Annotated in this window: 109 protein-coding genes and 1 pseudogene (2 of these 110 running past the window's edge); 46 read left to right on the forward strand and 64 right to left on the reverse strand. The window is 40.9% G+C overall.

Annotated elements, in window-relative coordinates; translation table 11 throughout:
* The 3 genes in view from CWD77_RS03015 to mvaD are tightly spaced (at most 60 nt apart) and all read right to left on the reverse strand, a layout consistent with a single transcriptional unit that may run on beyond the window.
* On the reverse strand, positions 1-1,194 hold the 5' portion of the coding sequence (locus CWD77_RS03015) for a hydroxymethylglutaryl-CoA reductase, degradative (protein WP_206017930.1). 1,101 nt of this gene lie to the left of the window's left edge; 1,194 of the gene's 2,295 nt are visible here — the first part of the coding sequence; it begins with the start codon at positions 1,192-1,194; its stop codon lies beyond the left edge, outside the window.
* A gap of 60 nt (positions 1,195-1,254) precedes the next feature.
* Entirely contained in the window at positions 1,255-2,331 is a 1,077-nt protein-coding gene (locus CWD77_RS03020) for a mevalonate kinase family protein (RefSeq protein ID WP_101071745.1), read from the reverse strand.
* A 4-nt stretch (positions 2,332-2,335) separates the two neighbouring features.
* The gene (gene mvaD / locus CWD77_RS03025) at positions 2,336-3,376 is read right to left on the reverse strand and encodes a diphosphomevalonate decarboxylase (RefSeq protein ID WP_206017931.1); all 1,041 of its coding nucleotides are present in this window, start codon (positions 3,374-3,376) and stop codon (positions 2,336-2,338) included.
* A 353-nt stretch (positions 3,377-3,729) separates the two neighbouring features.
* On the opposite strand from mvaD, the gene CWD77_RS03030 reads away from it, so the two are divergent.
* A complete protein-coding gene (locus tag CWD77_RS03030) occupies positions 3,730-4,674 on the forward strand; it encodes a formate/nitrite transporter family protein (protein WP_101071746.1) in 945 nt (314 codons plus the stop codon).
* Positions 4,675-4,806: 132 nt separating this feature from the next.
* Here CWD77_RS03030 and CWD77_RS03035 read toward each other — a convergent pair whose 3' ends face one another.
* From CWD77_RS03035 to CWD77_RS03050, 4 genes are all read right to left on the reverse strand, one after another.
* Positions 4,807-5,550: a DUF2249 domain-containing protein gene (locus CWD77_RS03035; protein WP_101071747.1), complete on the reverse strand. Its 744-nt coding sequence runs from the start codon at positions 5,548-5,550 to the stop codon at positions 4,807-4,809.
* 39 nt (positions 5,551-5,589) lie between these two features.
* Positions 5,590-5,868 (reverse strand): hexameric tyrosine-coordinated heme protein, encoded by a 279-nt coding sequence (locus tag CWD77_RS03040; protein ID WP_420821211.1) that lies wholly within the window; start codon positions 5,866-5,868, stop codon positions 5,590-5,592.
* Positions 5,869-5,943: 75 nt separating this feature from the next.
* Positions 5,944-6,564 (reverse strand): helix-turn-helix transcriptional regulator, encoded by a 621-nt coding sequence (locus tag CWD77_RS03045; protein ID WP_101071749.1) that lies wholly within the window; start codon positions 6,562-6,564, stop codon positions 5,944-5,946.
* 10 nt (positions 6,565-6,574) lie between these two features.
* On the reverse strand, positions 6,575-7,312 hold the full coding sequence (locus CWD77_RS03050; RefSeq protein WP_101071750.1) for a hypothetical protein: 738 nt from the start codon (positions 7,310-7,312) through the stop codon (positions 6,575-6,577).
* A 376-nt stretch (positions 7,313-7,688) separates the two neighbouring features.
* On the opposite strand from CWD77_RS03050, the gene CWD77_RS03055 reads away from it, so the two are divergent.
* Together CWD77_RS03055 and CWD77_RS03060 are read left to right on the forward strand one after the other, a co-directional pair.
* The gene (locus CWD77_RS03055; RefSeq protein ID WP_101071751.1) at positions 7,689-8,075 is read left to right on the forward strand and encodes a group III truncated hemoglobin; all 387 of its coding nucleotides are present in this window, start codon (positions 7,689-7,691) and stop codon (positions 8,073-8,075) included.
* A gap of 15 nt (positions 8,076-8,090) precedes the next feature.
* Entirely contained in the window at positions 8,091-8,555 is a 465-nt protein-coding gene (locus CWD77_RS03060; RefSeq protein ID WP_133120167.1) for a hypothetical protein, read from the forward strand.
* A gap of 28 nt (positions 8,556-8,583) precedes the next feature.
* On the opposite strand, the gene CWD77_RS03065 is transcribed toward CWD77_RS03060, so the two are convergent.
* The 3 genes from CWD77_RS03065 to CWD77_RS03075 are packed head-to-tail and all read right to left on the reverse strand — an operon-like array spanning position 8,584 to position 11,617.
* A complete protein-coding gene (locus CWD77_RS03065; RefSeq protein WP_101071753.1) occupies positions 8,584-9,264 on the reverse strand; it encodes an ABC transporter ATP-binding protein in 681 nt (226 codons plus the stop codon).
* 2 nt (positions 9,265-9,266) lie between these two features.
* Positions 9,267-10,526: an ABC transporter permease gene (locus CWD77_RS03070; protein ID WP_101071754.1), complete on the reverse strand. Its 1,260-nt coding sequence runs from the start codon at positions 10,524-10,526 to the stop codon at positions 9,267-9,269.
* Entirely contained in the window at positions 10,523-11,617 is a 1,095-nt protein-coding gene (locus CWD77_RS03075) for an efflux RND transporter periplasmic adaptor subunit (protein ID WP_101071755.1), read from the reverse strand. Before CWD77_RS03075 ends, CWD77_RS03070 begins: the two co-directional genes overlap by 4 nt.
* A 148-nt stretch (positions 11,618-11,765) precedes the next feature.
* On the opposite strand from CWD77_RS03075, the gene CWD77_RS03080 reads away from it, so the two are divergent.
* Entirely contained in the window at positions 11,766-11,954 is a 189-nt protein-coding gene (locus tag CWD77_RS03080; RefSeq protein WP_240596619.1) for an acetyltransferase, read from the forward strand.
* Positions 11,944-12,300 (forward strand): DUF488 domain-containing protein, encoded by a 357-nt coding sequence (locus CWD77_RS03085; protein ID WP_101071756.1) that lies wholly within the window; start codon positions 11,944-11,946, stop codon positions 12,298-12,300. Before CWD77_RS03080 ends, CWD77_RS03085 begins: the two co-directional genes overlap by 11 nt.
* A 447-nt stretch (positions 12,301-12,747) precedes the next feature.
* Here the strand turns inward: CWD77_RS03085 and CWD77_RS03090 are convergent, their stop codons facing one another.
* The 7 genes from CWD77_RS03090 to CWD77_RS03120 all read right to left on the reverse strand — a co-directional run bounded on the left by CWD77_RS03090 (position 12,748) and on the right by CWD77_RS03120 (position 24,530).
* Positions 12,748-15,822: a glycosyl hydrolase gene (locus CWD77_RS03090; RefSeq protein ID WP_101071757.1), complete on the reverse strand. Its 3,075-nt coding sequence runs from the start codon at positions 15,820-15,822 to the stop codon at positions 12,748-12,750.
* Between the two features lie 319 nt (positions 15,823-16,141).
* Positions 16,142-17,131, reverse strand: a complete 990-nt coding sequence (locus tag CWD77_RS03095; protein WP_101071758.1) for a Gfo/Idh/MocA family protein — start codon at positions 17,129-17,131, stop codon at positions 16,142-16,144.
* Positions 17,132-17,274: 143 nt separating this feature from the next.
* Positions 17,275-19,695, reverse strand: coding sequence for a TonB-dependent receptor domain-containing protein (locus CWD77_RS03100; protein WP_240596621.1), 2,421 nt, complete (start codon positions 19,693-19,695; stop codon positions 17,275-17,277).
* A 37-nt stretch (positions 19,696-19,732) separates the two neighbouring features.
* Positions 19,733-21,103, reverse strand: coding sequence for an HTTM domain-containing protein (locus tag CWD77_RS03105; RefSeq protein WP_101071760.1), 1,371 nt, complete (start codon positions 21,101-21,103; stop codon positions 19,733-19,735).
* A 35-nt stretch (positions 21,104-21,138) separates the two neighbouring features.
* Positions 21,139-22,248 carry an imelysin family protein gene (locus CWD77_RS03110; protein ID WP_101071761.1) on the reverse strand — a complete coding sequence of 370 codons (1,110 nt, stop codon included), beginning with the start codon at positions 22,246-22,248 and terminating at the stop codon, positions 21,139-21,141.
* A 72-nt stretch (positions 22,249-22,320) separates the two neighbouring features.
* The gene (locus CWD77_RS03115) at positions 22,321-23,544 is read right to left on the reverse strand and encodes a DUF4856 domain-containing protein (protein WP_101071762.1); all 1,224 of its coding nucleotides are present in this window, start codon (positions 23,542-23,544) and stop codon (positions 22,321-22,323) included.
* Between the two features lie 362 nt (positions 23,545-23,906).
* Positions 23,907-24,530 carry a TetR/AcrR family transcriptional regulator gene (locus CWD77_RS03120; RefSeq protein ID WP_101071763.1) on the reverse strand — a complete coding sequence of 208 codons (624 nt, stop codon included), beginning with the start codon at positions 24,528-24,530 and terminating at the stop codon, positions 23,907-23,909.
* Between the two features lie 254 nt (positions 24,531-24,784).
* On the opposite strand from CWD77_RS03120, the gene CWD77_RS03125 reads away from it, so the two are divergent.
* The 3 genes from CWD77_RS03125 to CWD77_RS03135 are packed head-to-tail and all read left to right on the forward strand — an operon-like array spanning position 24,785 to position 30,401.
* Positions 24,785-25,873 (forward strand): efflux RND transporter periplasmic adaptor subunit, encoded by a 1,089-nt coding sequence (locus tag CWD77_RS03125; protein WP_101071764.1) that lies wholly within the window; start codon positions 24,785-24,787, stop codon positions 25,871-25,873.
* A gap of 8 nt (positions 25,874-25,881) precedes the next feature.
* Positions 25,882-29,049, forward strand: coding sequence for an efflux RND transporter permease subunit (locus CWD77_RS03130; RefSeq protein WP_101071765.1), 3,168 nt, complete (start codon positions 25,882-25,884; stop codon positions 29,047-29,049).
* Positions 29,046-30,401, forward strand: coding sequence for a TolC family protein (locus tag CWD77_RS03135; protein ID WP_101071766.1), 1,356 nt, complete (start codon positions 29,046-29,048; stop codon positions 30,399-30,401). Before CWD77_RS03130 ends, CWD77_RS03135 begins: the two co-directional genes overlap by 4 nt.
* 290 nt (positions 30,402-30,691) lie before the next feature.
* Here CWD77_RS03135 and CWD77_RS03140 read toward each other — a convergent pair whose 3' ends face one another.
* Together CWD77_RS03140 and tnpA are read right to left on the reverse strand one after the other, a co-directional pair.
* Positions 30,692-31,096: a VOC family protein gene (locus tag CWD77_RS03140; RefSeq protein ID WP_101071767.1), complete on the reverse strand. Its 405-nt coding sequence runs from the start codon at positions 31,094-31,096 to the stop codon at positions 30,692-30,694.
* Positions 31,097-31,387: 291 nt separating this feature from the next.
* Positions 31,388-31,850, reverse strand: a pseudogene (gene tnpA, locus CWD77_RS15745) (IS200/IS605 family transposase).
* A 744-nt stretch (positions 31,851-32,594) separates the two neighbouring features.
* Here tnpA and CWD77_RS03150 point away from each other — a divergent pair.
* On the forward strand, positions 32,595-33,260 hold the full coding sequence (locus CWD77_RS03150; RefSeq protein WP_240596623.1) for a class I SAM-dependent methyltransferase: 666 nt from the start codon (positions 32,595-32,597) through the stop codon (positions 33,258-33,260).
* Positions 33,261-33,269: 9 nt separating this feature from the next.
* Here the strand turns inward: CWD77_RS03150 and CWD77_RS03155 are convergent, their stop codons facing one another.
* From CWD77_RS03155 to CWD77_RS03180, 6 genes are all read right to left on the reverse strand, one after another.
* Positions 33,270-33,572 (reverse strand): type II toxin-antitoxin system RelE/ParE family toxin, encoded by a 303-nt coding sequence (locus CWD77_RS03155; RefSeq protein ID WP_101071769.1) that lies wholly within the window; start codon positions 33,570-33,572, stop codon positions 33,270-33,272.
* A complete protein-coding gene (locus CWD77_RS03160) occupies positions 33,560-33,817 on the reverse strand; it encodes a type II toxin-antitoxin system Phd/YefM family antitoxin (protein WP_101071770.1) in 258 nt (85 codons plus the stop codon). Before CWD77_RS03160 ends, CWD77_RS03155 begins: the two co-directional genes overlap by 13 nt.
* Before the next feature lie 222 nt (positions 33,818-34,039).
* Positions 34,040-34,384 (reverse strand): DUF6122 family protein, encoded by a 345-nt coding sequence (locus CWD77_RS03165; RefSeq protein WP_101071771.1) that lies wholly within the window; start codon positions 34,382-34,384, stop codon positions 34,040-34,042.
* A gap of 130 nt (positions 34,385-34,514) precedes the next feature.
* A complete protein-coding gene (locus CWD77_RS03170; RefSeq protein WP_101071772.1) occupies positions 34,515-34,934 on the reverse strand; it encodes a hypothetical protein in 420 nt (139 codons plus the stop codon).
* A 135-nt stretch (positions 34,935-35,069) separates the two neighbouring features.
* Positions 35,070-36,110 carry a hypothetical protein gene (locus CWD77_RS03175; protein WP_101071773.1) on the reverse strand — a complete coding sequence of 347 codons (1,041 nt, stop codon included), beginning with the start codon at positions 36,108-36,110 and terminating at the stop codon, positions 35,070-35,072.
* Positions 36,111-36,228: 118 nt separating this feature from the next.
* Positions 36,229-36,474: a hypothetical protein gene (locus CWD77_RS03180; RefSeq protein WP_133120168.1), complete on the reverse strand. Its 246-nt coding sequence runs from the start codon at positions 36,472-36,474 to the stop codon at positions 36,229-36,231.
* A 386-nt stretch (positions 36,475-36,860) separates the two neighbouring features.
* Between CWD77_RS03180 and CWD77_RS03185 the strand changes: the two genes are divergently transcribed.
* Positions 36,861-38,429 (forward strand): sugar porter family MFS transporter, encoded by a 1,569-nt coding sequence (locus CWD77_RS03185; protein WP_101071775.1) that lies wholly within the window; start codon positions 36,861-36,863, stop codon positions 38,427-38,429.
* Positions 38,426-39,337, forward strand: coding sequence for a transglycosylase SLT domain-containing protein (locus tag CWD77_RS15610; protein ID WP_206017933.1), 912 nt, complete (start codon positions 38,426-38,428; stop codon positions 39,335-39,337). The genes CWD77_RS03185 and CWD77_RS15610 overlap by 4 nt, the downstream gene beginning before the upstream one ends.
* Before the next feature lie 328 nt (positions 39,338-39,665).
* On the opposite strand, the gene CWD77_RS03195 is transcribed toward CWD77_RS15610, so the two are convergent.
* Positions 39,666-40,613 carry a DUF4412 domain-containing protein gene (locus CWD77_RS03195; protein WP_101071776.1) on the reverse strand — a complete coding sequence of 316 codons (948 nt, stop codon included), beginning with the start codon at positions 40,611-40,613 and terminating at the stop codon, positions 39,666-39,668.
* Between the two features lie 288 nt (positions 40,614-40,901).
* Between CWD77_RS03195 and CWD77_RS03200 the strand changes: the two genes are divergently transcribed.
* Entirely contained in the window at positions 40,902-41,378 is a 477-nt protein-coding gene (locus CWD77_RS03200) for a Dps family protein (protein ID WP_101071777.1), read from the forward strand.
* Between the two features lie 116 nt (positions 41,379-41,494).
* On the opposite strand, the gene CWD77_RS03205 is transcribed toward CWD77_RS03200, so the two are convergent.
* The 14 genes from CWD77_RS03205 to CWD77_RS03270 all read right to left on the reverse strand — a co-directional run bounded on the left by CWD77_RS03205 (position 41,495) and on the right by CWD77_RS03270 (position 57,117).
* Positions 41,495-42,112 (reverse strand): tetratricopeptide repeat protein, encoded by a 618-nt coding sequence (locus CWD77_RS03205; RefSeq protein WP_101071778.1) that lies wholly within the window; start codon positions 42,110-42,112, stop codon positions 41,495-41,497.
* On the reverse strand, positions 42,100-43,425 hold the full coding sequence (locus CWD77_RS03210) for a tetratricopeptide repeat protein (protein WP_101071779.1): 1,326 nt from the start codon (positions 43,423-43,425) through the stop codon (positions 42,100-42,102). The genes CWD77_RS03205 and CWD77_RS03210 overlap by 13 nt, the downstream gene beginning before the upstream one ends.
* The gene (locus CWD77_RS03215) at positions 43,413-45,596 is read right to left on the reverse strand and encodes an urea transporter (protein ID WP_101071780.1); all 2,184 of its coding nucleotides are present in this window, start codon (positions 45,594-45,596) and stop codon (positions 43,413-43,415) included. The genes CWD77_RS03210 and CWD77_RS03215 overlap by 13 nt, the downstream gene beginning before the upstream one ends.
* A 172-nt stretch (positions 45,597-45,768) precedes the next feature.
* Positions 45,769-47,187 (reverse strand): alanine racemase, encoded by a 1,419-nt coding sequence (locus CWD77_RS03220; RefSeq protein WP_101071781.1) that lies wholly within the window; start codon positions 47,185-47,187, stop codon positions 45,769-45,771.
* Complete coding sequence (locus tag CWD77_RS03225; protein WP_101071782.1) at positions 47,187-48,239, reverse strand: ATP-grasp domain-containing protein; 1,053 nt, start codon at positions 48,237-48,239, stop codon at positions 47,187-47,189. The genes CWD77_RS03220 and CWD77_RS03225 overlap by 1 nt, the downstream gene beginning before the upstream one ends.
* Positions 48,229-48,480, reverse strand: a complete 252-nt coding sequence (locus CWD77_RS03230; RefSeq protein ID WP_101071783.1) for an HPr-rel-A system PqqD family peptide chaperone — start codon at positions 48,478-48,480, stop codon at positions 48,229-48,231. The genes CWD77_RS03225 and CWD77_RS03230 overlap by 11 nt, the downstream gene beginning before the upstream one ends.
* 283 nt (positions 48,481-48,763) lie before the next feature.
* A complete protein-coding gene (locus CWD77_RS03235; RefSeq protein ID WP_101071784.1) occupies positions 48,764-49,231 on the reverse strand; it encodes a hypothetical protein in 468 nt (155 codons plus the stop codon).
* Positions 49,232-49,255: 24 nt separating this feature from the next.
* A complete protein-coding gene (locus CWD77_RS03240; protein WP_101071785.1) occupies positions 49,256-49,495 on the reverse strand; it encodes a hypothetical protein in 240 nt (79 codons plus the stop codon).
* Positions 49,496-49,707: 212 nt separating this feature from the next.
* A complete protein-coding gene (locus CWD77_RS03245) occupies positions 49,708-50,133 on the reverse strand; it encodes a DsrE family protein (RefSeq protein ID WP_101071786.1) in 426 nt (141 codons plus the stop codon).
* A gap of 124 nt (positions 50,134-50,257) precedes the next feature.
* A complete protein-coding gene (locus tag CWD77_RS03250) occupies positions 50,258-50,569 on the reverse strand; it encodes a hypothetical protein (RefSeq protein ID WP_101071787.1) in 312 nt (103 codons plus the stop codon).
* Positions 50,570-50,626: 57 nt separating this feature from the next.
* On the reverse strand, positions 50,627-53,848 hold the full coding sequence (locus CWD77_RS03255; protein ID WP_101071788.1) for an efflux RND transporter permease subunit: 3,222 nt from the start codon (positions 53,846-53,848) through the stop codon (positions 50,627-50,629).
* A gap of 47 nt (positions 53,849-53,895) precedes the next feature.
* Positions 53,896-54,981 carry an efflux RND transporter periplasmic adaptor subunit gene (locus tag CWD77_RS03260; RefSeq protein ID WP_101071789.1) on the reverse strand — a complete coding sequence of 362 codons (1,086 nt, stop codon included), beginning with the start codon at positions 54,979-54,981 and terminating at the stop codon, positions 53,896-53,898.
* Between the two features lie 15 nt (positions 54,982-54,996).
* Positions 54,997-56,358, reverse strand: a complete 1,362-nt coding sequence (locus tag CWD77_RS03265; protein WP_101071790.1) for a TolC family protein — start codon at positions 56,356-56,358, stop codon at positions 54,997-54,999.
* A 51-nt stretch (positions 56,359-56,409) separates the two neighbouring features.
* Positions 56,410-57,117, reverse strand: a complete 708-nt coding sequence (locus CWD77_RS03270) for an ArsR/SmtB family transcription factor (RefSeq protein WP_101072925.1) — start codon at positions 57,115-57,117, stop codon at positions 56,410-56,412.
* A 270-nt stretch (positions 57,118-57,387) separates the two neighbouring features.
* Between CWD77_RS03270 and CWD77_RS03275 the strand changes: the two genes are divergently transcribed.
* Positions 57,388-59,187, forward strand: coding sequence for a hypothetical protein (locus CWD77_RS03275; protein WP_101071791.1), 1,800 nt, complete (start codon positions 57,388-57,390; stop codon positions 59,185-59,187).
* 53 nt (positions 59,188-59,240) lie between these two features.
* Here the strand turns inward: CWD77_RS03275 and CWD77_RS03280 are convergent, their stop codons facing one another.
* The 3 genes from CWD77_RS03280 to CWD77_RS03290 all read right to left on the reverse strand — a co-directional run bounded on the left by CWD77_RS03280 (position 59,241) and on the right by CWD77_RS03290 (position 62,600).
* The gene (locus CWD77_RS03280) at positions 59,241-60,161 is read right to left on the reverse strand and encodes a Brp/Blh family beta-carotene 15,15'-dioxygenase (protein WP_101071792.1); all 921 of its coding nucleotides are present in this window, start codon (positions 60,159-60,161) and stop codon (positions 59,241-59,243) included.
* 1 nt (position 60,162) lies between these two features.
* Positions 60,163-61,353 carry a lycopene cyclase family protein gene (locus CWD77_RS03285; RefSeq protein WP_101071793.1) on the reverse strand — a complete coding sequence of 397 codons (1,191 nt, stop codon included), beginning with the start codon at positions 61,351-61,353 and terminating at the stop codon, positions 60,163-60,165.
* 167 nt (positions 61,354-61,520) lie between these two features.
* A complete protein-coding gene (locus CWD77_RS03290; protein WP_101071794.1) occupies positions 61,521-62,600 on the reverse strand; it encodes a PorV/PorQ family protein in 1,080 nt (359 codons plus the stop codon).
* Between the two features lie 36 nt (positions 62,601-62,636).
* On the opposite strand from CWD77_RS03290, the gene CWD77_RS03295 reads away from it, so the two are divergent.
* Positions 62,637-63,698: an agmatine deiminase family protein gene (locus tag CWD77_RS03295; RefSeq protein WP_101071795.1), complete on the forward strand. Its 1,062-nt coding sequence runs from the start codon at positions 62,637-62,639 to the stop codon at positions 63,696-63,698.
* 16 nt (positions 63,699-63,714) lie between these two features.
* On the opposite strand, the gene CWD77_RS03300 is transcribed toward CWD77_RS03295, so the two are convergent.
* Entirely contained in the window at positions 63,715-64,509 is a 795-nt protein-coding gene (locus CWD77_RS03300; protein WP_101071796.1) for a hypothetical protein, read from the reverse strand.
* Positions 64,510-64,754: 245 nt separating this feature from the next.
* Between CWD77_RS03300 and gatB the strand changes: the two genes are divergently transcribed.
* The 9 genes from gatB (at position 64,755) to CWD77_RS03345 (ending at position 74,041) form a co-directional block, all read left to right on the forward strand.
* Positions 64,755-66,203, forward strand: coding sequence for an Asp-tRNA(Asn)/Glu-tRNA(Gln) amidotransferase subunit GatB (gene gatB, locus CWD77_RS03305; RefSeq protein WP_101071797.1), 1,449 nt, complete (start codon positions 64,755-64,757; stop codon positions 66,201-66,203).
* Positions 66,204-66,252: 49 nt separating this feature from the next.
* Positions 66,253-67,611, forward strand: a complete 1,359-nt coding sequence (locus CWD77_RS03310; protein ID WP_101071798.1) for a TlpA family protein disulfide reductase — start codon at positions 66,253-66,255, stop codon at positions 67,609-67,611.
* Positions 67,612-67,619: 8 nt separating this feature from the next.
* Positions 67,620-68,390 (forward strand): triose-phosphate isomerase, encoded by a 771-nt coding sequence (gene tpiA / locus CWD77_RS03315; protein ID WP_101071799.1) that lies wholly within the window; start codon positions 67,620-67,622, stop codon positions 68,388-68,390.
* Positions 68,390-69,682 (forward strand): phosphoribosylamine--glycine ligase, encoded by a 1,293-nt coding sequence (purD, locus tag CWD77_RS03320; protein WP_101071800.1) that lies wholly within the window; start codon positions 68,390-68,392, stop codon positions 69,680-69,682. The genes tpiA and purD overlap by 1 nt, the downstream gene beginning before the upstream one ends.
* A gap of 120 nt (positions 69,683-69,802) precedes the next feature.
* Complete coding sequence (locus tag CWD77_RS03325) at positions 69,803-70,804, forward strand: LuxE/PaaK family acyltransferase (RefSeq protein ID WP_101071801.1); 1,002 nt, start codon at positions 69,803-69,805, stop codon at positions 70,802-70,804.
* Positions 70,801-71,883, forward strand: coding sequence for an aldehyde dehydrogenase family protein (locus CWD77_RS03330; protein ID WP_101071802.1), 1,083 nt, complete (start codon positions 70,801-70,803; stop codon positions 71,881-71,883). The genes CWD77_RS03325 and CWD77_RS03330 overlap by 4 nt, the downstream gene beginning before the upstream one ends.
* 88 nt (positions 71,884-71,971) lie before the next feature.
* Positions 71,972-73,024, forward strand: coding sequence for a DNA polymerase III subunit delta (gene holA, locus CWD77_RS03335; RefSeq protein WP_101071803.1), 1,053 nt, complete (start codon positions 71,972-71,974; stop codon positions 73,022-73,024).
* A 58-nt stretch (positions 73,025-73,082) separates the two neighbouring features.
* The gene (locus CWD77_RS03340; protein WP_206017934.1) at positions 73,083-73,691 is read left to right on the forward strand and encodes a sigma-70 family RNA polymerase sigma factor; all 609 of its coding nucleotides are present in this window, start codon (positions 73,083-73,085) and stop codon (positions 73,689-73,691) included.
* A gap of 50 nt (positions 73,692-73,741) precedes the next feature.
* Positions 73,742-74,041: a hypothetical protein gene (locus CWD77_RS03345; protein WP_101071805.1), complete on the forward strand. Its 300-nt coding sequence runs from the start codon at positions 73,742-73,744 to the stop codon at positions 74,039-74,041.
* Here the strand turns inward: CWD77_RS03345 and CWD77_RS03350 are convergent.
* The 5 genes from CWD77_RS03350 to CWD77_RS03370 form a co-directional block, all read right to left on the reverse strand.
* Positions 74,038-74,661: a tetratricopeptide repeat protein gene (locus CWD77_RS03350; RefSeq protein ID WP_101071806.1), complete on the reverse strand. Its 624-nt coding sequence runs from the start codon at positions 74,659-74,661 to the stop codon at positions 74,038-74,040. The genes CWD77_RS03345 and CWD77_RS03350 overlap by 4 nt on opposite strands.
* Complete coding sequence (locus tag CWD77_RS03355) at positions 74,658-76,859, reverse strand: patatin-like phospholipase family protein (RefSeq protein WP_101071807.1); 2,202 nt, start codon at positions 76,857-76,859, stop codon at positions 74,658-74,660. Before CWD77_RS03355 ends, CWD77_RS03350 begins: the two co-directional genes overlap by 4 nt.
* A gap of 59 nt (positions 76,860-76,918) precedes the next feature.
* Positions 76,919-77,296 (reverse strand): response regulator, encoded by a 378-nt coding sequence (locus CWD77_RS03360; protein WP_101071808.1) that lies wholly within the window; start codon positions 77,294-77,296, stop codon positions 76,919-76,921.
* Between the two features lie 97 nt (positions 77,297-77,393).
* Positions 77,394-77,615 (reverse strand): translation initiation factor, encoded by a 222-nt coding sequence (locus CWD77_RS03365; protein WP_101071809.1) that lies wholly within the window; start codon positions 77,613-77,615, stop codon positions 77,394-77,396.
* Positions 77,612-78,058 carry a hypothetical protein gene (locus tag CWD77_RS03370; protein ID WP_101071810.1) on the reverse strand — a complete coding sequence of 149 codons (447 nt, stop codon included), beginning with the start codon at positions 78,056-78,058 and terminating at the stop codon, positions 77,612-77,614. Before CWD77_RS03370 ends, CWD77_RS03365 begins: the two co-directional genes overlap by 4 nt.
* 121 nt (positions 78,059-78,179) lie before the next feature.
* On the opposite strand from CWD77_RS03370, the gene CWD77_RS03375 reads away from it, so the two are divergent.
* The 5 genes from CWD77_RS03375 (at position 78,180) to tmk (ending at position 82,346) form a co-directional block, all read left to right on the forward strand.
* Positions 78,180-78,758, forward strand: a complete 579-nt coding sequence (locus CWD77_RS03375; RefSeq protein ID WP_206017935.1) for a bifunctional nuclease family protein — start codon at positions 78,180-78,182, stop codon at positions 78,756-78,758.
* A 1-nt stretch (position 78,759) separates the two neighbouring features.
* Entirely contained in the window at positions 78,760-80,376 is a 1,617-nt protein-coding gene (gene bshC, locus CWD77_RS03380; RefSeq protein ID WP_101071812.1) for a bacillithiol biosynthesis cysteine-adding enzyme BshC, read from the forward strand.
* Entirely contained in the window at positions 80,373-80,951 is a 579-nt protein-coding gene (locus CWD77_RS03385; protein ID WP_101071813.1) for a 5-formyltetrahydrofolate cyclo-ligase, read from the forward strand. The genes bshC and CWD77_RS03385 overlap by 4 nt, the downstream gene beginning before the upstream one ends.
* A 112-nt stretch (positions 80,952-81,063) precedes the next feature.
* Positions 81,064-81,726, forward strand: coding sequence for a PspC domain-containing protein (locus tag CWD77_RS15650; RefSeq protein WP_240596625.1), 663 nt, complete (start codon positions 81,064-81,066; stop codon positions 81,724-81,726).
* Positions 81,727-81,743: 17 nt separating this feature from the next.
* Entirely contained in the window at positions 81,744-82,346 is a 603-nt protein-coding gene (gene tmk, locus CWD77_RS03395; protein ID WP_101071814.1) for a dTMP kinase, read from the forward strand.
* On the opposite strand, the gene CWD77_RS03400 is transcribed toward tmk, so the two are convergent.
* Both CWD77_RS03400 and CWD77_RS03405 read right to left on the reverse strand, forming a co-directional pair.
* Positions 82,343-84,631: an efflux RND transporter permease subunit gene (locus CWD77_RS03400; protein WP_101071815.1), complete on the reverse strand. Its 2,289-nt coding sequence runs from the start codon at positions 84,629-84,631 to the stop codon at positions 82,343-82,345. The genes tmk and CWD77_RS03400 overlap by 4 nt on opposite strands.
* Positions 84,632-84,713: 82 nt before the next feature.
* The gene (locus CWD77_RS03405; RefSeq protein WP_101071816.1) at positions 84,714-86,117 is read right to left on the reverse strand and encodes a DUF1302 domain-containing protein; all 1,404 of its coding nucleotides are present in this window, start codon (positions 86,115-86,117) and stop codon (positions 84,714-84,716) included.
* Positions 86,118-86,218: 101 nt separating this feature from the next.
* Between CWD77_RS03405 and CWD77_RS03410 the strand changes: the two genes are divergently transcribed.
* The 8 genes from CWD77_RS03410 (at position 86,219) to pssA (ending at position 93,338) form a co-directional block, all read left to right on the forward strand.
* Positions 86,219-86,683, forward strand: coding sequence for an SRPBCC family protein (locus CWD77_RS03410; protein WP_101071817.1), 465 nt, complete (start codon positions 86,219-86,221; stop codon positions 86,681-86,683).
* A 90-nt stretch (positions 86,684-86,773) separates the two neighbouring features.
* Complete coding sequence (gene aroE, locus CWD77_RS03415; protein ID WP_101071818.1) at positions 86,774-87,640, forward strand: shikimate dehydrogenase; 867 nt, start codon at positions 86,774-86,776, stop codon at positions 87,638-87,640.
* 1 nt (position 87,641) lies between these two features.
* Positions 87,642-88,382: a peptidoglycan editing factor PgeF gene (gene pgeF, locus CWD77_RS03420; protein WP_101071819.1), complete on the forward strand. Its 741-nt coding sequence runs from the start codon at positions 87,642-87,644 to the stop codon at positions 88,380-88,382.
* A 76-nt stretch (positions 88,383-88,458) separates the two neighbouring features.
* Positions 88,459-89,310: a histone deacetylase family protein gene (locus CWD77_RS03425; protein ID WP_206017936.1), complete on the forward strand. Its 852-nt coding sequence runs from the start codon at positions 88,459-88,461 to the stop codon at positions 89,308-89,310.
* Positions 89,311-89,355: 45 nt separating this feature from the next.
* A complete protein-coding gene (gene dxr / locus CWD77_RS03430; protein WP_101071821.1) occupies positions 89,356-90,510 on the forward strand; it encodes a 1-deoxy-D-xylulose-5-phosphate reductoisomerase in 1,155 nt (384 codons plus the stop codon).
* Between the two features lie 6 nt (positions 90,511-90,516).
* Positions 90,517-91,860, forward strand: coding sequence for an RIP metalloprotease RseP (gene rseP, locus CWD77_RS03435; RefSeq protein WP_101071822.1), 1,344 nt, complete (start codon positions 90,517-90,519; stop codon positions 91,858-91,860).
* 6 nt (positions 91,861-91,866) lie between these two features.
* Positions 91,867-92,520, forward strand: coding sequence for a phosphatidylserine decarboxylase family protein (locus CWD77_RS03440; RefSeq protein WP_101071823.1), 654 nt, complete (start codon positions 91,867-91,869; stop codon positions 92,518-92,520).
* On the forward strand, positions 92,517-93,338 hold the full coding sequence (pssA, locus tag CWD77_RS03445) for a CDP-diacylglycerol--serine O-phosphatidyltransferase (protein ID WP_101071824.1): 822 nt from the start codon (positions 92,517-92,519) through the stop codon (positions 93,336-93,338). The genes CWD77_RS03440 and pssA overlap by 4 nt, the downstream gene beginning before the upstream one ends.
* Here pssA and CWD77_RS03450 read toward each other — a convergent pair.
* Both CWD77_RS03450 and CWD77_RS03455 read right to left on the reverse strand, forming a co-directional pair.
* Entirely contained in the window at positions 93,328-93,852 is a 525-nt protein-coding gene (locus tag CWD77_RS03450) for a hypothetical protein (RefSeq protein WP_101071825.1), read from the reverse strand. The genes pssA and CWD77_RS03450 overlap by 11 nt on opposite strands.
* Positions 93,849-94,916, reverse strand: a complete 1,068-nt coding sequence (locus CWD77_RS03455) for an alanine racemase (RefSeq protein WP_101071826.1) — start codon at positions 94,914-94,916, stop codon at positions 93,849-93,851. The genes CWD77_RS03450 and CWD77_RS03455 overlap by 4 nt, the downstream gene beginning before the upstream one ends.
* Before the next feature lie 215 nt (positions 94,917-95,131).
* Here CWD77_RS03455 and CWD77_RS03460 point away from each other — a divergent pair, with 215 nt between their 5' ends.
* From CWD77_RS03460 to CWD77_RS03475, 4 genes are read left to right on the forward strand one after another with little or no spacing between them, the layout of a single operon-like run.
* A complete protein-coding gene (locus CWD77_RS03460) occupies positions 95,132-95,569 on the forward strand; it encodes an ATP-dependent zinc protease family protein (RefSeq protein WP_206017937.1) in 438 nt (145 codons plus the stop codon).
* A gap of 12 nt (positions 95,570-95,581) precedes the next feature.
* Positions 95,582-96,514: a 30S ribosomal protein S6--L-glutamate ligase gene (gene rimK / locus CWD77_RS03465; RefSeq protein ID WP_101071827.1), complete on the forward strand. Its 933-nt coding sequence runs from the start codon at positions 95,582-95,584 to the stop codon at positions 96,512-96,514.
* Entirely contained in the window at positions 96,507-97,451 is a 945-nt protein-coding gene (locus CWD77_RS03470; protein WP_101071828.1) for a succinylglutamate desuccinylase/aspartoacylase family protein, read from the forward strand. The genes rimK and CWD77_RS03470 overlap by 8 nt, the downstream gene beginning before the upstream one ends.
* Before the next feature lie 2 nt (positions 97,452-97,453).
* Entirely contained in the window at positions 97,454-97,786 is a 333-nt protein-coding gene (locus CWD77_RS03475; protein WP_101071829.1) for a DUF952 domain-containing protein, read from the forward strand.
* 23 nt (positions 97,787-97,809) lie between these two features.
* Here CWD77_RS03475 and CWD77_RS03480 read toward each other — a convergent pair whose 3' ends face one another.
* From CWD77_RS03480 to der, 6 genes are all read right to left on the reverse strand, one after another.
* Positions 97,810-98,172, reverse strand: a complete 363-nt coding sequence (locus CWD77_RS03480; protein ID WP_101071830.1) for a response regulator — start codon at positions 98,170-98,172, stop codon at positions 97,810-97,812.
* A gap of 233 nt (positions 98,173-98,405) precedes the next feature.
* Positions 98,406-98,867: a redoxin domain-containing protein gene (locus CWD77_RS03485; RefSeq protein WP_101071831.1), complete on the reverse strand. Its 462-nt coding sequence runs from the start codon at positions 98,865-98,867 to the stop codon at positions 98,406-98,408.
* Complete coding sequence (locus tag CWD77_RS03490; RefSeq protein ID WP_101071832.1) at positions 98,854-99,468, reverse strand: hypothetical protein; 615 nt, start codon at positions 99,466-99,468, stop codon at positions 98,854-98,856. The genes CWD77_RS03485 and CWD77_RS03490 overlap by 14 nt, the downstream gene beginning before the upstream one ends.
* A gap of 8 nt (positions 99,469-99,476) precedes the next feature.
* On the reverse strand, positions 99,477-100,031 hold the full coding sequence (locus tag CWD77_RS03495; RefSeq protein ID WP_240596627.1) for a hypothetical protein: 555 nt from the start codon (positions 100,029-100,031) through the stop codon (positions 99,477-99,479).
* Between the two features lie 9 nt (positions 100,032-100,040).
* The gene (locus CWD77_RS03500) at positions 100,041-100,733 is read right to left on the reverse strand and encodes a NuoI/complex I 23 kDa subunit family protein (protein ID WP_101071834.1); all 693 of its coding nucleotides are present in this window, start codon (positions 100,731-100,733) and stop codon (positions 100,041-100,043) included.
* 95 nt (positions 100,734-100,828) lie between these two features.
* A complete protein-coding gene (gene der, locus CWD77_RS03505; protein ID WP_101071835.1) occupies positions 100,829-102,139 on the reverse strand; it encodes a ribosome biogenesis GTPase Der in 1,311 nt (436 codons plus the stop codon).
* Positions 102,140-102,198: 59 nt separating this feature from the next.
* On the opposite strand from der, the gene CWD77_RS03510 reads away from it, so the two are divergent.
* Entirely contained in the window at positions 102,199-102,432 is a 234-nt protein-coding gene (locus tag CWD77_RS03510) for a hypothetical protein (RefSeq protein WP_101071836.1), read from the forward strand.
* Here the strand turns inward: CWD77_RS03510 and CWD77_RS03515 are convergent.
* The 4 genes from CWD77_RS03515 to CWD77_RS03530 form a co-directional block, all read right to left on the reverse strand.
* Positions 102,429-104,450, reverse strand: a complete 2,022-nt coding sequence (locus CWD77_RS03515) for an ATP-dependent helicase (RefSeq protein WP_101071837.1) — start codon at positions 104,448-104,450, stop codon at positions 102,429-102,431. The genes CWD77_RS03510 and CWD77_RS03515 overlap by 4 nt on opposite strands.
* A 50-nt stretch (positions 104,451-104,500) precedes the next feature.
* The gene (locus tag CWD77_RS03520; RefSeq protein WP_101071838.1) at positions 104,501-104,839 is read right to left on the reverse strand and encodes a tRNA-binding protein; all 339 of its coding nucleotides are present in this window, start codon (positions 104,837-104,839) and stop codon (positions 104,501-104,503) included.
* 6 nt (positions 104,840-104,845) lie between these two features.
* Positions 104,846-107,431, reverse strand: coding sequence for a leucine--tRNA ligase (gene leuS / locus CWD77_RS03525; RefSeq protein ID WP_101071839.1), 2,586 nt, complete (start codon positions 107,429-107,431; stop codon positions 104,846-104,848).
* A 116-nt stretch (positions 107,432-107,547) separates the two neighbouring features.
* Complete coding sequence (locus tag CWD77_RS03530) at positions 107,548-108,405, reverse strand: carbon-nitrogen hydrolase (protein WP_101071840.1); 858 nt, start codon at positions 108,403-108,405, stop codon at positions 107,548-107,550.
* Between the two features lie 279 nt (positions 108,406-108,684).
* On the opposite strand from CWD77_RS03530, the gene pckA reads away from it, so the two are divergent.
* The 5 genes from pckA to CWD77_RS03555 all read left to right on the forward strand — a co-directional run bounded on the left by pckA (position 108,685) and on the right by CWD77_RS03555 (position 114,471).
* Complete coding sequence (gene pckA, locus CWD77_RS03535; RefSeq protein ID WP_101071841.1) at positions 108,685-110,289, forward strand: phosphoenolpyruvate carboxykinase (ATP); 1,605 nt, start codon at positions 108,685-108,687, stop codon at positions 110,287-110,289.
* A gap of 169 nt (positions 110,290-110,458) precedes the next feature.
* The gene (gene deoC / locus CWD77_RS03540) at positions 110,459-111,367 is read left to right on the forward strand and encodes a deoxyribose-phosphate aldolase (protein ID WP_101071842.1); all 909 of its coding nucleotides are present in this window, start codon (positions 110,459-110,461) and stop codon (positions 111,365-111,367) included.
* 62 nt (positions 111,368-111,429) lie between these two features.
* Positions 111,430-112,950, forward strand: a complete 1,521-nt coding sequence (locus CWD77_RS03545) for an aldehyde dehydrogenase family protein (protein ID WP_101071843.1) — start codon at positions 111,430-111,432, stop codon at positions 112,948-112,950.
* Positions 112,951-112,983: 33 nt separating this feature from the next.
* Positions 112,984-113,847 (forward strand): aldehyde dehydrogenase family protein, encoded by an 864-nt coding sequence (locus CWD77_RS03550; RefSeq protein WP_101071844.1) that lies wholly within the window; start codon positions 112,984-112,986, stop codon positions 113,845-113,847.
* A 6-nt stretch (positions 113,848-113,853) separates the two neighbouring features.
* Positions 113,854-114,471 carry an SPOR domain-containing protein gene (locus tag CWD77_RS03555; protein ID WP_101071845.1) on the forward strand — a complete coding sequence of 206 codons (618 nt, stop codon included), beginning with the start codon at positions 113,854-113,856 and terminating at the stop codon, positions 114,469-114,471.
* A gap of 67 nt (positions 114,472-114,538) precedes the next feature.
* On the opposite strand, the gene ychF is transcribed toward CWD77_RS03555, so the two are convergent.
* Positions 114,539-115,343: the 3' portion of a redox-regulated ATPase YchF gene (gene ychF, locus CWD77_RS03560; RefSeq protein WP_101071846.1), read on the reverse strand. It continues 290 nt past the right edge of the window; the window shows 805 of its 1,095 coding nt (coding positions 291-1,095); its start codon lies off the right edge, out of view — the gene reads right to left on this strand; the stop codon is at positions 114,539-114,541.

A 115,343-nucleotide genomic window follows, 5' to 3' on the forward strand; every position in this document is an offset into this window, starting at 1 on the left:
CACACTTCGGGCATGGAGTGTCATGTGTCCACGCTGAATTCCTTCTGTGCCGAGCGACCGCAATGCCGAAAAATTCTGGGCCAGTCCCACAGCTCCCATCACTTCCGCCAGTTCCGTGGCAGATTCAATTCCTAAAATACGGTGAGCAATTCCAACGGCTTTATTTGATTTGAGTGAACCGCCAACCGTCCCAACCTTCAGAGGAATGTCGATGGTGCCGACCAGGTCTCCGTTCTCATTTTTGTACCAGTTGGTCAGTGAGGTGTATCGGCCGCTTCGGGCTGCATAGGCGTGCGCGGCCGCTTCAATGGCTCTCCAGTCGTTGCCTGTTGCAATTGCCAGCGGATCAATCCCGTTCATAATTCCTTTATTGTGGGTCGACGCCCGGTAGGAGTCAATAGCCGCAAATTCTGCTGCTCGAATGATTCCATCACGTACTTCTTTGCCTGAAGAGTTATTGAAATCGAGAAATTTGGTTGGAATGACGCATTGCGATCTGACCATCGCCCGATCGGTCAGATTAGAAAGGATTCGCAGATAAACTTTTGAACCGGATAATTTTTCAACTAAAGATGCAACACCTTCACACATGCTGTTAACAAGATTGGCGCCCATGGCATCACGAGTATCAACTAACAGGTGAACTACCACCATGCTTCCTGGATGCCTATCCTGCTGATGAATCATCACTTCCAGATCAATCGCTCCGCCACCTCGCTTAACCATGTTGGGGTGGAGGCTGTTGGCAAGATTCAGAATCTCCTGTTTTTCCTGTAATATGGCATGTCGAACTTTTAAGGGATGGCGGACATCCACAAGCTGAATTTGACCGATCAGAATTGGATCATCAGATTCAGATTCAAATCCACCCGCATTTCGAACTACTTTTGCTGCTGAACTGACCGCTGCAAGGATGGAAGGTTCCTCAACCACCATAGGCACTACATACGGTTTGTTGTTAATTAAAAAATTGAGCCCAAGTCCCATCGGAAGTCCAAAAACACCGATTACATTCTCGATCATTTTATCGGCATCATTCTGTGTAAGGAGATGCATCTGCTCACGGAGGGCAACATAATCCTCCTGATTTAGAATTTCCTTTTCCCGGAGAACGTCCAGCCGGTTCTCTACACTGTACTTGTAAAATTTTGGAATACGTGATTTGTCATTATTGGTCATAGTGAGATCAGACAAATTTTTAATTTATTAATTAGGTGGGGAGAGATATCAGGAAAATCTTTTACGATTCTGGGCTTATTCAATTTCTGTTGTATGAACCACTTTCGTTCCGGTCGGACTCATTTTCAAATCCATCACATCAAACATGCTCTCTTTGATCATTTCCCGGATATTATCAGCGGTAGAGGATTCTTTACAAAAGGCTACACCAATATCCCCGCCACCGGCACCGGACGGTTTGTATGTACCGCCAGCTTTTTGAACCATACTTGAAATATCCTGATGAACATCTGAGATGATTTCCGTATCACTTTGCTGACCAAGAAGATACTCTTGACTTTTAAAGTCTTCAACGATGTTTAGGAACGCATCTGTGTCACCCTTGGCAAAAGCCACGGATCCTTCACGAGACAGTTCCATCATCGTTTGCATGATTTTGTTATATTCAGCCGGTTTTTGATCCCGGAAAGCATTCACATTACTGACAAAACTTCGGGTTGAGGCTGCATAACCGGCCCAAATAGTAATCATATGAAGATCATCCGGCCAACTGTGAGGTTGTACCTGTCCATTCAGTTTATCAATGGATTCCGGCATTGTATAGCTCATTACTCCTCCGGTGGCACTGGCGGCGATATCCGTACCGCTACCAAGTTTACCCTGTGCATGTCGGTGAGCCAGAAATGCTTCTCTGTAGAGATCTTCCTGTTCGATATGCTTATTCATGTACTCCATCAGGGCGGAGAGAAGAGAAACAGTTAGGGCTGCACTGGATCCAAGTCCAAATTTGTATCCGGTTGTTTTATGATAAAAAGGTGCCGTATCTATTTCAATGGATGCTCCGGGAATTTTACCACTGCGAAGAGTTACATATTTGAGCATGGATAGAACAAACCGAAGCTGATTTTCTACTTTAGAATTCAAAGGGGTTCTAAAATGCGCATCGCCTTCTGAATCCAAGGTAAATTGTACTTCGGGCAGTTTCAGATTACCGGTTCGAATCTGAAACGTACTATTGTAAAGCGGTGCAATTTTAACAACACAATGACGGTCAATGGCTGTTACAAGGGCAGGAGCCTGTTCAAGAACGGCATATTCTCCCAATAAGATTAGCTTGCCGGGTGATTTTACGCAAATGGAAGATTCGTGCATTCGATTATGAATTCTTTACAATTTCACTTTGAACAATGGAGGCTTCGGGCCCCGGTTTTGTTTCAATTATATTCTTTACACCATTGACAGATAGAACGGCCTGTTTAATGAGTTCAGCCCGATCCGGTTGACAAAGGATTTTAACCTGTGGACCGGCATCGATCGTTACAAATGCTGCAATGCCTTTCTTTCTCAGGTTCCAAACAGTATGAATCGTTTCTGTGGTCGCAGCATTCCAATAGAGTAATGGAGGTCTGCCAGACATAGCTAAACCGTGCATTTTAAAACAGCTATGTTCAGTCAGTTCTCCAACTTTCTCAAAATTCTTGGCATGGAGTGCCGACCGCATCTCTTCCAGGTCAGCTTGTTGATTTTCGACCCATCCCTGATAAAAAGAGGAGGTTTTTGCAGTTCGTACCATTCCTTCGGTTGAGCCTACATCTTTCTTGTCGGTGGACGTTACGGCAATCAAAAGACGAAGATCCCAATGCGATTCATCATGCAGAGGAATAGCATAATCATCTTTATCATCGTCAAAGGAGGAGCCGCACTTCATTTCAGCAAAACCTCCATATATTGATCGGGCGGCAGATCCTGAGCCCTTTCTGGCAAGTCGGGAGAGTTCCTCTTTTGAATGGTTTAAGTTCAGCGCTTTATCGGCCGCAACAGCAAGTGCTGCAAATCCTGAAGCTGAAGATGCAAGCCCGGCTCCGGTTGGAAAAGAGTTTTTAGTTACAATTTTTGCTCTTGGCCGATTGGACGTTTCAGCTGCTATATCCAGAAATTCGGTAACACGGTCTAGCGGTTTACCCGTTACTTTCCGATAGTCCAGTTGAAGCTCATCTTCATTCAGATTTTCATCAAATTGAAGTGTTGTGGTGGTCTTCAAGGCATCGAGAGTGAGTGAGATAGACCCTACAGCCGGAAGATTCAAATCAACAGAGCGCTTCCCCCAATATTTGATCAGGGCGATGTTGGCATGAGCCTGAGCTGTAACCGGATTATAGTTAAAATCTGCGATGATTCTTTTCCTTTTGCTGTTCACAATTTTTGCATCGTGATATCCAAAATAGACCTAATAAGATACGTGTTTTTATACAGCATCGGTAGGTCGATTTTTGAACATCAACAGTTGATTCAATCGTTCAGTGTCAGAAGAGACTACAAAGATTATTGTAAGAGACACTAAGTGAGAAAGTGATGCAGAAATATCTTCAATTACGACCTGTCAGGTTTTCAAAACCTGACAGGTCTGATGCAGAATTATAAAGACCTTGATTTGCTTCTTATTAATTTCAAAGCTTAATAGCGGGTTCATTTACGATATAGATGACAGGTAGATTAGATACTTTGAAGATTTGTAGATAGATTACATTATCAACTATAGACAGAGAGATTATGGATAACAAAGAAGAGGATAAAGCGCCTGAAATTCGTCACCGAGACCGGGCGGCATCCGGTGTTCCACGTTCAGGGTGGGCAATTGGAGACCGATATTCGTGGCAGGAAATACAGCAACGGTTACTTGCATCTGCAAGTGAAGAAATTACCAGTCAACCTCGAGAGTTATTTTTCAGCAGTATGACTGCAGGTATAGCCATCACATTAACACTTATAGGCTATGCAGTTGGAACCAGTCACTTTCCCGACAATATTTTTCTGAGTACACTTCTATACCCACTTGGGTTTATCTATATCATTCTGGGTCGTTTTCAACTTTATACAGAAAATACCCTACCTCCCGTAGCTCTGATATTCTCGCGACTGGCCAGCATTCCATTATTATTCAAGGTATGGGGTGTTGTATTGGTAGGTAATCTTATTGGAGCAATTGCCGGAGGATATGTCCTTGCAAACACTGCTGTTCTATCGCCTGATGCTAAGGTAGCAGCTACAACGTTTGTTGTGCATGGACTTGAACTGGGATGGTGGGGTGTATTTTTTAAAGCCATGTTTGCCGGCTGGTTAGTAGCCGGTGTGGTATGGCTTAATGTTGCTGCCAGAGATACCGTAACCAGAGTTCTGGTAGTCTACCTTGTATTTTTCATGATTGGCACAAGTAATTTGTTTCACGTCATAACGGCCGCGGCGGAAGTCTCTTTCTATATTTTTCATACTGCTGAAGCCGATATTTCAACCCTTTTTATCAATTATTGGCTTCCTGTTTTACTGGGCAATACGGTAGGCGGCGTACTGATTTTTACAAATATGGCCTATTTCCAATCGGAGCAGAAACGTTTTCCTGAATACCGGATACTTAGTCTGCGCGATTGGCTGTTTGGGATGAAAGGGGGGCGCCAATTTGAAACACCCCGACCGCAGCCACCAAAAGAAAGTGATTAAATCAATAAGGCTATAATTGATGATTCTTTAACGAAAGAGTAGTAAAGCTCTTTGGTACACATCAAAGCCTTGAGTTCAAATTAGAAGACCTGTCAGGTTTTGAAAACCTGACAGGTCTGAGTGTTACTCTTCTTACAGTTTCATCACTTTTACTTTCCACTCTTCCGGTAGCGTCATCAGGTATTCCCATTTGAACGGAACATCATTTTCAGCTTCCATCTGGTAGTAGAGAGGCTTGGGATCGTGATCGTTGATGAACACAAACGCCTCTCCGGGCTCGAGTGCTTCAAACGCTTCGAACACCATGTCGTGCCGTTTAGAAGGAGGGAAGGGACGAACATCAAATTTATTTACCACGCTGATGTCGGTAGTGTCAATATCATTTTCCCGGTTTTTGGTGATATGAATAACCGTTTCGTTCTCTTCATCTTTTTTTACGGACCATGTGTGCTCTCCATCAAACTTCTTTAGAAAGATTTTGTGGATTTCTTCGGGCGTTTCCGATGCACGAAGCTCCATCGTATCACCCGGCAACATCATACCGTAACGGTGGAAAACAGTGTATTTCCAATCTTTCTTCTCCATTTTTCGCAGGTCGATCAGTGTAGAAACATCGTCGGCTTTGTCCGCTTCTGAATCTGCAGTTCGAGTAACACAAACTTTCCATGCTTCGGGATCCCGACTCAGGTATTCCCAGTCCACAACGTCACCAAAAACCGACCGAAACTCATAATAAAGCGGTTTAGGGTCATGATCATTAATAAAAATAAAGCTCTCTCCAACGGGGAGTTCAGCAAAAAGTTTATGCAGTTTTTCGTGCCGCTTGATGGGGATAAATGTTCGGACATCGAGTTCGTCCGTTATTATGTTCTTCATAAAATTTTTGATGAATAATGATCGTAAGGTTAGTTATTGTTATTCGTCTGAATCCGTTCGCCAATAGTTATTTGCAGCGGCTACGGTTTGAAAATGGATTGCAATCACCTGTGAGCTTGCAATCAGCGCGTCCGGATCTTTTGAATAGACGTCGCGTAGCATAAACAGCACCTCTTTATCAGGTTGAGTGGAGGTAACTCCCTTACGTGCAAGCTGAATAGCCACTTCAAATCCTTCTTCAGGAGAATCGGTAATGAGACTTAATGGTTCGCCATCTGTGCTATCCGCTCGGCTGCTGTCCTGTGCATTCGCAGTAATATAACTTCCAAATGTTAGTGAGAGAATTAAGATCAGATATTTCATAACTGAATTATTTATGGTTGGTAAGTAAAATTATTTTGTTGAAATGCAGTAGGTGCAAGAGTAGTCACCTTCCGCTATGAAAGTTGTTCGTTCCACCGGCTTATCAAACAGGCGTTCGTAAAATTCAGCTTCCAGTTTGCAGGGCAATCGGGTTTCCTTGACAACTTCGCTGAATGGGCAGTTACACTCTTTGATGACAATATTGTCACCTTCGGTTTCGAACTCAGGCATAAAGCCTTCATCTTCAAGCATTTCACTCAGCCTGGTAAGTTTAGACTGATTGTCGGATTCATTTTCCATCAGGTAAGAAGCACGCTGAAACCTCTTATCCCAAAAACGAGTAAAAAATTCCTCTATGTCGTTTTCGTTTCCATTTTCATCTAAAAAGCGAATGAGTTCCCGAAGCATGTTCGATTCCTGGCTTGGAAAAAGCGCCTGACCGGTCTTTGTGAGCGTATATTGAAGACTGGGTCTACCCGGACCTGACCGGACATAATCGCGGGTGATATATCCATCGCGTTCAAGCTGTAGAAAATGTTCTCTCAGCGTGGTTTTGGCCAGATCGGTTAACTCGACAGCTTCATCTACCTGCAGCGTTCCGCGCAGCTTTATCAAATTTAAAATCTCTTTTTTTGATCCGGATACCATCATAATATGATTCTTAGTCTTTGTTAATAGCTTGATTTAGTTTGGGAATGATTCCGTTTCTCAGCAGTTCAAAATAAGTGTCTATCTCTGAAAAGAGTTCATTCATATCCTGAAATGCAGTTTTCATAGTGCTGCAAGATCCTTCAATATCGTCGGGGTGTGGATTCATTTTCTCTATTTTTTGAATATGACTTGCAATCTGATGTTGATCCTGTACAACCAAATTTATACTTCTCTCATACTTTTTTGCTTCACCGTAAAGAATGGAGTTACTTCCGGTATTGGTACTCTTAAGCAGAGGAGTGATCGTCTTGTCCGTCATCATCAAATCAAAACGCACTTTTTCTGATATTTTTTTAAGATGCCAATGCATCTCTTTCAAGATTGGATATTGAACTCCATGAACCTTACATACCCGATGAAAGTCTAATTCAAATTCATTTATAATCCGGTTCAGACGGTTACTGATCTTGTTGTAGTATTGTAACAGCTGTTTTCGATTAAGCTCATTTAGATCAAAATTCTCTGTTTCCTTTTTCTTTTGATGTCTGCTTGCCTGTTTACGCAGCCACGAAAGTAACTCTTTTTCATTCCACTTCTTTTCAATACAGATTTGCAGCAGTGTCTTTTCCTGATATGAATCAGTAGGAATTCCGATCGACTGAAGTAAAAACTCGGTCTGTTTATTTGCAGAAATGAATTCCTGCAGAGTGGAGGTTGCTTTCAAATTGTTTAAAGTTGGTGTTTCCATATCTGTCCATGGCCTTGATTTATTCAAATACTACGACTGTATGATAGGACATCAGAAATGGAAAAACAATAAAAACGTTAAATACCGATTTAAATGTTGATAAACTCTACAGAGCTCTATACTTTAATTTCAGAGATTAAAATTTAAAGAATGTCCATTCAAGCAGGAGACATACTTCGATGGGTAGTCCTGAAACTGAGGAATGTTATCAATCCGGAACCGTAATGAGTGAAATAAAGTCCAACCTGTCAGCATCCGAAGGTTCTGATAGCGTTGGGTTGATTGATTTAAAAAACGATGAAAGGTTCGCTGCACGCTTTCAGGTCGAATAAATCTCCCTTTAATCTGGAAGACATTTAATTATAAATAAAATGATATGAATAAACCCGACATCCGAAATAAAGAAGATATACGAACAATGGTCTATGCTTTTTATGGCAAAGTTCGTGAAGATGAACGTCTCGGATATATTTTCAATGATGTAGCCAAAGTCGATTGGGATTCTCATCTTCCCAAAATGGTGGAGTTCTGGTCTAAGATGTTGTTTCAAACTCAGGATTATCATGGGAAACCTTTCAGGAAACACATGCCGTTGCCGATCAAGAGGGAAGATTTCTCCATATGGTACGGACTTTTTAAAGAGACAGTGGATGAACACTTCGAAGGAGACAAAGCAGAGTTTGCGAAAGATCTTGCCGGCAGGGTAGCCGCGTCATTTACGATCCGCATGGATATGGCCGGTAAGTTTAATCAAGATGAATAAATAAAGGAGAATGTGATGAAATATCGAGTAGCCTTAAGTTTAATTACCTTACTTATCGTTTCAATTTTAATGGGACTGTCGTCCTATAAATCGAATGATAATATAAAAGTTGAACCAGAACCCCAGGAACTGCACACCATCATGCGGCTTTTGATGCTGGACATTCACACCATCAACGAGGGAATTTATACTAAAAATTTTGACTTGATCGAGACCGGTGCGGCAAATATTAACGGTCACGCTGCACTTGCTGATGAGAGCAGACAACTTGTTATGAATACCTTGGGTGACCGAATGGCTCAATTTGGTGAATACGATAACTTGGTTCACAGTTATGCCGATTCTATCCGTGATGCTGCAATCCAAGAAGATATGGGGCGGGTTCTTGAGCAATACCGGATTGTAGAGCAAGGTTGCGTGAACTGTCACGCGGCGTTTCAGGATGAGATTAAAAGCGCACGCTTAATCAGAATGGATTAAAAATGATCTCAACTCAGTGCTGATCATATTACTGTCTATCAATGATCTTCCCATCCAGCAATTGAATCTGCCGGTCAGTTTCAGATGAAAAAGAATCATCATGGGTTACCATGAGTATGGTTTGATCGAACTCGCGCGTTAGGTTTTTCAGCATTTCGAAGACGTTCATGGCATTTTTAGAATCCAGATTACCTGTGGGTTCATCGCAAAAAATAATACGCGGTTCATTGATGAGAGCCCGGGCAATAGATACCCGCTGCTGCTGCCCGCCAGATAACCTATTCACATTCTTTGTTGCTTGATCTGCAATGCCCAGAATATCCAGTTTCTGCATGGCTTTCTCTTCCAGCTCTTCGTGGGTTAATTCACCAAGTTTTAGGCCCGGAAGCATCACGTTGTCTAAAGCCGTGAAATCTGCCAGTAAAAAATGAAATTGAAAGATGAATCCAATCGATTTATTGCGCAGATGAGCAAGCTTCTGATTGGTTAGTGTTTTTAATTCAATCTCATCAAATAATACTTGTCCTTTATACTCACGGTCGAGCGAGGATAATGCATAAAGAAGGGTAGATTTTCCACTACCGGAGGGACCGACAATAGAGGCAAACTCCCCGGAGTAGATCGATAGGTTGATGTCCTTCAGCACATGAAATTCCACCGGTTCGTAGAAGTATTTGTTTAACTCTTTTGCTTCTAATACTTTTTTCACGGCTAATTGGATCTGATAATATTGATAGGGTCAATTTTCGAAGCTTTTTTGGCCGGCAAATACCCGGCAATTCCGGTAGCAACCAGTCCAAAAACAAACGCCATCAGGTAGAAGACGGGATCGAAATTGATATTCAAATACTCTGATGAAACAAAACCTTCAATGTTTGTGGGGATGATGGATGTGATCCACGAGAGTACAAAACCGATCATTAAGCCAAAAATACCGCCAATGAAACCAATGATGAGCGCCTCCTGTAAAAATATATTTCTGATGTCGATATCCGTGTACCCAATCGATTTCAGAATGGCGATGTCGTTCATCTTTTCGTAGATCATCATGGAGAGAATATTGAAAATGCCAAATCCTGAAACCAGAAGTATGGATATGATCACCAGATAGGTTACGATATTCTGGATCCTGAATACGCTGAAAATACCTTCATTTGTTACTTTCCAGTCCTCGGCTGTGTATCCAAATCGTGTTTGAAACTCACTGGCCAATTTACTTGACTGATCCACATCCGCAAGTTTGATATTGATGTTGGTGATATAGTTTCCGGTCACATTCATCAGCTTTTGTGCGTTTCGTATGCTGCTGTAAGCGCGGCTATCATCAAGCTCCCGAAGTCCCGTATTTAGAATACCAACCACTTTCATCTGCAGGGCTACACCTCCGGGCGAAACAACCGTGATATTGTCATTCAGGATCGCACCCAATGATTCAGCCAGACCGGATCCGAGAATGATTCCATTATTCACGGTTTCGAGCCGGATAATGGATCCGCTCACCATATCCTGCTCCAGATCGAACAGCCGATTCTCTTTTCGAATATCCACACCGTTGATGATACCGGACACATCGGCCACGCCAATTTTAAAAATAGCCTGTGTGCTCAGGCTTGGGGAGACACCGGTCACCTCGGGATACGACTCGAGAATCTCTACGATCTGCAAGCCACGTTTCAGTTTTGGCAGCTCATTTTTGCTCTTAATATTTTGCACTGAAATCCACGTCTCATCTTCAGAATAAGCATTTCGAAGAATAGGCGGCGATTTTTGATTCTTATCCTGATAGATTTGAATATGGGCCGTGGAGTTGATGGTCTTCTCTATAAAAAAATCCTGAAGTCCTGTAATTACTCCCGCCTGAAAGATAAAAACGGTTATCCCAAAGGTAACTCCCAGCATCGAGACGATGGTCTGCCTTTTTCTGCTGGTGAGATGCGTGATGACGATCTTTAAGATTGGAAAGCGGTTCATGGCTCAGGTTTTAGTATGATATCTCCCTCTTCAAGACCCGACAGAATTTCGACATAATTCAAATCCCGGATTCCGGTTTCAACTTGTTTGCGGCTGCCATCTTCCAGGATCACTTCATTTTCTTCTGTGACAAACATGACCGGTAGAACCAGAACGCTATCTTTCTTATTGATTTCAATATTGGCCTCCAGTGCCATTCCCGGATACATCGGATATCCTGATGGATCAATTGAGGCGATCACTTTTGCCGTACGTTCTATAGTATTGATTCTTGGGTAGATCACGCTGATCACACCGCTTAGAACAGTGTCCTCAATGGCATCCAATTCGTAGTAAACGGGCTGACCTACTTTTACCATTACAATATCCGTTTCGTCTACCTGCAGTTCGGTTTCAAAATGTTTGGCCGCCCCGATCTCCATAATTGGCCGGTTTCCGGCAATGAGTTCGCCTTCTTTTGGGATGATGTTATACACCCTGCCGTTGATTGCGGAAAGTATTGTATAGTCGCCGGTCAAGCTTTCCTGAGCACTGTAGTTATTGCGGGCATTATCCAGTTCAATCTGAAGTCGTTCCTGTGATTCGTGAAGTTTACTTACTGCAATCTGATAGTTATTCAGTGATGTTTGGTAGCGCAGTTGTGCCCGCTCAAGATCCTGTTTTGTACCAATGCTATCTTCATGAAGCTGACGGAAGCGTTCATATTCAATCGAGTCCTGTTTAAAGACAACCCGCGAATTCTCCACCTGTTGCGAAAGCTGAGTTAAAATATCGGAATCAGGCTGGGCATTTTTACGGGCTAACTCTAACTGATTTTTTGCGATTTGGAGGTTCGATTCATTAGGTTGGTTTTGAAGCTTCACCAATGGAGTACCGATCTCAACTTCCTGACCCACACTGACTAAAATCTCATCCACAATTCCTGAAACTTTACTTGTGATCTCATAGTGATCCATCGGCATCACATTTCCTGATGCGTAAACACCCTGAACCAGATTCAGTTTTTTAACTTGAACCTGTTCCTGTTTTGAACAACCCAATAATGAGAAGAGGAACATCAGTAGTAAGAGGAAAGAATAGATTGCTCTCATATGTTCGTTTTATGCTCTTTCTATAGTATTAAAATACAAGACTTACAGATCAAATATTTAATTACCTGACAAGCTGTGTTGAATTTTATTTCAACTCTTTGATTAGCTAATTTGGTCAGTAACATGACAACCTGAAAAAGGAGCATACTTGAATATCGAAATTAGAAAAATGGCCGATTATATAAGGGATCAATGCATTGAAGCTGCAAGGGATGGCTTCAGAGATGCATCCATAAGTGGTCTTTGTGCAGAAGGAGCAATGGAAGCGGCGATTAGTGCGATGCAGTCACTGGATGTAGATAAACTCATCAAAGAATCTGAGCAGAATGAAGATTGAAACGAAAAGAGTTTACGAAGAGCCTAACGAGTCAGACGGATACCGGATTCTGACCGAACGCCTCTGGCCGCGGGGTGTAAGCAAGGAGAGGGCGGCGCTGGATCGCTGGATGAAAGGGGTGGCGCCGAGTCACGAATTGAGAAAATGGTTCGATCACGATCCGGAAAAGTGGGAGGAGTTCAAGGAGAGATACCGAAGAGAGTTGTTTGGCTCCGAAGCGGTGGAGGAACTGTTGGATCTAATCAAACAGCACGAGACGGTAACCTTTGTCTTCGCCTCCAAAGATCAAACCCACAACAGTACGATGGTTTTGGAGCAATTTCTGGAGGATTTGTTAACCGGTTAGTTTCAGTTATGTATTTCTACCCATCAACTTCACAGATCTCACCGATGAACTCAAGTCTCTGATCGGTATACTGGTGAGTTCAGACCCAGAATTTTTTTATTGTATCAAATCCATTTAAACGTAATCACGTGATTACCTAATCGAAGTATTTCGGCTATAATATTTTTGGAACTGTAATTTTTGAAATATCGACCTTAAGTTTGAAAACAAAACCAGCCCCGTTAGGGTCGACATGTCCGTAGCCCCACAGGTTCACAAGGTGAATCTGTGGGGTAAAAGAGAATCCCTATTTTAATCAGCACCGTAGGTGCGATACAGGATGACTGTCAGGAAAAATATATTCAAAGAATTGAAATCACGATCAAGTGATGTGGAGAGAATTAAATGAGTTACACTCTTACGTGATCTTAATGATTGTTTTAAGGTAATTTTAGTTAAATATCGCCCTTATTTCACAAATAACATTTTATTTGTCTTTACAACATTACCTGCTGTTAGCTGATATAAGTAAATCCCGCTGGCAAGATTGCTCGCATCAAATGTGGTTGTATGCTGACCCTCGTTTTTTGGTCCATCTTCAAGAGTTGCAACGTGCTGGCCCATCATGTTATAGACAACCAGGCTAACTTCGGCCGCTTCGGGCAGATAGTACGCAATCTGAGTCGTGGGATTAAATGGATTTGGGTAGTTTTGATAGAGTATATACTCGGACGGTTGTTCTTCATCATCGGGTTGGTCGCTTTGGTAACCGATTCCATCATAATACCAGGTATAGCCAGAGGTGCCATCACCCTCTGTTTCAGGGTCGAAAATGAGAGCAATACTATTATAGCTAAAATCAGAGTTTGCATCTGAGAGGTCATAGGTTAACTCCACCCATTGTTCACTGACAGGTATGGATTCACTAGCCTCAAAATACTGTTCAGGATTTTCTGAATTCTCAATTCTAAAAAGCAGTGTACTTCCGTCACGCGGTGCCCAAACTTTAAGGGACACACGTTTGGATGTATCGATCTCTTCCGTGAGGGATAACAGACTACCTCCATTTGCTTCACCCGCGTTTTTTACCATCCGGGCTACCTGCTCCGACTGGTTTTCTTCAGATAAATCGGGGTTGGCTACGACTGTACTTTCTCCTCCGCCAAAATTCGTGAAAACATTCGTCCAATCAACATCATGACTATCGAAATCAACGGGCAGTGCTATTTTTTCAATATCATCGTCAACTGTATCATCTCCGGTAAACCCTGTTGCCATTTGGCGGGCATCTACTTCCATTTTGAAACCGTCTGAAAAAGTTACCGTTCTTGAGTTTTCGCCGGCGTTATAAGCTACATAGGTTCGCTGATCATCAGCGTTTCGAAATACCGTGTAGGTAGCAATATTGGCAGTAACAGAAAAATCTACATTCCCAAGCTGCTTCATGTTATGAATCCAGTGCAAATTATGGGCACGGGAGTTGCCGTCAAAGCGATCATAGTTCGGATCGGCTTCAAGTTTACTCAGAGCCAGGTCAGCATCTGCCATGGCGAGATAGTTCCAGAAAATATCCTTCCAAACGGAAATTTCACCACCGCTTGCCGATGCTGCTGCATTATAGTTTTGAACGATATAGTCAGTGTCTCGGGCCAGATAGAATGAACCGCTGTGAACTGGCAGAATATTGATGCCATGAATAAATTCGGGTTCTAGGCCAAACCATGTGGTGTGGTTTCCTTTATTTCCCCAGACAATCCCCAATGCGTTGTAGTTGTAATCTGCCGGAAATACCTCTTCATCCACATCAAACCAGTATTGATCAATGGCGGCTGACTCTGTAGTGTAAAGATAGATGCCCAGATCGCGGATTTCAGGTTGATCGGTCATTTCACCCCAAAGGATGGCCGCCGATGCAAAATTCATCGCCTCAGAGCTTGATTCCTGGTTGTTTCCGTCTCCGAATGCGCCATGCCCGGCAGCCCAAGAGTGACCGGCATAAACATCGAAAGAGCGCAGAAATGGAAACATGTCATCCTCCCGATCCCAGTTGTTGGCATCGCGAATTAAAAGGTTTACCATACCGCCCCAGTTTTCAGAGGCAGCCCAATCCGGATCAAAACGTGCGATGGTGGCCGCACTCATAATGGCATAGGCGTGATGAAAATGATGGTCGTTGATCTGAGTACTTGCCCCATGATCGGAGGGATAGCCGGTTAGCGTGTTCCAGGTTTCGTCATATACAAACTCCTGATCTCCACCGGCAGTGAACCAATTTTCCAGCCGGTTCTTCAGCTTATTGATCAGCTGTTCTTTGGCTTCTTCAGCGTCCTCACCCAGTTGATCGGCAATGTGTATAAGATGGGCAAAGCGCGCCATTTCCTTTCCATTATTATAGGTGGGTCCGCTTCCCAGATTTTCAGACGCTGCTTGCTGTACGAATTGCAGAAGATCTGCTCTGTCGTAGTCACCCAAATCGGGCAGGGAAGGGAGTATTCCCGAAAATTGACGAGCCGTGGTAAATGTATTTCCTGACAGAAGTTTCATTTCGCCACGTGGCGAATTATACGAATATTCGGTAGGCGACTCTTCAACATCAAGCCATTGATGCCTGTAAAGTGCGGTAAGGGTTTCATTCAGGTTTCCTTCCGAATTATCACGGAGTGTTGTTTCAAACGAATATACGCTATTGAGTGTGGCATCGGCTTCATCGTATTGCCAGCTTACCTCTGTATCCGTAACAAATGCATAGGCGCGCTTCCGGAAAAATTCCAGCGTTTCCGGATCGTTATCCGGCAGAACGGCAATTGAAAGGAATGTTTCTCCGTTGAGCGAAGAGCTTAACTGTCCTCCTGTTGTCCACTGAGAGCCCGATGGTGCAAATAAACCGTAATGTTCACCGCCAATGGTTAACCCCAGAACTTCTTCATCCTGGTGCCAAACCGTATGTGATTGATTTAGGTTGATAACCGCGTCACCTCCAGTGATCTCAAAGAATATAAACGGCATTCCGTGCCCAAAGGTAGCAAGCATTTCACGATTACTGTCTTGCCATTCGCCTGTTACGGTCCAGTCACCATATTGAAGCGTTTTCGTATCGGGTGCATTCAGTCCATCTACACCAACTGTCATGTGATTGGCAAATGGAAAAATATAGTCCCGGTCGTTTACAACGGCCTGCGACGTATAGCCAAGCTGCATTCCGGTTGGTGTAGCTTTCATAGCAAGAGGATGCGCGTAGAGAAATGCGGAGTGAGGGTCACCGAAAAAAGGGTAGAGCAGGCTGCTCCAGAAATCGCTTGTCTGAACAGGCTGATTAAATTGATCCGAAAGAAGTGGAAAAGCCGGTTGGCCATCCTGAAGACTCGCTCCCTGCTGACCTGCAGACAGATTTGTGCTGTAGCTGCCTTGTCCTACAGAAACGGTTTGACCCACTGAAATTGATGCAGTAAAAGCCATTAGCAGCAGACTATGAACAAAAAATAGTACGCCCTTTAACTTTTTGACATTGGATTCAGTAGGTAGAGATGAGTTGTAATATCGCATGCTTTTGATCACTGGAAACGTTCAGGAGTGTTAGCAAAATATTACCCGGTTCCACACATTTGTCAGATAATTTGCGGTGAGTATGCAAAGAAACAGGACGGTATTTTTATTAACGTACTTTTATTTCCTATTAAATTAGGGATAGAATGCTGTTAATCAAAAGCAGAGGCGTCTTTTTACATTTTTTGCACAAATTAATTGTTTGAAGATTGAAGCAAACTTGGTAATAAGAATGATCGATTTAATCTAACAAGATGAGGCGGTTGCATTTGAGTCCTTAATTCATACTTAAGTATTCTCAGTATTAGTTTAGCAATCTTTACAGATCAATTACCGAACGCTTTTCATCACTTTTAAAAACCGCATCGATCACATTCATGTTGGCAACGGCATCCTCGACCGGGGTGGGTACAGCAGTATTATTGATAATTGAATGAGTAAACGCATCGACCTGCAGCCGGTATTGATCCACAGAATCAATCTGTATGGTTTTACGTTCCCCGTTTTTAGTAAGGTAAATATAGGCCGGCTCATCACCCGAAGGATTAAAAGGTCTTTCAATTTCGATCAGTCCATCCGTGCCGAAAATGATGGCCCGCTGGTAATCGTGTGTCCGGGTGGAACAGGTGAAGGTAGCCGTTTTCTCTCCAAATGTTAGTATGCCTGAGGCTTTTCGGTCAACACCGAATTGTGGATCTATTTCGAGTTTACCGAAAACACTTTCGGGCTCTGATCCAAACAGAAAGCGTGAGAGTGAGATACAGTAGCAACCGATATCCATCAAACCACCACCACCCATTTTGGGCCAGTTGCGGATATTCTCGGGGTCGTCATTATAGTAGGTAAAGACGGAGTGGAATGACTGAACCGTACCAATCTCTTGCCTCTCTAACAGTGACTGAACTTCTGCCCATTGAGGATGAAAACGGTACATAAAGGCTTCCATTACTTTGAGTTCAGGAAGTTCACGTGTTTTCCGGAGTAATAATTCGGCTTCTTTACTGTTCATGGCAATCGGTTTTTCACACAACACGTGCTTGCCGGCTTCCATCGCCTTTATTGTCCAAGGTACATGCAGATGATTGGGTAGCGGATTGTAAACTGCGTCAATTGTTTCATCAGCCAACAGCTCCTCATAGCTACCATAGCTGAACGGTATATTTAACTCTTTGGCTACACGGTCAGCTTTATTTTTATCTCTGGAAGCAATGGCGTGTACGTTGCCTGTTTTACTTGCCCGTATGGCCGGTATTAAATGATTGATACCAAAATTTGAGGTGCTTAACACTCCCCATTTTATCTGTTTCATATCTGATAGATATTTAAATTCTGACTTTTAACACCAGCACTTTAGGGTAATATCAATATTTTATCACCGGAAGCAACAGGATATAATGCTGTATACCAAAAAAATATGAAATCTTTTAGAAGTAGATGGCTTAACCTTTTACACTAGATTTTTATCTGTAATGTACCGTAAAATGTCCTGGAAGGAGAGGGAATAATTCCCGGACCGGGATAGCCTGTAGCGCGTCGAGTAAAGTAGTTTGCATCCAGAACGTTGTTTATGCCGGCCTCCAGCGTGAAATAACTGTATGACCATGAAAGAGATAAATCCATTATATCGTAGGCCGGTATCTCACCTTTAATACCACTTTGATTGTCGTTTACATTTTGCTCTGCATTTGAGGCATCGGTAAATTGATCAGAAACAAACGTGTATTGAAGTGAACCGAGAAGGTTTCTGTATCCAAATGAAAGGCCGGTTTTTAAATTGATAAGTGGAACAAACTCAACGTTGTTTCCTTCCACACCTGAAATTTCTGAATCGAGATAATCAGACTGTGTTATCGCAGTATTTGCAAAAATATTGAGTCTTGAGCTGGAAGAGTTATTTCCAAATAGCGTCAGTACATTGAGCTCCGCAACACTTTCTAAGCCATACATAAAAGCGCGTCCAATATTTCCTCTGAATCGAACTACTCTACCTGTTTCCACTGATTCGCCACTTGCATCCACTCTTGTTTCTGCTCGCAAAACTTCACCAAGGCGGCCATCATACATAAGCCCAAATATATTTACATCGTAGGAAAAGATGTTGCCATATTGCCCTCGTATCCCAATGTCAGTAGTAAAACCACTTTCGTCAGTAATATCCGGATCAACCTGGAAGGTGGGATTTACAATTCGTATATCGTTAAATGTAACTGACCGATAGTTTTGTGAAAAATTAGCGTAGAGTTCAAGATTAGATTCGGTATAGTAGCTGAGACCTGCTCCCAAAAGTAAGAGATTGCGATCGAAACTGCGGTCGTCATTAAATGTTTCATTTAAAATCGGATTACCAGCCAAATCAAAATTTATCCTTTTGAAAGAGCCAAGACTTTCTGTTTTGATATATTCAAATCGAAACCCGGGAGTAACTGATAAGTTATCATTCAGGTAGAAAATATTTTCGCCAAAAAAAGCAAGGTTACGATTTGGAAAAGTAAAATCTGACTGATTCGGGTAGTTAGGGAATGTGTCTTCAGCAAGACTAAAGTCTGAATTTGCGTTTGCAGATCCGGGCCCCTGAACTGAAGTATTATCTGAATTGTAATACTTGCTGCCCAGCAGCATTACATTGTTTTTATCACCAATAGAATACCGGTGAAGAAAACGGATTTCGGTGGCCCAGTTGTTAAAATTTCCAACAATCAGATCTCTTGGGGCATCCAAATCATCCTGCTGAGAAACTCTGTTGGTGCGGAATCCAACGCTTTTTCTGGATGCATCAAGTCCATAGGCCAGTAACGATAATCTTGTTTTATTTGAAAAACGATGTTCAAGTTTAGCTGATGCCAGTTTCCAATTCACTTCAAACCAGTTGCGGGTACGATTGCTAAACGTTGGATCACTATAAAATTGAGCGTCGGTAAGGCCCCCGGGTTGCTGTGCTAAATAGTAGAGGTAAGTAAAATCTGCTGAAATTGTGGTATTGTTGCTCAAGCGATAATCGGTGTAGAAGTATACATTATCTGATTTGAAAGAGGAGTTAGGACGGAAACTGTCGCCTTCTTTCCGATTGTAATATGCGTAGTACCCAAGATTTCCTACTGTGCCGCTTACGCTGTTATGTGACGTAAATAGACTGTTTGATCCTACAGTATTTCTTGTTGTAAATTCAAACGCTTTACTTCGGTTTGGTTTTTTCAATTTAAAATTTACGAGTCCGCCAAACTGTGTGCCAAATTGTAATGAAGCGGCTCCTCGAATAACCTGTATTTCCCTAAGTGCCTCAGCGGGGGGAGTATAGTAACTTTCGGGGTAACCCAGTACATCAGCACTGATGTCATATCCATTTTGACGGGTATTAAAATTTGAAGAGCGATTGGGATCCAGCCCGCGCCCGCCGATATTCAACTGAAGTCCTGCATCATTGGAGTCGAATATATTTAAACCGGATATTTGGCTGTAAATTTGCCGAGCATTATTGGATGAGGTGTTAACCGTCATTTGATCTAAGGAGATGACCTCATTTTTTTTACCGGCAAATATTGATGTCCCCTCAACCTGTCGAAGTCGCTGAATAGAAAATAGCTGGTCTCTCTGTTCAATTATGGCCACCTCGGTCATTTCACGATTTAGTGACTCCATCTCTACATTTGCTGTAATGCTTCTGTCATCAATAGTAAATGAGCGATTTACAATTTCGTAACCAAGTGCATAAAAAATCAGGTTGTACGTTCCCTTTTCGAGACCGGTAATTTTGAACTGCCCGTCCTTGTCCGATAAATAGACTTTACCGGCTTCATTATCGAAAATTTGTACATCTTCAATAGGTTCACCGCTTTCCAGCTGGGTTACGGTGCCAGACAATTGGTGCTGTGACATAGCCGGGTATGCCAACAAAATGAAAACGATAAATAAACTACAGACCTTTAATTTCATCATTAAATGGGTATAACCAGGTTCGGTGTTTAAAAGATTGATTGATTTCTGTGAGGTCTACATCGTCTCTTACATAGGGTTGACTACCCCTGCCATTAAGGGCAACATAACTTTCTACGTAAATCCCGGGGTCTTCTATGCCTTTGGATTGATAGTGTTTTTCAAGATGGTGCGCATATTCAAGTATAAAATCAGGCTGTGTAGACATCTGTTTTTCCTGAAATGGAGTTAAAAACTCATTGTTGTCAACATAGAAACTTTGTCCATTCCCGCGGTCCTCAACTCTAAAGTTTGCATAACCTGTTTTCTCCATCAGCATTACTCTCCAGGAAAAACGGTAGCCTTGTTCTGTCCAGAAAAGTTCGCCTGGGTAGAGTAAATAGCGAAAGGGAACCAGAAGCTGCACCAAAAAGAAAATGCTAATGATTGTTACAGTACCTTTCTTAAGCCACGGTTTTGAAAATGAATACGACCTCGAATTATCGAAATAAGACTTACTGATACTGAACCAATTCGAAACTATGCGAAGGATTCTATGGTGCAAGTTTGCATCAAAGAAGATAAGTGCACTCACAATCATAATGTATGGAAACATACCGATGGGAAAGAGTACTCTTGTGAGTACGTGGAAAATTACTACCAGGCCGAATGCAATCAGACGGGTTCGTTTCATCAGAAGTAAAAAGGGTATCGTCAGATCGTAAATTGCTCCTGCCCAGGAAAATGCATAGTGCGTCCAGGATTGCTGGAAAAGATCGCCAAGAAGAGGAAGAGAGTATTTCGAGGGCAGCCATATTTCCAATGGCATTGCGCGCAACAGCCAATCAGAATTGAGCTTTGCAAGACCCGCATAGAAATATACGATCCCCAATAGCAGTTTGATGGAATCTATGGACCAGGATGGAACACGACTTGCACGCAGAGCTTCGTTTCTGCGGGCATCAATAGAGTAGTAGGCATGGGCCGGCAGAAATATCATCAAAAAACTTAGAATGCTGATGAAATAGTAGTGATTTAGATACGTGGTTTTATCCATGAGCTCGATATAGGTAAAGCTCAGGAAAAACGTAATAATTGCTACCCTGTAGTGATATCCCAGCGAGACAAAGATTGCGGAGGCACCGCAAATAATAAAGATTAAGTAGGTCCATTCACCAAGTGGCTGTACCCATTCGAATCCGTAGTAACTGAAAAAGAATTCAGGTTCGATGTAGAGTTTATGAATCCATCCATTGGCTGCAAAACGAATAATACTAATGAGCATTAGCAGGCCGAAGAATATTCGAAATACAGCCAGTGGTGCAGCGTCTGTTGTTTTGTTAAAATAACTTTGGATGGAGAATCGGTTCAACGGATTACCTACCAGATTTTGCTGATTATATTTATTTAGTCTCCATCGGCGTCAACATAATCTACGCTGATATTTAAAGCCTGCAGCATATCTACTTTCATGAAGACTACATTTTTCTGGAGCTCGTCGTAGGTGACCAACATTTGATTATTATCCGTTTCAACCTGCTCCGATAAATTATTATTAAGGGACTGAGCTTCTTGACGAGCAGTTTCGAACTGAATGTTTATCAGAGTTTCCAGACTTTCGCCGTCTTTTGTGGTTTCCAAAAACTCGAGATATGAGCTTAGACTTTCACCCTTTTGTTCTGAACCGAAATGAGTACCGTTAAAAAAGTTCTGGGCTGCATCTAATGATTCCAGAAAAAGCTCTTTTGAGTATTCACCGCTGTAATAAGCTTCTACTCGATCACTAAGTGGAGATCCTGAAAAAACTCCTGCAGGAATACCAATTTTACCGGCCCGAAGTGCTTTTTCGTAGTAAAAAATGTAGTCGTTTACCATCATATTCAGAGATGAATTTGCCCCGTTTCCTGAATCGCTGACAAATTCATCGCGGTACACATTTTGCCAGTATTCCAATACTTCATCTGTGAGTGAATCGATTCGTATTGCCAAGTCTGTTACATAATTTTTGTAGGCCTCGGCGTCCTCATCCGTTGTGTAAAAAGAGAGAATGGACTGATCATTTTCTCCAAGTCCGTAAAGCACAAAATCGAGTGCCGGCAGACCTTGGGCTGCGTTCTGAGAAGGCAATTCGAAATTGTAAGTGTTGGTTTCAATATTTTCGAGAATCAGGCTCGTATCAGTAGGGTAGAGATTGATATTATCCCGGTAGCGTATTTCCATTGCACGCCCCATTTCAAACATGGAAACATGCTGCCATGCTTTGTAACTGGCAAGCCACTGCTCCCTGAAATCGTTTAATGTCTGCTCATTGGGTGAAGTTGTAAAATCATTTGCAGCCTCTTTTAAGCTCTCCGTTTCGGCCGCAAAATTTTCAAACGCAGGAAGGATGATATTATCTGCCCAGTTCTCGAGTATGGCCTGTCTGTCGAAATCTTGAACCTCTGAACCTGATGGCCCATTATCTGTACAGCCCCAGAGTAACACGGTACTAAAAAAGAGTAGAACTAATTTTTTCATGATGTTTATGTTTTTGAAAATAAAAACACCGTCCAAAATTTCTGCAGACGGTGTCTTAGCTATGCCGTTAAATTAGCTTGATGCCTCTTCGATTGTAAAATCAAATTTTGAAGCAATTTCGTTTGAAATCTGGTCAAGAGTTTCAAAGGAGACGTCCCATAACCCGTTTCCTTCAGTAAGCTGAGCAATAAATCCGTCCACTTCTGATTTGGTAAGGTATGGCTGATCAGTGTTGGGCACTCTTGTGAACTGAAGACTGTAGATAAACCCAAATCCTTCGGAAAGATCATGGAAAGCACCGCCATAATCAGGAGTTTGCTGATCAAGAGCATTTTTGCCTGATTGCAGATAATAAACAGCACGAATAGCTATTACTTCTGATATTTTTTGACGGATGATTTGTGCTTGTTGATCCCGCAGATCATAGTCGCCGGCAACGATGGCGGCCCGGCCAAGAGCAAAAGCATCAAAAATTTCCTGAGGAATTTCTTCAAAATCAGGATCTCCCAAAACGCGTCCTAAGTATTTGTTTAAGAAATCATCAGCCTCGCCAAGATTGGGCAGTGGGTTTGCAGGATTTGCTGCATTTCCAAAAAGGTAACCGTATGCTTCATCCCATTTATGTTCCATCGTGGTGTAGTTGGTTCCCTCTTCAAGAACATCGTTGTCGTTATCTTCGCGGTTGGTACCGGCATCCAGAACAGAAACACTTAAGTAGTTATTGAGCATCTGATCGGCCATAAGAGCCCCATTCAGGCTTTTGGCCACCATTTGATCGTATTCGAGACCTTTAGCGTTGACGTATCTTGCGGTAGAACCGTCTGCAAGCTGTCCGGGTACACCGGCTTCGGCAAGTTCATTTTCATTGGGAAATACTTCATTAACCTGGCCTGATATCCACTCCTCAAAATCACTCTTAATTTGTGCACTTGCGGCGGTATTCGAAGCGAAATAGTCGGCGGAAGCGGCAACTTTTCCTTTCACGCTTTTGGTTGATTCATTAAGACCAGATTCTGAAAAAGGATTCGCGTCTCCACCATCGGCGGTTTGATTGCGGTACATTTGGAGCAACAACTCTTCTGTTGAGTTATCGAAGTCCATCATGGCGTCGTTCAATTCCATTGCCATTCGAATCCGCGTAGTTTGTCCGCTAAAAGACACTGTGGATTCTCCGTTTCTTGTAAACTCATAAGAAGAGGGTGTCTCTATGTCTGTGTCTGAATCGCTGTCTGAAATATCACAGGAAATTATCGTCATAATAATGAGAGCCGGGATAAATAGTTTTAGAATATTCATTTCAATAAAGGAAGTACTTAGATGATTAAATTTTTTATTTAGATCGATTCTAAGGTAAGAGTGTTTTTAGAAAAACAAAAGTTTATTTAGAATAAATCTAAATAGAAATAGTAAAATTTATATCTCGCTAAATAGTTGATATATATCTATATATAAATTTTGTTAAATCTTGAAGATTGGGATAGCAATGTAGAATGGGTAGAATTCGCAATTCAAAAAAAAGTGTTCAAACTGCATTTTTTATTCCGTTCTATTTATGATTTATTACCACGAAAAGTTTAAAAAGAGGACGCACATTGCTTATTGTGAATAGATAAAGTAACGATGGTTTCTGCTCGCCGGATCAAAAGTTGGACAGAACTTTATGAAGGGTTTTTCATCACCATACTCACCAGGTAATCCGGCATAAATGCTTCCCGAACGGCAATGAATTGTGAGAAGGCCTCTTCATCCATGTCAAAAATAACCTGAAGTACAGGTCGACCTAAAAATGGAAAAACCAACATGGCCATGATATTCACGAAGATCTGCTCAGGTGGCAGGTTAACGGTATTTCCTTTTTCTCTCTCTTCTTTTAATTGATCTAAAAAGGGTTGAACGCGTTTCCCGATTTCCTTTGCGATAAATTTTTTCAGGCGTCCCGGGTTTTTATTCATCTCATGAATGACAAATAGAGGGATGTCGGGATTGGCTTTGACAAGTTCAAGATATTTCATAGAGAATTTCCGGAGTTTTACGTCCAGCGGCATCTCTTCATTGAGTAGAGAGGCAACTTGCGGCATGAGCTTGATAATGGAGAGCTCATACACTTTTTCGAAAAGCTTCTCTTTGGATCTATAGTAATAGTGCAGCATAGACTTGTTGATATCCGCCTTGTCCGCTATTTCCTGCATCCGGGCACCTTCAAGCCCTTTGCTTTGAAACACATCTCTTGCAGCTTCAAAAATTTTCAGTTCAGTGGATGAAGATTCCTTTTCGTTACTCATACTACGGGGGCATTATGAATTAATATTACAAACACAAAATAGAAAAGATTAGCACAAAAGTTAACTATATGGTTAAACTAAATAGTTTTCAATTGAGAAAAGAGTACAATTATCAAGCTACGTAATAATTATAAGTCAATGTATATAAATCATTTAAATAAGTGAATGTTTCCAAATTTATAATTAAACCATATGGTTGAACTAAATGATTTATGTCCGTAAACTATAGTTGAATAACAAACAGGAATATTGACATGAATAAAGCCTTTCTAAGTACAGCGGTATTTTTACTGCTAATGATAACAGCCTCTTGTAGCGGTGAGTCTGAGGAAAAATTCGGCGTAATTGAACCGGCTGTAACTAACTCATCCCAAATTGAATTTTTTACTGTAAAAGTCGAAGAAGTATCAGACCGTGTTTCTCTAAGCGGTCGAATACGGGCTGAACATCGAATCGAGCTATTTCCGGAGGCTCAGGGCAAAGTGATGGAAAGTACGAAACCATTTCGTGAAGGAGTCTCCTATGAGGAGGGAGAGGTGATCATTCAGCTGGACGACACAGAGACCAAAATGCAGCTTCAATCATCAAGAAGTAAATTTAAAACGCTGGTATCCGCATTGATGGCCGATATCAAACTGGATCATCCTGAAATGCTGTCGAAGTATCAGGAGTGGTATCATTCACTGGCAGCAGACAAACAGGTATCCCGGGTTCCCGATTTCGGTGAGAGTATGCAGCGATTTCTGGAATCTAAAGGTGTTGATGAACTTTACTATAGTATCAAAAGCGCAGAAGAGCGGTTAGAAAAATTCACCATTCACGCACCGTTTACCGGAGTTTTGTCGGCAGCAAAAGCCGAACCGGATCAGGTTGTAGGACCACAGTTTCATCTCGGTACGCTGGTCGATCCATCCCGGTTTATTTTAACAGCTTCAGTTCAAACCGGCGAAGCAGGATGGATTCTTCCGGGTTTGACGATGGAAATTAAAAATGAGGATCAAACTGAAACCTACTCAGCCAAAGTAGCGAGAGTAAATCCATCTGTAGAACCTTCATCACAGCAGGTACTGATATATCTGGAAGTAACGGGTAATAATTTACGCGAGGGAATGTATCTGGAGGGAGAAATAGAATCAGATAACAAAAGAGAGCTTGCCAGAATACCAAAGACGGCTTTATTAAGAACGGGTGGTGTACTTGTTAACAAAGATGGGATTTTGGTAGAAACCCCCGTTCAGATTGTAAATCTGGAGCGCAATCATCTTTGGGTTGAGGGATTAATAAACGGCGATGAGATTGTTAAAGATGTCTCCGAACCCGTTACCGGACGAATCATCAATTAGGGAAATTCATGAAAAGACTCATTAGCTTTTTTGTCCGATATCCCGCCATGGTTACTCTGGGACTGGTGGTGATTGTTTTGATGGGAATCTTCAGCTTCAGTCAGACGCGATATACGCTGAACCCACCTGAGGACCCGACGGAAATTTACATAAATATCACCTACAGGGGAGCTTCACCGCTTGAAATTGAAGAACGGGCGATCTCAAGAATTGAGGAGAATCTGAACGGTATTTCCGGTATGGACAGGCATACATCCGTAGCCCGGGAAAACAGCGGACGCATTACGGTAGAGATTTTTGAGTGGGCAGATATCGACAGAGTTTTGGTGGATGTAGAGAACGCAGTGAACCGTGTAACAGATTTACCGGAAGAGATGGACCGGCCGATTGTGTTTAAGCAGGAGATGCTGAATCCCACCATTTCTCTTGCGTTAACCGGGGATCTTTCGCTACAGCAGAAAAAAGACTATGCCGATCAAATCAGGGATGAATTTATTATTGAAAAGGGGATATCAAACGTCATATTGCAAGGTTTCCCCGCTGAGGAGATCTCTGTTGAGCTGAATGATGAGCAAATGGATCGATTTGGTATTTCCTCACAGGAGGTGGCGGAAGCAGTAAGGAGAAATAATATAGACATCACCGGTGGCGAACTGAAAACGGGAGACACCAACTGGCAAATACGAGCCGAAAATAAAGAGAGGACGGCACTTGAAATATCACAAATACCGATACGATCGGGGCAGAATGGCGAACGGGTTCTGCTTAGGGATATAGCGTCTGTGAAAGATCAATTCGACGACCGGCCCATTGAGAGATATCTTGATGGTGAAGAATCAGTAGTTATTCAGGTTTTGACGACCAACAATGAAAACCTGGTGGCTGTTGCTGAGGAAGTGATGGAGTATGCCGATCATTTCAATGCTATACACAGCGGTGTCCAGTTAACCGTTGTAGAGGATTTTTCAGAGTTTGTGTATGATCGGGTCGAATCGTTGAGAAGTAACGCCATTTTTGGTTTGATACTCGTGATGCTTATCCTCACGCTTTTTCTCGATAAACGCATTGCCATGTGGGTTTCACTGACGATACCGCTGGCTGTACTGGGTACATTTGCCTCGGCACTTATGGGTTATGACTTCACCATCAACCCTGTGTCGATATTTGGGATTATATTGGTTCTGGGGATGCTGGTGGATACCGGTGTTGTGGTGGCTGAAAACATTTACCGCCACTACAATGAATTTGGTGAATCGCCAGTGGAGGCCGCCCGAAATGGAGCTGCGGAAGTTGCCTCGCCCATGATCATCTCGCTGATGACAACTGCAACGGCATTCAGTCTTTTCTTCTTTCTCCCCGGAAAACCCGGAGCCTTTTTTACTGAAGTATCTTTTGTGGTAGTCAGCGCTCTGCTGGCTGCGCTCATTGTAACCTTTCTCTTTTTACCTCAAAAACTAACCGTTTCAAAAGTACTGTCTGATAAAAACAAGCAGACCCGTTTTGAGAAAGCGATGGCTAACGGCCTTACATCATTCAGAGATCGTTACTTTATTCCGTTTACCGATGTGGTATCTCACAAATGGCGATGGCTAAATGTATCTGCATTTATTCTATTGTTGATAGGATCCGTGTTACTGATCCGAAGCGGTGTATTACCGGTCACCTTTTTTCCCTATCTGGATGATGATGTGCAGTTGGTACGCATTGAGATGGAGCCCGGAGTTCCCGTCGATTCCACAAAGTCGAGGCTGACAAATATTGAAGAGGCAGTCTACAAAATTGGGGATCAGTTGAGTGCTGAAAGAGCTGATAACGAAAAAGTAATACGAAATGTAGAGATGATACTTGGTCCGGAAAGTCACCAGGGGGAACTGCGAATTGTGATGATGGGGGGTGAAAATCGGGGAATACCGGCATATGAAATTAACAACATGTTCAGGGACGAAGTAGGTGCCGTTCCCGGTACAAACTATGTTCGATTTATTTCAGCACTTGGTGAGCATCGATTTGGCGGTCTCCCGGTAGATATTTCTGTGTCGGGGAATAAGATGGAAGAGATACAGTCTGCTGCCGAAAAACTGAAGTCAGAACTGGAACAGAGAGATGATCTGGTTGATGTGGCCGATACGGATCAGCGCGGGAATCCGGAACTTCACATAGAACTGTCGAAAGCAGGTGAACAGCTCGGACTTTCTCTACAGGATGTGATGATGCAGGTTCGAACAGCATTTTTTGGTATGGAAGTGCAAACGCTTCAGCGAACCGGGGATGATGTTCGGGTATGGCTGAGATTTCCGGAAGAGAACCGACAGAGTTATTCCGACCTGATGAACGTGAAAATCCGAACACCAAAAGGAGCGTACCCACTATCGGAAGTGGCGAAAATATTTCCAACGGATGCATCGCTCAACATCAACCATATAAACGGCCGGAGAACCATTCGGGTGGATGCGGATCTTGCAGACCCGTCACTTTCAGCTCCTGCAATACTGGGAGACATCAGTGAAAACATCATCACTGATTTGGAGAAGGATTATCCGGAAGTACAATTTGTGATTGAGGGACAAAACCGGGAGTCGGCAAATGTTACGGAGGCAATGCTTTCTGTAGCCCCCATTATTTTACTGATCATTCTGGCTTTGATTGTGATCAATTTTCAGTCGTTCAGCCAAACATTCCTGGTTCTTCTCACACTTCCATTTGCCTTTACGGGCGTGGTGATTGGCCATTGGATTCACGGTACAACCATGAACATTTTTTCGCTGATCGGGATGATCGCCCTTATCGGTATTTTGATTAATAACCTTCTGGTGCTGGTAACCGCCTTCAACGACAACCTGAAAAGCGACATGGATTTTGAAGAAGCGCTGAAAGATGCGGTACGATCCCGATTTCGTCCAATACTATTGACAACACTAAGTACCGTTGCCGGGCTCATACCAATGATCTTTGTAGGCGGACTCGCATCTGCATTTCTGAAACCACCGGCCATTGCGATCGCTTATGGACTCACTTTTGGACTGTTTATTTCGCTGACGCTGGCCCCGGCATTCCTTGTCATTTTTAACAACGGTAAATTCAAAGTTTTAGATCTGATCGGGAAAAAACCGGAGTCACGAAAAAGTATTGAACCGGCAGTAATTCTCCATGAACATCATAAAAAGAGTGCACTATGAGATTGATAATTTTGTCTTTTATACTGGTGATTACAGCAGGCAGTGTCTCTGCTCAACAACAGTTTACCCTTGATGAAGCGATTAAGGCTGCACTGGAACACAACCACAGTGTGAAGGTCAGCGATATTGACGCAAACATTGCAGAGAACAGCGTATCACGCGGGAATGCCGGTCAGCTCCCAAATTTGGCGATAACAGGTGGATTGAGTGCGGCGTACAGCGATCTTGATATCACACCGGGGTCATTCTTCCGGAATCTGCTCGATCCACAGAATAGCACTCAACAGGAGGGCAGCCGGTCAATCTCATATTATGGAGTAACGACCACACAGTTAAATTCTCAAATCGGTTCACAAATGGTGATCTATGATGGGATGAAAGGACGTTTGCGTTATAAAATGCTGGAAATGGGCAGTGATCTGGCCGATCTCCAATACCGAACCCAATTAGAAAACACTATTCTGAATATCACAGGCCAGTTTATGCAGGTAGCTACACTGCAGAGAGCCCTTGAAGTAAAAGAGGTGTCGCTTGAGCAAAGTAACGATCGTTACCGCACAATTGAAACGAGACGTGAATACGGACAGGTGAATGAACAGCAGCTGCTTCAGGCTCTGGCCGATTTAAAAAGCGACAGTACGGAATTCAGAAATCTGAAGCTTCAGTACGAAAACGCGTATCGCGATCTGCATACCGAAATAGGATGGAGTCGACGGCATATAATTCCTGTGGCCGACGAATTTGAAGAACCGGAACTGCCGGGCTACGAAGATTTTCAATCCCTGCTGATGGAAAACAATTCTGTTCTGAATATCAGGGAAAAACGATTGGAGCAGGCTGAACTGAACGAGCGTGTAACCAAAGCCGGATTTCTGCCAACACTAACGGCATCCGCCGGATACGGATACAGTTATATGAGCGCAACGGAAGGTCAATTTGAAGTACAGGAGCAGCTTGGGTTCAGCGGTGGAGTTACGCTGAGAATTCCGATTTTTAGTGGTGGACGTAATCGCATTCAATCCCAAAATGCAAAGAATGAAATTCGTAAAGAGGAGTTGCTCAGTGAGGAGTCGGCAGTGCAGTTGCAAACCCGGTTTGAAAACAGCTGGCAGCAGTATCTGCACCTTCAGGAGCAACTTGTAACAGAGAGATCGAACCTATCCATATATGAGCGGAATTATGAACGGGCAAAGTCAACATTTGATCGCGGTGAAATTACCGGTGTGGAGCTGCGTGCGGCTCAGTTATCTCTTGAAAATGCACGACTCAGAGTTGCAGAAACAGGATTTCAGTTGAAGCAGACTGAAATACTGCTGCTCTATCTGAGTGGTGGATTATTGGGGAGTTATTGAAAACCTTATTTATATTTTAAATCAGGGCAAAATACACTCCCCTCCTGTGTAAGGAGGGGCCGGGGGTGGTAGTCTTAGGTTCTTGAGTTCAAATTCAACTCAAAACCTGTTTCCCACATAGGGGAAATCTCATCCTTGCCCCGCGAGGGATTTCCAGAGAAAAAGAAGGCAAAAAGAAGGAGACTTTTTCCAAAAAAAGATATTATTAATCGAATCGAAGATTGAGCTGTTTGAATCTATCGCCTCTGAAAAAATATCAGAGGTTTCAATGAACTGCTTAGTCTGTATAATCACCAATCAACTTTACAGACCCCGCCTTTGAACTGAAAACTCTCATCCGTGTACTGGTGGAATTCTATTCTAACACCATTGGGATCTTTCGCCCAGGTCTGCCAGGTGTGATCACAACCCAGTTTTTTATCTGTTGCATCAAACCCATTTGAGCGCAATGTTGTGATGATCTGATCGATATCATCCGTCTCAATGGCCAGGTGGTTGATGTTTCCAATCTTTCCGGGCTTGCCTTTAAACACCTCTATAAAGGAGTCGTTACCCAATTTGATATAGTACCCAAACAGCTCGTTGTTTTTTTCGAAAATAAACCCTTTTTCCAATCCGAGCACCTCACAATAGAATCTTTCAGTTTCTTTAAGATCTTCAGTGTGGACACAAATATGCGCCAGTTGTTTAATCATTTTAAGTGGGTTTTGATAGTTGTTCTATTTCAAAAGGTAATTTAGTGATCGGAATATCCATTATGAAAGTTATGCCGGATTGTAGTTAGAAGATATCTGTGTCGCACCGGACTTATAGGAACGCAGGGTAAGTAGTCCGTTTGATAAGCTTGGATAAACCATGATCAAATGTACTAAACCAGCCTCGTTAGAGGCGTCATATCCGCAGCCCCACAGGTTCACTGGGTGAAAATGTGGGGTATTAAAATTCCATCATGATTTTAATCTCTGAAGATTCAGTTTCAGTTAAGACTATTCATAAAATTCAAAAAGGTACTCTGACTCAAAATCCACATCAAAATTTTTAAGAAACTGGATATACTCCTTTTTGAATGTGTGATGCTTATGGTGCTCATTTTGATTCTCAATATATCGAATCACATCAGATATCTGAGATTTTTTTATAACTGAAGGCTCCAAATCCTGCTTGCCAATGAAATTTTTTATCAAGAAACATCTTCCGATTTACAAAAGATGAGGAGTTAGATTTTATATCTCTTGTTAGATCTGACAATGAAATAGAAGGATTATATCCTACAAGCAGATGGATATGATCAGGCATTCCACCAATAGAATACAACTTCTGCGATTTTCCATTTATGATACCGGAAATGTATTTATAAAGTTCGATTTTCCACTTATTCTGGATAAAATTTGATCGTCCCCTGACTGCAAAAATTAATTGTGCATATAGTTTTGAGTAGGTGTTAGGCATGATTTCTCCATTTGTATGAATTATGATCTCTCTAAATCAATTAAATAAATTTTACCCAAAATTATTTTGGAAGTCATAGGAGACATAAGAGTGCATGAATATGCCACGCCTACGGCGCTCAATATATCAACTGAATATTTAAACCCAAGGCCAACGCTATGCGCTGACCTTGGGCTACGGACATGTTGCACCTACGGTGCTTTTATTTTGATGACAATTTTAAAAATGGGTAGGTACTTAAAACCCGGTAACCAATCGAAGAAGCTAACTCTACTAATAATTGAACTATAGGTGAAATGCATCTATCTAATTGTGATTCATCACTCAAGGATAAGTTTTGAAATCCCAATCACTTCCATTAGGAACGTCATAACCGTGCACCATTATTCCATAAAATCAACATGTAACATAGTCGGATGCATAATAATTGGGAATAAAATCCGTGAATTTATTCGTCCTGATCAATTTGTGTTGGCTATTAGCTTTTTAAATGAAATAGTATTTTAGAAATTTCAATCTACATTTTGGAATACAAATAAGCCCCGATTCGGGGCGTCATATCCGTAGCCCCACAGGTTCACAGAGTGAATCTGTGGAGTAGGAAAATTCCATCATGATAGTGAGCCCCATTAGGGGCGGCACAAAACTATTTGCGATGTTAATGAATCTCCTTTACCCATTCAGAATGATATCGTACCATACATTAAGCAAAAAGAATCTAATCGTACCAATAAAAGCGAATCAGTGACGAAAAAGAGCAATCAAAAGAAGAAAGCCTGGCCAACCCGGGACGCCATGGCGCAAATCTATGAGAATAATCTTTGGGGAGAGGGACAATCCGGTTTTTATTCGGGAATCGGGTCTCATCATCCTGAACTTGTTGATCCCTACGTGGAAGCAATCTCATCTTTTCTGAGCTCTTTTGATTCCCCACTGGTTGTTTGTGATTTGGGCTGCGGAGATTTCAACATTGGCAAAGAGCTTGTGAAACATACCCGGAAGTACATTGCCGTAGATATCGTCGAAGAACTGATTGAGTACAACCGGAAAACGTTTAAAGAGGAGAGTGTTGAGTTCCGCTGCCTGGATATTGCAACGGATGATCTGCCTAAAGGGGATTGTGTTTTGCTGAGGCAGGTCCTCCAGCATTTGTCGAACCGTGAAATAAATCAGGTTGCAGATAACCTTTACAACTACAAATATGTAATTCTGACCGAGCACCTGCCGGAAGGTGAATTCACACCCAACATAGATATCATATCTGGGCAGGGGATCCGGCTTAAAAAAAAGAGCGGGGTCGATCTGCTGGCGCCGCCGTTTAATCTGAAAATAAAAGGGGAGAAGAAGCTTTTATCACAACCGGCAAGGGAAAGTGAAGGAGTGATTGTGACTACGCTTTATATGATGTAGAGCTGATGTTTAACGTGATTTTAAAATATCTTTATGAAATAGCTGGTCTTCTCTAATCACATGGATAATGTAAATGATATCTTCTGCTAACCGATAAAATACTCTGCAAGGAGGTATAACGAATTCCCTATAAACAGAGACATCAAATTCTTCTAAAGGTTTTCCGCTTTTTGGATGGTCAGCAGTATAATCCACACGTTTGAAAACTTCACGAACCAACTTTTTCGCTGCTGTTGGATTATCCAGCGAAATATAATCGGCAATTTCATCAAGCTCCTGTAGAGCCGGTTCGGTCCATATTATTCGAGCCATCGCGCCATGCGCTTTTTGGCATCAGCATGGGGAACAACCCTCTCTTCAAGAATGGCTTTTTCACCTCTGGCTAATCCTTCCAGCAGTTTTAACTTCTTTTGAATCTGCTCAAAATGCTCCACATCAACAAGGTATGCCGATGGTTTTCCATGCTCAGTGATCAAAACGGGCTCTTTTTCTTCTCTGAGTTCTTTCAAGAGCTTTGTAGCCTGACGTTTGAGTGTTGTGACAAGTTCTGTTTTCATAGTGATACTAAAGTACCACTTTTATGATTTATTGACAATTTCTCCTGACTAATTTGGGATCTGGTTTACAGCTTTTCTCTACTATCAAATGACCAACTTTCGGGGAAGCTTACAATGCTCAATCGAAACCGGGAACTACCCGTGAGGCCCGTCCTCTTAATGCGTGTGTACTATGCCGCCCCGTTTTCACTAATCGATGTGCGGTGTTCTCCTGGGCGAATATCAAACCAGGCAGTCAATCCAGTCGAGCGCCATGTGGATTAGCAGCCCAAGGCCGATTAAGTGTAGTACACGAGCAGTGGGATGCCAACCCTGATTGTCAGCTTTTCGCCCTACAAAGAGAGGAAGAACGAATAGAATGGCGTAGATCACGATGACGGGAACATTGTGCAACGGATGAAATCCTATGGAGCATCGAGTGGGGTCGTAGATCGGGTCGGCCAGCAAGTGGTCTGCATCAACAAGCATTGTCGCAATCATGATCATTGTCGCATTGCGCCAGCGGCTAAGGTAGAACGTGAATGCGACCAGCGTGGGCACGATGAAGTGCAGTACGATATGAATCATCTCTGTGATGGGTTGATGGTGTTATAACGACCGGCCCGGCAAATAACGGGCGCGGGAATTATGAGTTAATAAACGGCTAATTTTTTAAAACAAGCAACTCTGAAAACCAACGGCACATCCGCGTCCCTGGTTAATGAGCATTGTCATTCGTACCGATCTTTTCATACTTGTGCAAAGGTTCAGTATCGTCTTTTAAATATATGGTTACGACAACTGAATCTCGTTTCTCTAATTCTATCACTAGTTCTGTAGGTTCTTTACCAATAGCCAGCGCTCTTATTTTAAATTGACCTGGTAGTACAGATAGAACGTTATTCCCTGGATTATCTATATCATAAAATGGAATATTATTAATGTGATAAGCGGCTGGAATTAATTGGTCTTTATCTTCAAAACTGAAAGACTGAAGATTTAAATAAGTTGATCCATAAGAAGCTGATGTATAATGATCAACGGAGTAAAGTTTTTTCGAGTTAACATTCTCTGTCTGAATTGACGCGCAACTGCAAAAAATAAAAACGGAACAAATAATAGCTAAGAGCTTATTCATGAATTCTTGCTTACAAATTTTGACAGATTAGAAATAGGTACGTATAACGGTTCATGGCTTGCACTGCCTAGCTTCCAATTATGAAATAAGACAGAAAACCGTAACCGGTCAGCACGAAGCCATTGTTATACAACTTTAATTGGTTTGATTGTAGGGGTCAATTTTCCAGAGTCCTAAGCTTCTTAGTATTAAATTTCTAGCCAAACTTTGAGCATTGAATATATCATAAGGACTAATATACTGGGTAAGTTTTCTAAATTTATGAGAGGCTATAAAATTTCTAAGATAACTCAAGTTGTGAATAGCTTCTGGAAAGGTTAAAGTTCTATCCCTTACCTCTTCATTCAGTTTAGTCCATTCAGAATCATAACCGAAGTAGGGTTTTAATTCTTTTTCTACTTCAGTTTTATCGCCTCTAAATACCCAATCAAAAGTGTCTTTTTTAGTAACCCCAACTTTCTTTAATCTCTCTTCAATATCATTTAATACAGATGGATTCCACGTTCCTTTTTCACTGTCAAGAAATCTCGGGTTTTTTGAACTTGACCTAACTTCTAATCCTAATTCTTCAACAACTGAAAAAGCAGCTGTTATGGCAAAGGCACCACTAGTATGATAACTTTTATCAAGATCGTAATGCTCAAACATTTGTCCATACTTAGGATTAGCCGAATGAGGAGTCATTGAATTAATTTTCAAACTTAGTTTAAATTTTTCAATGGCATACTGAAACTCGGCACTTTCATATGATTCTTTTAGCACTCGACAGCCATACCCAACACGATCAACTTGCTTATAGTAATTACGGAAGTATTCATCTTTATATAACTCAGATGATATTTCTTCGACACTATTTAAATCTGCAGTAAGTGGAAAGTTATTAAAGTCAGGGTAAGCAAGAAGTATTCCGCCCTTAATTGTTGATAAAATGTCCTCAGCAATACCCTCATTTTCAGCAACGATAATTAATTCATCAGCAGGTAAAGTTCCTTCAGATGGTGGAGTTTCTTTTGGTTCTTTGTGCCATGACTCAGAACAACCATCTGAGGATTTCCAGAATGTCCCCGTTGGATCAGGACTAATTTCTAGATCAATTTTATGGTTATCGAAATTAAGGGATTTTATTAATTTTGAATCCCTGTGGGATAAAATAAGATGTGACCTATACCTCTTCATTTCTAAATCTAAGAGATTATTCTTGACTAAGTTGTATAACGACCCAGCGTTTAAGCGGCGAGCCGAGTTTTTAAAATTAAGGTTCGGAACCCTAAACGAGTCCGCTTAAAACGCCTTGTTATAGGTTTTTACCCGGCTTTTTTTGGTAAACCAAGTGTGTAGTAATTGACATTCCCAACCACAAAGAAAATAGTAATACGAATACGGTTAAACTTGAAGTTACTTTATCATCAATGGAAACATCATTGATAGTAAGAACAAAATTTCCCAACTGAATTTTGGTGATCAGAACTGCCATTGGGATAAGAAATATGACACCATAAATTGAACTTAAGATGGCGACAATTTTCTTTGGTCTTTTCATATTGAATTTACTATTTGGCAAAACCTATAACATGTATTTATCGGCACATATCTGTCGCTACTGATGTCCGATAATAATCCAATCATCCCGCCAAAGCAAATAATCACAATGTTTTGTCCGGATAATATTTATCGGCAAATTTAGATTTTTTGAATGAGGACTTTGCAAATCTTTAAAAATGTGTCATTCTGACCTCTACACCTCGGGGGAAGAATCTTTAGGTGCGTATATCGGTTTTATAATTAGATTCTTCACTGCGTTCAGAATGACATGTCAGCTTCTCCAGTTTTACAATGCCTTATGAATATACTTTAGATAAATTTCTCATTGTATAAAAGCTGTGAGAGCTTTAAGATAAAAGGAAATCATCACGCATAAGATCATGTATGGACAGTAGAAAAGTGTATGTAACCCGGGTGGCCCTGACGGTGGCGCTGGGTGGTTTTTTAATGGGGTTCGACGCATCCGTGATCTCAGGGGTTGTCCGGTTTATTGAGCCGGAGTTCGGTCTCTCAAAACTGCAGCTGGGGTGGGCAGTGGGCTCGCTTACCTTAACTTCCACGTTGGGTATGCTGTTTGCCGGACCGTTAAGCGACCGGCTTGGCCGACGCACAACGCTTAAAATTGCCGCAGTGCTGTTTGCTATTTCTGCTATTGCATCAGCACTGGCACAAACATTCTGGTTTCTGGTCATCGCGCGAATGCTGGGCGGGTTTGGGGTCGGTTTTGCACTGATCATTCCGCCTATGTATATCGGTGAAATTGCACCGCCCAAAATCAGGGGACGCCTGGTGAGCTTCAATCAGCTGAATATCGTGGTGGGAATCTCCGCCGCCTTTTTTACCAACTATTTGATTTTGCAGTGGGCGCAGTCGGAAGCGGCATGGGCTCAGGCTTTAATGATAGATGAACATACCTGGCGCTGGATGCTCGGCTTGGAAACCTTGCCGGCCATCATCTTTTTCGTGGGACTCTATTTTGTACCCAAGAGTCCGCGCTGGCAGATTATGATTGGCAACAGGGAGGACGGAGAGAATACCCTCACCCAGATTGTTGGACCGGAGAGCGCGAAGAAACAGGTCAGCGATATCCTGGAAAACCTCGAAGCAGATAAAGAGAAGGAGAAGGTTTCGATCAAAGAGATTTTCCATCCTTATCTGCGATATGTGCTTCTGATTGGTGTGACTCTTGCCGTTCTGCAGCAAATTACCGGGATCAACGCCGTGTTTTTCTACGCTCCGGTCATTTTTGAACAGTCGGGCATCGGTACGGATGCGTCCTTTATGCAGGCCGTTCTGGTCGGATTAACCAACCTGGTATTCACCATTTTTGCCATCATGCTGATCGACAAGCTGGGCCGAAAACCGCTTCTGATTGGTGGTTTGACAGGCATTACACTCATGATGATGCTTTTGGCCTACGGGTTCAATGCGGCAACGTACGAGCTGGATGAGGAGAGTATTCAGACCATTGAAGCTCCTATTGACCTGGATCTGTTATCGGCAAATATGGGCAATATCACTTATGATGATGATGTTCAATTCAGAGCCGCTCTAACCGAAACGCTGGGACCTGAGGCAGCCGTTGAGTTTGAATCCCAGATCATTACGGCCGCCATCGATATCAACCCGAAATTGATCCTATTCGCTATTTTAGGATTTGTTGCATCTTTTGCGATTTCACTGGGTCCGGTGATGTGGGTGATGTTCTCGGAGCTGTTTCCGCTTCGTGTGAAAGGATTTGCAATTTCCTTTGCCGGCTTTATCAACTCGGCCATAAGTTTCCTGGTACAGCTTGTTTTTCCGTGGGAGCTGGCTACCCTGGGAAACAGTATGACTTTTTTGCTCTACGGAATTTTTGCCCTGATTGGACTTTTCTTTGTCTGGAGAGTGGTTCCGGAAACGAAGAATAAATCCCTGGAAGAACTCGAAGAGCAACTGGTTGCAACATCATGACAGTCCATATAACAGCTGCGGCTCTTATACTCTTTACATTTTCACTTATTACGTTTTCGTGTGATGGCAGTGATACCCAATCTGAAACTTCTAATGCTTCAATAAGCGACACTACTATGGTAGATCTTTGGAATGGCAACCGTTCACAGATACGGCAGATTTATGAAAAAGAGGTATTAGCCGCTGTTTTAAATGCAACGGAAGAAGATTTTGGCCCGTGGGAAATCAAGGAGACACTTGATGAGTATCCCGGGGATGATGAGGCTCTGGTATTTAGCGAAAAAGGTCACGATCTGTTTGTTACCATTGCCGGAAACCAGAAGTTTGAGGAAGGAGACATGATTGTGATTCCCAAGCCTATGACAAAGAATCTGTTGGGCTACAGGGTTCCGATTATTCGCGAAGGTGATTCAGAACTTTTCGAAAATATCAGCAATAGGGAAGAGGTACAGCAGCTGAAGCACGGGATACCCGAAACCTGGAGTGATGCGGTTATTTTCCGGGAGAACGGATATCAAGTGGTTGAAGAGGGAGATTTTGACGACATCTTTGAACGACTTGAGAATGGCCTGTTCGACTACACCGCTTTTGGTGCAAATGAAGTAATGAGTGTTTATGAAAATCGGGCAACCCAACGAGAGGGTTTAACCATTGATCCAAATATTCTGTTATTCTACCCATTCCCGCTCGTTTTCTATGTGAATCCCGATTTATCTAATCTGGCAGTCCGCGTAGAGGAGGGGATGGTACGCATCAGTGATAACGGTGAACTGGACTCTATTTTTAACCGCTACTACGGCGATATTGTTGAGAAGTTAAACCTGAATGAGCGGATCCTCTTTGAGTTAGACAATCCACTCATACCGGATGAATTCCGCGATCTAAAACCCAACCTGGATAACCTGTAGGTCAACTCTGTACCTTTTTCTCTGATTAAGGACATAATTTCAAAGTTATTCTAATCTGAGCAAAGCCACCAATTTCCCCGCTTTATGAAGGAGGGGATTAAGAGGTGGTTGGAAATAGTTAAAATCCCCAGGAATAAATTCTATACAGTTTTTTGAACTTTATATATCGTCAGTAATTAACGTTTGAGTTAAATCCAGAATTGAAATATTGAAATTTTATAGAATTAAGAAACCCCTCTAAATCTCCCCTTAGGAAGGGGAGACTCTTTTCCATAATTCTTATTACGAACTGATGTAAAACTTACAGTCAGGAGGATCTGAATTAATCCTAATCGCGGCTGTCTCCGCCAATCGACATCGGCGGATAATCACTCATTGTATATGTAACGGATGCATTTTTGTTGATATCGGTTACTCGCATAGTGGTTTTTTCACCACTGCTGAGATCTTCCTGAGTCATCTCCATCAGCATACCGGCGGGATAGTTCTTCGGTACATTTCCTTTCAGATGCTTCGTTTGTTCGTTGACACGGAGCATCTTATAGATCCCTAAATCCTCGTCTTCGGTTACCCAGTACTCCATCACGCTCTCTTCATTTTCAGATCTGTATCCGCGGCAATCCAGCCCGGCGATGGTTTTGGTACCGATCTCTTCAAAGTTCTCCCATTCTTCCATTTCTTCCTCTTCGTCCTCGTCAGGGGCCGTGTCTTCATCGGATTCCATATCATCAAAATCTTCTGCAAGCATTTGAGCCTGTCTCCAGTCGTAGGCGAATGAAAATTTTCCATCTTCATTCTCCATCAGCATTACCATTGATTCATTTTTTAGATCATAAATCATAAACATTTCACCTTCAGATTCATCGATCTGTTCGCCTGAAAATTTGGTACCCGAATAGGCTTCGCCATCATTAAAGTGCATTTTCATGATCATAGGACCATCAGAGTTCCCATTCTTCTTAACGGTTTCAACCTCCATGGTTGTGATGACATCAAACCGATACGCCTCTTCGGTCACTGCATTGCTGTTCATGGCAAATGATACATTTATGCCATCGCCTTCTGAGCCAAACTCTTCACCAAAAATGGATTGCCAACTTTTTTCTACGGCTCTTTCGGCTGCTTTCTCAACCTCATTGCTAAGTTTCTCCTCAACCTTATCCTCAGCTGCTTTCTTTGCACGGTCTTTCAGTCTGTTAAAAATCTGTCCGTCGGCTGTAGATACAAATGACAGTGACGTTAATGTGACAATTAGAAATGCGATTAGTTCTCTCATATTGATTGGTTTTTTAATTGATGTTCTCATCTCTAAGCGAATATACAAGAATATAGGAATAATCAACATTCACCTGTGATGTTTTGCACTTGGGAAGAGAAGCAGATAACATGGGTTACAAATAGTGTGGAAATCTACCATGCAGTAAGAACTCGTAGGGGTATTATCCTTATTTACGGTTCGATTTTATTGATGCACCGTATCAATAACAAATAGGGATTTTGGGGACTGAATTTAGTATTTTAAATAGACATCAATGAGAACAGAAACAGTAAATAACACAGAGATATGAGTACAGAAAACAGAATAGGTTTGGACAGTGATAAAACGAAAAAGTTAGCCGAAAAGCTGAATGCTTTATTGGCCAATTACTCGGTGTTTTATCAGAATACAAGAGGATACCATTGGAACATTAAAGGGGATTCGTTCTTTGTATTGCACGAAAAGTTTGAAGAGCTTTATGATGACCTCAAAATAAAAATTGATGAGGTTGCGGAGAGAATCCTTACGCTTGGTTATACTCCAAACCACAAGTACACTAAATATGTGGAAGTGTCTGAAATCACTGAAAGTGAAAAAGTTTCGGACGGAAAAGCGGCAGTGAATGAAATTTTGGAAGCGTTTAAGACCACGTTGAAAATTCAGCGTGAAATTCTTGCACTATCCGGTGAGGCAGACGATGAAGGAACAAATGCCTTGATGAGCGACTACATCAGCGAGCAGGAGAAACTGGTTTGGATGTATGCTTCGTATGTAGGCAAATGATTTCGGAATAGAAAATCTTTAAAATTGAATGCTGTCGTGATTATTTTCGCGACAGCATTTTTTTGAGAGGCATTCAATTTAAGGAATTACATCAATTCCATTCCTACAGGATTGAATCACTGTATCAAGCTCAATCCATTCAGTGCTGATTCATCACCGGGATTGGCAAGCAGTACCTTTTCAAAGAGCACTTTTGCTTCCCTGGTCCGCTGCATCATCAATTTATTCCAGGCAAAAAGCAGCAATGAATCGTAATCAAAAGGGTAGAGATTTACCGTTTTTTCGATATATCCATCAGCTCGCTCGTACTGCCCCCTGTTATAATAAATCAAACCAAGACGATAATTGACCAGGCTGTTCTGTGGATCCGTTTCCAATATTTTTTCATACAGTTCAATTATCTCATCCCACATAGCCATAGCCGAGTAGGGATAAGCAAGGCCAAGTTTTGGCTCAATCGCATACGGCTTCAGATTAACGGCACGTCTGTAATAAATCATCGACTCGTCCATGTCACCTTTTTGATAGTGCAGCCACCCGAGTCGTAAATTCAGTTCATATGATTCAGCATCGTATACCGAATCAAGTACTTCAATCGCTGTTTCCAGATTCCCGGCATTTTCAGACTCATAACTGGCATTAAACGCATCACTTAAACTCTGTTGTGCAAAAGCGGGGAGGGAAAGCGATGTGAGGATAAATATGGATAAAATAGCGTGTTTTAGATATTCCATAATAGTGTCACAGTTAGATTTTGAGTTTCGTAAGGCACAGCGTTCTGTATAACGGAGCCGGACTCACCGCCAGTAAATCGACTCTCTTTTTCTATGTTGCTGTAATCCAGAAGAAGGTTCATTTTATTTGTAATAAGGGTGTGCAACCGAATACCATATCGCGATGTTGTTACATTTGTATCGTTAAAAATAGTATGCCCATTGTCGGTAACGACGTTTAGTTGATCACCGAAATTCATAAATGCCTCAGTCCAGATACGGTTCATCAATTTGAGCCCGGCTTTTTGGGTGAAGATCAAATCCGTTCGCCAATCCTGATTCCCTGCTTTTTCCGATTGATAGTGAAGTATAGACGATGTGTAAAAACGCAGATTACCGAAAGGGAAAAATGATAAAATCGCATTCTGCTGGAGCTGTGTAGCTCCGTTCAGGTTTGATACAGAGGATGAGATTCCGGTCTCAACATAACTGAACCGGCGATTTACACCCGCTGAGCCCACGAAATCGTTATTTGTCACTCCGGTTCGAAAACTGCGTGGACGAGGGGCGGAAGTAACCGTCGTAACGTAATTAAGCAGGTTGATGTAATGCAAACCAAAGCGAAGATCCAGACCCGGTTTAAGGAGTGTCGTTGTACCGATATAGTATTGATTCAGATAAACAGTCTCATCAGGATTAATGACCGTAGAACCATCGATATTTGAAAACAGAAAGTACGATTTTTGAAGGTGTGCATAAGTATGGCTAAACCAGGTTCGTTTGCCCGCACTGTGTTCACCACCAATCTGAAACAGGTTGAACCCGGTCGAAACAGTCTGCAATCCTTCATTTCCGATGGAAGAATTGAAATTTTCGATAGCTGATTCCGGAGCGTCCTGCTGACCCGACCAGGAAACATATATATTTTTGAATGTCAGGTCTTTGCCGAGATTCAATTTTCGACGTGTTGCCTTTGAAAACGTTTGCTCGGTAAAATAGGCTTCATAGTTTCTGCCAGAAAACAGATAGGAATAGTAGAGATATTCCTTCAGTAGCTCATCACTGTCATTCATTTCAAACGCTTTTTGAAAATGCTGTGCAGCTCGATGATAGTTCTGTTTTTCATAATAGGCTACCCCAAGCCGATATCGTAAATAGTAGAAATCAATTCCGTTTTTGATGGCCAGGTTTCCCGTCTCAATCAGAGTATTCCAATCCTGTTGAGACCATAACTGATAGGTTGTGGCATCTACAGTACTGGTAGTCTGCTGACCCTGACTATAGGAAACTTCAGAAAAGAATAGCATCACTATGATAATAGCTATTTGACGCATGTGGCCACCACTTTTTCTTGATGATCTGTAAACTGAAATTCCCGTAATCCATCGCCATCAACCCGGAATGAAAAAGACATCTCATCGATATTTTTCCCAAAACGACGTTTTTTTGCAGTACCATGCAACTCCAGCTCAGATGATTGCAGACCTGTACTGTGGTCGGGATAGGTGAGTGTGAAAACTCCATCCAGATAGCGGTAAAACGGAGCAATAAAATCCTGCATGATTGTCCGGTTGGGATTGAATATCAGGTGAATCGGGTAGCTGTCGTGCAGAACCAGGCCGTGTTCAAAACCAAAACTGACTTTATAAGCAGACAGATAAAATTTATAGAGAAGGGAGGATCTATCGCCTTCAAAATAGAGAAAGTGGAGCATAGCCGGTTCGTTTTTAAAATAAGCTTTAGAACCTGTTATTCTGCATTCGATGAAACGGTTGAGTCCGCTATCGATCTTAACCTCCCAAATCACGGAATCTGAATTCCCTTCACTCATTTTAAATTTAAATATACGCCCGGGAACCAGATCGAAAGCTTTTTTCAAGGAGGAGTGAATCTGGATATTCGATACAAACTGTCCTTCTTTAGGAATACCGTTGTCTATCAATCTTTTATCTGATGATCCAGACCCAGCATAATAATTGGTGAGCGGATGTTTCAGTGTTTTTGATCCGATATACGGTGTCTCCTGAACTTGAAAATGGAGATGGGGATAGGGCGAATTACCGGAATTTCCGCAAACACCAAGAATATCGCCCATGCGTACCCTGTCTCCACGTTTAACTTTCAATGAACCTTTTTTGAGATGACTGACCTTGGTGTAAAAGAATTCGGAATGCTTGATGACAACCGTGTTTCCCCAGTTTTCGTCAAGGTTTTTTTGCCCAATTACGTTGTCTTCAACATCATCTATGACATCTTCTACAGTTCCGTCAGCCGGTGCTATCACGGATTTATTGTAGCAATAGTAATCTTCCGGATAATCCCCGCTTCCCTGATATGTTTTTCCATACTCGTCTTCAATTTCAAAATCCCATGCGTGGCTCCAATCATCTTTATGGGTATAGGCTCCATTGTGTCCCTGAGTTACTTTCCAATCACCAAAAAAAGGTAGTTTTAAAGATCCGCGGGTGTAGCTGTAAAATCGATCGCGATAATTCAGAAAAGAGTAGAGGTTTTTCTCCGGCGAATTTCTCTGAACAAACCAGGTAAAGAGTCTCGATTGTTCTCCGGTTCTGAATTTCAGAACATATAAAAATACAAGAACGATAATGTTAAACGGCAGCGCATAAACCGGAAGCTGAAAAACCGAAAGAACGGTATTGACACTGATGGCGATAATGGCAACCAATGGAACCAGGATAATGGCCCACAAGTAAGAGTAGATATTGGGAATGATAAAAAAGCCGCCTACAGCAATGGCCGTGAGAATAAAATTAAACCCTATATAGCTGTATCCCACTTCAGAAATTTCTGCCCCGATAAGTCCGTAAAAAGCCCATGCCGCAAAAAAACCAATTAACGATAGCGTAAACGCAATTCTTGAATAGATAAACAGCCCAACTGCAAGCAATACGCCGGAAAACACGCTGAATTGAAACAGGATCGCTCCCAGTGAGAGAAAATATGATTTGATGGGAGAGGGGATTGCAAGCTGATTCCACCACTCATATACAGAGACCAGCGAAGACCCCCCAATAATGTACAGATCATTGAGTGTATATATCCATCGTTCGTTCAGGTTTAACGCGTCGAACTCCCGTGTCGAGAGCATCAACATCCAGAGTGCAAAGACAAAGGGCAGGCTCAAATGCGGCAGATAGTATTTCCCGATTACTCCTTCAAGAGTTACAGAAATAAAAAGTGTGAGAATAGAGGCGAGCAGAACAATAAACAGAAGTATAAAGACGGGTTCAAATTGAATACCGAGTCCAAGTCCAACCAAAAGTGAGTTGAATCCGTAGTACCCCTTTTGGATTTTTTGAGGATCGAGTCCGAAAATAAATGCTACGCTATTGGTAAACAGCACGGATATTAGCCCAAAAAGACCAGCGTAAACATCAATGAAGGAGACCGGAATCAGAATGGCAGCAAACAGCTTGTTCTCAGAAAAGAAAATCTGTGTATAGCTGTTAAGCAATCCTTTCCAAAACCAGTCAGGTGCTTTCATATTTTTCCGGGTTAATATTTAATACGTTAGAATCAAAATTCAATTGATATTTTTCCTATTCAATACAAAAGTCCACTCCTTCTCAAGGAGGGGATTTAGGAGTGGTTAAAAAGGTTTTTGAGTTCATTTTCAATTTCGTCACCTAAGGCTACCACCCCCGGCCCAACCTCACTTACACAGGAGGGGAGTGTTTTGAACGTTCATTAAAAGTTGAATCTGGTTGTAATAGATGTTTCGGAATCTCTTCCTGATTATTCAGTGTTATGAGAGTTTCCTGCTTTCGTATGATATGTGTGTTGCCCTGCATATCAATCAACACCACATTTGGCCGCATTGTGATAAACTGCATCCATTGTGTATTGTTATAGGCGCCCACTCTTCGAATGACGTACGGGTCACCTTTTTTGAGAAGCGGAAACACCATATTTTTTCTGATTACATCAATATTCATGCACAGCGGACCAAAAACGGCCGTTTCTTCGGTTTGATCCGATACACTTATTGCAGGCCGAATGTCGTGATCATACCAGAATGAAGTGAATAGAAGGTTTACTCCAGCATCAATAATGGTTGCTCGCTGACCATCGGCCAGCCGTTTATTTGCAATCACGGTTCCTGCAAGATATCCGGCATCGTCAATCATGGCACGTCCTGTTTCCAATATGAGTGTGGGCAGTTTGTCCGGTTTGAAATCTGCTTTCATCAGCACAGAGACAATTGCTTCGGCATAGTCATCAAAAGAGGGAGAGGTGTCGCTGCCGGGATAGTAACCACCTTTCAACGTATTGTTCGATGCGAAACCACCACCCATGTCAATATATTTCACGGTGTGGTCAAATTTACGTTCAAGCCCAAGTGCAAGATCCGTCATTTTCTGAGCGGCAACCTTATAGGGTTCCGTACTCATCATATAGGTTCCGATATGAGTATGCAGTCCCGTAAGTTCGATGGTTGGACAGTGCATAATTCGGTTGAGGGCATCCCAGGCTTCCCCGTTTTCATAATTAAATCCAAAACGATCCCATGCAGGATAGATGCCGACATCCATATTTACACGGATTGCCACTTTAGGCTTTTTGTTTGATGATTTGCTGATTTCGATAATATCATAGAGCTCATCAAAATGGTCGATGTGAATCAGGGATTCATTTTCTACAGCCTGTTCAAGATCATCTTTAGTTTTATATGGACCGTTAAAAATGATCTGATCTCCCGGAACCCCGTTGGCAACTGCTTTTTTATACTCAAACCCCGAAACAACTTCTGACCAGGCACCTTCCTGGTGGAACACGTTACAGATAGCATTCAGGTAGTTGGTTTTATACGACCATGCAAAGAGTACGTTGGGATATCTCGACGAAAAAGCACGGTATGCATTTTTATAGGTTCTTCGGATGGTTTTTTCTGAGTAGACAAAAACAGGCGAGCCGTACTGCTCCATCAAACGTTGAATCGGTACACCGTCAATTTCTGTGATGGGCTCGTGCCGAACCTGCATTCCAAATTTTGAAGGCATTCCCGCATTCACTTTTTTGATGACAGGCCGTTCAAACGGTTTTTTTTGAGCGGATTGAGAATCGTTGTTGTCCATTATAGTTCTCCGGTTGTAGATAGTTTTTGAAATTCATCCATGCTGCAAATCATATCAAACGAGTATCGGATAAATATTTTTCCGATTGCAAAATCAGTGAAGGGACTCACATTTTCTCCTGTTGCAAGCTGAATCATGGCCTCGGGTAGATTTTGTCCGGCAGCTACGGCTAGATAAACCCAAGCCGGTAGCCGTGGATTGATCTCAATGAGGAAGAGTTCATTATCGGCGGTACGTATGAGTTCCAGCTCCATTCCACCTCTCCACTTTGTGGATGCAATTAGTTTGTGTGTGTAGTCAATCATCCCGGGATCATCAAGCGTAATACCACCCCACGCTTTTCCCTTATCGGTGATATACTGCTTGCGCATGGGAACCGCTCCGACTGTTTTTCCTGTTCCGTCGCCCAGCGCTACAACATTTACCTCTGTTCCTTTTACAAACTGCTGAACTACAACCGGGAGACCCCATTTCGCACTGATCTTGTTAAAGTAGATGGCTGCCTGTTCTGAGTTGCCCGCAATAAAGGCATCATAGAATATTCCTTTAATTACCAACGGATAGTCAACTTTTTGATCTTTCTTCAAGTCGAATATTTCTGATGCTGATGTAACAGGGTAGCTGTCAGGGACTTTTATACCGTGTTTTTTACCAAAGGCGGGCAGGTTACTTTTGTGTCTCTCTTCGAACTGCTGCAACGTGGGTAAAAACGTGTGGATCCCCATTTCTTTTAATCGATCAGCCAATTTGATGAACACAAATATTTCTGAGTCAAAATTCGGAATCAGTACATCAATATTTTCCCGGTTGTGAATATAGCTGATTCTTTCCATCAAAGATTCCACACCCTCTGACGGATAGGGGACTTTGTAAGTTTTATCCACAAAATCGTGCATAAAGGGTCCCGGTTCCAGATTTTCGTAAGCCAAACCTATGATTCGGGATTCAAATTTATTTGATTCCCGAATACCTCGTATCACCGGAATTCCCGGTCCTGGACTATCCACATTGTTCAGACCCGAAATAGCAATATTCAGTGTTTTACTCATCATCAAGAGCCACCAGCTGCATCTGTCTCAGCATTCCGATAAAGTCATAGAAATACCTTTCAAAGGCACTTTCATCCACGTCATACTTCTGTGTAATAATTTCTGAAATCTGTTCGGGAGAATGATCCTTTTTTAAAAGCTGAATGATTTCGAGTGCGGTAGGATTCAGTGTGTATGAGTCTCCGGTGGATGGGTCAAAAACAAAACCCGTTTCGCTGATGGCCAAGCTTTTTTTGATTTTCATAGCGATGGAATTAGTTGTTGAGAGAACTGTTTATTCTACATTTACAATATCAGACTCCTTTATCTAAAATAAGCTTTTTGGTTGTTATTTCATATGGGGAAAGACGGAATTTAAAAAGTACCTTCCGTTTGAAAGAGGGAATTTAGGCCTGCCTGTTGGGATAGGCAGGCGTGGTTGGATAAAAATACAATAAAGAAGATTAATCATATTCAAACCTTCAATCAGATCAGCGGACTGAATTTCTGTTTAATACATAAGGATCAAACGTTCTTTTATATAACTTTTATTGATTATTCTCTGGAAGGTAAAGAGTTAAATCCCGTCCATTTCCCAATCCATCCAGATGGCCGGCCAGGGATTCATCCTCTGTAACAAAATGCATGTGCAGATTCGTCGAGTGATGTGTGAAAATACCGTGATGTGAATCGGACCAGAACCCAAGAATTCTAACGTTTTGATCTTCAAGCACACCATTTGGACCGGACGTTCGGTGTTTTTGATGGGTATGAACGTTATCACCTTCCGGCCAGTCGATGACATGCCAGTTTAGAGCACTAAACACACCTTTAACTAAAAAAGGAAAGGGCCGGTCCATGTCCAGTCCATACTCTTCCGCTCTGTTTTCAATAGTTTCCTGTAGCTCTTCCATAGATGAAATGTTGTCGGGAAGTTCAATGGTATCCCACTCTTCAACAGAGGCCAGAATCAACAGGTTGGCTTTCTCTTCATCATAAGCATCGATAAACTGCACCTGATCTTTACTGCTTGCCCGGGTTTAATATGATTTTCCATCCAAAATCAGGATTTCACCTTTAAGGTTTTCGAATGCGCCTAATGCATAAAGGTGCTCCCGATCTATGAAATCGGCAAGATCCGCATTAGCAGAGATATCTCCATTCTGTATTGTTGCTCGAAGTGCACCGTAATATTCTACGGTGTACGTTGATTGCGCATGTACGGAGGTCACAAGTATGCCCAGGAGTAGCGAGAGAAAAAGAGTGAGAGTTCGAATCATTTTTGTTATACAACTGTCATTAATAATAGTGCACACAGAAGGTAACAAATTCATTTTATACGATTGATGTGCATTTCTTTTCAATAAAATCTAAATCGTAAATCGAAACAGATTCGAATTGAATCAAAAAGGCATTATTCAAAGTCTTCGAACCACCCCTAACCCCTCCTTAAAAAGGAGGGGAATCGGTTATTAATCAATTTTAGCTAATTCTAAAACGTAAAGTACCGAACGCCTTCCTGCTTCATGAATTCAGCTACTTCCGGTGGTGCTGCGGTTCCAACTCCATCAATCAGGTCAGCTTCTGTATAATCCCGGTTGGGCAGAAAAATACCGCAAACTTCAACCTGAACACCGTTATTCATTAACCCCATCAGGAGCTGTTTGGGTGATCGATCAGCCGGTACAAAAGCTGGGGATTCTGAATCCTTGAGCGCCAACTCGCCGGCGTCACTGCAGAGAAGTACGCGAACGGGAACATCTTTGTTGAGTGACTGAGTGGCCAGAACCATCGCCATCATTTGAGTTTCAGCATCGTCTGAGGTCAGCACGACAAAAAGTGACTCAGTATCAGTCTGAGCGTTTGCCAGTCCGGCAAATCCAATAAGTGTTGCAAAAAGTGTTATTAGTGCTTTCATGATCAATTAAGTTTAGTTGTTTTTTGTTTAAATATTCACAGCTGAGTACGCATGCATCGCTAAGAGATATCTATTCATATTACAAACAAATACTATTCAAAGTGTCCTCTGCGGTAAACAAATTTTATACGAAATCCTCCACAGCCACCTGATAGGCGTGCAGCGGATTGTCGCGGTCACCCTCGTACTCCTCGTTATATTTTTCCACCTCTTTCAGGATTCGTTTTACCGTAGCCTCATCCTGAAAAGAGAAGAAGAGGGTAGAGTAGATGCCCTGTTCTCCCTGTGAAAACCAGGTTCGAATATCCGGCTTATGTTTTTCGGTTCTGAAACCGTACATCTCGGTTTCGCTGTACACAGGTACATTATTTCGGGTCATCATTGCCCGAACTTCGTTAGAAAATTCGGCGATGCTTAATATGATTAGTAGTTTCATGGATTTGGTGGTTTGTTTTACATTAAAGATTCTCCCCTAAAAAGGGGAGATTATTTTTTAATTCCGCACAATATCTTCGGTTTTTCTATTCTTGTTCACCATAAAGTAGATCAGCGGAACGGTGATCAGCGTTAGTGCAGTGGATGCAATCGCTCCGCCCATCAGCGAGATGGCAAGCCCCTGGAATATCGGGTCAAACAGAATCACAATCGCGCCAATCACTACCGTTCCGGCCGTAAGCAGGATCGGCATGGTTCGCACTGCACCGGCTTCTACTACAGCGTCAGCCAGCGTATTGCCTTGTCGCAAACTGATCTGAATAAAGTCGATCAGCAGCACCGAGTTTCTCACCATAATTCCTGCCAGGGCGATCAATCCAATCATCGATGTAGCTGTAAAAAAGGCTCCGGTAACCCAGTGACCAATCAAAATTCCAATTAGTGAAAGCGGAATGGCAATCATCATGATAATCGGTACGCCAAAGTCCTGGAACCAGCCTACAATCAGGATGTAGATAATGACCAACACTACCGCAAAGGCAATTCCCAGATCACGGAACACTTCGAGTGTGATCTGCCACTCACCGTCCCACTTCACGGTCAGATCTTCGCTTGTAAATGGCTGCCCGGAAAATGCCTGTTCCAACGAATAACCGGCAGGGAGGGCAATATTGTCGATCTCATCCCTTGCATCCAGAATGGCATACACCGGACTTTCAATCTCGCCGGCAACTTCTGCAGTTACGTAAATCACTCGTCGCTGATTTTTGCGATGGATGCTTTTCTCAAGCGTTCGCTCTTCCTGCTGAACCATGTCGCCGATCGGAATCATCGCTCCGGTTCTCGATTGCACATGTAATCCGGCAAGGCGGTCAACTCCGGAACGATCAATTTCATCCAGTTTCATTGTAATGGGTACCAGAGTCGCTTCATCTTCACTGTAGAGTGAACTTACGGGGTGCTGCCCCAATATCATCCCGAGCGATTCCGATACCTGATTTGGCATCACACCTGATACAGCAGCTTTTTCTCGCTGTACGTTAAATCGATATTCGGTTTGATCGGCTTCCACCATCCAATCGCTATCTACAATACCGGGCGTTTGAGTAAATATTCCCATAATATCCTCTCCAATCCAACGCTGCATCTCCAGGTCTGGTCCATAAATCTCCGCCACAAGGGTAGACATTACGGGAGGTCCGGGTGGAACTTCCACCACTTTGACGTTGGCATTATACTTTTCACCAACGGCTTGAACCAGCGGTCTCATGCGCTTGGCAATATCGTGACTTTGGTCCGATCGCAAGCTTTTGTCTACCAGATTCACCTGAATATCGGCTACATTTGATGATTGACGCAGATCATAACTACGAACCAGTCCGTTAAAATTAATCGGCGCATTGGTTCCGGAGTAGATCTGATAGTCGTACACTTCAGGGATTTCCAGCATGACCAGCCCAACTTCCTGAGCTACCGCTTCCGTCCGCTCAAGCGTGGTTCCCTCGGGCATATCGATGATGAGCTGAATCTCATTTTTGTTATCAAATGGCAACATTTTCACCTCTACCCAACGGATGTAGAAAAGCATCAGCGTAGCAAATAGTACGACCGTGGTTCCGAGAAGAAATGCCCATCGTTTCCAGGTACTCTCCATCAGCGGTCGCATGGTTTTGTCGTACACCTTAAAAATGAACGTCTCTTCCAGTTTATAACCTTTACCGGAGTTTCCACTTGATTGAACTCTGGCAGCCCGCAGCAGCCGATAGCCTAGCCACGGAGTCGCGATCAGGGAAATTATCAAAGATAGAATCATCGCCACGGTGGCTCCAATCGCTATCGGACTCATGTAGGGCCCCATCAAACCGGAAACGAACGCCATTGGGATAACAGCGGCTATCACCGTAAACGTAGCAAGAATGGTCGGGTTACCTACCTCGTTGATCGCATAGATCGCGGCCTGCTTAAACGGCAGATTTCTCATCTTAAAGTGGCGGTGCATATTCTCTGCCACAATAATGGAGTTATCCACTACAATACCGGTCACGAACACCAAGGCAAACAGTGTAATACGGTTGAGTGTGTAATCGTACATGTAGTAGAAGAAGAGCGTGAGTGCAAAGGTGATCGGAACAGAGATGAATACAACCAATGCTCCGCGCCAGCCCATCGCCAGGAACACCACAAAAGATACAGCTAAAACAGCCACAATTAGATGAATCAGGAGAGTGCTGACCTTTTCAGTTGCCGTCTCTCCGTAATTACGTGTGGTTTCTACCTGAATTTCTGATGTGATGACAGATCCGCTCAGCTTATCAACCATCTCATCAATTTGAGACGCAATGGTCATCGCATCCGCGCCCTGTCGCTTCGCTACGGATATGGAAACAGCAGGGTAGGAGGTTCCCGCCTCAAGCTGTTTCTCTTTGGAAGAGACCGGTCCGGGAATGTAGGAGACGTAGTTTCCTGCTTCACCGGGACCATCTTTAATTTGAGCAACATCTCTCAGCAAAATTGGATCACCTTCCCGAACATCCACAACGAGCGATCCTACATCATCGGCTGTTTCAAGGAAATTGCCGGTTTGAACCAGAAATTCCTCATCATTCTGAGTAAAAGAACCCGATTTAAACTCACTGTTTGCCGCCTGAATAGTTTGAGCTACCCGAAGCGGGTCGATCATCATGGAGGCCATTTTTTCTTTATCCAGAATCACTTCAACAGTACGGGAGCGACCTCCGTGAATTTTGGTTTCAGCGACATCAGCAATGGATTTGATCTCATTGTCCAACTCCTGTGCTACCCGGCGAAGTTGATAGTCGTCGTGATTATCACTCCAGAGTGTAAGGGTTACAATCGGAACATCGTTGATAGACCTCGTTTTGATGAGTGGCATGGTGACCGGTTCCGGCTTGGTATCCATAAATTTCATGATCTCGTTGTAGAGACGCACGAGGCTTTCCTCAATATCCTGGCCCACATAAAATCGGGCTGAAACCATGGCCTGCTCCGGCATAGAGGTTGAATACACATATTCCACTCCTGAAATGTTGGAGAGAATTTTCTCCAATGGAATGGCAATACGGTTTTCAACTTCCTGCGGCGATGCACCGGGATAGCCGACATAAATATCGGCCATGGGTACATCAATCTGGGGTTCTTCTTCACTCGGTGTGAGCCATACGCCATACACACCGATGGCTAAAAAGGCGATCATAAGAAGCAGTGTCAGCTTCGAATCGATAAACGCCTGTGCAATTTTACCTGCTAATCCGGTTTTCATTTTTTTCTATTTCTTCAATTCAAAATTCTGGTTATAAATGTCTTTTACTATCGTATGCTCAGCAGTTGTCCCTGGCGTATGGACTGACCCGGTGCATAGACAAACTGTTCTCCCGGTTTAAGTCCTGTAATGACTTCTATCAAATCACCTGATCTTTCCCCAAGACGAACCCACCTCAAAACGGCACGATCGCTGTCAGATATGGTATAGATTCCGGTGAGCTGACCGCGTTCAACAATGGCATCAGCAGGTATGGTTAAACTTTCTGTCTCATCATTATTCACCCTGATCTGAGCAAACATTCCAACTTTTAGTTTGTTGATAATCTCTGCATCGTCAATAACTGCCTCAATCGAAAATTGGCGACTCATAGGGTTTCCGGCCTCACTGATTGCGGTAAGGCGGGCAGGAACGTCAGACATTCCTGCAGAAGAAATAGAAACTGAAACGTTTGAGCCTTCTTCAAGACTTGAAATTTGATTCTCTGCTACTGTAGCGGTGATTTTGACAGAACCGGGATCTGCAACGGAAACCAGCGGATGTCCTGGAGATGCCATATCACCTTCAGAGACAAACTTACCGCTTACAATACCGGAAAAAGGAGCACGGATTACAGTGTAGGAGAGCATCTCATTCACTTCATTCAGCCTTGCCTCCAATGCTTCCATATTGGCTTTCGCTATTTCATACATCGTAGTAATGTCGTCCAGTTCTTTCGATGTTGCACTCTCTTCGGCATATAGGTTTTTAATCCGGTTATAGTTTATTTCGGTATTATCGAGATTCGCTTTGGCCTGAACCATATTGGCTTCAATCTGGGATTTTTGAGCCCGGATTTGATCATCTTTAATTCGAACTAATACATCACCTTCATTAACCCGGTCGCCTACAGTTACGGGAACTGATGTGACGGTTCCCATTACAATGGTGCTGAGGTTCGCCTGATTATTGCTTTCAACTTTGGCAGGGAATACCATTCCCGATTGAGTTGTTGAAGCTTCTGCTGTACGAAGCTCAACTTCGACTGCATTTTGTTCAGTTACTGTTGTATCGTCTGAGCTACAACCACTTATAAGTGTTATGGCAAACAGCAGAGTTAACATTCCTGAAATAGGTTTCATGTTCTTATTCATTTTCTTTGTTATTTTTTAGTTGTTAAAATCCTGTTCAAGAAGCATCTCCAGTGCGGCGATACTCATATTGTATTTGTAGAGAGCCATCACGTTTTTCAGTTTGGCTTCGGCTAATTTTGTTTCAGCTTCCAGTAAATCGGTAGTTCGCTCCATCCCTTCGCGGTAGCGGTTGGTTCGGATTTTCACATCCTCGGTAGATTGTGCAATCGATTCTTCGGTAAGTTCGAGCTCATTTTCTGCATGCTCCAATGTTCGATATGCCTCACGAACCCTGTTTTCCATTTCAAATCTGTGGCTTTGCTGCATGCTTTGAGCCTTTCTATAATCAGCACGGGCTTCCATCACTTTACCGGCCTGACTAAACCCGGAAAAAATATTCCATCTCAGATTAGCACCAATCATGTAGGAGCTGGCATCGAAACCTGCAAACTCAGAATCGTTGAATTCGTAACTACCAAACAGATTAATCTTTGGAAGAAAATTGAATTTGGCCGACTTGCTCATTCTTTCAGCTGCATTTACTCTCTGTTCAATTGCACGGGTCTGTGCATTATTCACCTGAATGTCGGTAATGTCAGATGGAACGAATGTGCCTTCAATACCATCCAGATTTTCAGTTGGTATTACCTTCACAGATCCATCCAGACCCAATAAAAGAGCCATCTCTTCCTGCGCGGTGTTCAGCTGATTTTCAGTATTAAGCTTGCGACTTTCCATTTCCAGTTCGTAAACCCTGGCGGCCAGAAAATCCTCCTTGCTGAGTAGTCCCTCTTCAAAAAAGTTTTGCGCCTGTCGTCTGTGCTCGGACGCTGTTTCCAGCGCAGTTCCGATCACTTCGAGCTGACGTATATGGAGAATCAGGCTGTAGTACTGATTTCGAACCTGATATCTGATATGGTTCCTTGTTCCATGCAGCTGTTCATTGGCGGAATTTAATTGACTCTTTACAGCACCGCGCTGCATTATCATATCCGGATTAAACAGTGGCTGACGTACTTCAAACTTAGCACTGTAGTTTTCGTAAGCATCCGGATCATTCAATAGGGCAGGGTTAAAATCCTGCTGACTTACTATTTCCTGCTTCAGCTTAAACCCAAAAACATTGAGCGGATCGTTTGTTGAAACCGCATTGTATTCGAAAGAGAGCTGTGGTAGAAATACGGCATTTGTTTGACGATATTGAGCTTCGGTTTTGTCGACGTCAAATTCAGCTTGTTCTATCGAGAAATTTTGTTCCAAAGCGATCTCCATCGCTTCCTGTAGTGACACTGTAAGCCTGTCATCATTTGAATTTGACTGACCCGGCAGTTGAACCGGCAACAGAAATAGCATCAAAATCAGATATACTTTGGGTACATATGAAATTTTTAAGTTCATTTTAGTTATTGTTATTTAGTTATTTATGATTTTATAATCTTAGATGGGTCATTAAATACTACCCTGTGATTCTTTTTTCTCTTTTTGATGAGTATCACCTTCTCGTTCGATCGGTAAATTACCTGCAGACCAATCCGGAAATCCCTTTTCCAACCTGGATGCACGGTATCCATTCTGATTTAACATCTCTACAGCATCATCCGCCATCATACAGAGCGGTCCCCGACAATAAGCAACAATCTCTTTTTCTTTTGGAAGCTCATTCATTCTGTCCCTTAAATCTGTTCGCGGGAAAGAGAGAGCATTTTCTATGTGTCCGTTTTTAAATTCTTCTTCAGGCCGTACATCAACAATTACAACGCTGTCATTTCTGATTTTTCTGACCAGTTCTTCGGTAGATATCATTTTTAAATGCTTGCGTTCTTTTCGGAAGTCAAGAAACAAGTCTGCGATCTCATCATTCAGTGAAAATCCCAGACGGCGAAGTGCGCACCAAGCTTCAAAAACCTGTTTATTTGCCAATTTGTAGTAGTTGTATTTTCCACGCCTTTCACTTTCCACTAAAAAAGCATTTTTCAGTACCTGAAGATGTTGTGAGGCATTCGCTACAGTTAAATTGGTATTCATGGCTACGTACTCGACCGCTGCAGGTCCTTGTGCCAGAAGATCCAGTATTTCCAGACGGTGCGGATTGCCCAACGCTTTTGTCATACCCGACATCTCTTTGTAAAGGGATGTTTTAAATTCTCGAATATTCATGCTCATTTTGTTTTGTTCATACATATGATAGGGAGGGTAGCAATTTCATTCAATAAAATACTTGAATGAAATTTCCATCGATTAATTAAATCTGTAACTAATTGAAGTAGAGTGTTATGAAGAGATTACTTACAATTATTATTCTGTTAAAGTTGTAACAAATGTTACAAAAGAATAGGTCAGAATTGGGTATATAATGTATAAGAGTATTTTATCTTTATTATTCGTATATTGATGTTGACATTTATAAAGATTAAGTACAATTATTTCATGATTCAGAATCAACACCAATTTCACATACCGGTTATGGGAACCGGTCACTCCATAGATAGTCCCATACGTGTAGCTCATTTAGGAATTCACTCCGTTATCTCTGTAGTTGATGACCTGCTTTGCGAAAAAATCAGGAAGCACTATAGCGGTGAGTTCAACATTCCTTACAAAAATATTCCCAGATCAGCTTTAGATGGACGGGCAGACCGAATTACTGCTTATCTAAATATGGTTGCAGATATTGTGAACGATAAATTTGAGGAACTGAAAGAGATGCCGCTGTTTTCAGAAACGGAAAAAGATCGCTATTTCCAGCTTCTTCCCAATTCAAATCCGCTGAAAACAAGCTATGATTTTATATGTTCGCTGAAGGAGAAAGAGACACGTGATGAATACATCAAGGAATTAACAGATAAAATGACTCCCGGTGCGATTGATGTAAACATCATGGCTAAAGTGGATGCCTTGCGTCTTGATAGCAATGATCAACCTTTGAGCTCCGAGTTTAGCGATGCAAGTGCTGCGTTGCGTGGCTTTGCCAACAGTAAACTTGAATCGAGCGTCGTTCTTTCGGCAGGATTTAATCCAAGACTCTATAACTATCTTGCAGATTTTAAAGATTTTTATCGAGATCAGTCCGGAAAGATCAAAAAGAAAATCATTCTTAAAGTGAGTGATTTCCGTTCGGCTTTAATCCAAGGAAAATATCTTGCTAAAAAAGGCCTTGAAGTGGCTGAATTCAGAATTGAGTCGGGTTTAAATTGTGGGGGACATGCTTTTGCCTCCGATGGACACCTGCTGCCGATACTCTTACAGGAGTTTCGGGAAAAACGAGATCAGCTGCAGGAGACGTTTCAGCCTTTGATTCAAAAATTTTATGAATCTCAGGGTTGGGATTACCCGGAAGATGTTTCTGATGTTGCTAAAGCACGAATTACCGTTCAGGGTGGAATTGGCACAAACGGTGAAATGAGACGATTACTTGAAGATTTTGAAATGGATGCTGCAGGATGGGGGAGTCCATTCTTATTAGTTCCTGAAGCCACCTGTGTAGACGAATTTACATCGGGCGTTTTAGCTGATGCAGGAGAAAATGAACTCTATCTGAGTGGTGTTTCACCGTTGGGTGTTCCATTTAACAATGTAAGAGGCTCAGGATCTGAAATTCATACCAGGGAGTTGATCGAAAAAGGAAAACCAGGATCTAAATGTCCGAAAGGATTCCTGGTCTCCAATACAGAGTTCACTGAGAATCCAATCTGTACAGCATCATCTGAGTATCAGATATTGAAAGTCAATCAAATTGCTGAAAGTGATCTGCCTGAAAAGAAAAAGGAGAAAGAGAAGGATAAAGTTCTGGCAAAAACCTGCCTATGTACCAACCTTGGTACGGGATCCATGATCCGTCTTGGTATCATGAAACCGTCATACGGTCGACAGGCGATATGTCCGGGACCAAACATCGCTTGGTTCAATCGGGAATATTCGTTGGATGAGATGGTCGATCACATTTACGGCCGTCGTGAATCTCTGGTTCCTGAAGAACGTCCTCATATGTTTGCAAAAGAGCTGGTGATGTACGTTGATTACATTAAAGAGCTGGCTGAACAGGTTGAAGGAGATGAGCAGGAGTGGAAAAAACTAGAACGGATGCGTAAAAACTTAATGAAAGGAATTGATCTCTGTCTTGAGATTTCAAAACAGGAACCGTATCCCGGCGAAAATCTGGATTCCATTCGTGAAACAGTGGAATTGCAAGGACAGCGGCTGGAAGAAGTTTTTGCGGTGTCGGCTTAAAATTATAATAACAGATAGAAAAGGAGCCTCGTTTATTAATGAGGTTCCTTTTTTTATGATTCACGGTACATCTTATCTGCGATAAACAGATGAGGTAAGGTCAATACGCTGATCAAAATAAACATTAGTGTGACAAACTCACCTTCGAGCTGCATCAGCTGATTGATATAAAACAGCAGTACAAGTCCAAAAAGAGAAATAAGCGTAAAGGGTGCGGCTTTTTTATAAAACTCAACGATCGTCAAGCTCTTGTTTTTAGCCTCAAAAAACTTCTTCATTTCATTAACATGGCCAATGGAGTGCCAAAGAGCAAAATAAACCGCAAACCCAATTAAGGGACCGGTAATTAAAAGCAGCAGAGTAATGATGATACTATCAGCAATAAAACTAAAATTGTTTGTGAAGTGATTTTTACTCAATCCAAAAAGCGTAAGTCCTGTATAAACGAAAATTATAAAACCTGTTGCATAAAGAGGATCAGGCATTACGTTCGCAAAAGTGGTTAAATCCAATCTCATCGCTTCTGCCATGATAGGATAGGAGGTAGAGGTGTCTGCAAAAATTATTAACCCGATAATGAGGGTCCCGCGTGTTATGTACCAGGTAACGTTCGGTGTAGAACTCTTTAAAAAATCTTCCATATCAGCCTGACCAAAATGATAGATCGACATAGCTAAGAACAGCACCATTCCGGCAATGGGAATGTATATCCACAGAAATGCGATGAAAAGCATAATAAGAAGATAGCTTGCATAGAATAGTATGTGGTCTTTGAGACTGTTCCTAAGGCCATAAAGTTCAGAAGCCATGATATGATCGATGGCTCCATGTGGGATACCAATGATAAAAACGGAGAGCAACAGTATTGGAATGATCAACAATTCCAAAATTTGTGGGAGCAGCAATCCAACCCCAACAAGAACTACTGATACGCTTACTGCAATCTGATTTAATCGCCTTGAAGTATGCCGCATGCTACGCTCCGGTCAAAATTCGATGCTTCATTTTCCAGATAGCTTTGAAAAAGGGAGTATAGGGTAAGGTGGAAAAAATTTTAAGCTCTTGACCTAAATGAGTCTCTTCTTCGAGGAATTGCAATATGCGATCAAAATGGTTGTTTTTAAATAGATCATGAAAAATCTGAATGGAAATTTCAGAATAGCCATCTAAGATAGATAGCAACATCATGTCATAAACCCTGAATCTGTATGATGATGCTTCCTCTTCAGGAATTTCACTTCCGGATTCTAAAGCTTTTACGATCTGCATGGTATGCTTCTGAATCCTGGTAAATGTATATCCGGTGGTAGGTTTTGTGAGTCCTCCGGCTGTACCCATATTAAATACGCGATTGCAATATATAGATGGATAACGCCGATCTTCCATGGGTATATTCCCCTTTTCCCTTCGGGTTATCGTATAGTTGCCTTTCGTAAGACCGAATTTATCGTTTAAATAGTTAATTAGTTCGCGTTCATACTCTTCATCTGTCAGCAGATTTGATGAGAAAAGAGTGTATTCAATCAGAGCCTTGTTTTCGGTAAAGGGGAGGGTATAAAAGAAGGATAGCCCATTCAATTGAGGGATATCAAAGTCCATGAAAATTGCTTTATCCGGATCAAAAAGATTATTATCCGTTTCTATTTCCCATCCCAGAAAGTGCTGGCTTAATGAAATATCAGATTTTGCAGTAGATAAACCTGGAGGCTTCAACGCACTTTGAAAGATATAGGGAGCCTTAAAATTTCCCTGATCTGTTCGGATAACACCATACTTACCTTCGGAAGTGAAACCGAGAATCTTGGCTTCCAGAATAGTAAAGTTTGAAGCTGTTTCAGCTTGCTGAAGTATTTGTTTTTTATAGTCAACACTTCGGATGCAATGGTATCTGTATTGTTGAAGATCTTCACTCAGTTCTTTAGACTTCGCGTTAACCACAAGATTATTCCACGTATGATAGATCAGGTTTTCAAACGGTATGTTAGAGTCATCCCAAAAACACCAGGTTTTATCATTTAAAGGCGTAAAATTCAGGTCGACAATCAGGACATTTTTTGAGCGCAATTTTTCAGACTGCAGCAAGTGCCATGTTAAACTCAAACCGGAAGCTCCGGCTCCGGCGATAATGATATCGTAGGTTTTATCAATCTTCAAAAGATTATCCATAGATGACAGAATTGAAAAAAAGGCTCCAAAACACAAGGTAATGGAGCCTAACCCTAAAGAACAGCCTCACGATTCAGCTGTTATCTTAGTACACATGATACACAGAGAAAACGAAAGCCTGAGTTGGTCTCTGATTTAACCGTAATCGATTATTCATCGTTCAGTTATTAATTAAACGAATATTGGAGACCAAAGGAGTGAGCAGTGCCATAACCTGTAGAAAACGGTATAAATGAGTAATTAAACTGTACCGGCTGAATGGATAAACCCATTCCAAAACTTAAAGGCCGTTCAGTAGGTCCCATTCTGTAAGCGGTTTGAAAATCAAAAAGATCCGCAGCATCTACTGTCAGTCCAATGGTTGTATAACTATCCTGAACTTCTTCAGATGTAAAATCCCCACGATAATGTTCATCCAACGGCATACTCCAGTCAGTAAGAATTCCAATTAGCAGAGGGAAATCATTATTACCCGGAGTCATAAATTCAATTAGTTTCAAAGATACACCGGCATTCAGCATCGTCGGAAGCGGAGTGGCCGTAGTTTCCAGCTTTTCCATTTCACCCAAATTGTTCAATGAAACACCGGCAAGCACCTTTTCTTTAAACAAACGAAGCGAAGTACCCACATTGAATGCATAGCCATTAGCCCTAAGCTGAAAGATCTCTTCTCTCAAATACTGAGCCGTTACACCGGTAGAAAATGGCCCTACCTGATAGGCAACTGCTGTACTGAGTGAAAGATAGCTGACAGAGAACGAACCGGAGGACGGTCCGGGTTGACTTCTGGCCTCAAAATCATCTGCCCGGGTACCATAAATACCAAATCCATAGGTAAGCTGATTACTTTTAAAATGGACAGCGGCAAATTGCGTATTCAAATTTGAAATCCACAATGTATAATTGATATCCAAGCCGGATTGCTTCTCGAAAGATAGAAGGGAGGGATTGCTGTAAATGGAAGAGGATCCTGTTGGATAAGCTGTTGTTCCTTCTCCCATAGAAAGGATTTGGGCTGAAGGGCCGATATTCAAGAAATCGAGTCCGCTTCCGGTGTCCTGTGCTTCTGCGTTGTGAAACAGCAACATGAACCAGAATAAGATGCATGCTGGTGTAGAAATAAAATATTTAATACCGGATGGATACAAGCGATTCCTAAAAAAGATGATAATTGAATTTGCATAAAAATATCGGTCTGTTTGAACACTTAACCAAATAACATTGGCCAGCTTTTGCTTAAAATTCATACATTTGGCAAAAATGCATGAACCACCATCAATTGAATGACTTCTACAGATTATCGCTATAGAATGCCGGCCGAATGGCATCCACACTCCGCTACTCAGCTTCACTGGCCGTCAAACCGAGAAACCTGGCCGGGTGAAAGATTGAGCAGGGTAGAGTCTGTTTATCTGAATATAATTGACGCTCTTCACAGATATGAACCGATCATATTGCTTGTTGATGAAGACAGTTCAGAAAAAACAGTTCGGGAAAAACTGATTAACTATGGCATTGATATTGGAATGGTGCAGATCTATTCTCTGCCCATTGATGACGTTTGGGCCAGGGATTGCGGACCAATTTTTGTTCAGCATTTGGATAAATTGGATCGTTATGCAATCACGGATTGGGAGTACAATGCCTGGGGTGAAAAATATCCGCCATTTGATTCAGATAATAAACTACCTGAATGGTTTGCTGAAAATTTTAACCTCGAGCACTTCAATACAAATATGGTGTTGGAGGGAGGGTCGATCGAGACTAATGGAGAGGGCATTTTACTGACTACAGAATCGGTTTTACTCAATGAAAATCGAAATCCAAATCTGACAAAAGCGGAAATTGAAAAAACCGTAAAACATTATCTTGGAATGGATAAGATCATTTGGTTAAAAAATGGATTAGCCGGAGATGACACAGATGGTCACATTGACGACCTATCCCGGTTTCTAAATCGGAACACGATACTTACTATGATCGCAGATGATCCGAATGATATCAATTACAAAGCCCTTCAGGAAAATTACGAGATTTTAAAAAGCTCGACAGATCAGGATGGGAATCATTTTAATATTATAACGCTGCCGTTGCCTAAAACAAAGATAGAAGGAACCACGGTAGATGGCTCAGAGTATGTACCTGCCAGCTATGCGAATTTTTATATCGCAAATAATGTGGTTTTACTTCCTCTTTACGACAAGAGATATGATGAGGAAGTGATGGACATTTTCAGAGAGTTTTTCCCTGATCGGGATGTCATTGGGATAGAATGTGCAGACCTGGTGTGGGGTCAGGGCAGTATTCACTGTATTACTCAACAACTTTATGGGATCAAGAGTTAAAAAGTCATCCGGTTGTTTAAAGTGCCTGAATGAGTTCCCAAACTTCACTTTTTACCAAATCCCTGGTTCTATAAATATTATCAAAGAAATCATTGATATTTGTATCGGGGTGGGTATGTCGTATAAGTTCATCCGTAAACCCAAATTCAATATCCTCCAGATTGTCGAAATAGTCTATAGTTGAAAAGTTATATCCGTAATCAATTCCTCTGGGCATGATCAATTCATGCAGTTCCCAACCTTTCATTTGATCTCGTTCCATTCTCTCCTCATGTAACGGCCTTGCTATTTCATCTTCAAACATCTGATATTCATACTCATAGCCTAACCCTACATTCATATAGTTCATTACAATGTAACGGCTGGGTGAAAAATGATCGCTCTGCAGAACACTGTTCCTTATTTTCCAAAGCTCAGAATGATTGGGCGAAAGATACTTTCTGTAGCTTTCAGTCATTCTCTGACCTTCTCCCTTAGAAAAATCTTCCAGAAATTGATCCGGTACATCTTCAAATCCACTCAGCGACTGACTGATTGTAACAACTACATAATTATAAAATGAATTTTGAGTACCGGGGTAAGTCACTCTGTATACATACCAGTTTTCGATATTGTCACTCTCTTTACGTGCTTCCTGAATTGAAACAAATGTTGAAGACAGATGCTGTAAAAAATCATCTTCTTCATTGGGTTCAATTTGCAGATAGTCGATATGCATATAGTGACCCTGCCGATCCTGAGCTTCTACGGATAGTGGAAGCAATAGTGCACTAATTAGAGTGAGAAGAGATATTCGAATAGGAGTAACCATGGTAACCTCCTTCCTGAATTAATAATTAATTCAATTAACAAATTTTTGTGAACAAATCGAAGTATTTACGCATCTCAACTAAAAAATTAATCTAATTGAATAAGGTTTACAGCCTTTTAAAGGAGTGTTTTTCTTTTTCAATTAACGAACGTAAATGAATTTTTAGGATGAGAATTCCTTGTTACATTGTCTGTATACTTTCATATCTTCATGGCAAAAGAGTTCCTGTAACTTTAATCATTCAAATGTCAACGATTTTAAACGAGAAGTACGAAGCAGTTATCGGGTTGGAAGTACACGCCCAGCTCTTAACAAATAGTAAAGCTTTTGCGGCAGTTTCAGCCGAATATGGTTCAGCCCCAAATACTCAAGTTACGCCACTATGTCTTGGGCATCCGGGTACACTACCGGTTTTAAATGAAAACCTGGTCCGCTTCATTATCAAAATGGGTTTGGCAACAAGTTGTAAAGTGGCAGAAAGGTCGATATTTGCCAGAAAAAATTATTTTTATCCGGATTTGCCAAAAGGATATCAAATCTCTCAGTACGATACTCCGATCTGCTATGATGGTCATATTGATATCGAATTGGAAGATTACGATAAAACCATCGGCATTACCCGAATTCATATGGAGGAGGATGCCGGTAAATCCATCCATGACCAGGATCCCTATCATACATTGGTCGATCTGAACAGGGCAGGGACACCATTGATTGAAATCGTATCGGAACCCGATCTTCGAACCCCACAAGAAGCGTATTCTTATCTCTCCAAAATCAAACAAATTGTTCAGTATTTGGAAATTTGTGACGGTAATATGGAAGAAGGGAGTTTACGCTGTGATGCAAACGTATCAGTGAGGCCAAGAGGCAGGGAGAAGTTTGGAACCCGTACAGAGCTGAAAAATATGAACTCTTTTCGCAATGTGGAAAGAGCGATTGCTTTCGAAATTGAACGACAGATTGAGCTTATTGAATCGGGTGGTGAAGTCGTACAGCAAACACTTTTATGGGACGCCAATAAGCTGGAGACCCGCAAGATGAGAAGTAAAGAAGAAGCACATGACTATCGATATTTCCCTGAGCCGGATTTACCGCCTGTGGTTGTAACGGATGAGCTTTTGGACGACATTCGTTCTGACCTTCCGGAGTTACCAAGTGTTCGTTACCGAAGGTTCATTGATGAATTCGATCTTTCTGAAGATGCTGCCTACACACTGACAGAAACACGTCAACTGGCAGACTATTACGAAAATACATTAAATGAACTGCATGAGCCAAAAGCCGTTGCTAATTTAATTCTTACTGAAGTGCTCCGAGTTTTAAATGATAAAAGTATTACCATCAGGGACTTTACAATTACAGAAGCTCGTCTTTCAGAATTAATCCAAATGAAATTAGACGACAAGGTCAACTCATCCGCCATGCAGGAGATTTTTAATGCAATGCTGGATTCTGATAAAACTGCGGAGGAACTGGCTAAAGAGATGAACTTGGTTCAGGTTTCAGATTCGGGATTTATTGACCCAATCATTGATGAAGTTATTGCTAATAACCCTGATGAAGTGGCAAAGTATAGAGGTGGAAAAAAAGCATTGATTGGTTTCTTTATAGGTCAGGTTATGAAACAATCCAAAGGAAAAGCGAACCCGAAACAGGTCCGGGAACGTATAGCTGAAAAGCTTGAAGGGTAGATACAGGGGTATCATTTCTTACAAAATTATCATCTTAAAATTAACATAAATGAACTTTAAAGCAGCTTATTTAACTATTTTTGCAGCTTTTTTGACGTTTAGTTGTTCGCGTTCTGATTCAGATATGATGGAAACTCATATTAGCGGTAATATAACCGTAGATGAAAATCTGGATCAATCCAATGACAACAGCGAAATTCAACTCCTGGTTTCTTTTCAACAATCGGATGGAGAAGCCAGAGATACTCTTTTTTATGCCGAAACAGATGAAGATGGAAATTTTTCCGGAACGGCTAAATTCGAAAATCGGGATTTGTATCCGGTGATTGTCTCCAGAAATCAAAATACCTTTGGTATACTCAATGTAGTTTTTGCAGACGGTGACTCCGTATCCATCAATGCGCAGTTGCCCAACGTGAACCAAACGGCTGAAATCTCTTCTGAGGAGAATGATGCCTTTAAAACTTACGAGCGAATAGAACGCAACTTTAATCGTGTTGCTCAATATATCAATGCAGGTGCCATTTCTGAGGATAGTGTATACATTGAACTTCAAAATTGGAGTGATCTATACTGGCAAATGTATGAAGAGAACGAAAGCACTTTTGCTTCAGATTTAGCAGGGAATATGTCTGTTTCCATATTAAGCGGATGGAATGACTCCCTGATGGTAGAACGAGCAGAAGAGTTGATAAGCAGTCAGAATAAGCTGCGTTCGAATGGGCGATCAGTAATGGTTGACTATTACGCAGAAACCGAAGGATTAGATCGGGCGATATCATTTTTGAACAGGGTTGAAAACTTATCTCAACATCGAAATGATAAGATGACGATTCAGATGGATAAAATTGAGTTGCTATACGACAGTTCCAGAACTACAGAGGCGTCTACTCAACTAGATCAATTTAGAGAAAGTTTTTCTGATGTAACACTGGCTATGGAGTGGGCAGAAAATATTGGCTATGATATTGAGTTTCTGGCTCCCGGTTCACAATTTCCTGACTTCTCTTTTGTAACCGTAAATGGAGATTCAGTTTCAAGCGAAAGTATGTCAGGATCACCTTTTATTATTGAGTTTACCCGCTTCGACAATCCATTATATCAGCGGCAATTTGATCGAACGGTTGCTATCTATCAGATTTATAGCAACTTTGGTTTGGATATCATAACAGTGCCGGTGGCTACAAACCCGGTGATGCTGCAAGCATTTTTTGATGAGAGGGATATGCTTTGGGACTTGGTACAGCCAAACTCATTTGATGCAGAAGAATTAATCGAACGATTTAATATAAGTCGGGTTCCTACACGGTTTTTAGTGAATGCCGACGGAGAAATTATTCGCCGATATATTGGCGAAGAGTATCAGGAAGTGGTAAGAGGACTTCAAAACATAACTTCAAGAAACTAAATAATATCATGCGTAAAATACTTATAGCAGGTAACTGGAAAATGAATGCAGGGCCAACAGAAGCTAAGGTATTAGCTGATAAAATGGTCGAAATTTGGAAAGGGAAAGAGTTTTCCCAAGAGGCTTTGATTTGTCCACCTTATGTATCACTTCCGTTTGTTGTGAAGAGTTTCAGAGACTCTTTCTTTAAAACAGGTGCTCAAAATGTTTCTAACGAAGATAACGGTGCCTATACCGGTGAAATCAGCACCTCTATGTTGAAAGAGTTGACTTGTAGCTATGTGATACTGGGTCACTCCGAACGCCGTGAATATTTCAACGAAACGGATGATTTTATTGCAAAGAAAGTCCTTAAGGTGTTGGATGATAACATGAGACCTATTCTCTGTGTGGGTGAAAAACTGGAGGATCGTAAAGCCAACAACCATCAAACCATCGTGAAAAATCAGCTTAAAGTTGTTCTCGATCAGGTTGATAAATCTCACGCCGAAAATTTTGTTGTCGCTTATGAGCCGGTTTGGGCCATTGGCACCGGCGAAACAGCATCTCCACAACAAGCTCAGGATATGCACGAATTCATCCGAACATTTATTGCTTCTGAATGGAATGCCGAAACAGCGGATAAAGTCCGTATTCTCTACGGCGGAAGTATGAAACCGGGGAATGCTGAAGAATTGCTATCACAATCAGATGTTGATGGTGGATTAATCGGTGGTGCAAGTTTAAAAGCAGATAGTTTCAGTGAAATTATGACCATTGCAGATCAAATATCTAAATAATGGACACCAACTATAATGTATTACTGATAGGCAGTGGTGGCAGAGAGCATGCCATTGCCTGGAAACTGAATCAGTCTCCAAATCTTGGTACACTCTACATTGCACCGGGCAATCCGGGTACAGCAGAGCTCGGTATGAATGTAAATCTAAATTCAAATGATTTCGCTTCTGTCGTTGATTTCTGTAAAGATCATTCCATCGATCTGGTTGCCGTTGGACCGGAGGCTCCGCTGGTTAACGGAATCGTAGATTACCTGGAAAAAGAAGGGGTGCCTGTTTTTGGACCAACAAAAGCTGCCGCTCTGCTCGAAGGCAGCAAGCAATTTGCCAAAGAGTTTATGGTGAAGTATGAAGTTCCTACGGCAGATTATGCAGTTTTCTCATCTGATGAATTTGATGATGCATTAAAATTTGTCCAGTCGAAAGAAAGCTACCCGATTGTTCTGAAAGCAGACGGACTGGCTGCAGGGAAGGGAGTATTTATTTGTGATAGCGAAGAAGAAGTCATTAAAAGATTAGATACTCTTAAAAACGACAAGAATTTACAGGATGCTGCAAGTAAACTTGTTGTAGAAGAGTTTATGGAAGGTGAAGAAGCCTCTGTATTTGTGATTGCTGATGGACACACTTCGCATATTCTGCATAATGCACAAGATCACAAACGAATTGGTGAAGGCGATACCGGTTTAAATACAGGCGGGATGGGAGCATACTCACCGGCACCGGTTTTGACTGATGAAATCCTCGATAAAGTAAAAAATGAAATTATTGAACGTACCATTACCGGTATGCAACTCGAAGAGGCCGCCTATCACGGTATACTTTACATCGGTTTGATGATTACTGAATCCGGGCCAAAAGTAGTTGAATACAATTGTCGTTTTGGTGACCCTGAATGTCAGGTCATTTTACCACCTTTGGAGAACGATCTTTTAACGCTGATGATTGCTACCACGGAACAGCGTCTGGATGAAATCTCAATTCAGTTGGATGGGGATTATCGGTGCGGAGTTGTTTTGGCCAGTGATGGTTACCCGGGCTCATATCCCAAAGGAAAAGAAATAACCGGGATTGAATCAATCGATGATGATGCGATAGTATTCCAGGCCGGTACTAAATTGGATAGCGATAGTTTAGTAACAAACGGTGGACGGGTACTCAGCGTTGTTGGAAAAGGGAATACCTTAGACAAAGCCATCAGTCATGCCTATAAGAATGTTGAAAAAATTCACTTCGAAGGTTGTTACTTTCGAAAAGATATTGGTCATAAAGGTCTGAAGCGTATTTCATAAAATAATATTCCCTTACCGTCACGGATTTGTAATTTATGATCCTGTAGAACGTAGTATGCGCTCAAATGAAATAGAACATGTCTATAGAAAGTGGAATGATTTGATCAATACGGATACCTGATGAGTCAATCTCTCCATCACCTTATTTTTGATTCTTCAATTGCTTTTCCTGAAAGAGTGATAAAAGTATTTAACTATCAGCTTGAAAATAATCCTGTCTATTCCAGGTTTAATGAGGTTTTTGGTTTCTCCCGAGATTTATCATCACCCATTTCTATAGATGAACTTCCACTCATCCCGATCAGGGTCTTTAAAGAGGCGGATATAAAAAGCTTTCAGGGCGAGGAAGAACTTCTCTTTATGAGTAGCGGAACAAGCAGTATGACTCATAGCAGACATTTTATAAAAAACCGATCTGTTTATGAAAAGGCTATTGAAAACCAATTCTACAACTTTTTTCCAAAAGATCAGACTTCCGTTGTATGCTATACTCCCGGTTATTCAGAGAATCCACATTCATCATTAATTTGGATGCTAAATCATCTTGTTGAGCAAGATTCGTCCGGTTTAAGCCATTTTATACCTTTGGATCAACCACTTAAAAAAGAACAGCTTGAGAAACTGATTCAATCAAACCGAAAAGTAGTACTCTTTGGTGCTGCATTCGGACTTTTAGATCTGATAGAATCCGGTTCGGATCCTCTTCCCGAAGGTGCCCACATCATTGAAACAGGTGGAATGAAGACGCATAGAAGGGAGATACATAAATCCGAGTTAAGAGAACTGCTATCTGATGGATTTCAAGTTCCACCGAGCCGGATACATTCTGAATATGGAATGTGTGAATTGCTCAGTCAGTGTTATGCCATAGGCGGAGAATGGTTTGAAACGCCTGAGTGGATGCGTGTTACTGTACGTGATGCAAATGACCCATCGAGAATTTGCGAACCTTATGAGCCCGGGAAACTGGGAATCATCGATCTCGCAAATCTCTATTCATGTTCGTTTATACAAACGGATGATATGGGTATGATGGATGACCAAGGGAGATTTAAGGTAATGGGAAGATGGCGAAAAGCAGAAATGAGAGGGTGTAATTTTTTGATTGACAGTGAAACATGAATAGCCTGAATGAACATATTGCTCAAATATCTTCAGCAATTGATGATTGGTTACAGGCTGACAATCAAACCTTGAAGAGAGCCATTGAAAGAACTGTGGAGGAGGGATTATTTGGAATAGAGGATATCAAACATCAAATACGGCACCTGAAAAATTCGCTTACGGAAGAGAATCTAATTAAGTGGACAAAGAATACAGATTTTAGTGATTGGCCCTTGAGTTCTAAAAATATCGTATGCCTGCATGCAGGTAATTTACCGTTGGTTGGCCTGCAGGATCTTCTTGCTGTTACTCTTACCGGAGCAAATTATATTGGAAAATTATCTAAAAAAGATCCCTATTTGCTCCCGACATTGATCGAAAAACTGGATCAAAAGAATATTGGGGGAGTAAGGAAGTGGTCTACTACTTTGAGTGATTTAACCGGTAATCGGGCCGATGCTGTACTATTTGCCGGATCAGAAGATTCCGTAGAACCCGTAATTTCAAGTCTGTCAAACTTTGGTATAGCTAACCAAAAAACTCCCAGGTTGATGAGAACCGCTCATTTCTCCATAGCTTTTATCGAAGATTATTCTAAGAAGACGATGGAGGATCTTACTGAAGCGGTTTTCAGATATGGAGGAACCGGATGCCGTTCCGTTGCAATTGTGGTGGCGCCCTTCAGTTTTAAAAGTCAAAAATGTCATTTTACAGATTATATAGAATCATTCTGGTTGAAAAATCCTCAGCATCAAAAGCCAAGCAACTCTCTTTTTTATCGATACGCAACCAATAAGGCATTAGGTATCGAACAGTCTTGGTTGAATGATTTTCTTATTGAAGAGAGACTTTCCCTTCACACTGATAAATTTGTTCTTCAATGGATTGAAGGGGATGAACAAACTCTTGCTGAAATTATTCAGCAATTTAGAACGGGTCTTCAAACGGTTTATACTCAATCAGGTGAAATTCCAAAATATTTTGGTCATTCAGAGCCCCCGGAAACGGATATGCTAGCCAATGCCCAAACACCTGATATCTGGTGGAAACCGGATGGAGTTGATACCGTGGAGTGGCTATTCAAAAATGTGGGCTGATAGGATTTCTGTCTTATTTTAAGATCTGTTTTTCATACCTTGAAACATCAAATAATGAGATAAATCCACTCAAAAACAGAGTTTACTTTTGGCTAAAAAGAGCAGTATAGATCTATTTAAAGAGGCTTTCCGGGAAATAAAAGGGCAAAAAAATATCAAGCCCATTTACTATCTGTATGGTGAAGAAGATTTTTTTAAAGATTTGCTCCAGGAAGAAATAGAGAAATTTGTTCCTGACGACCAGAAAGATTTTAATTTTGATCTGATTTACGGTTCAGAATCAAATCCCTCGAAAGTTCTCAGTATTGCCCGCAGTTACCCGATGATGGCTGAACGAAGGGTAGTCATTGTAAGAGACTTCATTAAGCTTGGTGAAAAAGCTGAGGATGGTTCACTGAATGAATTTATTTCCTACATCAAGCAGCCAAATCCAACCTGCGTGCTATGTTTGATAGACTCAAGATTCCCGGATAAACGAACAGGACTAGGTAAGGAACTAAATAATAACGACAAAGTATCAGAGTATAAGTTTGAAGCGGTCCCGGACTATCAGTTGCCAGACTGGATATCCGACTGGACCAAAAATATTCACAAGAGAGAGATAAATCCTGCTGCTGCACAAGTACTGGCTCAAATGGCCGGCCCGGATTTAAAGCTACTGTCCACTGAATTGGAAAAAGTGTGTACTTTTGTGGACACCGGCGAACGCATTGAAATAGAGCATATAAAAAAAATTTCCGGCTCATATCGCGATTACAACGTCATAGAGCTTAAAAATGCGGTCGTTAACCGGAATTTGAACCAGGCCCTTGGCATATCGGAACAGATATTGCAACACAATAACTACAGCGTTGGAGAAGTAATCAAAACGTTGGGGTTCTTTTACATTGTGTTTTGTAATATCTGGCAAATATGCAGGCTAACTGAAAAAGGTCTTTCTAAAGATCAGGTTCAGTCCGAACTGGGAATTAAAAGTAACTATATTTTTAATGCTCAGTGGAGAGAAGCCTCGCAGTTCAGGCTGGCAGAGATGCCCCGGATATTTGAAGCCTTGCTCGATGCAGATCGGGCTGCAAAAGGCTTCGGCACATTGGATACCTCATCGATATTTCTCCTTCTGCTTAAGCGCATCATCGGCTAAGTTGTAAATGTATTAGCCCGGTGTTGCGGTAAACAAGCAACCTAAAAGGGGTAATACCATGAAAGTTTCTACAGTATCCGAACTCAGAAATATGTCCGATGAAGATGTAATGGAACAACTACAATCAGGCGTAGTTGAGGCGTTCGATATCATCGTTCAGAGATACAAAGACAGACTTCATAACTTTTTATATCGATACACACACAATCACGAAGATTGTGAAGATTTGGTACAGGAGACCTTTTTACGAGTTTATCGCAGCCGAATGTCGTACGAAAGAATTGCAAAACTTTCTACATGGATGTATACCATCGCGCTAAACCTTGCCAAAAGCATGTACAAGAAGAAACAGCGAATGAGCTTGGTTTCTATTCATGCCGATGAATCAGATCCTGATGACCGGGAAATGCAGATTACAGATACTGTAATTCTCCAGGATGAAGAACTTCATCTTAAATTAAGTGTACAGGAGCTAGAAAGAGCACTCCAGGAACTTAATGACGATTTCCGTGAAGCGGTTATCCTGCGTGATATACAGCAGCTTACTTACGAAGAAATTGCAGAAATTACAGACACTGCAATGGGTACTGTAAAATCCAGGATTAATCGTGGAAGACAACAACTACAGGAAATTATCGGCAGTTATGTGAAGTCGGAAACAATTTAAAAAAATAGGAGTATGAATTTCTGAACACCAAATAGAAATTTATACTCCTTATGCTTTCCAAGCCTGAACAAAGCACTATACTTACCGAATTTATTCTCGATTTCAGTGATAACAGTTTATCACGGGCCGAACTTTCATCGTTTAAAGAGCTAATGGATCGGTCTGAAATTGTTAGAAGAGAAGCGATTGGCAGCAAGAGAATTCGAATGGCCTTAGGTTCTATGCCTAAAGTTTCAACCAGCGACCGTTTTGATCAAAAAATGGCATCACGATTTGCTATCGAACTCCAAAAAGAAGCCAAAGAGCAAAACGCTAAACGAATAGGAGAGACGAAGCTGACAGCAATCTAAATTGCGTCAATTTTTTCTTTTAATTCCAAAATCTCTTCATGCTCGGGATCAATTTTGAGTCCCTTTTGGATGTACTCCATTGCTTCCTGATTTGCCTTTGCCTGATGTAATATCCAGGCGATGTTGTGATAGGCATCTGTAAAATTCCAATCTTTTTTTATAGCTTTTTCATAACATTTAGCAGCCTCAATGTGCTGATTCTGCCGCAAAAAGAAATTACCTAAATTGAAATGAGAAAGGGCATTCTCATTATTCAAACGGGTTAAATAGTGAAACAGCTCGTGTGCCTCATCAAATTTGCCCAGTGCTTCGTAACAATCAGCCAGATTATTTAGTGAAGGGATATGGTTCGGATTGATATCAAGTGCTCTTAAGTAGATATCTACCGCCATATCCGGTTGACCGTTTTCGTGATATGCATTGGCTAAATTAAACAGAAATGCAACCGTATCCGGAGCAAGATCAAGGGATTTTTCCAAATAATGGATCGCCTCTTCGTACTCACCCAGAAGATAGTGGCCTACACCTAAATCATGTATTAATCGCGCGTTATCAGGACTGTTATGGAGTTCTTTTTTAATAAGTTCTATTTGATGTCTTACGTCTGCTTCGTTTTTCAAAACTGATATCCAATTTGTAATTCGGCTTTAAATGAGTTGATTGACCCCGTAGATAAAATTGCCTTTATAGGTCCTACAATGGTTAACCCTCCTAAAGATAAGGAAGCCCCATAATCAATATCACTATTAACCGGATTTAAACTCCATTCGTCCTGAAACCTTCCGGCATATAAATCTAAATTAATAAATCGATGATAAAATGGTTCGGCCTGCCACCCAATTGATACCAATTGAACATGTTTGGTGGAAACCTGATATCGGTCTATCCCACCAAAATTCAAATATCCTATATCTTCGTAATATCTGTTCGGGGTGTTCCAATATCCCCAGGGCAGTTCATTACCGTAGGTATAGCCCGCCATTAAAGTGTTTCGAAGGGAAAAGAAGTCAGTAATTTTGTAAAAACCTTCCCAATATAGATTTGCGGAAGAAAATTGTAGTGGACTGAAAATCATTGGATCACTGTGGAAAAATTGGGCAACAACTTTATGTCCGCTTGACGGGTATGATTTTCGGTCTAAAAAGTCATAGCGATACTTTGCAAAAAGAGCATGATACCCTTCATTTTGTGGAGTAATCAGTTCCCGGTTTATTTCATCACTGTGAAATGTAAAGTCTTTACGAACACCCAATGCAAAAAGGTGTTGGGTACTGAAGTAATTACCGAAAGATATTTCACCCCGAAGAATGTGATTCTTAAATCTCGACGCTCTTGAGCCATTTACAAACCAATCTACATTTTCTGAGTGATACTGAAGTGAAGTTAAGGCAGCAAATCGGGAGCCTAAGGCTCCGTAGTAGATATAATCTCCTCCAAACATAAGTTGATCACCCAGTCTGGCCTCCAGTCGGTTGATGGACCCATCATGCAATAGATCCTGAAATGACGCTTCAAAGAGAATAGATGCCTTAGTTCTGGATTCGTATCGCAAACCTACTTTAAAATCGTCCCTTTGGCTCTCTCTAATATTGATATGAAGATTGTAATAGTATGATGAATCCGGCCGAACTCGATATGTAACCTGCTCGATATATTGAGAGCTATACAGACGACTGATCTTATCATCAATCATTTGAGGGCTTAATTTTGCACCGGGTTCAAACTGAAGCTTTCGCATTATGAAATCGTCATCAAACAGTGTATTTCCCTTAATGATAACATTCTGAATTGGAAGTGGAGATGGGGCGTCCATCGTTTCTCTTGGAGAATAAGGGCCTACTTGTAGTTCAGAAATTTCTTTAAAATCTTCGATATATTCCCGGCCTGCTTCCATACCTATTTGAAGAAACGTTTCCATTAAATTGAAATCCGCTATGGAGTAACGTTCAATTTTTGGCATAGTAATAACCACATCGGCTTTCTTTCTCTCTGGAACCACTCGTTCATTAATTCTGTACTGAACCGATTGGTTCATGATCTCAGTCAATGTTCTAAGACTGTCAATTGGAACGAGAGGGGTAGAGACATCAACAGCAATGATGTAGTTAGCTCCCATATCAATAGCGTCCTGTACGGGCAGATTACGAGCCAGACCTCCATCTATATAATATTTTCCATCAATTTCGTGAGGGGCCATGGCTGAAGGAATAGAAATACTTGCCCGGATGGCATCAGGCAAATATCCGGATCGAAAGACTACAGCTTCTCCGGTTTCAATATCTGTGGCAACTGCAGCGTATGGAATCGGGAAATCATTGAAATCTTCGGTGCTGTGCGCAACCCAGGCCAACCTTGATAGATAGGAGTATATATTTTGACCGGTTATAATTCCTGAAGGAAGCGACAATCCGCTTTCACTGATGGGTATACTTACTATGGTTCTCTCATCAAATCCTTTCTCGTAATTGGAAATATATCTTCGATTGGGATTTTCTGTAAAGAGCTCCATAAAATTGCTTGTTCTGCTTAACTCAATCAGCTGATCTGCACTGTACCCGATGGCATACAGTCCTCCAATCAGACTACCCATGCTGGTTCCTGTTATGTAGTCAATTTGAACTTCTGCTTCTTCCAGTGCTTTAAGAATTCCAATGTGTGCTACACCTTTTGCACCACCGCCCGAAAGTACCAGCCCAACTCGGAGTGAGTCGTTCTGTAATGGTTTAAGATCGGTTTGAAATGTAGCAGATTTAACCTGAGGAGAGAATATTGTAAAAAGAAACAGTAAGGTAAGTGTGCAAGTAGTTGATTTCTTCATATAGTTAAAACCTGAATTAAAGAAAATCGATTCATTCAGGTGTTACGTTACGGAAGCATTTATGTTTTAAAAGCTTCTGAAATGGCTCGCTCAAGATTTTCGGGTGTAATTGGTTTCGGAATAAAAGCTTCGTGTTTAGTTTCTGAAGCACGATTTTTGGTAATTTCATCAGTGTTACCGGTAATATAGATTACTTTCACATCCGACTTTTTCCGAATCTCTTTCATCGCATCTATTCCATCCAGTTCGTCACCCAATTTAATATCCATGATAATCAGGTCTACTCCCTTAAGTTTTAAGGCAGATTCAACAGCTGCAACACCTTCCGAAACAGTTGCCAGAACAGTATGGCCAAGTTTGTTGATAAAACGCTCCATAATAACCTGTTGAACGCCGTCATCTTCTACAAGAAGAATTTTCTTAGTATCCTTTTCCAAGTCGCCAGTAGTTTAAGATTTTCAGGTACAGCTTAATGTAAAAAACTTCCTGTAGTTTATGGAATAAATATTAGTTAATCAGATTAAAAACTTACATTTAAAATGTAAAACCTTCCTTCGATAGGATCTTTTTGACTTTGTCGGTATGTGAACCTTGAATAACAATCGTTTTCCCCTCTACATGACCACCGGCACCGCAGCTGCTTTTGAGCTTTTTAGCTAGTTTTTCAATGTGCTGAGGATTGTGATTTACACCTGAGACAACCGTCATTTGATTGCCTGTTTTGGGATTTCGTTTCTCTTTGATGTCTACTTTCAAGGGTCAGTGATTATGTTAGATTGAAAATGAGTTATTGCAAATGCCCCCAGCCATGCTGATGGGATATATATGATAATTGAAAATAACCAAAACCACAGGGGGTAATCAACCATAATTAGATTGCTCAGATCTAATATCAACAAAACAGCTCCTACCCAGCCTGCTGCAACAACAGATACTTTAGAATGAGTGAGGCGCGCTATGGCTCCTCCTGTAAAACTTGCGGTAGCATTACTGAACAATATTCCCACTAAAAAGATAGGGTTACTATTGATAAACTGAACGTAGGCTGATGATCCCTTTATTAAATCTTCGCTCTCAACCGGATAAAGTGCATGGTTAATAAACTGCATAATGTGAATGATCAGTATTGAGAAAACAACTCCCATTCCAATCCCTGCAACTTTCCAGATGTGTTTTTTTAGTGGAATGTTTAAAAGCAAAACGTGTTTATGATTAATGAACAGTTGAGAAGTTACTGTTTAAGTGAAAAAAATAATTAGTTACCTTTAAGAAAGGTAAGGTTTTATAAAATTTAAGGAGAAAGATTTGCAGACAGTTAAAATGGACATATTAGGATTGTCTACCAGCCCAAGCAGTGGCGGAGCTTATGCTCTGATTTTGACCGAGACGGAAGGCAACAGAAGATTACCAATTATCATCGGAACATTTGAGGCACAAGCAATTGCTTTAGAGTTAGAGAGCATCAAGCCTCCTCGTCCCATGACTCACGATCTACTTAAAAGTGTTGTAGAGAGTTTTAGTTCAAAAGTTGAGAAAGTTGTGATTAATGATCTGAGTGAAGGAACTTTTTTCGCCCAAATCCTTTGTCAGAATGATGAATCAGAACCTATAGAATTAGATGCCCGGCCAAGTGATGCCATCGCATTAGCTATTCGTTTTGGTGCTCCTATTTTTGTAAATACCACTGTTTTGGATGAAGCCGGAATATTGTCGGAAGAGAGCTCCGCTTCAAAATCTTCGAAGGGGAAAGGCAAGGGAGTTAAAAGTGAGCAGGAAGCCGGGAAAACTGAAATGACTCGTATGGAAGAGCTGGAAAGTGAGTTGCAGACTGCTATAGAGACTGAGAATTACGAAAAAGCCGCCAAGATTCGTGATCAAATTCAAAAATTAAAGGGCTGAAGTGGATCTGAAATCATTACCATTCTCTGATTTGCCGTTTACTTCACTTTTTCGAGATTACATCAATCAAGATAAGAAAATTACCAACTTTTTTGAATCCTCTCCATTTGATCCGGATCAGATAAAAGAACTTGCAAAGCAGATCAGGTTCAGCGGTAACCGGGAACAGCTTGTAGATGAACTGAAAGAGTTTAATTCGAATTTTACTGTCTCTCCAGAAACTCTCAAAAATATTGAGCAGCTACGTGATGAAACTGCTCTTACAGTCGTAACAGGTCAGCAGATGGTGCTCTATGGCGGGCCCTTGTATACGATTTACAAGACACTGACAGCCATTATTTTAGCAAAACAATATGAAAATATTCTAAACCGTCCGGTTGTACCTGTTTTCTGGCTTGCAGATGAAGATCATGATGCTGAAGAAATTTCAGAAATTGGTTTATTTGACCGAGACATTCTTAAAAAGTGTGCTGTTGAATTTTCTGATACAGGAAGAAGGGTAGGAGAATACAGCCTGGAAGAAGTAGTTGAAGATTTAAAATCTTGTTTGTCTGAAACACTATTTGATACAGATTTCAGTGAGGATTTGTGGAATCTGCTCAACTCATCGTACAAGAAAGAAAATACGGTTTTAGAATCATTTGGGATTCTTTTATCAAAACTTTTCGGAAAGTATGGACTTGTTTTAGCCGGGAGTAACTCTGATTCTGTTAAAGAACTGACCAAAAGCAGTATGATCCGTAGTATCGAAAAAGCAGATGATATTTATGATCGCCTTACTGTTACAACCAACAAGCTGTCTAAAGCTGGTTATCACAATCAGGTTCATCTGAATAAGAGTAATCTTTTCTTTATCGATGAGAATAACCAGAGACTAAAGATACAATTCGATGATGAAATCTGGTTCACAGAAGAAGGGGATCACCGCTGGAGTTCTAAAGAGTTGATGAACCAAATAAACGAAGAACCGAATAAATTCTCACCCAACGTATTTTTAAGACCCATTTTACAGGATCATTTCTTGCCTGTATTATGCTATGTTGGGGGACCTGGTGAAATCGCTTATTATGCCCAGATGAAAAGCATTTATCCGATATTTGATCAGAAAATGCCAGTCATTGCACCAAGATTTAGCGGTACTGTTATTGAATCCGGAGTTGATAGAGTATTGGATAAACTCCCGTTTTCCGTAAGTGATTATAATGCACGTATTGAAGATTTAGAGTCCGACTTTATTAACCAGACTGATCAGCCTGATCTTGAAGCGTTATTCGGTGATTGGAAAGATCGTATAGATACCATCACAGATGAGAAAAAAGAGATAATCGGTGATATTGATCCGACTTTAAAAAATACCGCCGGTAAAGCAAGTGCTACCTATTTTACAGAACTGGACAAGCTGAAAGGAAAGTTGTATAAATCGTTAAAGCAGCAAGAAAAAACGCAGCTTGATCGAATTGCGAAAATTCAGTCTAATTTATACCCCGACGGTAATCTCCAAGAACGTGAAATTGCATTTATCTACTACTTGAATAAATATGGATTAGGTCTTATAGACGATCTATTTGATTCATTGCAGAATGAAAAACCTGATACCCATAAGTTAATTCATCTATGAGTTCTACCGAGCTGAAGAGTCAAAAAAAAGCTGTCAGAAAACATTTTCTTCAGGTACGCTCTAATATTTCTGACCAGGACAAAAATAAAGCTAACCAAAGGATTTTTGAGTCTGTTATAGAGCTGGAGCAGTTTAAGAGCGCAGAAACAATACATATTTATGCATCCATGGAAGAGAGAAATGAAGTGGATACTTTTCATTTGATTGAGTACAGTTTAGAGGCTGGGAAAAAGGTGCTCGTACCGGTTATGCAGAAAGATGCAAAACTCATTCACTGCGAGATTGGCTCAATAAACTCTTTCGAAAAAAATAGCTGGGGTGTTCCTGAACCTATAGATCAAACACCCGCTGAGAGCTGCAACCCTGATGTTATATTTGTGCCAATGGTTGCAGGTGATTTAGAGAAAAACAGGATTGGCTATGGAAAGGGATATTACGATCGGTTTTTAAAATCAGTTTCTGGTACAAAAATAGGATTACTATTTGAAAAGCAGCTTTCTACAAAAAAACTTCCAACAGGACCATTTGACGTTGCATTAGATCTTTTGATTACAGAAAATCAAACGATTGTCTAATTTAACAGTGGACATTCATTCTGCAATAAGTAGAGTTTGAAAATTTTGATTGAAACATGTGAATGTTGAATTCGTAGCGTTGATAAAATGAAACCACTTAAAACTTAATAGTATGAGTACCAAAACTTCATATACAGACGCTTCGGTTCAGGTATCTGAAAAAGAGTTGCAAAATACGCTACAGGATTTTTTAGAAGAGAATGAAAAAAAACCGACTCCAAGTATTTGGAATATTCGGACTATAGCTGGTTTGGCGATGGTATTCACTGCGTTCGCATATATTGGTCACTCTGTAGCAACAGAAATTCTCGGGTTAGGTTCACTTCCATTTATTGGTGGCCTCATTCAATTTATGCCATATATAGGTGGAGCTCTTTTAGGGATCACCTTGCTTACCATGTTCAAGAAATCGGGTGATAAAAAGAAAGAGAAAAAAGCCGATGAAGAAGAACAAATGAAAGAGACTTATGATAAGCTTGATCAGTTTCTCTACTCAGAAAAGGAGAGGTCGAGTGGTAAAAGGAGAACCAAGTATTCTCAAAACACAGTTTATTCCTACAGTGGTGAGAATAAATTGATGAAATCCAGAACGGATTCAAAAATTGCAGGAGTTTGTGGTGGATTAGCAAAATATTTAGGGATGAACTCTACAGTAGTTCGAATCTTGTTTTTAGTCGCATTTTTTATGAGTTCAGGAACTGCATTACTTGCTTATATTGCAATGTCTATTGTTATGCCAAAGGAACCCATCAGTTTGATGGACGATTTTAACTAAACTCATTTAAATCAGTCGTGCTTATATCATTTGAAGGAATTGACGGTTGCGGAAAATCCACTCAAATCGAACTCCTAAAAACGTATTTCAAAAAAATTAACACTCCTTTTTCTGTATTCAGAGAGCCGGGTGGGACTGAAATTTCTGAAAAAATCAGAAATCTGCTACTGCACGAAACGGATGAAATGAATTCTGTTACAGAACTGCTGCTTTTCTCTGCTGCACGATCGCAATTAGTATCAGAAGAAATATCTCCTCGATTAAAAAAGGGTGAAATCGTCATATTGGATCGCTTTTATGACTCCACAACTGCATATCAAGGATATGGACGTAAATCAGCTGAACTGTCACAAATTGAAACCTTAAACAGTTTAGCTACACATCAAACGGTTCCTGATATTACATTCTATCTTCGAATTGATCCTGAAACGGCATCTAAACGTACAGATGGTGGCGAGAAAGATAGAATGGAGAGAGCAGGAGATGATTTTTTCAAAGATGTTTGTGATGGCTATGATGAACTATCAAAACAGGAGAGATTTGAAATCATTGACGCGACCCAGTCACCTGAAATGATACATCAGCAAATCCTGAAAAGAGTTAAAAAGAAATTAAACTAAATTTTTAGTTTAGGTTTTAACCAGTAGAAGAGGGAGGGAAGTACAAAAAGATCGGCCAAAAGTGCCCCTACGATCGTTGTACAAACCAATATACCCATCATTGCGGTAGACGTAAAAGCACTTGTGATGAGTGTTCCAAAACCTGCAACTAAGATTAGGCTGGTAACGACTATAGCTCTACCTGTGCGCACTGTTGTTGCAGTTAAAGACGGAAACATCGCCTTTCTTCTTAAATATTCAATTCTGAATCGTGCCAGGTAGTGTATTGAATCGTCTACGGCAATTCCTAGTGCGATTGTAAAAATAACCGCAGTGGACGGCTTAATATCCACGCCTGCAAAACCCATCACACCTCCAACGATAATGAGAGGAATTAAGTTAGGAACCAATGCAATCAAAGCCATTTTAAAACTCTTGAATAGCATTGCCATGATAATCGTTATAGCTAATACGGCCAGAAGTATACTCCAGGCTAAGGAGTATACAATCTTATCAGTCAGATCAGCGCTCAATATAGTTGTGCCAGTCACTGTAACTTCTTCATTTGGAAAGAGCGTTTCCATTTCACTTCTAAACTCATCCCGAATCTCGTTAATTCGTTTGGACCCCGCATCTTCAGTTTGAGCCGTTATTCTGAGCTTTCGATAATCAAAATCGACCAGGTTGTAGAGCTCGTCAGCCTCATTAATTTCCATCAATAGAATATACTGCGCAATTGCACTGTCTGAATCCGGTAGCGAGAGTTCTATGCCGGGTTCTCTTTCTTTCTCTGATAAAACACGATGTACTTCTTTAATAAGTGTGTGTAGTCCCGCAACTTTGTGAATTTCAGGGTATTCGAGCAGTTTCTCTTCAAATTGTGCCACTCTTTTAAGAAGGTCAGAAGAAATTACCCCTTCAGGTTCTCCGGTATTAATGAGAAACTCCATAGGAAATTGAGGTGCAATATTATCCGTGAAAAAATAACTATCCTGCATCAATTCAGTATCATCACTTACATCGTCAAACACCTTTCCATTCACATCAATTTTTGTGATCCCAATAGAAAATAAAATCGTAGTGAGTAGTCCAAAAACAACAACTTTCCTGTAATTCAATCTGTTCAAGCTCGAAATTTTGTAAAGCCATTTCTGCAGTAAAGGGTAGAAGGAACCCGTTTTCTCGTCAAATATCCGTTTACTTTTAAGGCGGGATAGTATCACGGGTAAAAAGAAAATAGTAATTACATAGGCCAACAATACTCCTAGAGCCGTGTATATTCCAAATCTGCGCATTGGCATCACCGTACTGGTCATTAATGTGGCAAAGCCAATTGCCGTGGTCACACTGGTTAAAAAAGTGGCGCTGCCCAGTGTCATGAGCATTTCAATAATGGAATTATGCTTGGAAAAACCGGACTCCCTGGCATCATCGTATTTAGATATCATATGGATTGCATCAGCCACACCAACACACAGGAGAATGGGTGCAATGGTACTGCTCATAATCTCTAAATACCCACCGGTAAGTTGAATTATAGCCACGGTCAAAAGGAGTGTTGACCAAACAATCACCATCGGAAATAGTACTCCCCAGATGGTTCTGTAGATGTACCAAAGAAGCAGTATGATCAAAATAGATGATATTGCTATGTACATTACAATTTCGCCATTCAGTAAATTTACATACTGATTACGAAAGTAGGGAATACCGGAGATATGAAATTCATAATCGGATCGATAATCAGCTAGTACTTCATTTACGGATCCAATGATATCATTTCTGTTGAAAAAGGTATTCTCTTCCTCATTGATTCTCAGTACAATAGCCGTGGCATTACCGGTCTCATTAATTAAAGTTCCGGTAAGAAAAGGGTCCTGTGTAATATTTTTTCTTATCTCAGAGAAGTCATCATTTTGCGGAAATTCAGTTAAATCAAAGTAGGGATCAAAAGATAGATCACCTTCAATACTTTTGATCTCTTGAGCATCTAAAATTGATATCACTTCGTTCAAATAATCAATTTCCCGAAATTGCTCAGTAATATTATTCAAATCGGTAAGAACTTTACCAGAGAAGAGTGAATCAGACTGAAAACCGATGATGATAGAATTGTCGTCTCTCCCAAATTCTTCTTCAAGTTTTTCATAATCTGCTATAACCGGATCATCTTCAGGATAAAATCCTTCCAGATTAAAATCTGTTCTAATATTCGAAGCCGGGAATATGGATATGAATAGAATAACTGTAAGCCCAAATAAAACAGATTTTGGGTGAGCAAGTATAATTTCTCCGAAACGCTTCAAAAATGGATATCCGATTAAATTGATGAATAATTTTTTGTACTGACTTTCAAACCGTATTTATGAACGATGCATTCCTGTTATTTTAGAAATAGATAGAAATCCGGGAGAATATAAAACTATTCTCACTGTATTGATTAAAGGTGAAATGTCCATAAAAGGGTGTGATAGGTTCACCGCCAAAGAGATTCATTCCAAGTGATAATTCGAAACCGTCATCAATTTCATAAGCACCTTGCAGCTGGATCCAAAAATCTTTAGCGTAAAAATTGTATCGGTTGAGTGTTGTAATCTGCAGCCGATCTCTCAAGAAAGATCGGCTCGCCAATAGCGTCCCGTAAGGGAAAAGTTTTTGCGGAAGTATTCTATCTTCATAATTAAAGATGGTTTCCAGATAAAATTGGAGACTTATCAACGTACTCCACTGCTCAGTTTCAATCCCTGCCATAGAGTGTAACCACGGTTTTTTGAGTAAATATCCGTCGTCACGTACTTCAAATTCTTGCAGAACCTGTATTGCTGTTGGCAGATCTTCAAGGGCTTGTTCAAGACGATTCACAGATACAGGAAGAAACGTAAACAGCCTTTCGTATACAAAAAGCTGCTCTGCCTGGAATTTCCATCTGTCGCTAATCAACCACTCTAAAGATAATCCGGCCATTGGAGAAGCATGATAAGATTCCTCCAGTTCAACCGAAGGGGGTGTTAGTAAATTCAGTGGATTTATGTTCAGAGCGTAAGAAGGCATAGGGTGGGTCCAGTTCAGCAACATAATATCCAGATCAAGTGAATTGGTTGATCTTAAACCGTATCGAGCTGCAAATTGAACATCTGAGATTGTAAATCCATCATTCTGTTTAACGTAATTGAATGGAATGGGGGATGGAACTTCTTGAACAGGGAACCATCTCGAATCGGAGGCAGGCAGCCTGTCCGGTTCCGGTACAGGATTTAAAATGACCTGCAGAGAGTTCGAACCAAAATAGTGCTGATAATTTATAGCCGTTAAGCCAACACGTAAGTCTTCGGGGGATTGAGTGAGAAACTCTCTAAGATCTACAGGCGATAGGATATCAGTTACAAATCCACCCGTTGCGCGCCCCCAGGTAATGATCTGACGACCAATTCTTAGATCACTTTGGTCAAAATACCGGTCAAAATACGCCTCTCTTATAATAATCTCAGTTTCATCATCCCGGACAGCATATTGATGAAGTAAGTCTGTTTCAACATAGATATTTCCGGCAGAAATTGAGTTACGCAGTTGAAATCTCAGACGGTTTCGTCCGGCCACAAACTCATGGTCACCTGTAGTTTGTACAGCATTGTAGTTTTGAAGCAGGCCATTAACACTTATCTGTGCACTACTGTTTCCCGGAGTAAAAAGGGATAAGAAGAGGAGACCCCAAATGAGCCCTAAAAAGCGAATATACTGTAAACAATACTTTTTTATACAATTTATTTTTAAAATCAATTGAAGCTTAATCAAAATATGCGTAAATTTATTGCATTGTGGATGTCTTCTATACACGTCCCAATCGACACCAATTCTGAATTATAACTTTTCATTTCTGAAGCTTAATCATACCTATGGCGCACGAAAGAATCGAAGTAGACTTACCTTTAGCCAAAGTTTACGAACTGTTATCCAATCCCGTTCATTTTACAAATTTTCTGGAACGTATTGACAATGTTGAAAAAATAAACTCCCAAACGTTTGAATATACAACCAAGATTGGAGACGAGGAGTTTCAATGGACAACAAATATCATAGACAATCTGAGAAATACTCGTTTTGCATGGATTACAATTAACGGAAATCTAAATCAAACCGGAACAATCCGTTTCACTCCATTAGATAATGGTGAAAGAACCAGAGTTGATTTCTCTTTGGATTACAGAACATTTTTCGGCGAAGCTGAAGAAGACCTTGCTAATTTCATTGAAGGACTTCCTGCTCAACTGAAGAAAGATCTTGACAAGTTCAAAGAGCTTGCTGAATCAGGAACGTTTAACGATGAAACTGAAGAAGAGACTAAAGAAGTGACTGCTTAAATCGTTACTTTATTTATTTGACTCTATACAAAATTGCGCCTTAACATCTGTTGGGGCGCTTTTTTTTTGCCCTGACCCAAAGACTTATCAATGGTTTACTCATTTAAGGATTTTAAAACATCAAAGAAGGCGTTAAAACCTCATTATTTTGTAGTAGGTAATCCTATCGGCCATTCACTTTCCCCACTGATGCATCAGACAGCTTTAGATTATCATAATATTGCGGCCAATTATTATGCGCTAGAGTTACAACATCATGAATTGTCAGAATTTATTATTTGGATGAATCGTGATGAATTCATGGGCTGCAACATAACCATACCTTATAAGAACTATTTTATAGATGTGGTTGATCAAGTAGATGACTTCGCCAAAGAAGTAGGTGTTATAAATACAATTGCAAAATCAGAGTACAGCTTAATTGGTCATAATACGGATGTATACGGTTTTCTATCACCACTACACGACTATATAGATGACCTGGAAGGCGGCAGAGCAGTTGTATTTGGTACCGGGGGTGCTGCGAATGCAGTGCTTGCCGGTTTGGAGGAGGTTGGAATTGAAGAAGTTATATTTGTGTCCAGAAACCCATCTCAGGCAAGTATGAAATCTTGGTTTCTATGGACCAAAACAGTTGACTACAATCAATGGCAATCTTACGCTGAAGAAGCTTCTATAATCGTAAATACCACGCCACTAGGTATGAACCCTAAAACTGATCAATCACCGGTTTCAGATGAAGATTTTGAATTATTAAAAGATAAAATCTGCTATGATCTTGTATATAATCCGTTAACGACAAAATTTTTAAAAAAAGCTGAAGAAAGCGGTGCAAAAATTATCAACGGATTAGAAATGCTGATGATGCAGGGGAACCGATCATTTGAAATTTGGACCGGAAAATCATTTCCATTTGATCAGGTTAAAAGTAAGCTTATCAAAGAATTAAATAATTAGTATGAAACTTTTCTATCCAAAGGTTTTCAAAGAACAAAAAGTGATTTCTGCACTTTTTACTGAATCAAACAGAGAGTTTGTCAATAAATCAGGCAAGATTACCGGATTGAATTTAGGATACAATACAGAAGCGTCTGACACCGAAGTCGATCACAATTTCATAACTCTTTTTAGTGAGATCGAATGGGAAAAAGATCAGTTAGCCTTAGCCAATCAGGTGCATGGAACAGATATAAAATATGTATCTAAACCCGGAGTTTTTGAAGCAACGGACGGTTTTGTAAGCGATCAATCGGGCATAACTCTTGGAATCAGAGTTGCAGATTGTGCAGCAATTTTAGCCGGAGATCCCAAAAACGGTGTAATAGGTGCGTTTCATGCAGGATGGAAAGGAGCAGACGGTAATATACTTACTAAGGGAATCAATAAGATGATAGAACTTGGTGCTGATACGACTGAAATACAAGTGTATATCAGTCCATGTATATCTTTAAATAACTTTGAAGTTGGAGAAGAAGTAGCTTCGAAATTTCCGGAAAGGTTTGTGGACAGAACCTCCTTCAAGAAACCTCATGTAGACTTAAAAGGGTTTTTACTTTGGCAATTGCTGAATGCGGGAATTAATCAAAAGAACATTGATATATCGACTGAGTGTACGGTCCAGGATGATCGATATTACTCTTATCGAAGAGAACGGGATAAGGCCGGAAGAATGTTGGGATTAATTAAGTTGAACAAATAGTATAAAGTACTCTATTTTGCGTATTAGTTATTCTCCCGGATATGTAGCACCACTACCCGAAGGTCATGTTTTTCCTATGAAAAAGTTTTCGGGTTTGCACGATTACTTAATCAATAATAAAATATTTAAGAAATCTGCCATCGTAGAACCATCCATGGTTGATTTCGCAAATCTTTATACGGTTCATAGCCAGCGATACGGTTATGGTGTATGGACCGGAGAGTTGACAAAAAAAGAGATTCGCCGAATGGGATTACCGTGGTCAAAAGAGCTTGCGATACGTTCAAGATTAGCCGTTCAGGGTACCATCAACACAGGCTTGATGGCGCTTCAGGACGGAATTGCCGGAAATTTAGCCGGCGGCACCCATCATGCAATGCCCGACCACGGTGAAGGCTTCTGTGTATACAATGATGTGGCCGTTGCAATCAAGGTACTAAGACAGTCTAAATGGGTAAAAAAGGTGCTGATCATTGATGTTGATGTCCACCAGGGCAATGGAAATGCAGCGATCTTTGAAGATGAACCTGATGTGTATACGTTTTCAATTCATGGCGAAAAGAACTATCCCTTTGTGAAACCACCCTCTGACCTGGATGTGGGTCTTCCTGATAAAACCGGTGATAAGGAGTATTTAAAAGTATTATCTGAATCATTAGACAGGGTTTTTAATGAGTTTTCTCCTGATCTCATTTTCTACCTGGCCGGTATTGATCCTCTTGAGGAAGATCATTTTGGAAGACTTTCATTATCTACCAGAGGATTGGAGGAGAGAGAGCGAATGGTGATTGAAACCGTTACTCAAAAAGAGATCCCTTTAGCTTTACTACTTTCGGGGGGATATGCACCTACACTTCAAAAAACTGTTGAAGCTCATGCACTTATGTTTAAAGCTGCAAAGGAAATTTCGGTGCCGTACTTTCAGTAAACATTCTCTATTTTTAGAATTATCAATGAATTAATAGAAAAATATTTGAAACAGAAAAAACTGGCAATTTTAGGCTCAACAGGATCGATCGGTACACAGGCGATTGATATTATAAGTGCCAAACCCAATCTATTTCATGTATCAGTTCTGACCGCCAACCGCAGCTATGAAAAATTAGCACAACAAGTTAACCGATTTAAACCGGATACTGTTGTTCTGTGTGATAAAAAGCACAGAATAGCATTTCTTGAGTTACTGAAGTTTAAACCTAAAAATATTCTATTTGGTCAAGAGTCATTAGAACAGGTTACAAAAGAAGCCGAATATGATGTGTTACTAAACAGTTTGGTAGGCTTTGCCGGATTTATGTCAACATATACTGCTCTGAAAAGAGGAAAGAAGGTTGCTTTGGCGAACAAAGAGTCCTTAGTAGTTGGTGGGGAGTTATTGAGTCAGTTAGAGGGATTCAAACAAGGAAACCTTATTCCTGTAGATTCTGAGCATTCTGCCATGCTTCAATCTATGATTGGAGAGAATAAAGACTCAATTCAAAAAATTATCATAACCGCAAGTGGCGGACCTTTCAGGGATTTTTCAATGGATGCACTGAAAGATGTAACGGTGCAGGATGCACTAAATCATCCGAATTGGGATATGGGTTCTAAAATCACGATAGACTCTGCTACGATGATGAATAAAGGGCTGGAAATTATTGAAGCAAAGTGGTTTTTCGGTCTTGGCATAGAACAAATTGTACCTGTTATTCATCCACAGAGTATTATTCATTCAATCGTTGAGTTTAAAGATGGATCCTCAAAGGCACAGATGGGACCACCGGATATGAAAGTTCCTATACTCTACGCTTTCACCTATCCGGATCGAATTGATTTCCCAAATAAGACGTTAGACTATAGCGAATTGATTAACATGGAATTGAAACCGGTTGATTATAATAGATTTCCATGTTTAGAACTGGCGATTGAAGCGTCGAAAAAAGAGGGTGGAGCTCCGGCTGTTTTAAACGCTGCAAATGAAATTGCTGTAGAACGATTTTTGAACGGTGAAATTCGTTATATTGACATCCCAAAAATTATTGAAGAATCTTTAAATCATATACAGTTCGGTAAGGAAATCACACCTGAAACGTTACTATATATTGATAAAGAAACTCGCGAATATGCGAATGCATTATTACAATAAGTTTATATGGATTGGATTTTAAGTATATCAAGTACAATACTCATATTTATAGCGGCCATTTTTATATTGGTGACTATACATGAATTAGGGCATTTCATTGCAGCCAAGGTGTTTGGAATGAGGGTCGATAAATTTTCTATTGGCTTTCCACCTAAGATCTTTGGATTTAAAAAGGGAGATACTGAGTATGTTCTGGGTGCCACTCCTTTAGGTGGGTACGTAAGCATTGCAGGTATGCTGGATGAATCGATGGAAACTGATTTTGTTGACCAGGAGGTTCAACCTGATGAGTTCAGAGCCAAACCAGTTTGGCAGCGAATGATCGTTATTACAGCCGGAGTAATATTCAATGTAATTCTGGCAGTAATAATATATACAGGTATTGCTCTCCATTACGGAGAAACAGTAATTCCGATTGACTCCATGAAAGGGGCTTATGTGAGTGAGCAGTCCGTAGCACATCAGATTGGAATGCAGACCGGTGACCGTCTTATAGGCGTTAATGGTGAAGAAGTGGAGCATTTTCGACAGCTACTAAACCCATCAGAACTTACCGGCAGAGAGTTGACATTTTTAGTAGAACGTAATGGTGAACGCCTGACACTTCCAACTCCACCAAATTTTCTCGATTTAGTCAGCAAGGAAGGATTTATTTCTCAAGAACACTATCTGCCCAGTTCCTTTTCTGCGGTGCAGGAGGGAAGTCCTGCTGATGAAGCCGGTCTACAGGGAGGAGATAAAATTGTAGCCGTAGACGGTGAACCTGTTAATTACTGGGTGCAGTTGGTTGACAAGATTCAGGCAACCGATTCTTCTTTAACATTAGATGTGGATCGGAATGGCGAACAATTTAGTGTAACACTATCACCGGATTCAGAAACAGGGCAAATCGGTATTGCTTCACCTGATTTTGAGGAGTCTTTTCGAGTTGAGCAAGTCACTTACAATTTAGCTGGTGCAGTGAATATTGGTTTTGAAAGATCAAATGACGCACTCTTTGGAATTGTTCAGGGAATTGGAAAAATGTTTTCAGGTGACATCTCTGTACGAGAAAATTTAGGCGGACCTGTTGCCATAGCTAATGTCACCCGTGAGGCCACAGATCGTGGCGGCTGGCTTGGCTTTTGGAACATTACAGCTTTCTTAAGTATCACTCTCGCTATCATGAATATGCTTCCCATTCCCGCTTTAGACGGTGGACATTTTATGTTTTTGGTTTATGAGGGAATTACCCGGCGTGAGCCTTCTCCAAAAGTTCGAATGGGGCTACAACAACTTGGTTTTATACTACTTATCGGTTTATTCATACTGGTTACTTTTAATGATATTCTACGCACATTCGGAGGCTAATTACAGATGCTCGCAAAGGAAGGATTTTCTACTATTACAGTTGTTTTTGCATTCTCACTAATTGTTATTTTTGCCCTTAGCTATGCACCGATTTGGGTCGGTTATATAATTTACCCAATATTGGCCGCTCTTTGCGGTTTGGTACTCTACTTTTTTCGTGATCCGGACAGAGTTACGCCTCAGGACGATTCATTGATTATTTCGCCGGCGGATGGCAAAGTGGTTCTTATTCAAGATGTTCAAGAGGATGAATACGTGGGTGAAGAGGTAACTCAAGTGAGTATTTTTCTTTCACCGTTGAATGTGCATGTAAACCGTAATCCAGTGTCGGGTAAAGTTGAATACCTGAAATATTACCCGGGTAAATATTTGATGGCATGGGAAGATCACGCATCTGAAATGAATGAACGGGCTCATTTTGGAGTTCGTCACCCATCTGGAATTAAAATGATGTTTAAGCAGATTACGGGATTTCTGGCTCGCAGAATTGTTTACCATATCAAAGAAGGAGACGAGCTGAAAGCAGGAGAGAGGTTCGGTATTATGAAGTTCGGCTCCCGAATGGATCTGCTGCTCCCAAAAAGTGTCAAGATCAATGTAAAAATTGGTGATAATACTGTAGCGGGTGAATCGATTATTGGTAAAATTGAAAAATCATGAAATACCCGATCCAAAAATTACGATTCAAAAAAAGTGTAAAGCAGAAAAAGCGAAGGCTCAAACCAATCCCAAGGATTGTAGTGCCGAGTTTCTTTACCCTGATGAATCTATTTTGCGGGTTTCTATCTATTATTTTAGTTGCTGAAGGAAATCTAAGGGCCGGTGCATGGTTAATCGTATTAGCAGGTCTCTTCGATGCTCTGGACGGATTTATGGCCAGATTGGCAAATGCCACTAGTGAATTTGGAATGGAGCTCGACTCCATAAGTGATGTAGTCTCGTTTGGTGTAGCACCCGGATTCTTGATCTATATCTTTGCTTTTAATGAGCTCGCTATCATTGGTATACTTCTGAGCGCATTACCACCTCTTTGCGGTGCTATTCGCCTGGCTCGCTACAACATTGAAACGAAGTATGCAGAATCTGACTATTTCCGCGGTCTTCCCATTCCGGCACAGGCCGTGATGTTTGCAGGATTTTACCTGACCTTTTCTAATAAACTCTACCTTTTTGATGGTTTTGAACAGGGAGTTATCAGTGTGCTCATTCCGGTTGTTATCCTTCTGTCATTTCTGATGGTCAGTACTATTCCGTTTGACAAAATTCCCAGATTTGATCGTGAATCAGTAAAAAAATACAAGAACAGACTGATACTGATCGCAGCTTATCTCTTATTGATATTGATTTTCCAGGATATTGGGTTAATCATAGTGTTCACATTCTTTATTCTGAAGGGTCTGATATTAGGTCTTTACATATTCTGGAAGCAGGCCTTTACGGATGATCCTGATCCTTTAGATAATGGGATTAACTTTTAGGTAGTTCTATTTCGTCTTTCTCTTCAATTTTACTACGTACAAAATCAGCAATTTTCTCAGCATTACTTTGGGTTAAAGGAATAACCCTTCCAAAAAGCTGTGCCATATAGAGCCAGTCATCAGATTTTCCTTTCTTAAATCGAACACATCGATCCTTCTTTGCGAAATCGTTATAGAGTGACTTATTGGGCATATAATCTACTTTCAAGTCTTTAATTTTGTCCAAACTAAAATCTTCTTCATACACCAATCGATCTCTTACATAGTAAGTAAGATAAATTGTGTTATTCTCTGTTTCAAAAACGATTTCAACCTTTCCATCCTTCACCTTGAATAAGCTTAGAACCATCAGTGCAAAAAATGAAAATGAAATCAATCTTAAGTAGCCTTCAATCAACACTTCATCTACAATTAAATAGAAAGCAAAAAGGACAACTGCCGCCAAACCGCTTATCACGGCAATAATTGGCCAAAAACGCGAATATTTTTCTTCAATTTCCAATCTGTCAGTCATGACAAAACTCTCTTCTGAATGATTTCACCATCTGTAGTGTGATAAACATCAAACAAATTCACAGTTAAGCAGGAGTGGATAGGCAGAATTTTAATGGAATTATGATCACCAATAATCGACTTTTTAAATCCGAAAACGGTACCGTGTTCCTGGGAAAGAGACGAAAGATAAACACCATCATCTGGTTTAAACTTGTTGTCAAAGATTTGAAACACCTGACCATAATTTCTATTTGAATACTGTTCTATAAAGTCTTTTGAGAAGTGAACGGCACCTCCATGAACAATCGCTTTTTCATTATCAATTTGTTGCGCAAACGGAATTTCAACGTAAACGGCAACATCGTTCGGACTACAACTCCCAATTTGAACCTGCATCCAATCATAAAAAACTAAGTTTCCGGGAGTAATCTCGTCAATTCCATCAAAGTTATTTAGAACGCTGGCCGACGGGGTATCTCCCAAAGAAGTCGAAGCATTTGGATAGTGATCCTTCAATTTACGTAATGCATCAACTGAATCTTCAACTCGTTCAAAAATTTCATTTTTACCGCGAGCTTTATATGTACCGCCATCATGGATATAAAATCCATGAAACTGAGAAAATTTTCCATCATTAGCAGCTTGAACCAATAAATCTATTTGATCCATTTTGTTGATAGAAATTCCACTTCGTCCATAACCGGCATCAATTTCTATATAAATTTTAAAATCTTTCTTTAACTCTCTGTTTAAAAGAGAAATATCTTCAACTGAGTTTACAAAAAGGCGTATTTGAGCTTTATTTTGAATTTCCTTTAATCCATCGATCATTCCCTTGTAAAATGGAAAAGCAATTGTAAAGTCATTCCAACCGTCCTGAATAAAGTATTTAGCCATTTCTACTGATGATACGGTAACGCCTTCAACTCCTTCATCCCTGAACCATCGTCCAATTTCGATAGATTGGTGAGTTTTAAAATGAGGCCGGAAAACTAAATTATTCTCATTTGCCTTTTGGGCTATACGAGAAATATTTCTTTTACAGCGCTCTTTATCTAAATAAAGTTTTGGTTGATGCGACATTTATATTGTTGAGTACGGTTAGAATTTAAATGAAGTAGTAAGAATCTAAATTGGTAAACTGTAATAGATTGAAAAACGTTAAATGATTTCAATGACTTAACTATTTTCAGGTTGATCAAAAATCTAGTGTCTCAACTACATTACCTCCTTTAAAAAATAAGAATGAAATACACGCTAAAAGGTCTTATTTTTGGAGCACCAAAAAAAGGAAAAGTTTGCAGAAAAAGATTTCAAAACCTATAGTCGGCAGATTAGAAAAAATTGACCTACCAGAATTTTCAATTTCTAATCTGGATGCTAAAATTGACACTGGAGCATATACTTCCAGTCTACATTGTCATCACATTGAGTCTTATGATAAAGATGGCGAAAACTGGGTACAATTTTATGTATTGGATCCTGAACACCCTGAGTATGAGGCTAAGCTTTTTTCCTGTCCGGTTCACACTGTCAGACGAGTTAAGAGCTCAAACGGACAAATTCAAGAGAGGTTTACTATAAAAAGAAAGGTGAGATTTTTCGGAAAAACTCGAACCATTGAGCTTTCTTTGACGGACAGATCCGAAATGAAATTTCCTGTTCTGATTGGTCGCAAATTTTTGACAAATAAGTTTTTAGTTGATGTATCAAAAAAATATTTATCACCCCAATAATCACAAAATTTAATGCAACAAGAACATTACAAAATTGCCATTCTGTCGCGAAATAAGAGTCTCTATTCCACCAAACGACTCATTGAAACGATTGAGAATAAGGGACACGAAGCCATCGTATTAGACCATTTGAAATGTGATATTGTAATTGAGCAGGATAAGCCATCTATTTACTATAAAGGGGAGAGAATCAAAGGGATTGACGCCGTAATTCCAAGAATTGGTGCTTCAGTAACATTTTATGGTGCGGCTGTTGTTCGCCAATTTGAAATGATGAATATTCCCACTGCTGTTGAATCTCAGGCTCTGGTACGATCCAGAGATAAGTTAAGAAGTCTTCAAATTTTAGCCCGGGCAAACGTGGGTATGCCTAAAACGGTATTTACTAACTATAGTAAAGAGGTGAAGAAAATTATTGACAGTGTGGGTGGAGCTCCCCTGATCGTTAAATTATTGGAAGGCACGCAGGGTTATGGAGTAGTTTTAGCCCCAACAAAAAAAGCTGCAGAATCCATTATTGAAGCCTTCCACAGTATGAAAGCCCGGGTCATTGTACAGGAATTTATTGAAGAAGCAAAAGGCGCCGATATCAGAGCATTTGTAATTGATAATAAAGTGGTTGGTGCTATGAAAAGGCAAGGAAAAGAGGGGGAATTCAGATCAAATCTTCATCAAGGCGGTACCGGAGAGTTGATTAAACTAACCAAAGAAGAACGTCAGGTTGCATTAACCGCTGCAAAAGCGATGGGTTTATCTGTAGCCGGAGTTGATATGTTACAATCCGAACGCGGTCCACTGGTTCTGGAAGTTAATTCATCGCCGGGTTTGGAAGGAATTGAAAAAACAACCAATAAAGATATCGCATCTGAACTCATCAACTATGTGTCTAAACTGATTGAATCAACCAAGTTAAGAAAGAAAAAGAAGTTCAAATCTAATGCCTGACTACATAGAAATTAATGGAGAGAAAGTAGCAAGGGGAGAGGATAAACTTATTAATCTCTCTATAGCCAGGCTCCCTACGTATACAAGTATTGATTTGCCGGTGCGTGTCATCAGAGGGAAGGAAAAAGGCCCTGTACTATTGGTTTCAGGTGGTTTGCACGGTGATGAAATCAATGGAATTGAGATTATTCGCAGAATGCTTTCAAAAAATCTGCTTAAACCTATTCAGGGTTCGGTAATTGCAGTTCCCTTGATGAACGTATACGGATTTATTCAAAATGTGCGGGGTGTTCCGGATGGTAAAGATATCAATCGCAGTTTTCCGGGTTCAAAAGGAGGATCTTTAGCCAATTTAGTTGCCTATAAGATCATGAATGAAATCATTCCTAAAATTGACTACGGAATTGATTTCCATACCGGAGGCGCCAGCAGATCCAATTACCCGCAAATCCGGTGTGCTTTTGATGTATCTGATAATATTGAACTTGCTAAAGCGTTTTCGCCTCCGGTTATTTTGCATTCTAAACTGATTGAAAAATCTTTTAGAAAAGCAGCCCATAAAAAAGGAAAACAGATTTTAGTATTTGAAACCGGTGAATCACTTCGAATTGACGAAGCCGGAATAAATGAGGCGATAAACGGTACATTGAGATTGATGAAATATTTAAAAATGATAGATCAATCGCCTGAACCTCAAGAATCAGAAATTTATGAGAAATCCATTTGGGTTCGGGCTCGGATTGCCGGACTTTTTCATCCAAAAATAAAATTGGGTGATCCTGTCTCAAAGAGGCAATTAATTGGCCGGATTACGGATCCATACGGAAATGAGACCGTCAAAATAGTTAGCACACATGACGGTAGAGTTATCGGGTTAAATTATAATCCGGTAGTTCACAAAGGAGATGCAATTTTACATATCGCAAACAGAACTTAAGTATGAAATCAGATTTATTGTTTTACGTCGTATCTGCTCGAAAATGGCCTTCATTAACGATTGAAGGTCACTTTGTGCCGGAAGAATTAAAGGAAAAGGGAAAAATATCTTTAGTTGAACCTCAACAGGTTAACACATATTTAAATGAACATTTTTCGGGAAGAAAAAACCTATTTCTTTTGATCATTGATATTACAAGAATGGAAAAGAGACCCAAAAAACAAGATGGCCACTTCATTCTTGAACATTCCATACCGGTTGATGCCATTTTGGATAAAATTCGGTTGGACAGTAGTAAAGAAGGGTTCTTCGATATTCAAATCGAGCAAAATTAGCTTCTAAGGCTCTTAAAATCTTTTTAGCCGATACCGTTTACCTTAGAAATTGATTTTGTCAGCGTTTCAAAAGAGATCGGCTTAATGAGGTAGTCAATGTAACCAAACGAATTTGCTCGCTCTTGAAATTTGAAGTCAGAGTTACCGGTTATATAGATTACCGGTATATCCAGTTCTTTTTTAACAGATTCAACAACCTGGATACCATCAATATCGTCTTTCAGCTGAATATCCATTAAAAGAAGGTCAGGGGTTGATGTTATAATTTCTTTGGTTGCTTCAGAACCATTGATAGCCGTTCCGCTGACATGATGTCCCAGTCGTTCTACCATTTTCTTTAACATTAGCTGTAAGACTCGATCGTCTTCAACAATAAAGATTTCCATATTGACAGTTCGATAGTATTTGATAGCCGTACGTTGTGTTTCAAATGTAAAGAAAAAATGAGATATGAGTGTATTAAATATATTATAAGTCGTATAATATATATTATGTAAAGTTAAGAAAGTGTAAACATAAGTATGAATATCTAATTACTCCATAAGATTATCTACATACCTCCCACTATCATAAAAGACTGCCTATTTCCAGTCAGTCATTCAACTAAAATAATTTCAGATCAGCTTAACGCCTTTTGAATAGATTTAAAGTCTGGAAGTTTACCGGAATCATCCAAGACTTCCACATATTCAATTTCATGTTGATCATTAACAATAAATGAAGCGCGTTTGGATACTCCTTTCATTCCAAAATAATCTTCATAGATTGCTCCAAACTGTTTAGATACTTCTTTATTGAAATCGCTTAGAAGTGTAAAATTTAAGTTATTCGCTTTCTTAAACTCTCTAAGAGTAAAAAAGCTATCAACACTAATACCAACTACTGTTGTACTTAATGAATTATAAAATTTCATGTTGTCGCGAGTTTGACACAATTCTTCTGTGCATGTACTCGAAAAAGCTAATGGAAAAAACAGGATTAACACTTTACTTCCTTTTGCCAAATCTTTCAATTCAACGTTATCACCCTTTGTATCCTGCAATGTAAAATTAGATACCTTATCGCCTTTATTTAATTTCATACCTGTTTACAGCCTCATTATTATTATAAAATTTGGTCATGGAGTAGCTTATCAAAGCGATGGCCACTGCTACTAATGACTGCCATAACCAAGATCCTATCGGAATAGATCCGTCAAACCAATAAATTGCAGCACCTGACAGAAATAGAATGAATGAAATGGAAGTTGTCGCAATTATTCGACTGTGTTCAAGATGACTGATAATCAGTAGCAACAGAGTCAATAAACCGGCAAGTTGTAACAGTTGTCCTACTAAGTTTAGTATTGATTCATTACCTATTATTAATGGGTATAGTACTACAATTAAAACTGGAATAAATGCAATCGGGTACGGATATCTGGCAAATTCAGGCTTTAACTTTCGAATAGTTAAAAGAAGAAATGTCAATACCAATGAAAATATTGAGAGATATAATACTTCAGTAACGATGGATGATATGTTGCTACTATAGTCTAAGAACTGGTTAAGTTGAAAAATAACAATACATAGAAGGGTAAATAATCCGACATTTTTTACATCACGGTGTTTTCCATCAAACGCTGTAAAGATGTAGGCTGCTCCAAGTGCGGATGTTAAAATGATTAGTAATTCACTCCACACAATAATTCTCAGTTAGATTGTCGATTCTTTGCTTTAGCGTTAATCTCTTTTTGAGCTAACTTTTCATTTTGGTAAATCAAAATAAGATCAGCGATTTCTTTAAGGTGAGCTCTCTCCTCTCTAACCATCCCCTGGACAAAGTCATATAAGCTAATAACACGTCCTGATTTACTTTTTACACCTCTCTCCCAATCTATAAGCGGTATTTTTTTTAATACATTTAGAAGTGCTGCACGATGTTTTACAATTTTCCGTAATGCCTTTTGCACATCTTTTTCATCATCAGCATCCAGTTCAAACGTATCTTTATAATCTTCGAAATGTGAAAGATCTATGAGTCTGTTTTCGGAAAATATTTGCTCAATGATCGGCCTGTAATAATTTATTTGAGCATGATCAATGAGTTTCAGCGTTGAATAAATTGACCTTCCTTCAGGTGGATCTTCGGAGTATGGAACCCTATCAATTACATATTGAAGAGCTTCAGCTTCATCTCCCAGATAACTGACATCATCAATTAACTGTTCATACTGTTCCTGAGTAACTTCTTGATCCGTCATCATAAGCCGGGGTTACACAGACCAATTTTTTGAAGCTTCGGTAGCATCATTTTTCTTTTGCTGTTCAAGCATATCCACTAAAGATAGTCCGGTATTCCAATCGGTATCTCTGTCTCTCACTGAATGAATATTGTTTTCTTCCTGAAAATCCCAGAATTGTCCAAATTGTTGGTTTTTGTAATTTCTTAAAAATTCAAGGCGATCTTCTAAATCTTCTTTAGCTACCATCAGCCTTTCTTTATCGTAAATTGCATCTTCTCGGGATTCGAAAACGATATCATAGTCCTTACTCATTACAATAGCTTCTTCAGGACAAACTTCTTCACAATATCCGCAATAGATACATCGCAACATGTTGATTTCAAAGAAATCAGGATATCGCTCTTTTGGATCGTCAGAATCTTCGTTTGCCTGCATACTGATAGCAAGCGGCGGACAAGCACGTGCACAGAGCCCACAAGCAACACAACGCTCTTTACCGTTATCTTCAACCAATACAGGTCGACCACGGAATGATGCCGGCGGATCCCATTTCTCTTCAGGATAATTCATTGTGAATGTAGGCGCAAACATCTGCTTAAAAGAGTATTTCAATCCTTTTAAGATCTCCGGTATGTAGAGTTTTTCTGAAAATGAGAGCTTCCTTTCGCGTTGAAAATCTTTGCTTAAAGGATTTGCTGCCGGTTTATCAAGATTTTTCTGCATGCTTATGCACTTTTAAGTATTTCTGATACATATTTCGATCTGAAAATAAGCCTTTGAACTATTGAGTTCAAAAGATTATTAGGTAAATATAAGAGTTATTTTTGACGAAATACCATCGTAATCGGTACTCCCTCAAAACCATATTCTTCTCTCAATTTACTTTCAATAAAACGTCTATAGTTCGGCGGTAATTCCTGAGGATTGTTCATAAAAAATTTAAACACAGGTGGATTACTCTTAACCTGAACTGCATATTGAATTTTAAGCTTTCTTCCGCGTTTTACCGGCAAAGCTCTCTCCTTCAGTAAGGCTTCAATAAAGTTGTTCAGTTGTGGCGTTGAGATCTCTTTTTTCCGCTCCTGTATTACTTTCTCAGCTGTGGAAATTACCTTCTCAATCCGTTGTCCGGTCAATGCTGAAATTGAAATGATGGGCACATACTTCATTGTGGGGACTTTGCTATAGATATAAGTATGAAACTCTTTGAGTAAATTCGTGTCCTTTTCCGGAACAATATCCCATTTATTCAAAGCTATAACGATTCCTTTATTGAAGTTTTCTGCTTCACGTAGAATTCTTTTATCCTGGTCGTCAAATCCCTGATTTGCATCCAGCATCAATACAACAACATCTGCTTCTTTGATTGCCCTGTTGGTTCGTACGGTGCTGTAAAATTCAATATTCTCTTTTACTTTAGCCTTTTTCCGTAAACCGGCAGTATCAACGATGATATAATTCTTTCCTTCGTACTCGAGATGACTGTTAATCGAATCGCGTGTTGTTCCGGGGATATCCGTAACCAGACAGCGATCACTTTTCAGAAGTGAGTTCATCAAGCTGCTTTTACCTACATTAGGACGGCCTACGAAAGCAATCTTGGGATATTTGGGTTCATTAGATTCAGGTTCTTCAGGCGGAAGTTTTTCAACTACTTTATCGAGAAGGTCACCGGTTCCTGTACCGCTAATTGCAGAAACAGGATAAATTTCATCAAACCCAAGACTGTAAAACTCCACAGCTTCCATGGTTTTTTGCTCGTTATCTGCTTTATTGACTACAAGAAAAACAGGTTTTTCCTGCTTTCGAAGCATGTTTGCCACCGATTGGTCCAGTGAACTGATTCCGCTTTCTGTATCTACCACAAAAAGAATTACATCCGATTCATCCATAGCCAGATGTACCTGTTCTCTGATACCGGCTGTAATGACATCCTCCTCGTTTGGAAGGTAGCCACCGGTGTCTACAACTGTGAAATTCCGTCCATTCCAAAAACTCTCACCATAGTGGCGATCTCTGGTTACACCGTATTCATCGTGAACAATTGCTTTTCTTCTTCCGATCAGGCGGTTAAATAGTGTAGATTTTCCTACATTGGGTCGGCCAACGATTGATACTGTTGGATTCATATTCTTTATTAATTGTTTATTTTAACAGATCGAAAGTTAATGATTTTTATTGTAAGCTAATGCTTGAAACTTTATACAATTATTTTGGTTTTGTCGGGTCACTCTTAGTCTCATTTCTGGCTTTTATGTTTTTCGTTTTCTGGATGGCCGGAGTTGCAGGAATCTGTTCGGTTAACAGATCTACACACAGACAGTTTATCTTTTTCTCACTGGCCATTTTCGTTCCTGTCTATCCGGTACTATGGCTGATCGCCGATATGATCAAACAAAGAAAGCAGCTTAAAAAGCTTTAATTCTCGAGCCTATCTTTTTTATCCTCGATCTGAGACTGTTGTGAGGCTTCGTTATCCTCAACAAGTAACCAGGGCTCAATCAATTCGTCGGATAACTCATCTATAAAACGAGAAGGATTGGAAAAATAATCACCATATCGACTTTGAAAAAGTGCCGGATATGTAATGAAAAGCTGCTCTTTAGCACGTGTTACGGCTACGTAAAGCAACCTCACTTCCTCATCAAGCTGATCCTCATCGTCCAATGCATAACCCGATGGTAAAATTCCATCCAGGCACTGAATAAGAAATACTGTTCGCCACTCTAATCCTTTGGCTGAGTGAATTGTGCTTAAAATCAATGGGCTTTCATCCTTCTGTGAAGCTTCCGTTTCAATTGCTGTTGCTTCAATTGGATCCAACGCGATCTCCTCTACCATGGTTTCGAGTGATCGGTATGTTCCTGAGATATCAACAAAGGTCTCCAGGTCCTTCATCCGTTTGGGATGATCATCGAACCGCTTTTTACAAAATACTGAGTAGTAATCTACAACAGCCTGCAGCTGTTCGGGTACAGATCCTTTTAGTTGTTTTAATTTTGAAAAGAGATCGCCTAAAGCTTTTAATTGAGTTAAATACCGTTCACTAATGTTGGGAGCATTTTCCGGTCTAAAAGGATTTCCGTTTTGATGAGCCCACGAAAAAAGATCTTCTGCTGTTTTAGGACCTATTCCATCAATTAACAGTAATATCCGATTCCAGGAAATTGCATCCTTTGGATTGAGCAAAACCCGAAGATGTGCCAAGACATCTTTTACATGGGCGGCTTCCGTAAATTTTTGCCCCCCATATTTTATATAAGGAATATCCTTTTTGTTCAGCATAACTTCCAGATCAAAAGAATCGCGTCCATTTCTGAATAGTACTGCAATGTCGCTGAGCTCAGATCCCTGCTCCCGGAGATTAAGAATCATCTGGGTTAAAAAGCGGCTTTGATCGTTCATATTCGCCGCTTTCACTAATCCCGGAAGGTCACCTTGTTCATTATTGGTGTAAAGCTTTTTATCAAACTTTTCCTGTGCTTCTTCTAATACTCTGTTGGCAACATCAAGGATTCGCTGGGTTGAACGATAGTTTTCTTCCAGTTTTATGATTTTGGTATTTTCAAAAAGTTCAGGGAAACGCATCATATTTTTATGATCTGCACCCCGAAAAGAGTAAATACTCTGGGCATCATCTCCTACCGCCATCACATTCTTATGATAGCTGCTTAGCAACCGTGTTAGTTCGGCTTGAAGTGCATTAGTATCTTGATACTCATCCACCAGAACATGCCGATTCTTTGATGCAACCTGTGTTCTTATTTCATCATTATTAAGAAGCAGATCCCGGGTTTTTACAAGCAGGTCATCAAAGTCCATTACATAGTTTAACTCTTTGTAGTCCTGATATTTAGAATTTAACTCATCAATTTTTTCTAAGTGTGAAATAAACTGCGGATATTCATCTTCAATCGTCTGCCTAATAGATCGTTGTTTATTAATAGAACTGCTAATAATTGAGTACAGAGTTAACTTCTTTGGAAATCGTTTTTGCTCTTTAGGGATGTCCATCCGGCTTCGCACCAAATGAATAGCATCCATTGCATCTGATGCATCAATGATTGTAAAATTTTCCGGGTAGCCGATACTTTCTGCATTCAGGTGTAGTAATTTGCTGCAGTAGTGATGAAAAGTTCCTCCCTCTACCCTTTGGCAGCGCTCATCCAATATCTGACTGGCCCTGCGCAACATTTCATGAGCTGAACGACGAGTAAAAGTCAGGAGCAAAATCTGGGATGGATCAACACCACTTTCTACCAAACGAGCAACCCGATAGACAAGTGTTCGTGTTTTTCCCGTACCTGCACCTGCAACCAAAAGTACCGGACCCCGATCGTGCATTACCGCAGAGTATTGAGCCTCATTGAGCAGCTCTTCATATTCAATACTGTAGTCGGAAGGATTTAGATCATCCCTGGAGAGTACAAACTTTTTCATGGCCGTAAACTATTAAATTTGGCCGTATGTAAAAAACATGTTTAGTGAAATCAGCCTAATCGCGCACCGTTCTGAATATTTTTATCAGGCACGGCAAGGACCACACTTCCATCTTCTCTGTAAAAACCCGTGATCAAACATTCCGACATGATTGGACCGATCTGTTTGGGCGGAAAATTAACCACCGCAATAACCTGTTTTCCAATCAGATCATTCTTTGAATAGAGATCTGTGATTTGAGCACTCGACTTCTTGATACCGATCTCCGGGCCAAAATCGACCCGAAGCTGATAGGAAGGTTTGTGAGCTTCTGGAAAATCATCCGCTTCCAGTATTGTCCCTACCCGAAATACCACATTTTCAAACTGCTCCCAGGTTATCGTCTTCAAAACAGGTCAGTTGGGTTTAACAACAAGGTTAATAATTCTGCCAGGTACAAAGATCTCTTTTACTATGGTTGATCCATCCAGATATTTTTGAACTTTCTCCTGCTGCTTGGCCAGGCCAATCACAAACTCTTTATCCTTGGCTTTATCAGCCGGAACCTGTATCTGCTCTCTAACTTTTCCATTGATCTGTACCGGATACTCAATGGTATCGCTCTTAAGGTATTCCTCTTTGAGAACAGGCCAGTCTTCATAAGCGAGGCTTTCATCATGCCCCATTTTACTCCACAATTCTTCTGCCACGTGAGGTGCAAATGGAGAAAGCAACAAAATATAATCTTCAGCAATCTCTCTGGGTAAGGAATCCCATTGATTCGCCTCATTCACAAAAATCATCAAAGCGGAAATAGCCGTATTGAAACGCATATTCTCCACATCTTCTGTGACTTTTTTTATCGCTTCGTGCAGTACTTTAAGCTGGTCCTTATTGGGCTCAGTGTCGTTCACATTCAACTTTTCTTCTTCGCCATCCCCAAGGAAAAGTCTCCATGATCTGTTTAAAAATCGATTTACACCTTCAACCCCTTTGGTACTCCAGGGTTTCACTTGTTCAAGCGGCCCCATAAACATCTCATAAAGGCGGAGGGAATCGGCTCCATACTCATCCACCACATCATCGGGATTAATAACGTTACCGCGTGATTTCGACATTTTATGAGCACGGGCTTCTACTGTGATCTCGGTACCTTTCATAACAAATCGGTCGCCCTTCTTCTCAACATCAGACTCAGACAATGGAACACGCTGAACATCATTGAGTTCTTCAGCTTCATCTGCCGATATGGTTTTTCCATCTTTTTCAAATACCGTGTATTCCATTTCACCGAGAATCATCCCCTGGTGTACCAGTTTTTGAAACGGTTCTTTGGTGCTTACCACTCCACAATCATAGAGTACTTTGTGCCAGAAACGTGCATAAAGCAGATGAAGCACAGAGTGCTCGGCACCGCCTACATAGAGATCAACCGGCATCCAATACTTCTCCTCATCGGCTTCTACCGGGCCCCCGTCAAAATCCGGACTGATGTACCTGAGGTAGTACCAGCAAGACCCGGCCCACTGCGGCATGGTATTCGTTTCGCGAAGTGCTTCTTTTCCCGTTTCAGGGTCTGTGGTTTTCACCCAGTCTTCAGCTCGTGCTAGTGGAGGTTCACCTGATTTTGTCGGTTGAAAATCATCTACTTCGGGCAAGGTTACCGGAAGTTCTGATTCGGGAACCGGTTTGGGGTCTCCATCAACATGAATAATTGGGAATGGTTCACCCCAGTAACGCTGACGTGAGAACAGCCAATCGCGAAGTTTAAAGTTCACACTCTTTTTCCCAACCCCATTTTTCTCCAGCCAGTCCGTGATTTTCTCTTTTGCTTCAGCAATTTCAAGGTCGTTCAAAAAGTCACTATTTATGGCCGGACCTTCACCCGTGTATGCTTTTCCGTCAAAATCCTCAGGAGGTTGAACGGTTCGGACGATTGGAAGATCAAATTTTTCAGCAAACTCCCAATCTCTCTCATCTTGAGCAGGAACAGCCATAATTGCTCCTGTTCCGTAATGGGCCAAAACATAGTCGGCAACCCAAATTGGAATCTCTTTTCCGTTGACCGGATTAATGGCATAGGCTCCGGTGAAAACACCGGTTTTGTTTTTCACTTCCTGGCGTTCGAGGTCAGATTTATTAGCCGCTTCATCAACGTACTTCTCTATTTCTTCTCGCTGATCATCAGTTGTTATTTTATTAACCAAATGATGTTCGGGAGCAAGAACCATGTATGTTGCACCAAATATCGTATCCGGTCGAGTTGTGAACACTCGAATTTTGTCATCATACTCTTTCACTTGAAAATCAAGTTCTGCCCCTATTGACTTGCCAATCCAGTTCCGCTGCATTTCTTTGGTTGAATCCGGCCACTCAAGGTCATCCAGATCTTCCAAAAGACGCTCGGCGTACTCTGTGATCTTCAATACCCATTGCCGCATCGGTTTTCGAATTACCGGAAACCCGCCTACTTCACTTTTACCGTCAATCACTTCTTCATTGGCAAGTACGGTTCCAAGCTCCGGACACCAATTAACCGGTACTTCATCTTCATATGCCAGCCCTTTATTGTAAAGCTGCAGAAAGATCCATTGCGTCCATTTATAATAGTCAGGGTCAGTGGTGTTCACTTCGCGATCCCAATCATACGAAAAGCCAAGCATTTGAAGCTGCTCTCTAAACCGGTTGATATTCTTCTCGGTAGTATCTCGCGGATGTGTACCGGTTTTAACTGCATACTGCTCAGCAGGCAAGCCAAAAGCGTCCCATCCAATCGGGTGTAACACATTGAACCCCTTCATTCTCTTGTATCGAGCTAAAATATCTGTAGCAGTATAACCTTCCGGGTGACCAACGTGCAATCCGGAACCGCTTGGATAGGGAAACATATCCAGGATATAATATTTTGGCTTGTCTTGATTTTCCGGTGTTTTGAATGTTTTATTTTCCAGCCAATATTTTTGCCAGCGGGTCTCAACTTTTGAAGGATCGTACGAACTCATTAATTCTGTATGATTACGTTAATTTGATCAGTGAAATGGATTTATCAATAGCTAACAAAGATAAAGAAATAATAGGTCAGGGTCATCTCAATCTCTGTAGGAATGTAGAAGTGATTTTACTTAAAACGCTTTAGCAAATCTTTATACGAATCGATTCTGCGATCTCTGAAAAATGGCCATGTTTGACGCTGCTTTTCTATAGAAGACAGGTCAAGATGAACAGACAAAATCTCTTCATTCTCACCGGCCTGAGCAAGGATCTGTCCAAATGGTCCGGCTACAAATGAGTTGCCCCAGAATTTTGTGCCGGATTCCACTCCAACCCTATTGATTCCGGCAACAAAACAACCGTTAGCAATGGCATGACTTCGTTGAATCGTCAGCCATGCATCCATAAACTCACGTTTCTCAGTATCACTCTCTTCAGGAAGTGTTCCAATTGCGGTTGGATAGACCAAAATTTCTGCACCTTCTAAAGCAGCAAGGCGAGCAGCTTCAGGAAACCATTGATCCCAGCAAATCAGGGCCCCGATTTTACCGGCCGAAGTGTCAAACACTTTGTACCCTTTATCACCGGGTGTGAAATAATACTTTTCATAAAAGCCCGGGTCATCAGGAATATGCATTTTCCGGTACGTTCCTAAAATGGTTCCGTCCTTTTCAAATACAACCATGGTGTTGAAATAAACTCCGGCCGCCTTCCTTTCGAACATTGGAAGTAAAAGAACGATCTCAAGCTCAGCAGCTAAACGGCTAAACCGTTCGGTAATAGGTCCCGGAATAGGCTCCGCCCAGTTGAAATATTTCTGATCTATCTCACGACAAAAATATGTAGTGGAAAATAGCTCCTGCAGAGCAATGACGTCTGCCCCGTTCGAAGCTGATTTCCTGATTAATGATTCGGCTTTATTGAGATTCTCTTCGAGGTCAGTCGTACAGCTATTTTGTATTGCAGAAAATTTCACAATGATCAGAAATGATTTAAAAATTTGCCGGATATCTGTTTAAAAATGAATGTAAGGAAATTGATTGTAATACCCATTTAAGTTCAATCTGCTAATTTTAATTAATAGCTTTTGAAAGCGCTTTTCTTTTCAAAAAACGAGGGGAAAACCATACCTTACTTCAACCATAACATGTAATCTGCTATTTCATTACCATCGGAGCTTTTTTTATGATGGAATTAAGAGATAAGCCATTACAAACTGCTAACTGATTTCTCTAAGAACTAAATCTCTAAAGAAAAGCAAACAATGAAAATCGACTACAAAAATCAGCCAAAAAGCAATGTTGGGCTCGATTATCTTGGACTAAAAAATACAGAAAACGCGCTTTGGAACCTGAACCCATCACAACTATACGAGCAAGCTTTAAAAAACGGAGAGGCGAAATTAACAGACAAAATGGTTCTTCTGGTTCAGACCGGTAAATATACCGGCCGTTCTCCGAAAGATAAATTTTTGGTTGAACAGCCATCAATCAATGATGATATCGATTGGGGACCTATCAATCAGCCTATTTCTGAAGGTGTATTTGAAAATCTTCATAAGAAAGTTGTTGATTACCTGGATGGAGAAAAATTGTATGTGAAAGATCTTTATGCAGGCGCAGACCCTAACTATAGGCTAAATGTCCGTATTGTAAGTGAGGCCGCTTATCATGGATTGTTTTCACACAATATGTTTATCAATCCAACAGACGATGAACTTAAAACTCATAAACCGCAATTTACGGTACTGGCTGCTCCTAATTTTGAAGCAGATCCTGAAGTTGATGGAACTCGTTCTAAAACATTTATACTCTGTAATTTTGAGAAAAAAATTATTCTTATCGGGGGCACTCTTTACTCAGGTGAAGTTAAAAAGGGAATCTTTGCTGTGATGAACTACTTGCTGCCTAAGAAAAATGTAATGGCTATGCACTGTTCTGCAAACATGGATAAAGATGGTAAAACAGCGGTCTTTTTTGGGCTATCCGGTACCGGTAAAACCACTCTTTCTGCAGATGCAAGTAAAACACTGATTGGTGACGACGAGCATGGCTGGAGCGATGATGGGATCTTTAATGTAGAAGGTGGATGTTATGCCAAAACCATCAATCTGTCACGAGAAAATGAGCCTGAAATTTTTCAGACAACTCAAATGCCCGGTACAATATTGGAAAATGTAGTACTGGATAAGAATAGGGTCCCCGATTTTAGTGATGACAGCCTTACGCAAAATACACGTTGTGCTTACCCTATAAACTATATTCCAAATGCAAGCGAAACCGGACGCGGTGGTCATCCCAAAAATGTAATTTTTCTTACAGCTGATGCATTCGGCGTACTCCCTCCTATCTCTAAACTGACTCCTGAACAGGCAATGTATCATTTCATTAGTGGGTACACAGCCAAAGTCGCAGGAACAGAACGTGGAGTTACGGAACCTCAAGCCACATTTTCGGCATGTTTTGGAGCCCCATTTATGCCACTGCATCCCACAGTTTATGCAGAACTGCTTGCTGATAAAATCAGAAAGCACAATTCAAACGTTTGGTTGGTAAACACCGGTTGGACCGGCGGAATGTATGGCGTAGGTAACAGAATGAAGCTTTCTCACACTCGAAAGATGCTTAATGAAGCACTGGAAGGAAATCTGGATGATGTGGAATTCATTACAGAACCGGTTTTTGGACTTCAAATGCCAAAATCCGTTCCAGGAGTACCGGATACTGTACTTCAGCCAAAACAGACATGGTCTGATAAAGATGCTTATGACAAAAAAGCAGCTGAGTTGGCGAATATGTTTAAAGAGAACTTTAAGAAATTTAGCGACCAGGCGAGTGAAGAGCTTCTGGCAGCAGGTCCTAATATCTAAATTACAAACTATCATTTATTTAAAGCCCGGTTTTACTTAAGGTATGCCGGGTTTTTTATTTGTCTAAACTGTGCATTTATTCACAAGTAATATCGCTTGAACACTTTTAGTCAGTGCTGAATATCCTTACATTCACAATTGTTGAATATTGAATAAGAGTTTGAATTGAATGAATAGTAATAACATTCCGGATTTTAACAGTACCGTATCGATTGACAAAGTTGGTGTGGAAGAACGTGTAAGCCGACTTAATAAAAGAAGTATCAAAAAAGATTCGAAGAAACAGGCTTTGAAACTTGCCTTAAGTATGATTGACCTGACAACACTTGAGGGAAAAGATTCCGAAGGAAAAGTGATTCAGCTTTGTAGTAAAGCCCGTACACCCTACGCCCCAATGCCGGATTTACCATCTGTTGCCGCTGTATGTGTTTACCCAAGTATGGTTAAAACAGCTAAAAATGCCTTAAAAGGTACATCTATTCATGTTGCCAGTGTCGCTACCGCTTTTCCAAGTGGAATGGCTCCTTTAAAAGTAAAACTAGAGGATACTAAATTTGCAGTTGATGCAGGTGCTGATGAAATCGATATGGTTATTTCCCGGGGTGAATTTCTAAAGGGTAATTACAATATTGTTTTTGATGAAATTGCCACCATAAAAGAAGCTTGTGGAGATGCACATCTGAAAGTGATTCTTGAGACCGGTGAACTTGAAACGTACGAAAATGTTCGGAAAGCCAGTGATCTGGCCATGTATGCCGGTGCTGATTTTATTAAAACTTCAACCGGAAAAATATCGCCTGCAGCCACTCAACCCGTTACTCTTGTGATGCTTGAAGCTATCCGAGACTATTATCAGGCTACCGGAAAAATGATTGGTATGAAACCTGCCGGTGGAATTCGAAAGGCAAAACAAGCCTTACAGTACCTGGTTCTGGTTAAAGAAACACTTGGCGCTGCATGGTTATCTCCCGATTGGTTTAGGTTTGGGGCAAGTTCCTTAACGAATGATCTCTTGATGCAGATCGTGAAACAGGAAACCGGAGTCTATCAAAGTTCAACCTATTTTTCAAATGATTAAGAACTGCTATTCAGCATCTTATAAAGAGTATCTATTATTTATCTAAGAACAATTTTTGCATTATGACTCAATCAACAAAAGAGAAGTCGAAAAACGGAGAAGTTAAACCTACCTCCCCTAACTCTGATTTGAAATTGGATTTTGATTCGTTTTGGGAATACAGCGAAGCACCGGAAAGCAGCGATCATATTCAATTAAAGGAGAAATATGATCTGTTTATAAACGGAGAATTTGTTGCCGGGAATAAGGGTCGAATGATGAACACCATCAACCCGGCGACTGAAAAAACTATAGCTGAGTTTACTGAAGCAACTTCTGAAGATATTGACTTGGCTGTTAAATCGGCCCGAAGAGCTTATGAGAAAACCTGGAGTAAGCTAACCGGAAAAGAGCGAGGAAAATATATCTATCGATTGGCCAGAATGATTCAGGAACATGCAAAAGACCTGGCAATTATCGAGTCTATGGATGGCGGAAAACCGATTCGTGAATCACGAGATGTAGATGTTCCCTTGGCGGCAGCTTACTTTTTCTACTATGCCGGCTGGGCCGATAAATTGGATTACGCTTTTCCAGGCCGTAAAGCTGAGCCTGTTGGCGTATGCGGTCAAATTATCCCATGGAATTTTCCACTATTGATGTTATCCTGGAAAATAGCCCCTGCACTGGCAGCCGGAAATACCGTAGTACTTAAGCCTGCCGAAACCACACCTCTCACAGCACTTAAATTTGCTGAAATTTGTCAGGATGCCGGTTTACCGGATGGTGTAGTTAATATTGTAACAGGTGCCGGCCCTACAGGAGCTGCAATTGTAGACCATCCCGATGTCGATAAAATTGCGTTTACCGGATCTACAGAGGTAGGTAAGATTATTCAAAAATCCCTGGCCGGTTCAAAGAAGAAATTTACATTAGAACTGGGCGGTAAGGGACCAAATATCATATTTGAGGATGCTCCCATTGATCAGGCAGTTGAAGGAATTATCAACTCCATATTTTTTAATCAAGGACACGTTTGTTGTGCGGGATCACGCCTTTTGGTTCAGGAAGGGATTGCAGATAAACTTATCAAAAAGTTAAAAGAACGTATGGAAACGTTGATCGTTGGCGATCCATTAGACAAAAACACTGATATTGGTGCGATCAACTCCAAAAAGCAGTACGAAAAAATTAATGAGTATCTTAAAATTGGAGTAGATGAAGGTGCAACCATCCACCAAAACAGTAAAGAGCTCCCAGAAAATGGATACTTTTGTAAACCTACCATTTTTACAGATGCTGGCCAGAGTAACCGAATAGTTCAGGAAGAGATTTTTGGCCCGGTGTTAACCATTCAAACATTCAGAACACCGGATGAAGCCATCGATAAGGCAAACAATACACCATTTGGACTTGCCAGCGGTATATGGACGGATAAGGGTTCCAAGATTTTTAAAGTAAGCCAAAAAATTCGTTCAGGAGTAGTATGGGCTAACACGTACAATAAGTTTGACCCCACATCTCCTTTTGGTGGATATAAAGAGAGTGGGATGGGACGCGAAGGCGGTTTGCACGGCCTCTACCCTTACGTAAATCTGAAATAACCTGATCAAAATTTATTTAAAAATAGTGTTGCTATGTCAGATAGAATTGAAGTGATGAAAACTTACAAAACCTACGTGGGCGGAAAATTTCCGAGAAGTGAATCCGGGAAAACGTATCCCATTAAGGACTCGTCAGGTAGTGTAATTGCCAATGCCTGCCGTTGTACACGAAAAGATGTAAGAGATGCAATGCTACCGGCTCGATCTGCATTTGGAGATTGGAGTGGCCGATCAGGGTACAATCGGGGACAAATTCTCTATCGAATTGCAGAAATGCTCGAGGGAAGAAAAGAACAGTTTGTGTCTGAGTTGGAGTTGACCGGAAAAAAAACCAAGGAAGCTCAAAAAGAAGTGGAATTATCTATAGACCGATTGGTTTATTATGCGGGCTGGACGGATAAATATCCACAAGTCTTCGGGACTATCAACCCTGTGGCCAGCCAGCATTTTAATTTCACTGCGCCTGAACCTGCCGGAGTGGTTGCAATCATTAGTACAGACAACTCACCGCTCCTATCCATTGTATCACAGGTAGCCCCGGTTATAGCAGGCGGAAATACGTGTGTGGTTTTGGCATCGGAGACAAATCCCCTAGTAGTTGTCAGTTTTGGGGAAGTATTAAACTCATCTGATGTGCCCGGTGGAGTTGTTAACATACTTACCGGATTCAGAGAGGAAATCCTTGATCATCTTACAAAACATATGGACGTGAACGCCGTTTTCAATTCTGTTGACGACCAGAAAACACGGAAACTTATTGATCTTAATGCATCTATAAGTGTAAAACGTGTTCATCACTATCCAGTGAGTGATTGGTATGATGACAAACACGAAAATCCATACCTGATACTTGAATTTCAGGAAAGTAAAACAACATGGCATCCGGCCGGCGTTTAGATAATTATGAAAAAACTGATCTTAAGTTTACTCTCTATTTTTCTTTTTTTGAGCTGCTCTACAACTGAATCAGTTCGGGAGTCTGATGACCGCTCTCCTGAAGAGCGATCACCTTATATAGAAATCAGTGATGAAGCGCTGGAAGAATTTGCCTATGAGGAACTGGATGAATTTGAGCGTACACTTTATCTGAACAGGACCCGCTTAACCGATCGCTTTGCAACGATTCAGCACGATATGCCTGAACTGTTCACAAGAGAAGGTACTTTTGAAAAACGGGAAGTTGATCAATTTGCCGGGTATCGGGTTCAAATTTTATCAACCCGGGATGTTGTACATGCAGACACTACCCGAGATAATTTTGTTGCCTGGGCTGATACAACCATGCAGGGATATAAACCCAATGCATACGTTCATTTCCGACAGCCATTTTACAGAGTTCGGGCCGGAGATTTTCAGAATAGGGAGAAAGCGATCGAGTTTTCCCGGTTAATCAAACAGGAATATCCAGAGGCCTGGATTGTTCATGATCGCATTGTTCCGGAAAATGCCCCTGCCGACACTTCAATATTTCGCTTTTTGGAAATTATTGAAGAAGATGAAGTTGATGAAAGTGATGAGTAGTATCTAACTCAGTATTGTTGGTTATGGATCCTTTATGAAACAGGATCCAATTCCCAAATGAGTTTATTTATACGTTAAATCTGAAAAGCATTACGTCGCCATCTTTAACGGTATATTCTTTTCCTTCCTGACGCATTTTTCCGGCCTCTTTAGCAGCTTTTTCTGAGCCTAACTCTACATAATCGTTGTAGGCAATTGTTTCAGCACGGATAAACCCTTTTTCGAAATCCGTGTGAATAACACCTGCAGCTTGTGGCGCTTTGGTGCCTTCTGTGATGGTCCATGCCCGAACCTCTTTAGGTCCTGCAGTAAAGTAAGTGATCAGGCCAAGGTTTTTGTAAGCTGCCTGAATCAAACGATCTAAACCGGCCGATTCGACGCCAAGCTCTTCCAGAAACATCTCTTTTTCTGATTCGTCAAGTTCAGCAATCTCGGCTTCAATTTTAGCACAAAAAGTAACAACTTCATCATCGAACTTATTCGCTATTTTACGAACCGTTTCTACATAATCGTTACCGCTGTTTAACTCATCTTCTGCCACATTACAAGCGTATAGAACGGGTTTGTCTGATAGTAATGATAAATCCCGATAAGCCTTTCTCTCCTCACTATCTGCTTCAAAAGTACGGGCGCTGTTTCCCTCTGATAAATGGTCCTCAAGCTTTTGTACAATCTCCAGATCAGCCAATAGTTTTTTATCACCGCTCTTAGACTCTTTCTTCAGTTTTTCCACACGTTTTTCAACCGACTCCAAATCCTTTAAAATCAGCTCATCTTCAATGATATGGATATCTCGTTCAGGATCTACAGAACCTTCAACATGAATGATATCATCATCCTCAAAGCAGCGTACAACGTGTACCAGAAGGTCC

Source organism: Rhodohalobacter barkolensis (genome assembly GCF_002834295.1).
Lineage (GTDB): Bacteria > Bacteroidota > Rhodothermia > Balneolales > Balneolaceae > Rhodohalobacter > Rhodohalobacter barkolensis.

Bases quoted from the DNA above. Each gene is read 5' to 3' on its own strand.
- CWD77_RS03020 (WP_101071745.1), bottom strand. From the start codon at position 2,331: ATGCACGAATCTTCCATTTGCGTAAAATCACCCGGCAAGCTAATCTTA.
- CWD77_RS03030 (WP_101071746.1), top strand. From the start codon at position 3,730: ATGGATAACAAAGAAGAGGATAAAGCGCCTGAAATTCGTCACCGAGAC.
- CWD77_RS03035 (WP_101071747.1), bottom strand. From the start codon at position 5,550: ATGAAGAACATAATAACGGACGAACTCGATGTCCGAACATTTATCCCC.
- CWD77_RS03045 (WP_101071749.1), bottom strand. From the start codon at position 6,564: ATGATGGTATCCGGATCAAAAAAAGAGATTTTAAATTTGATAAAGCTG.
- CWD77_RS03050 (WP_101071750.1), bottom strand. From the start codon at position 7,312: ATGGAAACACCAACTTTAAACAATTTGAAAGCAACCTCCACTCTGCAG.
- CWD77_RS03055 (WP_101071751.1), top strand. From the start codon at position 7,689: ATGAATAAACCCGACATCCGAAATAAAGAAGATATACGAACAATGGTC.
- CWD77_RS03060 (WP_133120167.1), top strand. From the start codon at position 8,091: ATGAAATATCGAGTAGCCTTAAGTTTAATTACCTTACTTATCGTTTCA.
- CWD77_RS03070 (WP_101071754.1), bottom strand. From the start codon at position 10,526: ATGAACCGCTTTCCAATCTTAAAGATCGTCATCACGCATCTCACCAGC.
- CWD77_RS03075 (WP_101071755.1), bottom strand. From the start codon at position 11,617: ATGAGAGCAATCTATTCTTTCCTCTTACTACTGATGTTCCTCTTCTCA.
- CWD77_RS03085 (WP_101071756.1), top strand. From the start codon at position 11,944: ATGAAGATTGAAACGAAAAGAGTTTACGAAGAGCCTAACGAGTCAGAC.
- CWD77_RS03090 (WP_101071757.1), bottom strand. From the start codon at position 15,822: ATGCGATATTACAACTCATCTCTACCTACTGAATCCAATGTCAAAAAG.
- CWD77_RS03095 (WP_101071758.1), bottom strand. From the start codon at position 17,131: ATGAAACAGATAAAATGGGGAGTGTTAAGCACCTCAAATTTTGGTATC.
- CWD77_RS03100 (WP_240596621.1), bottom strand. From the start codon at position 19,695: ATGTCACAGCACCAATTGTCTGGCACCGTAACCCAGCTGGAAAGCGGT.
- CWD77_RS03110 (WP_101071761.1), bottom strand. From the start codon at position 22,248: ATGAAAAAATTAGTTCTACTCTTTTTTAGTACCGTGTTACTCTGGGGC.
- CWD77_RS03115 (WP_101071762.1), bottom strand. From the start codon at position 23,544: ATGAATATTCTAAAACTATTTATCCCGGCTCTCATTATTATGACGATA.
- CWD77_RS03120 (WP_101071763.1), bottom strand. From the start codon at position 24,530: ATGAGTAACGAAAAGGAATCTTCATCCACTGAACTGAAAATTTTTGAA.
- CWD77_RS03125 (WP_101071764.1), top strand. From the start codon at position 24,785: ATGAATAAAGCCTTTCTAAGTACAGCGGTATTTTTACTGCTAATGATA.
- CWD77_RS03130 (WP_101071765.1), top strand. From the start codon at position 25,882: ATGAAAAGACTCATTAGCTTTTTTGTCCGATATCCCGCCATGGTTACT.
- CWD77_RS03135 (WP_101071766.1), top strand. From the start codon at position 29,046: ATGAGATTGATAATTTTGTCTTTTATACTGGTGATTACAGCAGGCAGT.
- CWD77_RS03140 (WP_101071767.1), bottom strand. From the start codon at position 31,096: ATGATTAAACAACTGGCGCATATTTGTGTCCACACTGAAGATCTTAAA.
- CWD77_RS03155 (WP_101071769.1), bottom strand. From the start codon at position 33,572: ATGGCTCGAATAATATGGACCGAACCGGCTCTACAGGAGCTTGATGAA.
- CWD77_RS03160 (WP_101071770.1), bottom strand. From the start codon at position 33,817: ATGAAAACAGAACTTGTCACAACACTCAAACGTCAGGCTACAAAGCTC.
- CWD77_RS03165 (WP_101071771.1), bottom strand. From the start codon at position 34,384: ATGATTCATATCGTACTGCACTTCATCGTGCCCACGCTGGTCGCATTC.
- CWD77_RS03170 (WP_101071772.1), bottom strand. From the start codon at position 34,934: ATGAATAAGCTCTTAGCTATTATTTGTTCCGTTTTTATTTTTTGCAGT.
- CWD77_RS03175 (WP_101071773.1), bottom strand. From the start codon at position 36,110: ATGAAGAGGTATAGGTCACATCTTATTTTATCCCACAGGGATTCAAAA.
- CWD77_RS03180 (WP_133120168.1), bottom strand. From the start codon at position 36,474: ATGAAAAGACCAAAGAAAATTGTCGCCATCTTAAGTTCAATTTATGGT.
- CWD77_RS03185 (WP_101071775.1), top strand. From the start codon at position 36,861: ATGGACAGTAGAAAAGTGTATGTAACCCGGGTGGCCCTGACGGTGGCG.
- CWD77_RS15610 (WP_206017933.1), top strand. From the start codon at position 38,426: ATGACAGTCCATATAACAGCTGCGGCTCTTATACTCTTTACATTTTCA.
- CWD77_RS03195 (WP_101071776.1), bottom strand. From the start codon at position 40,613: ATGAGAGAACTAATCGCATTTCTAATTGTCACATTAACGTCACTGTCA.
- CWD77_RS03200 (WP_101071777.1), top strand. From the start codon at position 40,902: ATGAGTACAGAAAACAGAATAGGTTTGGACAGTGATAAAACGAAAAAG.
- CWD77_RS03205 (WP_101071778.1), bottom strand. From the start codon at position 42,112: ATGGAATATCTAAAACACGCTATTTTATCCATATTTATCCTCACATCG.
- CWD77_RS03210 (WP_101071779.1), bottom strand. From the start codon at position 43,425: ATGCGTCAAATAGCTATTATCATAGTGATGCTATTCTTTTCTGAAGTT.
- CWD77_RS03215 (WP_101071780.1), bottom strand. From the start codon at position 45,596: ATGAAAGCACCTGACTGGTTTTGGAAAGGATTGCTTAACAGCTATACA.
- CWD77_RS03220 (WP_101071781.1), bottom strand. From the start codon at position 47,187: ATGGACAACAACGATTCTCAATCCGCTCAAAAAAAACCGTTTGAACGG.
- CWD77_RS03225 (WP_101071782.1), bottom strand. From the start codon at position 48,239: ATGATGAGTAAAACACTGAATATTGCTATTTCGGGTCTGAACAATGTG.
- CWD77_RS03230 (WP_101071783.1), bottom strand. From the start codon at position 48,480: ATGAAAATCAAAAAAAGCTTGGCCATCAGCGAAACGGGTTTTGTTTTT.
- CWD77_RS03240 (WP_101071785.1), bottom strand. From the start codon at position 49,495: ATGATTCGAACTCTCACTCTTTTTCTCTCGCTACTCCTGGGCATACTT.
- CWD77_RS03245 (WP_101071786.1), bottom strand. From the start codon at position 50,133: ATGAAAGCACTAATAACACTTTTTGCAACACTTATTGGATTTGCCGGA.
- CWD77_RS03250 (WP_101071787.1), bottom strand. From the start codon at position 50,569: ATGAAACTACTAATCATATTAAGCATCGCCGAATTTTCTAACGAAGTT.
- CWD77_RS03255 (WP_101071788.1), bottom strand. From the start codon at position 53,848: ATGAAAACCGGATTAGCAGGTAAAATTGCACAGGCGTTTATCGATTCG.
- CWD77_RS03260 (WP_101071789.1), bottom strand. From the start codon at position 54,981: ATGAATAAGAACATGAAACCTATTTCAGGAATGTTAACTCTGCTGTTT.
- CWD77_RS03265 (WP_101071790.1), bottom strand. From the start codon at position 56,358: ATGAACTTAAAAATTTCATATGTACCCAAAGTATATCTGATTTTGATG.
- CWD77_RS03270 (WP_101072925.1), bottom strand. From the start codon at position 57,117: ATGAATATTCGAGAATTTAAAACATCCCTTTACAAAGAGATGTCGGGT.
- CWD77_RS03275 (WP_101071791.1), top strand. From the start codon at position 57,388: ATGATTCAGAATCAACACCAATTTCACATACCGGTTATGGGAACCGGT.
- CWD77_RS03280 (WP_101071792.1), bottom strand. From the start codon at position 60,161: ATGCGGCATACTTCAAGGCGATTAAATCAGATTGCAGTAAGCGTATCA.
- CWD77_RS03285 (WP_101071793.1), bottom strand. From the start codon at position 61,353: ATGGATAATCTTTTGAAGATTGATAAAACCTACGATATCATTATCGCC.
- CWD77_RS03290 (WP_101071794.1), bottom strand. From the start codon at position 62,600: ATGAATTTTAAGCAAAAGCTGGCCAATGTTATTTGGTTAAGTGTTCAA.
- CWD77_RS03295 (WP_101071795.1), top strand. From the start codon at position 62,637: ATGACTTCTACAGATTATCGCTATAGAATGCCGGCCGAATGGCATCCA.
- CWD77_RS03300 (WP_101071796.1), bottom strand. From the start codon at position 64,509: ATGGTTACTCCTATTCGAATATCTCTTCTCACTCTAATTAGTGCACTA.
- gatB (WP_101071797.1), top strand. From the start codon at position 64,755: ATGTCAACGATTTTAAACGAGAAGTACGAAGCAGTTATCGGGTTGGAA.
- CWD77_RS03310 (WP_101071798.1), top strand. From the start codon at position 66,253: ATGAACTTTAAAGCAGCTTATTTAACTATTTTTGCAGCTTTTTTGACG.
- tpiA (WP_101071799.1), top strand. From the start codon at position 67,620: ATGCGTAAAATACTTATAGCAGGTAACTGGAAAATGAATGCAGGGCCA.
- purD (WP_101071800.1), top strand. From the start codon at position 68,390: ATGGACACCAACTATAATGTATTACTGATAGGCAGTGGTGGCAGAGAG.
- CWD77_RS03325 (WP_101071801.1), top strand. From the start codon at position 69,803: ATGAGTCAATCTCTCCATCACCTTATTTTTGATTCTTCAATTGCTTTT.
- CWD77_RS03330 (WP_101071802.1), top strand. From the start codon at position 70,801: ATGAATAGCCTGAATGAACATATTGCTCAAATATCTTCAGCAATTGAT.
- CWD77_RS03340 (WP_206017934.1), top strand. From the start codon at position 73,083: ATGAAAGTTTCTACAGTATCCGAACTCAGAAATATGTCCGATGAAGAT.
- CWD77_RS03345 (WP_101071805.1), top strand. From the start codon at position 73,742: ATGCTTTCCAAGCCTGAACAAAGCACTATACTTACCGAATTTATTCTC.
- CWD77_RS03355 (WP_101071807.1), bottom strand. From the start codon at position 76,859: ATGAAGAAATCAACTACTTGCACACTTACCTTACTGTTTCTTTTTACA.
- CWD77_RS03375 (WP_206017935.1), top strand. From the start codon at position 78,180: ATGGACATATTAGGATTGTCTACCAGCCCAAGCAGTGGCGGAGCTTAT.
- CWD77_RS03385 (WP_101071813.1), top strand. From the start codon at position 80,373: ATGAGTTCTACCGAGCTGAAGAGTCAAAAAAAAGCTGTCAGAAAACAT.
- CWD77_RS15650 (WP_240596625.1), top strand. From the start codon at position 81,064: ATGAGTACCAAAACTTCATATACAGACGCTTCGGTTCAGGTATCTGAA.
- CWD77_RS03410 (WP_101071817.1), top strand. From the start codon at position 86,219: ATGGCGCACGAAAGAATCGAAGTAGACTTACCTTTAGCCAAAGTTTAC.
- aroE (WP_101071818.1), top strand. From the start codon at position 86,774: ATGGTTTACTCATTTAAGGATTTTAAAACATCAAAGAAGGCGTTAAAA.
- pgeF (WP_101071819.1), top strand. From the start codon at position 87,642: ATGAAACTTTTCTATCCAAAGGTTTTCAAAGAACAAAAAGTGATTTCT.
- CWD77_RS03425 (WP_206017936.1), top strand. From the start codon at position 88,459: ATGAAAAAGTTTTCGGGTTTGCACGATTACTTAATCAATAATAAAATA.
- rseP (WP_101071822.1), top strand. From the start codon at position 90,517: ATGGATTGGATTTTAAGTATATCAAGTACAATACTCATATTTATAGCG.
- CWD77_RS03440 (WP_101071823.1), top strand. From the start codon at position 91,867: ATGCTCGCAAAGGAAGGATTTTCTACTATTACAGTTGTTTTTGCATTC.
- pssA (WP_101071824.1), top strand. From the start codon at position 92,517: ATGAAATACCCGATCCAAAAATTACGATTCAAAAAAAGTGTAAAGCAG.
- CWD77_RS03450 (WP_101071825.1), bottom strand. From the start codon at position 93,852: ATGACTGACAGATTGGAAATTGAAGAAAAATATTCGCGTTTTTGGCCA.
- CWD77_RS03455 (WP_101071826.1), bottom strand. From the start codon at position 94,916: ATGTCGCATCAACCAAAACTTTATTTAGATAAAGAGCGCTGTAAAAGA.
- rimK (WP_101071827.1), top strand. From the start codon at position 95,582: ATGCAACAAGAACATTACAAAATTGCCATTCTGTCGCGAAATAAGAGT.
- CWD77_RS03470 (WP_101071828.1), top strand. From the start codon at position 96,507: ATGCCTGACTACATAGAAATTAATGGAGAGAAAGTAGCAAGGGGAGAG.
- CWD77_RS03475 (WP_101071829.1), top strand. From the start codon at position 97,454: ATGAAATCAGATTTATTGTTTTACGTCGTATCTGCTCGAAAATGGCCT.
- CWD77_RS03480 (WP_101071830.1), bottom strand. From the start codon at position 98,172: ATGGAAATCTTTATTGTTGAAGACGATCGAGTCTTACAGCTAATGTTA.
- CWD77_RS03485 (WP_101071831.1), bottom strand. From the start codon at position 98,867: ATGAAATTAAATAAAGGCGATAAGGTATCTAATTTTACATTGCAGGAT.
- CWD77_RS03495 (WP_240596627.1), bottom strand. From the start codon at position 100,031: ATGATGACGGATCAAGAAGTTACTCAGGAACAGTATGAACAGTTAATT.
- CWD77_RS03500 (WP_101071834.1), bottom strand. From the start codon at position 100,733: ATGCAGAAAAATCTTGATAAACCGGCAGCAAATCCTTTAAGCAAAGAT.
- der (WP_101071835.1), bottom strand. From the start codon at position 102,139: ATGAATCCAACAGTATCAATCGTTGGCCGACCCAATGTAGGAAAATCT.
- CWD77_RS03510 (WP_101071836.1), top strand. From the start codon at position 102,199: ATGCTTGAAACTTTATACAATTATTTTGGTTTTGTCGGGTCACTCTTA.
- CWD77_RS03515 (WP_101071837.1), bottom strand. From the start codon at position 104,450: ATGAAAAAGTTTGTACTCTCCAGGGATGATCTAAATCCTTCCGACTAC.
- leuS (WP_101071839.1), bottom strand. From the start codon at position 107,431: ATGAGTTCGTACGATCCTTCAAAAGTTGAGACCCGCTGGCAAAAATAT.
- pckA (WP_101071841.1), top strand. From the start codon at position 108,685: ATGAAAATCGACTACAAAAATCAGCCAAAAAGCAATGTTGGGCTCGAT.
- deoC (WP_101071842.1), top strand. From the start codon at position 110,459: ATGAATAGTAATAACATTCCGGATTTTAACAGTACCGTATCGATTGAC.
- CWD77_RS03545 (WP_101071843.1), top strand. From the start codon at position 111,430: ATGACTCAATCAACAAAAGAGAAGTCGAAAAACGGAGAAGTTAAACCT.
- CWD77_RS03550 (WP_101071844.1), top strand. From the start codon at position 112,984: ATGTCAGATAGAATTGAAGTGATGAAAACTTACAAAACCTACGTGGGC.
- CWD77_RS03555 (WP_101071845.1), top strand. From the start codon at position 113,854: ATGAAAAAACTGATCTTAAGTTTACTCTCTATTTTTCTTTTTTTGAGC.